This is a genomic window from Phocaeicola barnesiae DSM 18169 = JCM 13652 (genome assembly GCF_000374585.1).
In the GTDB taxonomy this organism is placed as follows: domain Bacteria; phylum Bacteroidota; class Bacteroidia; order Bacteroidales; family Bacteroidaceae; genus Phocaeicola; species Phocaeicola barnesiae.
This window is the reverse complement of sequence record NZ_KB894645.1, coordinates 115,344-230,686: the sequence shown is the minus strand read 5'-3', so window position 1 is coordinate 230,686 and position 115,343 is coordinate 115,344. Positions and strand designations below refer to the sequence as shown.

The window sequence follows — 115,343 nt, the reverse complement described above, 5'->3', positions numbered from 1 at the left end:
TATTCACGGATAAAATAATTGATGATGCGTTGTTGGAATTCCTCCCGTACGTCGTATACAAGGTGACGGATACCTAGCCGGTCGCACAACTCCCGTGCATCGTCCAGGTATTCGGTATTCCCGTCTTTTTCATAGAAACGGAAGGTAATACCGGTTACCCGGTATCCTGCATCCTGCAGCAACAGGGCTGCCACCGAACTGTCTGTTCCTCCGCTCATACCGAGCAAAACACTTTTAGGAGATTCCATGGTCAATTCATCTTGTTTTTAGGACACTTCATTTATAAGCATAAAAAAAGGAGTACCGCTGTACTCCAACCTTTGTTAACCTTAAATCTAATACTATGAAAAACACAATGCAAAGGTACGGAATACCTGGATATATGCAAGTAATGGAGCTTAAAAATCATGTTTAATAACATGTTTTAAGGAATCCTTATTTAGTTTCTAGGTTTGTTAAGAATTAGAGGTGGAAGATATTTTCTGCTTGAGAGGTTGAAGAATAAAGTTGTGAAAAATATCGGAACCGACAAATAGTACTTTACTTATGGATATAAAAAAAGGAGTACCGCTGTACTCCAACCTTTGTTAACCTTAAAATCTAATACTATGAAAAACACGATGCAAAGATACGGAATCCTGTAAAACGAGCAAATAATCCAATTATATTCTTATGTTTCATAACATAGTTTAAGGGTTGCTTGTAACCGTGAAAGTTTTATTAACTGATTCCATTTTTTTTCTTGCTTGGAGATGGTTTTCTGTAATAAAAATGTAATTTTATGATAACCTCGGGGGTAGCCTTGCGTATTGGATATGAAAATGTGTTCCCGCTTCTTCAGGTAGAAAAAGGAAAACTGAAGCGTGATTTTTGTATAAGAAATCACGCTTTTCTGTATATAATTTATAAATTTGCACATTTAACAATGGAATCATTATGGAGAATAGACTAATCATTTACAATACACTGACCCGTACCAAGGAAGCTTTCGTTCCTTTGCATGCCCCGCATGTAGGCATGTATGTATGTGGTCCTACCGTGTACGGTGACGCCCACTTGGGGCACGCCCGTCCTGCCATCACGTTCGATATCCTGTTCCGCTACCTGACTCACCTGGGATACAAGGTGCGCTATGTACGGAACATTACCGATGTAGGTCATTTGGAGCATGATGCCGATGACGGTGAAGACAAGATTGCCAAGAAGGCTCGTCTGGAGCAATTGGAACCGATGGAAGTGGTACAATATTACTTGAATCGTTATCACAAGGCAATGGAAGCGCTGAACGTTTTACCACCCAGCATTGAACCGCACGCTTCCGGACACATTATCGAGCAGATTCAGCTGGTGGAGGAAATTCTGAAGAACGGTTATGCCTACGAGAGTCAGGGTTCCGTTTATTTCGATGTAGCCAAATATAACAAAGACCATCACTACGGAAAACTTTCCGGACGTAACCTGGACGATGTCATCAATACTACCCGTGAACTGGACGGACAGCAGGAAAAGCATAATCCGGCCGATTTCGCTTTGTGGAAATGTGCCCAGCCGGAACACATCATGCGCTGGCCTTCGCCGTGGAGCAACGGTTTTCCGGGTTGGCACTGTGAGTGTACCGCTATGGGACGCAAGTATCTGGGCGAGAACTTCGATATTCACGGTGGAGGTATGGACCTGATTTTCCCGCACCACGAATGTGAAATTGCACAGAGTGTCGCTTCACAGGGACATGACATGGTACGCTACTGGATGCACAACAACATGATTACCATCAACGGACAGAAGATGGGTAAGTCACTGGGTAATTTCATTACCTTGGATGAGTTCTTTACCGGTTCGAACAAGCTGCTGACTCAGGCTTATTCGCCGATGACTATCCGTTTCTTTATCCTGCAGGCACATTATCGCAGTACGGTGGACTTCAGTAACGAAGCGCTACAGGCTGCCGAAAAGGGACTGGAACGTCTGTTGGAAGGTGTGAAGAACCTGGAACGCATTACACCGGCGAAGACGACTTCGGGTATCGAACCGGCCGGACTGCGTGAAAAATGTTACGAAGCCATGAACGATGACCTGAATACGCCGATTGTCATCTCTCATCTGTTTGATGCGACCCGTATGATCAATACGGTCATTGACAAGAAGGCAAGTATCAGTGAGGCCGACCTGGAAGAGCTGAAGCAGGTATTCCATCTCTTCGTATTCGATATTCTGGGTCTGAAAGCAGAGGCTGAGAACAATGCTGCCCGTGAAGAAGCATACGGCAAGGTAGTGGACATGCTGTTGGAACAGCGTATGCAGGCCAAGGCCAACAAGGACTGGGCGACCAGCGACAAGATACGCGATAACCTGGCTGCCTTGGGCTTTGAAGTGAAAGATACCAAAGACGGATTCACTTGGAAATTGAACAAGTAATCTGACAATATAGATAAAAACGACAGGAGGCTGTTACTCTTTCAGGGTAGACAGCCTCCTGTCGTTTTCAGGTGATGTACGTTGTGAATGGTTGTTTTCCGGTTACTGGTGTTGAGATTTTGACGGACCGAACCATTTGTCGATGATGAGGGCCAGGGCTCCATCGCCGGTCACATTGCACGCCGTGCCGAAGCTGTCCATGGCGATGTACAAAGCAATCATCAAGGCCTGTGCGTTTTCGTCAAATCCCAACATGGACGACAGGATACCGAGAGAAGCCATGATGGCTCCACCCGGAACTCCCGGAGCGGCTACCATGGTTACTCCCAGCATGAAGATGAATCCCGAAAACATCTGGAAGTCGTATGGAATGTCCTGCATCATCATCAGTGCCAGTGCGCAGGCTACAATCTTCATGGTACTTCCGGACAGGTGGATGGTGGCACACAGTGGAATTACAAATCCGGCAATTCCTTCGTGTACTCCGTTCCGGATGGTCTGTTTCAAGGTAACGGGAATGGTGGCGGCCGAAGACTGTGTACCTAGAGCGGTGAAATAGGCCGGCATCATCTTTCCCAGCAGACGGAACGGGTTCTTGCGTACCAACAGTCCGGCGATACAGTACTGGAATATCAGCAGGAAAATATGCAGGAGGAAAATGATTCCGATAATCTTGACGAAAACGGCCAACACGTGGAACACTTGTCCGGAATGCGTCATATTGAAAAAGATACCGAAGATGTATATCGGAAGCAGGGGAAGGATGACGGCCTGGATGGTCTTGACGATGATTTCCTTGAAATCATTGCAGGCATTTTTCAGATAACCGGTATCCAGGTGTGCCAGTCCGAGTCCGACAGTAAAGGCCATGACAAGGGCTGTCATTACATTGAGTGGTTCCGGTATGGATATGGTGAAGAAGGGAGTGGTGCCTTTTGCCTCACTGATTTCCTCCAACGGAATGTTCCGTGTGATGAGGCTGGGGAAAAATGTTTCACCTACGCCGAACGAAAGAAATCCGGAGAACAGGGTAGCGCCGTAAGCCAGAAGAACGGTGGCTACCAACATCTTTCCGGCCCCTTTCCCGATATCGGCGATGGCCGGAGTGACCAGTCCTACAATAATCAGTGGAATGATGAAGTTCAGGAACTGGCTGAAAAGGGCGTTGAATGTCACGAAAATGCGTACAGGAAGTGCCGGTGAGACGGTGCCGGCAGCAATGCCCAGTCCGATGGCAATCAGAATTTGTGGCAGAAGTCCTAGTTTGATTTTTTTCATATCAGGGGTGCTTGAATTTGCGGTAAAGATAATAAAATTCTTCAGCACAAAAATTTCCCCTGAAGAAAACCGTCGTAGTTCTCTTCAGGGGAACAAAAGGATATGAAATACGTCTATCTCCGAAAGGAGGAGGTCATTTCTTACTGATGATGGAAGTCAGCGGATATTTGTTGCCTTTGATGTTGGTCAGGAAGGCTTTGGCTGAACCGAAGTTCAAATACATATCCAGGCGTACCGGAAGGTGGTTACGGTCGTCGGTTACATAGAAAGTGATGACTTCCTTTTCTTCGTTGTCTTTGTATTCTACCAGTGAGAAGACCAGGCAGCGGTAGGTAACATCGTTTTCTGCCTTGTAGTTCTCTTTTCCCCGGTAGATAAGGGTCTGTTTCTCGATTTCCCTGCCGGTAGCCATTGAGAAGAGGATTTTCTGCCCCGGTTTATATTGGGAGGCATCGTATGAGCGTGCCTGCAGAAGGATACTCAGCATATCGTATACGCAGACACCCATTTCGTCATGGCGCTTGTTCGTTTCGCCCCGTAAGGTACGCTGTTGGTCGACAATACATTTCCCGTTCCGGTAGCTGAAGTTCACTTCATCGATGGAGTATCTTTTCCCTTCTTCAGCGGCTTTCCGGAAAAAAAGCGGAATCAGGTCGTTTGTGGTGATACATGTCAAGGTATCTCTCATCTTGAACCAACGGTCAGCCCGTTTGTTGGTGAATGTAAGCAGGTCGGTCTGCAGACATTCCTTACCTTTGTATTCTGTCTGATGGACATTCATCTGCGCCCATCCTACATTGAACCAGATGAATTTCCAGTTGAACTTCAGTTCGTATGAAAGTGTTTCACCGGGTTTGATGGCATCATTGAAGGCGCCACATTGTGCTTTTGCTGTCAGCCCTCCGATGAGAAGGCATAGACAAATCATCCATTTCTTCATCATGTTGTTCTTCCTAATTTACGGGCCCGTTCTTTATTCAGGTCCTTGACTTTTTTGGCTTCATCGGGTTTCTGTTTCTTTATTTCATCCAGCTTCTGTTTGTCGGGCGGGGTACTCTTCAGGTCCCATGTCTCTTCAAAATCGAAGTTGGCTTTCATTTCCCATACTTTGGGGAAGTAGTAGACTTCCTCCGGCTGGATTTTGTTTTTGTAGTCGCCGGTATCCCACTTCCCGTTGTTATTCGTGTCGTTAAACAAGCGGATGTAGTATTTTGTACTCGGTTGCAGGAAGTAGAAATCGCACGTATGCTTGTCGCTGACCGGCTGCTGGCGAATGACTGCGTCATTGGAGTTCAGGAGTTGTACGATGGCGTGTGGTCCTTCTCCCCGAATGTTCAGGTACAGTGTACCGTATTCGGACAATGCCTTGATTTTTATCTTATTTTCTACTTTATCGGTATGCAGACCGTATAATCCTTGGATGGCCATGGAGTCTATCTTGAGCTGGTATTCCTGCTCTGGTTGCCAGTCGGCCAGTATCTGATACTGTCGGGGAAGCACTGTGTCTGCCTGAAACAGGAAAGGAATGTCTTGCCAGACAGAATCTACCATGACGGCCAGGTGGAAGGCACTGGTGTCAATCCGTTCTACAGGTTCCTCGAATTTCAGTACGACATTCCGGTTGATATCCATTGAAGACGGGGCGTCTACCGTCATCTGAAGGAATTCGGTCTTGGCCACTTCGAGGGTATCTCCTTGCTTGGCTTTCTTTTTCTGTTCTTTTTCTGCTTTTTTCCGTTCTTCTTCAGCCAGCGCCATCCGACGTTTCTTATCGATTTTGTTGGTCATACGGAGTGTATCGGTCTTCGGGACCAATTGGCCGAGGGTATCTGTCGCCAGATAGGTCAGTTGCAGTGTCAGTGTATCGCGTTCGCACAGAGTCGTATCCCTCAACCAGTATCGGATGGTATCGTTACCGGCTGTCTTTTCGATGACAAAAGCATCCTTGTCGTCGAAGTCCAGGCCTTTGATGGTAGGAAGGGTATCGGCTTTAGCGCTGAAGTACAGCGAGAAGCGGTTCAGCTGTTCACGCTCGCTCTTGGCCAGGTACTGAAGGGTATTCTCTTCCTTGAAAGCGCGCAGGATGATATTATCCGGAAGGAACCGGGTATATTTCACTTCCCGTATGGTATCGAAGTGCAGGGAGTCGTTTTCGTGCCAGATAGTGTCCTGGCGGACGGCTCCTTCCATGCTGGGGATGATGAGTGAATCCAGATACGCTATCGCTTCGGTCTTTGAATCGAACAGGTAATTCTGGTTCCCGTCCATCAGTGCATAGATACGGTATTTGCCCGGAGCAACACCTTTGATGGTGAAATGTCCGCGGCTGTCTGTACGTGAAATACGGTCGAAAGGCAGTGTTGTGAAAGCCGAATCGTTCAGGTTGCGGTGAAGGCCGACCTGAATTCCTTTGATGGGCTCCAGGTCTTGCGCGTTCAGTACGGTACCGGATACTTCCATGGTATCGATGGTAGAACCGGTAGAGAATGCATAGGCAAAGTTCCCCATCGGATTTCCTTCGTTATTATCTACGATGGCATCGCCAAAATCGATGGTATAAGTTGTATTGGCTTTCAGTGTATCAAAGAATTCTACAACCACGTTGCGTCCGCTTGTTTTTACTTCCGGACTCTCATTCTGAGGAGGCGAGATGATAACCTTCTCCGAAGCGTTCTCCAGTTTGATGTATTCATCGAATTCGATGGAGATTTTCTTACGGGTGTTGTTGGTCGCATTCGGCTCAGGGGTAGCTCGCACGAACTTCGGAGGAGTCTCGTCATACGGCCCACCGTCGGGAGTCCCTTGGCTGGCGCATGCATAAAACCCAATCAGTACAAGTAGGATGGCAATATATTTCGGAATCGGTTTCATGTATAATCAGGTGGTTTTATCAATAGCTAGTAGAAACAGGGATTCACAAAGAAGGGAAATTTTTGTGAATCCCCGTAGTTTTTTAATTTAATTTCAACATTTCTTCGATATACTCACGATTGTTGCTCAGACGGGGTACTTTATGCTGGCCTCCCAGTTTTCCTTTCTGTTTCAGCCAGTCGTGGAAAAGTCCCGGACGGGCTACGATGATTTCCAGCTCCTGGAGGGTGATGTCCTTGTGCCGTTTGGCTTCGTAATCGGAATTGATTTCCTGTAAGGCTGTATCCAGTATGTGACGGAATCTTTCGATGGAATCCGGCATCACACTGAACTCGATGAGCCATTGGTGACGGCATTTGGCATTTGCGTCCATGAATACCGGAGCGGCCGAATATTCCAGCACTTGCGCTCCTGTTTCCTGGCAGGCACGTGCCAGCCCTTTTTCGGCATTGTCGACCATCAGCTCTTCACCGAAGGCGTTGATGAAATGTTTGGTACGGCCGGAGATGATGAACTTGTACGGGTCTTTCTGGGTGAACCGTACGGTATCTCCCAACATGTATCGCCAGAGGCCGCAGGAAGTACTGATGAGCATGGCATAGTTCTTTCCCACCTCTATGCCCCAAAGCGGGACAACATTCGGCTTCGGGCTGTCCAGTTCATCCATGGGGATGAATTCGTAGAATACATCGTAATCTATCATCAGTGTCATGGCGGGGTCATGCAGGTCGCTTTGCAGGCCGAAGAAACCTTCGCTGGCATTGTAGGTTTCCATGTAGTGCATCTTGTCACTCGGAATCAGTTGCTTGTACTGTTCACGGTAAGGAGTGAAGCAGACGCCTCCATGGAAGAATACTTCCAGGTTCGGCCATACCTCATTCAAATGTTTGGCACCGGTCTTTTCCAAAATACGCTTGATGACAGCCAGCATCCACGAAGGGACTCCTGACAGGTTGGTTACATTCTTGTGGATGGTGGTTTCGGCAATGCGTTCCACCTTTTCCTCGAATTCGCTTAGCAATGCGATTTCCTTGCTCGGTACGCGGATGAGATTGACCAACGGGTTGATATTCTGTATCAGAATGGCCGAAAGGTCACCCACCAGACTATCCTTTACATTGTAGTTCGGGCTGTGACTTCCGCCTAGAATCAATCCTTTTCCGGAAAAGAACCGGCTTTCCGGATTTTCCCGTAAATACAAGGCTACCGCGTCTATACCTCCACGATAGTGGATATTTTTCAGTCCTTCCGGACTGACCGGAATGAATTTGCTCTTGTCATTGGTTGTTCCGGATGACTTGGCATACCAGATGACTTTACCCGGACACAAAACATCTTTCTCTCCATGACGCATACGGTCGATATAGCCTTTGGCATCTTCATAGGTCTGGATGGGTACATGCTGGAAATCAGCATACTTTTTGATTTGTGTATAGGTATATTTACGCCCCCATTCGGTTGCGCTGGAATGCTCTATCAGTTTATGGAATATGCTGTTCTGAATCGCTTCTGCCTGAGTGGCATACAAATCGATCTCTTTTTGTCTGGAACAGAATAAGTTCCTTATTAATTTCGTTGAATTCATCGGTTGTAACGTTTCAATCCTTATCCGTGCAAAGGTAGGGTATTTCTATTTAAATTAGAGGTATGCCTTATTATTTTTTTCGTAATATAGGTATTTCAGCACATTTTTGTATACCTTTACGTTACAATCTCAATAGGGAAGAAATATGAAGATAGGAATTTTAACTTCTGGTGGTGACTGTCCGGGTATCAACGCCACAATCCGTGGGGTTTGTAAGACAGCTATCAATCATTATGGAATAGAAGTATACGGTATCCATAACGGATTCCGGGGTTTGTTGGACGACGATATCACGCCGTTGACTGAAAACTCATTGACCGGTCTGTTGAATATGGGAGGAACCATTTTAGGAACCTCGCGTGAGAAACCGTTCAAGCGTCGGATGAGTCCGGCCTCGGAGGATAAGCCTGCCATGATGTTGAATACTATCCGCAACCGTGAACTGGACTGTATTGTGTGTATCGGTGGAAACGGAACACAGAAGACTGCAGCAAAGCTGATGGAATCGGGGGTGAATGTGGTTTCAATTCCTAAAACCATCGACAATGATGTATGGGGTACTGATATTTCGTTCGGTTTCGATTCGGCTGTTTCCATTGCAACAGAGGCTATCGACCGCTTGCACTCTACAGCGAGCTCGCATCAGCGGGTGATGGTGATTGAGGTGATGGGTCACAAGGCCGGTTGGATTGCTTTGCATTCCGGTATGGCCGGTGGAGGAGACATTATTCTGCTTCCGGAGATTCCGTACGATATTCATCGGATAGGTGATACCATCATCAACCGTCTGAAGAAAGGGAAACCTTACTCCATCGTAGTAGTGGCCGAAGGTATCCAGACGATGGAAGGGAAAAAAGCAGCCCAGTATATAGCCGAAGAGATAGCTTATGAGACAGGTTTCGAAACGCGTGAAACGGTATTGGGGTATATCCAGCGGGGAGGAAGCCCTACTGCTTTCGACCGTAATCTGGCTACCCGCATGGGAGGCCATGCAACGGAACTGATAGCACAAGGCCTGTTCGGACGGATGATTGCATTGAAAGGCGACCGTATCGATTCGGTTCCTTTGGGTGAAGTGGCTGGTAAACTGAAGTTGGTGACACCAGACCATGACCTGATTCTGCAAGGCAGGCGGATGGGAGTCTGCTTCGGTTAAGTCAAAATTAGTGTTTGCATGTTACAGCGTATGGAGAAATCTGATTGATTCCATACGCTGTAATTTTTTGTGCCTGTCCATTTAAAAAACTGATGATAAATTATCTACGTAAGCAAAATGTATCTTACTTTTGTATACACATGAAAAACATAAATCCGTATGATGAACAAGAAGATTTTTTCTATTTTTTGTTTGGGAGTAATGGGTATACTGCCTTGTGTAGCACAACAAGCGCTTTGGGGAGGATCTGATATCGTATCGCCGGAGTTACAGGAAGATGGACGCGTTACTTTCAGAATCTATGCTCCAGAGGCCCGGACAGTTGAGGTGCAGGGTGATTTTTTGGCGACACAGTTGTATGAAACTCCTTTTGGAAAAACGGCGGGGCCGGGCAGGGCTGCCTTGCACAAGGATGAGAATGGCCTTTGGACTTATACTACTGATTCGTTGGCTTCGGAATTGTATTGTTATACGTTCCGTGTGGATGGTTTGCAGGTAGCGGATCCAAACAATGTATTCCAGCTTAGGGATGTCGCGACTATCTCCAATTATTTTATTATAGGTAACGGTTGTGGAGACATTTACAAGGTACAGAATGTCCCACACGGAACACTGATCAAGGAATGGTATGATAGTCCAACCCTCGGTGGTGAACAGCGCCGGATGACTATTTATTTACCTGCCGGTTACAATAAAAATCAGGATACATATCCGGTACTTTATCTGTTACACGGTTCCGGTGGGGATGAAAATGCCTGGAGTGAATTGGGAAGGTTGACTCAGATTCTGGATAATCTGATAGCACAAGGGAAAGCCCGACCGATGTTGGTTGTAATGCCCAATGGAAATGTTTCTCAATCGGCGGCTCCAGGAGAGGCTTCCGGACCAATGGTCAAGCCTTCACTGACTGAGTCCCGCAGAAAGAATGGGGAATTTGAACGTTCCTTCCCAGACATTGTCAATTATGTAGAACAGCATTATAGGGTCATAAAAGAAAAACATGGTCGTGCCTTGGCCGGACTTTCTATGGGTGGCTTCCATACGTTGTATATTTCTGCCAATTATCCGGATATGTTCGATTACATAGGTTTGTTTTCTGCGGCGAATACCGTAGAAAAAGAAAGTGAAATGTATCAGGACCTGGAGGGCAAGTTGCAGACATTGTTCGCCGGTCATCCGAAATTGTATTGGATAGGTATCGGGAAAGAAGATTTCTTGTATGAAAAGAATAAAGCATTGCGCGCTATGCTGGATGCCAACCAATATCCTTATACGTATTATGAAAGTGAAGGTGGACATATCTGGAAGAATTGGCGCATCTATCTGAGCCGTTTCCTGACCGAATTGTTTGTTAAATGATAAGCTATGAAACCGAAGAATCACAGTATTGCTATATGGGCCATAGGATTGGCTATGACCTATAGTGCCTGCACGACACCGCAGAAATGGAGTGAAGAGTCGAAAGAAGGGTATGTAAGAGTTACGCAGAAAGGGGGAGCAACATTGGGATATGCTCCTTCTTCGGGAGTGAAACTGATTGAAGACGACGGGTATGTCTTTAAAGACTTGAACCGGAACGGAAAACTGGACAAGTATGAGGACTGGCGTTTGGGGTTTGAAGAGAGGGCTATCGATCTGGCTTCCCAACTTTCAGAGGAAGAGATTGCCGGCCTGATGTTGTATAGTGCTCATCAACAGATACCTGCTCAATCAAGTGGATATGGAGCTTCTACCTACAACGGGAAAACGTTGGAGGAAAGCGGAGCGAAGCCTTCCGACCTGAGTGATGAGCAGAAAGCTTTTCTGAAGGATGATAATCTGCGTGCTGTGCTGATTACTAAGGTGCAGAGCCCGGAGGTTGCTGCACAGTGGAACAACAATGTGCAGGCTTACGTGGAAGGTATGGGGCATGGTATTCCTGCTAATAACAGTTCTGACCCGCGGCATGAAACTACAGCCAATGCGGAATATAATTACGGGGCAGGAGGAGAGATTTCCCAATGGCCTACTTCGTTGGGACTGGCTGCTACTTTCAGCCCGGAACTGGTGAAACGCTTCGGACAGATTGCTTCCAAAGAATATCGTGCCTTAGGTATTACTACGGCTCTTTCTCCACAGGTAGATCTGGCGTCTGAGCCCCGTTGGACGCGTTTTACCGGTACATTTGGTGGAGATCCTGATTTGACGACTGATTTGGGAAGAGCTTATATCGATGGCTTCCAGACTTCAGACGGGGAAGCAGAGATAGCAGATGGATGGGGGTATGAGAGTGTCGTAGCAATGACCAAGCATTGGCCGAGTGGAGGACCGGAAGAAGGAGGAAGAGATGCGCATTATAACTATGGAAAGTATGCTGTTTATCCAGGAAATAATTTGGCAGATCATCTGCAACCTTTTGTAGAGGGAGCCTTCAAACTGGATGGGCCGACAAAGACGACAGGAGCTATCATGCCTTATTATACAATTTCTTATGGAATTGATCCTTCCGGGAAAAATGTCGGAAATAATTTCAGCAAGTATATATTGACAGATTTATTGCGTGAAAAGTATCATTTCGACGGCATTGTCTGTACGGACTGGATGGTAACAGCAGATAATAAGGCTATTGATTCTTTCGATGGAAAATGCTGGGGAGTAGAGGAGTTGTCGGTGGTACAACGTCATTATGAGGCTTTGAAAGCCGGTGTAGACCAGTTCGGTGGGAATAATGATATGAAACTTGTATTGGCAGCGTTTGCTTTGGGAGTCAAGGAGTTCGGCCAGCAGGCATGGGACAAGCGAATCAGAGCGTCTGCACGCAGGTTACTGCTTCCGATGTTCCGTACCGGATTGTTCGAAAATCCGTATCTGGATCCGGCCGAAACAAAGAAACTGGTAGGTAACCAGGATTTCATGAAGGAAGGGTATGATGCACAAGTCAAATCATTGGTTATGCTGAAGAATAAGCATCATGTACTTCCATTGAAAAATCAGCAATTGAAGGTATATGTGCCGAAACGTTACTTTCCGCCTGTGGCAGATTTCTTTGGAAATAAGACAAAGGATTATTGGGACTATCCGGTCAGCCTGGAGTTGGTAAGTCATTATTATCAGGTGGTAGATAGTCCGTCGGAGGCTGATTTTGCGCTAGTCTTTATACAGGGACCGATGAGTGGCACAGGATACGATGCTGCAGATGTGAAGAAGGGTGGAAACGGCTATGTTCCTATCAGCTTACAGTATAATGATTATGTAGCATCTGCTGCCCGTGCTGAGAGTGTAGCCGGAGGAGACGCGAAAGAGGATTTTACGAACCGCAGTTATCGAGGTAAGTCTGTCAAGACTGCCAATAAGAGTGATTTACTGTTGGTAGAGGCTACAAAGCAGAAAATGGGAGCCAAGCCTGTTATCGTCGTGTTGGCGGCGACACGTCCGGTTATTGTGGAATTTGAAAAGTCGACCGATGCTATCCTGGTAAGTTTCGGAACCAGCAATCAGCCTGTGCTGGATATTGTCAGCGGTAAAGCTGAACCTTCGGGATTGCTTCCGTGTCAATTCCCGAAAGATATGAAGACGGTAGAGGAACAAAAGGAAGATGTACCCCGAGATATGATTCCTTATGTTGATAGTGAAGGTCATACGTATGATTTTGCTTACGGCATGAACTGGAAAGGTGTCATTCAGGATGAACGGGTACAGAAGTACAAGTAAGAATCTGTTAGGATTCAAATAGAGCAGAAAGGGTGTATAAGTCCACGCACTTATACACCCTTTGTATTAGGATAAATTATTGTCGTTATTTCAGTGTAAAGTTTACAGGTTTTACATCGTGGCTGTTCGGACCAATCATTACCTGGAATTCTCCCGGTTCATATACATATTCCAGATTGGAATTGTAGAATTTCAATTGTTCCGGAGTGATTTCGAATGAAACGGTCTGACTTTCTCCCTGCTTCAGATGGATACGTTGGAAGCCTTTCAGTTCCTTTACCGGACGTACAATACTTCCTACCAGGTCGCGGATATAAAGCTGAACGATTTCATCGGCATCATACTTTCCGGTATTTTTTACAGTGACAGAAGCCGTGATACTGCCTTGCTTGTCCAGTGTCGTAGAACTTAATGTAACGGGACTGTAACTGAAGCTGGTATATGACAGGCCGTAACCGAATGGATACAAGGGCTCATTCGGACAGTCGATGTAGCTGGTCTTGAATTTACTGAACCAGCTTCCTTCTGCCAATGGGCGTCCGGTATTGAATGAGTTGTAATGGATAGGAACCTGTCCTACTGTACGTGGAAAGCTGGTCGTCAGTTTTCCGCTTGGGGAATAATCACCGAAAATAACATCAGCAATGGCATCGGCTGTTTCGCTGCCGCCGAACCATACATTCAGAATGGCCGGAATGTGTTCCTGTTCCCATGTCAATACAGTCGGTCTGCCTGCAAAATTCAACAGGACAATGGGTTTATTGGTTTTCAGCAAGGCTTTGAGCAAATCTCTTTGGGCATCGGGCATCTCCAATTGGGTACGGCTGCTGCATTCGCCGCTCATCTCGGAGGATTCTCCCAAAGCAGCTACGATGATATCTGCCTGGTTGGCTACTTCCAGTGCTTCCTTCAGCATTTCTTCGTCACTCCGGCTGTCTCTGGTTTCATCGGCAAAAGAACAGGCGTTTTTCTGGAGTTGCGCGTCATACATCAGGTTACTTCCTTTCGCATAGAGAATTTGTGCTTTGCCGGCTACCGCTTTCTGCAAGCCTTCCAGCAGTGTGGAGTATTTACTGGTTACTGCTGCAACGCTCCATGTACCCGGCATATTGGCTCTTGTATTGACCAGCGGGCCAATCAGGGCTATCTTACCGCTCTTTTTCAGAGGCAATGTCTGTTTCTCGTTTTTCAGCAGGACAAATGATTCACGGGCGAGTTTCCGTGCCGCTTCTCTGTGTGCAGCCGTAAAGATATCGGTGGCTCTCCGTTTGGAATCACAATATTTGTAGGGGTTTTCGAAGAGTCCGGCTTTGTATTTGGCTTCCAGTATACGTCTGCAGGCCTGGTCGATATCAGCTTCCGTAACCTTCCCCTCTTTCACTGATTGAGCTAATGTGACTAAGAATCCATCGGATACCATATCCATGTCAATTCCAGCTTTCAAGGCCAGAGCTGATACCTGCTGGAGGTCTCCCATGCCGTGGGCAATCATTTCGGCCATTCCTGTATAATCGGTTACTACGAAACCTTTGAAGTTCCACTGGTTGCGTAACACTTCTGTCATCAGCCATCGGTTACCGGTAGCCGGTATACCATCTACCGTATTGAAGGAAGCCATTACGCTGGCAGCACCGGCTTCTACAGCGGCTTTGTAAGGAGCGAAGTATTCGTTATACATGCGCAGACGGCTCATGTCTACGGTATTGTAATCGCGGCCCGCATCAGGCGCACCATAAAGTGCAAAGTGCTTTACACAGGCCAGAATCTGGTCGTTGCCTTTCATATCACCTTGGTATCCTCTGACCATGGCTTCGGCAATGCGGGACCCTAGATACGGATCTTCTCCGCTACCTTCGGCAATTCTTCCCCATCGTGCATCCCGGCAAATGTCTACCATCGGACTGAAAGTCCAGCAGATTCCATCGGCGCTTGCTTCTGTGGCGGCAATGTGTGCCGACTGCTCGATACCTTTCAGATCCCATGAACAGGACATGGCCAATGGAATCGGGAAAACCGTTTCATACCCATGTATGACATCCATACCGAATAAAAGAGGGATTCCCAATCTGCTCTTTTCCACAGCCAGTTTCTGTAATTCTTTGATACGGTCTACTCCTTTCAGGTTGAGGAGTCCGCCTACTTTTCCGGTTTGGATGGAGGCGGCAATGTTACTGCTTTGGGCTTCTCCGGTGATAATTTCTCCGGTTGCAGGTAGGTTCAACTGGCCGATTTTCTCTTCCAGGGTCATCTTGTCCATAAGACCTTGGATGAACTGATCCATTGTCTGTTGTTCTTGTTGAGAGGATTGGGCTCTCGTCGAAATGCTCATGGAAACTGCCATGAGCGTTAAAACTGAAAATTTAGAGAATCTCATAGTAGTTGTTATTTTAGATTGTAGACTTCTATAAAATGACATAAGGTTGTATCAGAATGGATGTCGTTACGTTCTGATACAACCTTATGTTAAACCTTTGTGGTTTCTTCGGATATTTTATCCGTCTGTTCGGTTGTCATAAAGGCAGCCTCTTCGGCTTCGTTGATGATTCGTTCTATATCATCGTATTTTTCTGTAGGTATTTCTTCTTCTACAGCTACAGCCGTAAGGGTGACCCCTTGAGGCTCTACAGGTTGAATTGCATCGGACGTTCCGGTTGCGGCTGGGTTTTCGGCCTGTTCACGGCTTGCCTTCGCTGCAAAGATAGCGTCGATGAATTTAGGATCATTCTTAATCATGCCCATTGTCTGATGGGCAGCTTCTTGTTGGGACTCCTTCTTCGAGTAACCTTTCCCTCGTCCTCCGGCAACATTTTCTACCATGACGACAGTCTCAAAAATCGGATTCTGGCTCTCATCGACAGTTTGTCCGGCTATCTGGAATTCCACTTCAAATTTGTTCTTCTGGCTCCATTCGATCAGTTTCGACTTGAAGTTGACTTCTTTGCGTGAAATCTTTTCCAGGTTCAGGTATTTCCCGATAATCCGCTCTTCCATGAATTTCTTGCATGCCCGATAGCCGCGGTCCAGATAAATGGCACCGATAAGTGCTTCGAACGCATTTCCACACATGTAACTGTTGTGTGAAGACTGGCGGGTGGTGTATTTTATCAGTTTATCAAGTCCGATTTCTACAGCCACGCGGTTCAGTGTTTCACGCTGTACAATCTTAGAGCGGGTATTGGTGAGGAAGCCTTCGCGTTTTCCTTCGAATTTCTTGTAGACAATGTCGGCTACAATGGCATCCAGAATGGCATCGCCCAGAAATTCCAGCCGTTCATTGTTCAGCAGATGTCCTTTTTCCTTGACAGAAGATGATTTATGCAGCAAGGCTTGTTGGTAGATGTCAATGTTTCGTGGATAAAATCCCAACATCCTATAAAAACAAAGATAAGGCTCCTTATCCTTCCGGAAGAGAAGTCTTATCTTATCTGTAATATTGTCAAACACAGTTTATTCGGTGTATTTTTTAACGATTACACATGCATTGTGACCACCAAAACCAAATGTATTGCTCAATGCTGCACGAACCGTACGGTGCTGTGCTTTATTGAATGTGAAGTTCAGGTTATAATCAATGTTTTCATCATTGTCGCCTTCTTCATGATTGATGGTAGGAGGTACAACGTCGTTCTTTACAGACAATACGCTGGCAATAGCTTCTACTGCTCCTGCTGCTCCCAGCAAGTGACCAGTCATAGACTTGGTAGAGCTGATGTTCAGTTTATAGGCGTGTTCTCCGAAAAGAGCCTGAATAGCTTTTACTTCTGAGATATCACCTACAGGAGTAGAAGTTCCATGTACGTTGATGTAGTCAATATCTTCTGGTTTCAGGCCAGCATCTTCCAGTGCACTTGACATCACCAGTTTCGCACCCAGACCTTCCGGATGAGAGGCTGTGATATGATAAGCATCGGCAGATGCACCGGTTCCAGCCAATTCAGCGTAAATTTTAGCACCGCGTGCTTTAGCGTGTTCCAGTTCTTCCAGAATCAGACAGCCAGCACCTTCACCCATTACAAAACCGTCACGGCTTGCGCTGAACGGACGTGAAGCATGTGTCGGGTCGTCATTCCGTGTAGACAAGGCGTTCATGGCGTTGAAACCACCTACCCCTGCAGGGAAGATAGCAGCTTCTGCACCACCGGTAACAATCATGTTGGCTTTTCCCAAACGGATGTAATTAAATGCATCGGCAATGGCGTTTGAAGAGGAGGCACATGCTGAAGTGGTAGTGAAGTTAGGACCATGGAATCCGTAAATCATGGAAATCTGTCCGGATGCGATATCTGCAATCATCTTCGGGATGAAGAACGGATTGAAACGAGGACCGATGGTGTCTTTGGTCTGTGCATAGTTTATCACTTCTTCTTCGAAGGTATGGATGCCACCGATACCCACTCCGAAAATGACACCGATTCTGTTTAAGTCTTCTTTTTCTACATCAATTCCAGCATCGGTTACGGCTTCTTTCGCTGCGGTGATGGCATATTGTGTATAGAGGTCCATCTTGCGTGCTTCTTTGCGGTCGATGAAATCGGTTGCATTGAAGTTCTTTACTTCGCAGGCGAACTGAGTCTTGAACTTGGATGCGTCAAAATGAGTAATAGGTCCTGCTCCGCTTACTCCATTCACGAGGTTTTCCCAAAATTCAGGAACTGTATTACCTACCGGAGTGAGCGCACCAAGACCTGTTACTACTACTCTTTTTAATTCCATAAAGAATTAATTATTTTGCGTTAGCTTCGATGTAAGAGATAGCGTCGCCTACAGTCTGGATCTTTTCTGCCTGATCATCAGGAATAGAGATACCGAATTCTTTTTCGAATTCCATGATCAATTCTACAGTATCCAATGAGTCTGCACCCAGATCGTTTGTGAAGCTAGCAGTAGCAACAACTTCTGATTCTTCTACACCCAGTTTATCAACGATAATCTTCTGTACTTTTGATGCGATTTCAGACATAATTTTCAATTTTTAAGTTTATAAATAGAATATTTTGTTTTATTTTTCGGTGCAAAGGAATAAATATTTCTTGTTCTAAGCAAATATTCAGGCAAATAAATGCGGTTTTTTGCACAATTTTATAGGTTATGTGCACGCGAAAGTCTTGAAAACAGGCAAATCCGAGCCTCTTCGGCGTATGGATTGATTAAGGGTTGACTTTCTGCATTGTATGAATATGCACTTGGAGATATAGCTTGCTCTATCTTTTTTATTATTTCCTTCTCAGTGGATAATCTCCCCGTAGCTGTTCGAAGCGTTCCGGATGAGCACGCAGGGCCTCGTAGTCCCGGTGGGGATTGTATTGCTGCAAGATGCGGATTTCTTTGTTGATTTTTTGAGTGAAGAGGGCCCTAAGGGTAAAATGATTGGTTCCTTTTTTTGTTCTGAAACTTAAATTCAATATTTTTTTATTCCTAATAATCTTTGTTTTTATTCATATAGTCTTTCTTTTGTATGTAATAGTAACAGATGTATATTTCTCTGCTTTGAGAAATTTGATGATTTCTTTAAATTTGTATAAAAACATAAATAAACTTTGAATTATGGTGTACAAGAGATTATTATTTGTTTTGCTCTCCATTTTGTGTTTACAATCGTTTGCACAGATGACGTCTGATCACATTTATATAGGCGTTAAAGGAGGGATGGGAATGTCATGGGCCAGTTATTCTGAATTGGAGAACCGTAGTCCGAAGATGAACTCTGGTTTTGTAGGAGGTGTTTTTGCTGAATTTGAATTTGGTGATAGTCGCCTGTTTTCTATTCGTCCGGAGGTAGATTGGTTGGTTAGGGGTACTAAAATAAATGACAGTGATTTAGATTATCACTTAAAAGCCAAATATGTAGATATTCGTCTTCCATTCATTTTTAATTTTGGAGATTATGAAGGCATACGTCCGTATGTGTATGCTGCACCGATTGTAGGGTTTGTACGTGGCGGTGACATCACCTTGAGTGATGCTACAGGAGATTATAAGATAGATGTATCTAAAGCTAATATGGCAGATACTTATGTAGCGGGAGCTATCGGAGCGGGTGTGAAGTTCCCTATTGCATTGAACCAAGATAAACGGTTATTGTTAGCATTAGAGGCTAACTATCAGTATGGTTTTACTGATACGTATAGTAGTATGGAAAAGGATGGTCAGTCTATCGCTTTGAATCGTCCGGTCTATGATATTCAAGGTAATCGTAAATTGCATGGCTTTGAAATAACAGCCTCCGTTTCAGTTCCGTTAAGTATTTTCAAGAGAGCCCCAAAGAAGAAAGTAGAGCCGGTATATATTCCAGAACCTGTGGTTGTTAAGGAAGAGCCTGTGGTAGAAGAAAAACCTTGTTATACATTGGAAGAAATTATGGAATTGCTGGGTAAAGGGCAGTCAATTTCAGGAAAAACAATTTGTGCTATCGATGTCATTAACTTTGAATTTGATAAGAGTACCATCAAAAAAGAATCATATCCTTATCTGGATAAGATAGCACGTCTGATGAAAAATACTCCGATTCACATCATTGTAAAAGGTCATACAGACAATGTGGGTAATGCCGATTATAACATGAAACTTTCGAAAGCACGTGCAGAGGCTGTTTACAATTATTTATTGGAAGCAGGAGTTGATAAAAGTCATCTGACTTATGAGTATTATGGTATGACCAGACCTATTGCTACAAACGATACCCCGGAAGGACAATTGATGAATCGTCGTGTAGAATTTGAAATCACCGAATAATGTGGAGGATTGGATTATGAAGAATGTATATACAAGCATTAGATATTTTATGGTTTTCTTACTTGTTGCATGTATATCATCATGTAACAAGGATGGGTTGACAACTCTTGTTATTGAAGACGGACAGCCCAGTGTCGCACAGATGATCATCGGTCAGTGGACTCCGGATCATGTGGAATGGGCCGATGAAGATGGAAATGTATTGGAGCGCCCTGAGATGCCTGATATTCCTGATTTGAATTTTGATGAAGGAGGAACCGGTACATTCGGTGGAAACGGGTCTGGTAGTTTTGATTGGACTGTCGATGAAGGTCTTAATGACGGTATGGGCAGTGGCTATCATGGAGAAGGACCATCCATTACGTTTGGTGGTGAAAGATGGTATATTTTCCAGCTGACCAAAACTATACTCATCATCTATCGGATAACAGACCGGTACGTTATTATTTACTATTATTACCGTGTAGGAGAGTATGAGGGGGCGGAACCAACTCCGGAACCAAGTAGTGCATTGATTTCTGAAATCCGTGCAACTACTACTTATGAATCGGGAAGTAAAAGTAGTACAACCACATATCGATTCTCTTACGATGACCAAGACCGTATACAGAATTATAGTATTGATAACGGGAACTATACCTATGAGTGGGCCTATCGTTATAATGGGTCGGAAGAAGTATATGTAACTGGTAGTGAGTCATACAAAGCTTATATTAGCAAATTTGGAATTCAATCATTATATAGTTTATCTTCTGCAGCGTCCAAGGAAGTCCTGGTTGCAACCTCTGTATATGATGAGAATGGTTATTTGCAGACGCTAAACAATAATGTCTTTGGTTATGAACATAATAATCTGGTAGAATTAAATTGTCGTGGTTCAATCTATAATTATGAATATTCAGATGAGAAGAATGATGCAAATCTTGATTTGAATTGTATAATTTCCAATTGTAGTGAGTATGAGTATGATTATAGCCATTTCTCTTTATTTGCGCCCTTTGGATTCTATGGAGAACGTTCGGCAAACATGATATCAAGAATGGATTTTGGACAATATGCTGATGGATATTATGTGTATTCTTATGAAAGAGATTTACAAGGTCGTATTGACACTATCACTTGTTATTGTATGGATAAGTGGAATGAAGGTAATGTATTCAATTCTACGGTTTATGAGATTTTTTATGAATAAAATAGTTTTCTGTTGATTGAGTATTAACCCTATAAATTTATGTATTATGAAGAAGTTTAAGTTTTTTGTGTTGTTGGCTTTTATGGGTTTGGCAACCACAGCTTTTGCAGAATCTGCTGATTCTGAATCATCCAGTTGTACTATATCAACCAGCAGTTCGTTTGATGCTACTTCAGTAACAACTGATGGTTGGAGTCGTATCTATGTATCGTATACTCCTTCAAAAATGAAGTTTGATGACAGTGATGACGATATTAAGTTTAAGGGATTTACTGTTGGTTGGTTGAGAGGGTTTGGACTTACACAGAGTTTACCTTTGTATATGGAGGCTGGTGCAGGTATCCAATATCGGAGTTATAAAGATGAAGATTCAGAATCTTATGGCGGTTATGAGTATAGTTATTCCGAGAAACTCACTATGCTATCATTGAACATTCCTTTAAATCTATTGTATCGGTTTAATGTTACGGATGATTTTTCCATCAGCCCATATTTCGGATTGGATTTTCGCATTAATCTTTTAGGAAAGAATAAATACGAAGAAACAGGTTATGGCGAAACAGATTCTGAAGATTGGAACTTGTTTGATGATGATGATATGAATGGCGAACCTTGGAAACGTTTTCAGGCAGGCTGGCATATTGGTGTAGGTCTGGATTATCGTGCTATTCATTTGGGAGTTGAATATGGAACCGACTTCAACGAAATTGTTGATGAAACGAAATTTGCGACAACATCAGTTACTTTAGGTTTTAATTTCTAAACTTGTGAATGATGAAAACTCTTAGATTATTTGGATTGTTCTGTCTGTTTGCTGTTATGATATTGGGAACAGCAGGTTGTTCGGATGACGATGAGGAACTGGGTAGTTCGATTGTAGGAGCTTGGCAGTCGGAAATACATACCTATCGTATATGGGTCTTTATGAGTAACGGGGAAGTCGTATCTGAAGACGAATATGGTACTTATCATTTAAACGGGAACCGTTTATATATTACGTGGACAGATGGATATGGTGATTATGAGGAGGCTTTCCTCATCGTTGAGCTGACATCTGACACTATGGTACTTGACGAATTGGATGATGATGGGATTGCTCATGATGATCCGGAAACATATCGGAGGATAGACATGGAAAATGACTGATTCAGTCTTATTCTATAAAAAAGTCTGTGGATAAATCTGATGATTGATCCGCAGACTTTTTTTTATTATTCCCTTCTCAGTGGATAATCTCCCCGTAGCTGTTCGAAGCGTTCCGGATGAGCACGCAGGGCCTCGCAGTCCCGGTGGGGATTGTATTGCTGCAGGATGCGGATTTCTTCGTTGGGGTCGTAGGCATCGTGAGGAGTTTCAGTAGGCGCGATCTTGAAATTCATTTCTTTCCCGAAGAAGCGGCAATAAGCTTCCAGTACCATGCGGGTAGCATTGGCCTTGCCGTCTGCCGAATAACCGGCAATGTGCGGGGTGCCGATGAAAACCTTGTCCAGCAGTTCCCGGTTGATGTCCGGTTCGTTCTCCCATACATCGATGACTGCTCCGGAAATCGTTCTTTCGTTCAGGGCTGTCAGGATAGCTTGAGTGTCAATGACCTCACCCCGTGAGGTATTGATGATGTAAGGCCTTTTCTTCAACTGACGGAAGAAGTCATTGTCTGCCAGATGAAAAGTTTTATAGATACCCTCCTTTATAAGTGGCGTATGGAAGCTAATGATGTCACATTCTTCTGCTATCTGCTGCAGGCTGCAAAAGTCTTCTTCTCCCTGGTCGGCTCGGGGAGGGTCATTATGGAGGACACGCATGTTCAGATGCTTGGCCAGCCGGTCGATGCGGCTTCCTACATGGCCTACTCCTACGATACCCAGGCATGAATGCTGTAAATCGATTCCTTTTTCGCGTTGGAGTAATTGTAGAACGGCGTGAATGTATTGTTCCACAGCTCCGGCATTGCACCCCGGGCAATTGCTCCAGGTGATACCTGCCTCTTTACAATACTCTGTATCGATATGATCGAACCCGATGGTAGCGGTACCGATGAATTTGACACGGCTTCCTTCCAGCAGTTGGCGGTTGCACTGTGTACGGGTACGGGTGAGCAAGGCATCCGCATCTTTGACGATTTCGGGAGTGAAGGCTTTTCCCGGAAGGTATATCACTTCATCGGCCAGTTGCTCGATGATTCCCTGGATGTAAGGGATTTTGTTGTCTACGATTACTTTCATGTTGCCCTTTATGGAATTGGAATGGCAAAGGTAAAAAAAAACAGTGTCCGGTAGGTCCGTTCAGGCGCTTTTTTGGCGTTTATTTTGCCGTGATACTTTCTTTCGGACTTCATGGAACATGATAAATCCTATTTTATTCCTATCTTTGTCCCATAAACATGATTGCTGATGAAACAATATGACTATCTGATTGTTGGAGCCGGTCTGTTCGGCGCAGTCTTTGCTCATGAAGCAACGAAGCTCGGGAAACGCTGTCTGGTAATCGATAAGCGGGAGCATCGTGGAGGGAACGTATATTGTGAGGATGTGGCAGGTATCCATGTACATAAGTATGGAGCGCACATCTTTCACACAGACAACAAGGAAATTTGGGAATATGTCAACCGGCTTGTAGAATTCAACCGGTTTACAAATGCTCCTTTGGCTTGTTTCGGAGGTAAACTTTATAACCTTCCGTTCAATATGAATACCTTTTATCAGTTGTGGGGAGTAAAGACACCGGCAGAGGCCAAGGCAAAGATAGAAGAGCAGCGTAGTCGTTATCAGGACATCGTAGAACCGGCTAACCTAGAGGAACAGGCGCTGAAATTGTGTGGCGAGGATATCTACAATTGCCTGATTAAAGGATATACGGAGAAACAGTGGGGCCGTTCGGCTACAGAACTTCCTCCTTTCATTATCAAACGGATTCCTTTCCGGTTTGTATTCGATAACAATTATTTCAATGATGCTTACCAAGGCATTCCCAAAGGTGGCTATAATGTTTTGATAGATAAATTGTTGGAAGATTCGGATGTACAGCTCGGTACCAATTATTTCGAAAACCGTGCCCATTGGGAGGATATGGCCGAGAAGACTTTGTTTACCGGATGTATCGATGAATTCTATAACTACTGTTGCGGGGCATTGGAATACCGGAGTCTGCGATTCGAACAGCAACTGTTGGATATGGAAGATTTCCAGGGAAATGCTGTAGTCAATTATACGGAGCGGGAGATTCCTTATACCCGAATCATTGAACATAAACATTTTGAGTTCGGTAATCAGCCGGTAACCGTCGTTACGTATGAGTATCCGGACAGTTTCGGTCCCGGGAAAGAACCTTATTATCCGGTAAATGATGCCCGTAACTCAGAAATATTCAGCAACTATCAGGAGTTGGCCCGGAAGGAGGAAAAGATTCTGTTCGGAGGACGTCTCGCCCAATATACGTATGCCGATATGGATGATACGATAGAGGCTGCCTTAAAACTGTGCAAAGAAGAACTACAAACTATATGAGCATGAAAAGTCTGCATATTATCACACCAGTTAAAGATTCTATCGAGTTTACTTTGGAAACGGTAAAAGCGATTCTGGAATCGGAACTGACTGTTCCTTATACATATACGGTATATAATGATTTCAGTACCGAAGAAAATACACGGATTCTGGAAGAGCAGTCGAAAAAGATGGGTTTCCGTTTGGTCAATTTGTCCGATTTGACTGACCATCCCTCACCGAATTATTTGTTGGTTCTTCAGAAGACCCAGCAGGAGGCCATCGAGGCAGATGCGGGGTTGTTGATTGTGGAATCGGATGTGGTAGTCAAGAAGGATACCCTGCAGGGCTTGTTCGATGGCGCATCGGCCCGTCCGGATTGTGCGATTGCCGCTGCGGTTACAGTCGATGAGGCTGGAATCATCAATTATCCGTACCTGCATGCCAAAGGGAATGAAGGAAAGGTTTATCCGGAGAAGAAACATTGCAGTTTCTGTTGTTCCCTGTTGACACCTGCATTTCTGAAGGCTTTCGATTTCCATGAGTTGGATGCGACTAAAAACTGGTATGATGTAACGATTTCTCACGAAGCGCTGAAAAAAGGTTTTCAGAATTACCTGTTTACAGTGTTGCCTGTCTGGCATCGTCCGCATGGAAGCCGGCCATGGAAGCAGTTGAAGTATAAGAACCCGTTGAAATATTATTGGTTGAAATATACAAAGGGTCTGGATAAAATTTAAGCTGTAACGTATGAGTATTATAAATCATCAGACGCTGGTTCTGAGTCCGGACTGCGAACCGTTACGTGATTTTATGCTTTCTGTGCCGGAGCGTTTTGCCAAAGGCGAAGGTATTGTCATCCACAAAGGACGGAATGAGTTGAGGAAGATAACCTATCAGGGGAATACCTTTGTCATCAAGGCTTTTCATACCCCGAATATCATCAACCGTTGGGTATATGGTGTTTTCCGCCCATCGAAAGCCAAGCGTTCGTTTGTGCATGCCCAGATGTTTCTGAATATCGGAGTAGGAACTCCCCGTCCGGTAGGATACCTGAATATCCGTAAGGGACTGATGTTCGACCGGAGTTATTATGTGACGTATGAATCGCCTTGTCCATATACATACGAAGCCCTTTTCAAACAGAAATTTGATTATGAAGACGAGGTACTTCGGGCTGTCGGTGCTACGACAGCCTTGCTTCATGAACATGGCTATGCCCACAAGGATTACGGACGCGGTAACATTCTGTTCGGAAAGACGGAGCATGGAATAACCATCGAGATTGTGGATTTGAATCGGTTGGCTATCGGGCCATTGGATATGAAGGCTGGGTGCAAGAACCTGGAACGTCTGCCGGCTACTCCTCACATGCACCGGATACTGGCCGACGAGTACGCAAAGCGTCGCGGATTTGATGCCGAGGAGTGTTATAGACTGATGGTAGCGTACCGGAGTACACAACCGGGAAAGATTGACGGACTTTATTAAGATGCCTATGAATGTTGTTGCTGTAGTGGTTACCTATAACCGGAGGGAATTATTGAAGCGTAATTTGTCGTGCCTGAGAGCCAATCGGCCGGTTCAATCAATTGTGGTCGTTAATAATGGAAGTACAGACGGTACAACCGAATGGCTGAAAGAGCAGAAAGACCTGATTGTTATCCATCAGGAAAATGTCGGTGGGTCTGGCGGGTTTTATCGGGGCATTCAGCATGCTTTCCAGTTGGGAGCCGACTGGATATGGTGTATGGATGATGACGTTTTTCCGCGGGCTGACTGTATGGAACATCTGCTACAGCATGCTGACGATCCCTCTGTAGGTATTCTGGCTCCACGCCGGTTAATGGAAGGAAACATTTTCACCAATGATTTCCAGCAGGTAAATCTGACCAATCCTTTTGCCTCCATGTATCAGAAGAAACTGAAAAAGCAGCAGGTGGATGCGCCGGTTGAAATCTGTGGAACGGCATTCGAGGGGCTCTGCATCCGTCGGGAAGCGGTGGAGGCTATCGGACTTCCGAACAAGGATTTATTCATTTTCTGTGACGATACGGATTATTGCCTGCGTGCAGTCTTGGCCGGATATAAGATTCTGTATATTCCTTCGGCTTTGATGGACAAAGAGAAATTCTTCTCCAGCGATAACTGGGAACAACGCGGTAAGAAAAAGAAGTGGAAACGCTTCTATCAGATCAGAAACGCTGCTTATCTGAATCATCGGTATGGTAAAAACTGGGCCGTACGTTACCTGCGCAGTTTCCATGCAGTATTGGGATACATGGCGATAGCACTGGTGACAGCTCCTTTTAAGGATGTGTACACTTTGCGTGATGTAGCAAAATTCTGGAAAGCCTATCGGGATGGTGTCCGTGAGAAGTTAGGGAAATATTGATTGAATCTATCAGTGGAAAAAGTATCGGGCCGATATATCTGAGGAAGATATACCGGCCCGATGCGTATAATGTCTGTCAGGTTTTACAGAGCCTGCATGTCGTTCAGTCGTTTGTAATAACCGTTTTTGGCCAGCAGTTCTTCGTGCTTGCCGTTTTCTACGATTTGTCCTTCATACAGAACGTAAATCTGGTCGGCATTCTTGATGGTAGAAAGACGGTGGGCAATGGCAATGGTAGTACGTGTCTTCATCAACCGTTCCAAAGCTTCCTGTACCAGCCGTTCGCTTTCCGTATCAAGGGCGGAGGTAGCTTCGTCCAGGATGAGGATAGCCGGATTCTTCAGAATAGCCCGTGCGATGGAGATACGCTGGCGTTGGCCTCCGGAAAGCCGGCAGCCACGGTCTCCGATGTTCGTGTCATAACCTTGTTCGGATTCCATGATGAAATCGTGGGCATTGGCTATTTTGGCGGCTTCTATCACTTGTTCCTTGGTTGCATTTTCTACGCCGAAAGTGATATTGTTATAGAAGCTGTCGTTAAACAGGATGGCTTCCTGATTCACATAGCCTATCAATGAGCGGAGGTCGCTGATGGATACATCCTTGATATTGGTGCCGTCTATCAGGATTTCTCCTCCCTGTACGTCGTGGAATCTGGGCAACAGGTCGACAAGTGTTGATTTTCCGGAGCCACTCTGTCCTACCAGGGCAATGGTTTCTCCTTTCTTTATCCGCAGGTTAATATCTTTCAGCACCTGGTGTTGTCCGTTATAGCTGAAGGTGATATGATTGAATTGGATATCCTGGTCGAGAGCCGGCAGATGTTGAGGATGCTGCTTCTCTACAATCGGATTGTCGGCCTTTAAAATCTTGTCAACACGTTCCATGGAAGCCAATCCACGCGGTATCATGTAGCTGGCTTTCGAGAAGTCCTTCAACGGATTGATAATGCTGTAGAGAATAACCATGTAATAAATGAAGGTAGAGGCATCGATGGAGGAATTGTTTCCGAGAATCAGAGAACCTCCGAACCAAAGTACGATGACAATCAAGATGGTTCCCAGGAATTCGCTCATGGGGTGTGCCAATGCCTGGCGGATGGATACGCGGCTGGTAGCGTCACGATACTCGTTGCTGCATTTGTTGAACCGGTCAATCATTTTCTTTTCTGCCGTGAAGGCTTTGATGACACGCAGGCCGCCCAGTGTCTCTTCCAGTTGTGCCATGGTTTCTCCCCATTTCCCTTGAGCTTCGAGAGACTGTCTTTTCAGTTTACGGCCTATTTTTCCCATAATCCATCCCATGGTAGGCAGTACCAGCAGTGTGAACACTGTCAGCTGCCAGCTGATAATCATCAAGGTCGTAAAATAAGAAATAATCAGAATCGGGTTCTTCAGTAACATGTCCAGAGAACTGGTGATGGAGTTCTCTATTTCCGCTACGTCTCCACTCATACGGGCAATGATGTCTCCCTTCTTCTCTTCCGAAAAGAATCCTAACGGTAAGTAGGTTACCTTGGAATAGACCATGGTACGGATGTCGCGTACGATACCGGTGCGTAAAGGAACCATGACTGCTGTAGAGCCGAAATAACAGGCGGTTTTCAGAAAAGTCATTCCGGCCAGAAACAGACCGAGAAACAACAGGGTAGTAGTAGGTCCGTAGGTATCAATCAGCAGGTTGACGTAGTAATAGAAGTTGTTGATGGCTGTTTCTTTCAATGAATCGACAGACCATTCCCAGTCCATGTATTGATATACTTTCTCTTGTGCTCCGGTCTTGAACAGGATGTTCAGAATCGGAATCAATAGGGAAAAAGAGAACACATTGAAGATGGCCGAAAGTATGTTTAGAATGATAGCCCAGCTGACGTATTTCTTGTAAGGCGACACAAAGCGTCGCATGAGTTGGAGGAATTCTTTCATAATAGGGAATGTAACTGCTTGTATTCTGCAAAGATAGTGCAAAAAACTTTAGCTGCGACATCCTTTCTGTAAAAATTGAAGTTTACGTATCGGGAGGATTGTATATTTTTTGTAGCTTTGTCCTGAATTATAATCCGGTGTCCTGATGAAGTTTGTATATCACATATTATTCTTCCTGTTATATCTGTTGTCCTTGCTTCCGATGAGGCTTCTTTATCTGCTTTCGGACGGACTGTTCTTTCCTTTGTTTCATATCGTGAAATATCGTCGGAAAGTGGTCGAGAAACAGTTGGATGAGTGTTTCCCGGAAAAAAGTATGCAGGAAAGACGGGCTATAGAACGTCAGTTCTATCATTTCTTCTGCGATTATCTGGTAGAAGTCATCAAATTGTTCTCTATCTCGAAGAAGGAGATGATGCGCCGTATGAAGTTTGTCGGTATCGAGCAAGTGCGGGAAGAGTTGAAAGACAAGAAGTTCTGTTTTCTGTATTTGGGACATTACTGTAACTGGGAGTACATTGCTTCTTTATCTTATTGGTTGCCGGAGATTCACTGCGGACAGATTTATCACCGTATCTATAACCAGGCCTTTGATGAACTGTTTCTGAAACTGCGTGGACAGTTTGGAGGTGAGTCTATTTTGATGAAAGATACTCTCCGGAGAATTCTGACTTTACGTAACCAGGAGAAGAAGGTAATGATTGGATTCATTGCTGATCAGCTTCCCAAATGGGAGAACATGCATCATTGGACTACTTTCCTGAATCATGATACTTCTTTCTTTATAGGAGCCGAACGAATCGCCAAACAGGTGGATGCAGCGCTCTATTATGTAGACGTGGAACGTGTGAAACGTGGATATTATCAGGTCCGGTTCCGGCTGATGACATTGCATCCGAAAGAGTTCCCGGATTACGAATTGACAGACCAATATGCCCGTTTGCTGGAAGAGAGTATCTGCCGGCAGCCCGCGTATTGGCTTTGGACGCATAAGCGTTGGAAGCGGACAAAAGAGGAATGGTTGAAATGGCAACAGGAAAATTCCCGATGATGTAATGATTAAATGTAGTCGATGATGAAGAATTTTTTACCTCTTATTTCTGTTATTGTCCCTGTATATAATGCACAGGATTATGTAGAACGATGTGTTCGTTCTTTGATGAAACAGACTTATCAGAATCTGGAAATCATCCTGATAGATGATGGTTCTACAGATGATTCATTGGATATATGTGGAAAACTGAAGATGGAAGATGGCCGCATCAGGGTGTTCTCTCAACCGAACCGAGGTGTCGGAGCTGTCCGTAATTTAGGTTTGTCTTTGGCTCAAGGAGCTTATCTGGCTTTTGTAGACAGTGACGACTGGATAGATTCGGATATGTATGAATCTTTATGGAAACTGATGGCGGAACGTCAAGCGGATATTGTGTGTTGTGCCCATTGTCGGGAAGAGGAAAAACGGACAGTCGTAGTAGGTGGAGGTGCGGATATTCTGGAATTTTCACGCAAAGATGCCTTCGAGGCTTTGAGACAGGAACAGTTCATATTGAATTTCTTATGGGATAAACTTTTCAGGCGGGAACTTTTTGATGGCATAACTTTTCCTGAGAAGAGGAAATTCGAGGATTTGATTGTTTCTCCCCAATGGTTGTCTAAAGCTGATAAAGTAGTTTATTTGTCACAACCTAAATATCACTATTCAGTCCGTTCGGGTAGTTTGACTAACGGAATCAAATCGACAGATATGGATTGGCGTTATGAGATGGTGAAAGCTTTAGCGGAACAAAACCGTTTCTGTAAAGAACATCATTTGTGGGAGAAAGCTTCAGGAAAACTATTCCGTACTTGTGTCCATTTGTTGAACAGGTTATTGCTTTTACCGGTTACTCCAGCATACCAACAGATGCAGGCCTACTGTTTGTCAGTCATTCAGGAGAAGGATTCTGTGAAAGGTTTAGGAATAAGTTATCGGTTCAAGCAATGGTTGTTGGCTGATTGCTGGGTTATTTATACACATTTGTATCGTTGGGGTAAGAAATTCACTTGTCGTAATGTTGGATAGATGTATATGCTTTTATTGAATATTTCTATTCTGTTTTAGGTTTCCCTTATGCAGAACTTATATCCTCCAGTGCTGAACTGTATGTTCTAAGCATGGAAAAACATAGGGTTCAGCATCGGAGAACATAGAACATTGACGGGAATGTTACAGATACTTCGCCTGCATATCCCTTTATAAACTCTATATGGTTATCATGTCCCGTTTTGCGTTGGATTATGAAACGGTTTGTGAAAGATTTGGCTTATTAGAGCTTATCAGATTTTTATTCTTTGTCAAAAAACTCCTCCATAATGTGTCCATAGAACGTTTTCTTTCCTTCCGGAGTTTTTCTCTGCAGGGGAATCTTGTAGGTCAGTTTATGGAAATCGTAATCCGTACAGAACTTCTGCCATGCTTCTTCGGTGTATTCATCGTTCAGGCATTTTCCAAGTGGTCCCATGACGGTTATAGGAATCTGTTCAATCATGTGCCTGATGGCCGGTACGTGTGCACGGGCGATGGCAAAAGTGTAATCCAACAGCAGGTAGTCGATAAGTTTATTATGCTTTCTCCAGTAACTTAAATGTAAGTCCGCAATAATGGATGGAAGCAGGTTACCTTTTCCGCAGGCCACGAAAAAGCTGACCCATCCTCCACGTGATACGTTGTGATAGATAGGTTTATGATGGCAACTCCAGAATATATCTTCCGGGTGGATAAAGTCATCCAGTTTTTTGGATGGGATTAACAACGTACTGTCCATCCATATTCCTCCGTGTTTCCGGAGAAGCATCATACGGAGTATGTCCGAAAAATGTGTGATATCAATGATTCCGGATTTTTGTTTGTTGAGAATTTCTTCAGGAATATCTACATACTTCTGATAGTTTTCTGAAGTAATCAAAATGACGGGGTGAGTGCATGCGTGCTTTTGGATGGAATGATAGCAGGCTTTTACTATATCGGGCATCTGTTCTTCACCTTGCCACCAGCATACCCATATGGGCGAAGTAGCGCCGATATTTTCATTCGGGTCACAGGTTCTGTCTTTGTAACTTGAAACGATTTCTTGTCCTCCGCTTCGGGTCATGAGATAATGGAGTATGTACCGTTGCTTGAAAGAAGAGAAGAAACCTTCTATGCGTTTAAAGAAACGTTTGGTCTTTGATACTTGATAGCTCATACAAGAAAGGTGTTAGGGTGATTGACAGTTTAACTGGTAACTTATATGTTCTCCAGCTTGATATATTTAGGTTTTCTTAATTTTACATAGAACGGCAACAGCCGGAAAAAACGTTTTATCCGGCTGAAAGGATTGTTCAATACACGTTCTCCTTTCCACGGAGTCATATCCAGGTAAGTGAAATAAGCCTGGCGTAACGGATGCTGGCTGTCGTACTCCCATGGCTTACGGTTGGTGTAATGCAGGATGACCGGATTCTTCAGTACTTCGGTAAACCTGTTCTTCCAGTTTTCGTCCATTACTTTCGGGCGGCGGTAGAAGGCATCCTGTACGTTCCATTTCAAATCTACCAGCAATTTATCTTTGTGTAAAACACTGTTTAGCAAATCCTGGTCGTTGAAGAGAATCCGTTCCGGGTACTTGTGGAAGTAGTCTATGCAGGCATGAGCGATATCGTGCTGGCGCCAATAAGCCAGATTTATCAGCAGGACACCGGCGTTGAAGTAAGAGTCTTCCATGGGGTACTTCAGGATTTCATAGCGTTCCGGTTCGCGGCAGCCCATATCTTCTACGGCGGCTACTCCCACATGGTCTATCGGAGTGTTCCAATAGGGACGTAAATCTCCCAACACCACGATGTCGCAATCCAGATAAAGCAGGCGGTCGATGTCTGCCGGAATCAGTTCCGAAAGGATACAGCGGTAATAGGTAGCCATAGAGATGCGTTTGCTGAACTTGCGGATGGTGAACCCTTCCAGCAACTTGATGTCCGGTTCATAGAAACAGACCTGATTATTGTACCGTGCGGCCAATCGGGTTAGGATTTCGCGTTCGGTTTCAGAAAGGTCGCGGGCGATGATATGGGCAGTGAAGGATTCTTCCTTGTTGTTCTCGAACACAGAGACAAGGGTCACGGCACAATGGCGCACGTAATTGCTGTCGATGTTACAGGCGATGTGTATCATGCTTGGATGGGAGTTTTGATATTCATTTCTGCAAAGATAGAAGATATTCATATAAAAGCGTTATCTTTGTCAAGAAACATTTTATTCACCGGTAACCGTTCATCTAGATTTATGGCAGACAATATCCTTTATAAATTACGGAGTGGAAAACCCATCAAATGCCTTGACTTCCTGAAAAATTTCTCCGGCCTGCTGATACCTGACAGCTGGTATCGGGTACGTTTAAAACGGAAGCTGGAGGCTGCCCGGCAGCGTCCTGATTATGCATATATGAAACAGCGTGTGGACTATTATATCCGTATTCATGAACCGTGGAAAATATCAGATGAAGACAAACTGGTGCGTGACCGGAGCTGGATTCATTATACCGGGGCTATCGGTGATTATCGCCGGAAAATGTTCCATACCGCTTATTATTTTGACCAGCATGATGTAACCCGTTGGTTTCCGCCGCGGTTGCGTTGGAATTTCTGTCCCGGTGACGTTTATTTTACGCCCGAGGTTCCTACTGTCGTAAAGAGCCGGCTGTTGGCTTCGGACAATCAGAATTCAGTGGTACTGAAACTGGATAAGTTGCGTCATTTTATGTTCGTTTATGATACGAAGCCGTTCCGTGAGAAAAAGGATTGTGCCATTTTCCGGGGAAAAATCCGTCAGAGCCGTCTGCGTACAGGATTCCTGGAGAAATTTTTCGGACATCCGTTGTGCGACTGTGGGGTAGTGGGACGGAATGAAGGTTGTCCGGAAGAATGGATGACCGCCAAGAAGACCATCCGCGAGCATTTGGACTATAAGTTCATCATCGCACTGGAAGGAAACGATGTGGCTTCGAACTTGAAATGGGTGATGTCCTCCAATTCACTGGCTGTCATGACACGGCCTACGTGCGAGACCTGGTTCATGGAAGGTACCTTGAAACCGGATTATCATTATGTGGAAGTGAAGGAAGATTTCTCGGATTTCGAAGAGAAACTCCGTTACTACATGGCACATCCGGAAAAGGCCGAAGAAATTATCCGTCATGCGCACGAGTATGTACAGCAGTTCCGTAACAAGGAACGTGAAGAATTGCTGCAACTCATGGTGATGCAGCGCTATTTTGAAACAAGCGGACAACTGTAATCAATAATAGAACAGGGAAAGCGAGGAATCAAATTCCCCGCTTTTCTTTATAGGCTTTTATCTGTTCCAGATACTCCCTGTCTTTCCGGTTGTTCAGATCGGGAACGAAATTCAAGTTTTCCGGTATGTCCTGTCCTTTATCCATCACTTGTGTCTTCCCGTTTTTCTTTATCAGGTCTACGGCATCGTACAGCTTTCCGCTGGTCGCATCGTAGGTACTCATGGACAACGTGTCGCCATGTACCAGCAACTGCTGGTAGTATTTCCCGTCGATACCGAATTTGTCGAACCGCTCACTGAAGCAGATGCGGTACAGTTTCGGTGAACAATGGCTGACTGTATATAAAGGCGTAGTACGGTTCCCTTGCTCATCGGTCAATGTCATGCGGCCGTAGGAATGCTCGTGGCCTTGCAGGACGACATCTACCTGGTTTTCCTGAATCAGCGAATTGAACATGCTGCGCTGAATCAGGTTGTTGTATTTCCCTTTGATGGAATAGAGCGGATGATGGAGAATGACGATTTTCCAGCGTGCCGTACTTTTCTCCAACTGTTCTTTCAGCCATTTCCGTTGTGTCCATAGGTAGAAGAACTCACGGTTGCTGTCCAGACAGAACAGTTGCATGTCGTTGTATTTCAGGGTATAGACCTGGTTCTCTCCAACCATGGAGTCCAGAAAATAAGAGAAAATGAGTGAAAAGCGGCGTTCCAGTTTGCGGATAGGGTATTTCAGATAATCATGGTTACCGGTTACATTCAGTACAGGAATACATTGTCCGATGGAGTCCAGACCCCGGAAAGTCTCTTCCCAATAGGCATCGATGGGGCGTTCGGTCAAATCTCCTCCACATACCAGAAATTCTGTTTCCGGATGCTGTTGCAGGGCTTTCTTCAGGTAGGTGTTGGTCTTCCCGTTGATGGTATCCTGTACATCGCCTATGTATAGGAAACTATAGTTCTGCTGATTAGGCTGGTTATGTGTCTGGAAATGCTTCCAGGCTGAATAGTTACCGTTACTGCATACCCGATAACTATAACAGCGCGAAGGCTTCAGTGAACGGAGCCGGGCTACATAATAGGCTGCTTTACCGCTGCGTGAGCTGAAGGTTTCTCCTTGAGCCTTTATGACAGTCGTGTCCTTCGACAAGGTATCTGCCAGTTCTACGAAGGAAGGATGTACTATGGAATCGTATTGCCAACTGATGTTACGCGACAATCCGTCTTCATCGCCGAATGTCAATAGGATTCGTCCCGGTTCGGACAGAGGTGCATAAGGAGCCTCAGGTGGATTGCCGAACCAAGCATTCCAGCGTGAGTGGACCCAACAAGCCAGGGCTATAACGACCAGGGCAGTAACACTTAGTTTGATGACGTTTTTTTTCCGCATGTTTCTAAAGAATTATGTAGTTAGGTTGCAAAGATATAAATAAACCGGTATTTCTCGAGGTTTGTAAAAATATAACTAACTTTGCGTCTTCACTAAGGAGAAAGTTATTATGATGGTAAAACGAACATTGTTTTCGAATGTAGGTTCGTTGGCGTGGAACCTGCTGCTTGTGTATGTGTGCTATTTCATTTGTCGATTAACCTTCCTGTTGACTAACTGGGCTATATTCGGTGACCAGTTCGAGTGGGGATATATGTTCCGTCTGTTTGCGGCAGGTACTATTTTCGATACGACTGCCATTCTGTACAGTAATGCGTTGTTTATCGTGTTGTTCCTGTTTCCTTTTCACTGGAAAGAGCGTAGTGCCTTTTATCGGGTAGTCCGTTGGGTATTTGTTGCAGTCAATACGTTCTTCTTGATTTCCAATTTAGTGGATTGTGTTTATTTCCGTTTCTCCGGGCGGCGTACAACGATGTCTGTTTTTCAGGAGTTCAGTCATGAAGCCGGTGGAAACATGACTTCCATTTTCCTGAAGGAGTTTGCCGTGAACTGGTATCTTGTGGTTCTGGCGGTAGCTTTGGGTATCCTGCTCTATAAACTGTTCCGTTCTCCTCGTCCGCTTCCTTTACACGGACCGAAATGGAGCTATTATGTTGTCCAGACGGTATCTCTGTTGGTGGTGGCTCCGTTTGTCGTATTCGGGATGCGGGGTGGAATGACAGCCGCTACCCGTCCGATTACCATCAGCAATGCCAATCAGTATGCCGACCGGCCGGTGGATGCCTGCCTGGTACTGAATACACCTTTCTCTTTGTTCCGTACGTTGGGTAAGAAGGCTTTTATTGTACCTCAATACCTATCCGAGGAAGAAGCTGTAAGGGTTTATTCTCCGTTGCACACGCCTGCCGATTCTATCCAGTTCCGCCCGATGAATGTCGTGGTGTTGATTGTAGAAAGTTTCAGTAAGGAGTTTGTAGGTAGTTTCAATACCCATCTGGACAATGGGACTTACAAAGGATATACTCCTTTTCTCGATTCGCTGTTGACCAAAGGTCTTACTTTCCAATATTCATATAGTAACGGGCGTAAGAGTATCGATGGGATGCCTTCTGTCTTGTCGTCTATTCCCAGTTTTGTGGAACCGTTTTTCCTGACTCCGGCTTCGTTGAACAATGTATCGAGTCTGGCACGGGAGTTGAAGCATAAAGGGTATTATTCAGCCTTTTTCCATGGAGCGATGAACGGCTCGATGGGTTTCCAGGCTTTCGCCAATTCTGTTGGGTTTGACAGTTATTGGGGACGTACGGAATACAATGAAGACCCCAAATATCACGGAGATGACGATTTTGACGGGACATGGGCCATCTGGGATGAAGAATTTCTGCAATTCTTCTGTGACCGTATGACTGAATTCAAACAGCCTTTTGTGACTTCTGTCTTTACAGCGACTTCACACAATCCGTATGCTCTGCCCGAACGCTATAAGAATGTATTTCCTAAGGGAACGCATCCGATACACGAATGTATCGGTTATACGGATAACGCTCTCCACCATTTCTTTGCAACAGCCTCCAAGCAGCCTTGGTACAACAATACGCTGTTTGTAATTACTGCCGACCATGCCAGTATGAACGAGCATCCGGAATATGTCACTGATTTAGGAGCCTTTACTGTACCGATTCTATTTTACGCTCCCGGTATGCCTGAATTGCAGGGCAAAGATACGGAAACGGTGGTCGAGCAGATAGACATCATGCCTACTGTATTGGGGATACTTGGATATGACCGCCCTTATATCGGTTTCGGACAGGATATTCTACACACGCCGAAAGAAGATAAGTTTGCCGTCAACTATATCAGTGGTAGCGGTATCTATCAACTGGTAAAAGGCGATTACCTTATCCAGTTCGATGGCGAGCAGGTGATTCATGCCTATCGTTTCCGTACCGATGTGTTGATGAAGGACGATGTGAAAGACAGCATGCCGCAGGAAGTGCGGAAAGAGATGGAAATCCAACTGAAATCAATCATCCAGCAATACATGCAGCGGATGAACAACAATGAGCTGGTTTATAGGGAATGATTCAAACTGATATATAAAAAAAGAACCGGACTTTCACGAGGCGAGAACCTCTGAAAGTCCGGTTTTCTTTTGTATAAAGAATGAATTAGTTCTTGTTGGCACGTTTACGCTCGGTCTCATCCAGAATGACTTTACGCATACGCATGCTCTTCGGAGTCACTTCTACGTATTCGTCTTCCTTGATGTATTCCAAAGCTTCTTCCAGTGAGAAGATAACCGGTGGAATGATACGGGCCTTTTCGTCCGAACCGGAAGCACGCATGTTGGTCAGTTTCTTAGACTTGGTGACATTGATGACCAGGTCGTTTTCATGAACGTGTTCACCTACCACCTGTCCGGCATAGACTTCGTCCTGCGGATAGATGAAGAATTTTCCACGGTCCTGCAACTTGTCGATGGCGTATGCAAAAGCTGTTCCGCTTTCCATGGCAATCATGGAGCCGTTGGTACGACGGGGGATATCTCCTTTGTAAGGCTGGTATTCCTTGAAACGGTGAGCCATGATGGCTTCTCCCTGTGAGGCTGTCAGTACATTGGTACGCAGACCGATGATACCGCGTGACGGCATATCGAATTCGATGTTTACACGGTCACCTTGTGTTTCCATCGAAACCATTTCACCTTTACGGCGGGTTACCATATCAATCATCTTGCTGGCAAATTCTTCGGGTACGCTGATGGTCAGTTCCTCAATCGGTTCACATTTCACACCGTCGATTTCCTTGAAGATAACCTGCGGCTGGCCTACCTGAAGTTCGTAGCCTTCGCGACGCATGGTTTCAATCAGGACAGACAGGTGCAATACACCACGACCGGATACAATCCATTTTCCATCTTCGTTTTCGGTCTTGCGGACACGCAGTGCCAGGTTCTTGTCCAACTCTTTCATCAGACGGTCCTGAATGTGACGTGAAGTAACGTATTTACCTTCCTTACCGAAGAATGGAGAATCGTTGATGGTGAACAGCATGCTCATGGTCGGTTCGTCGATAGCGATAGGTGGCAGTGGTTCCGGATTTTCGAAATCACAGATAGTATCACCGATTTCGAAACCTTCTATACCGATGATGGCGCAGATATCACCCGATGAAACCGATTCTACTTTCTTACGGCCCAATCCTTCGAACGTATGTACTTCCTTGATTTTAGATTTCACCATGGTTCCGTCACGCTTGGCCAGCGTGATGTTCATACCTTCGGTAAGTGTACCGCGATGTACACGTCCTACGGCGATACGGCCGGTATAGGATGAGTAGTCCAGTGAGGTAATCAGCATCTGCGGTGTTCCTTCCAGCTGTTTCGGTGCAGGGATGTATTTTACGATGGCATCCAGCAGCGGAGTGATGGTTCCGGTAGGTGTCTTCCAGTCTTCACCCATCCAGTTGTTCTTGGCAGAACCGTACAATACCGGGAAATCCAGCTGGTCTTCGGTAGCGTTCAGGCTGAACATCAGGTCGAATACCATTTCGTATACTTCTTCCGGACGGCAGTTCGGCTTGTCTACCTTGTTCACTACGACAATGGGTTTCAATCCAATCTGAAGTGCTTTCTGCAGTACGAAGCGTGTCTGTGGCATCGGGCCTTCGAAGGCGTCTACCAACAGGATACAGCCGTCGGCCATGTTCAACACACGTTCCACTTCACCACCGAAATCGGCGTGTCCCGGAGTATCGATAATATTGATTTTTGTACCGTTGTAATTGATGGAAACGTTTTTCGAAAGGATAGTTATACCTCTTTCACGTTCCAGGTCATTGTTATCCAATACCAGTTCACCGTTAGTCTGGTCATTACGGAACAGGTGTCCCGCCAGCATCATCTTGTCCACGAGGGTGGTTTTACCGTGGTCTACGTGGGCAATAATGGCAATGTTTCTAATATCTTGCATACTATACCTATAATTTGTGTGCAAAGGTACGATTTTTCTTGCGATTATTCATGACGAATAAAGGTTTTTTCAGTGTTATTATGTTGTGTACCATCGGTTGTTTAGGTGGAAATTTTCTTCGGAAGATGCTCACAACATTTTTGGATGCTTGCATGTTTTTGTTGGCCTTCCGATTATTTCTTATAAAGCAGTCGTGCTACGAATCCGATGTGGTGACTGATGGTTGTGAGATATCCGTAATGTTTACACATGATGCGGAAGCGTTCTTTCAACGAAGCCTTATGATTGCGTGTGGTCATGCCTTCGTTCAAGTAGTCTATCAGAGTCAGATGTGTATTGTGTAAAACTTTACTTTTTTTCATGATGCGGATGCACCAGTCGAAATCGGCCGAAAAACGGTAACGGAGGTCATAAGGTTCTACCCGGTCCCGGCGGGCGAAGAAAGCCTGATGGCAGACCAGCATCCCGTGCTGGAAACTTTTCCAGGTCAGGTGTTCCGGTGCTGAAAGCCGACGCATACGCAGAAAATGCCCTTCTTCGTCTACAATGGCTGTCTCACCATACAATACATCCGGTAATGCATTCTCCGTCAACGAGTGTACCATCTGTTGCAAGGTATCATCTTCGTGAAATGCGTCTCCGGCATTCAGAAAGCAGATATAGTCTCCTGTAGCCATCTTGATACCCTTGTTCATGGCATCATACAAGCCTCGGTCCGGTTCACTGATTACCTGCTGAATCATACTCCGGTACTGGTTGATGATACTGAGGGTATTGTCAGTCGAACCTCCGTCTACCAGAATGTACTCCATGTTTTTATAGGTCTGTGTAATGACACTCTGGATTGTATCTTCCAATACTTTACCGGCATTGTACGTAACGGTAATGATGGAGAATTTGGGGTGCAAGTGATGTAAGTTATGCATTTTTTCCGGTTATCTGGTTATAGATTTGGATGTATTTCATGGCAACAATCTGTTCGGAATAGGTACTTTCAGCCTTTCGTCGTGCCTGTTCGCACAGACTTCCGTAATTGTTTTCATTCAGCGACCAGTAGATGCCGTTGGCCAGGTCTTCTGCCGACTTATATTGGGCTACATAGCCGTTGTGCAGGTGATCAATCATCTGTGGTATTCCTCCGATATTGAAGCCGACACAGGGAATGCCACATGACATGGCTTCCATGATGGTATTAGGCAGGTTCTCCATCAGTGACGGAGTAACAAACAGGTCGGTAGCATTATAGATTTCTGCCAATTCCTTTTCTTGTTTCACATAATCCAGACAATATACCGGGAACGGGAAAAGTGATTCGTTCTGTTGGGAAGACTTTCCTACCACTACGACTCCCAGTTGGCCGACAAAATCCGGATGATGTTTCTGAAGTAACCGGCATGCCTCAACCAGGTAGCTGATTCCCTTCCGTTTATCGGTGGTCTTCATGGAACTGAACAGTAACAGCTTCTTGTCAGTCGGCAAGGAGAGTTTCTGTCGTGCCTGTATCTTATTCAATGGCCGGAACAGATTTGTGTTGAGAGGGTTGGGTATGTTTGTTACCGGATGTCCTTGCGTCAGTACGCTTTGTTGTGCCAATCCTTCCAGCCAACGGCTACAGGCGATAAATGTCAGGTTAGCATCTCGGTAGATGTCTTTTTTCTTGTTGAATACCCGGTAGGAAAGGTCATTCTTATGACCTTTGTGGAGCAACGGACAGGTATGGCACTGTTCGGTATATCGGGTACAGGATTCAGCATGATGACAGATACCGGTAATGGGCCACATGTCGTGCATGGTCCAGACGATGGGTTTGCCTGACTCTACGATTTTCCGGATATCCTTCAGAGAAAGCATGCCTTGGTTAATCCAGTGCAGGTGGATGACATCTGCCTGACGGAATTCCGGCAGAGAAGTTACATCGGTACCGGTATTGGCGATGTCTACGGCAAAGAGGTTTTCTCTTTTGAACTGATTGGTTTTCCAGATAATCAGCCGTTCCCAGACAAACTGCCAGATTTTTCGCCATGATTTCTTCAGTGCCACTACCCCCACATGATCCGTCTGTTTGTCGCGCACTAGCATCTTGACTTTGATGCCACTGTTCTTCAGCGCTTCTGCCAGACGGCTGGCAGCGATGGCGGCCCCTCCAATCCGTTCGGATGTATTGATGATAACTACTCTCATGCTTTCTAAATTTTTGCAAAGGTAGATTTTTTTCTTGAACGCAGGACAGCGAATTCTTTGAGATTTGTACGTTTCCTGTGAAAAAGTATCTGTTTAAGCTCCAAAATCACCTCGTAATGTACGTTTGATGCGTCGGATAGCTTTTGCCCAGAAACAGTTGGTCCGGTGATAGTAGCGGGCAAAAGCCTCTCGGGCTTCTTTGTTTTCAGTAACGGGATGGATGGGAACTACCGGAAGCGGTTGGCTCCATAGGGTAGAACCGTACAGGTTACCTCCTCCGCAGTTGGTTCCGCTACCGTCGAATCCGGTATTCTGTACCAATGATTTTCCGACATTCAGCGAGAGGATATCGGCCAGGAAAAGGCTGGCGTTCCAGCGGATAGCCCATGAATTGTTGAGACCGGCTATCTGTCGGCGGAGCATCCGGGTGAACGGATAGTTTCCGTCAAAATCGAAGGTGCGGGTCAGTTTCCTACGTTCCAGTTCTTCCAACAGTTCCTGTCCGTTCGGGTTGAAATGTTTCCAGGCATGTTCCCAGGTGGCCCATCCCCAGCTACCGGTCCATTTGATGAGGAATGTATCGGGTAGTGAAGGGTCTTGTGTGAAATCGCAGGCCTGGATATGTCCCACTCGTTCCTCGTCTTTGTAGGTTTCGAGGGCTTCATTCATGAATTGCAGGAAATAGGGAGAAACTACCAGGTCGTCTTCCAGGACGATAACCCGTCCGTATCGGGCCAGTTGGGTGGTTACTCCGTCAATGATGTTCCGTGCTAATCCCCAATTCTCGGTGCGTTCTACTAGGGTAATGTTCCCGAATCCTTTCAAGGAGCGGAGGTATGTTCTCACTTCCTCCACATGGAGACGGTCTGTTTCATTTCGTGCCTGGTCAGCATAAATAATCAACGGGCTTTCGGCTGCTTCGCGGTTGGCTAGCAGTGAGGTAATCAACCGGTGGGTATGTTCCGGTCGGTTGTAGACAAACAGGAGGATAGGGGCGTAAGTCATGACATCAGAAAATTAGGATAAGACTGCTTGGTTTGTTTACGGATACGGCAGATAGCAGGAGTCTGGCAGAGTAATCCGGACACAATACCTGCATATCCTTTGGCGTGTGTCCAGTTCCCTTTCAGCAAGGCTATTACCAACTTCTTTATTCCTGCCAGTACACCGTAGGCGAATGCCTGTATGAAGCCATAATTAATATTGGCATATTCCGAGAGCAGGTATACACGTTCGGCCCGTAAGAATCCTTCCAGCGATACTTTCCGGAATTCACGGTCGTGACACCCGAAGACAGTAGGCAGATAACCTATCCGGTAGCCATGGAAATGTATGCGATTGGCATAGTCTTTGTCTTCGCCATAATGATAGAACAAGGAGGAAAAGCCTCCTGTCTTCTTCAGAATTCCGGTAGGGATAAACCAGAAGGCTGCATTGATGAAAGGACATTCCGTGAGTCTGTTTTCTGCAGGCAGGTTGTTCCGGCTGCTTACCTGTACATACGAGGCGAACCCTTTTTCCAGTTCTGTTCCGTTACCGTTCAGATGGACAGGAGAAAGGATGGCGTAATCCGGATGTCTGAGGGATTCTTGGGCCAGGCTGCCTAAGGTCTTAGGGTCTATCCACGCATCCTGGTTGAGTAGGAATACGGCATCGTAATCCTCTTTCAAGGCTATCTGCATGCCAATGTTGTTTGCTTTACCGAACCCCAGATTGGCATGGTTTGCTATCAGCCGTATTTCGGGATAGTTTTTCCGGAGGATTTCCACGGTCCGGTCACTCGAACCGTTGTCGATGACAAGCGTATCTGTTGGCTGTAAGGATGCTTTCAAACTTCCTAGACACCGGTCTATCCAAGGTTCAAAGTTATAGGAGACAATAATAGTCAGTATTTTCATCATGATGGTTGTATGTACGGTAGCATTTATTTAAGTTTCATCCACAGGGTAGTCAGTCTGTCTCTGATTCGTTTCTTCAGGTTGATGCAGGGAATGCCGGTGTAGCTGCCTGCTTTCTGCCAGAATACGTTTTCGTTCGTTATGTCGCTGTCTTTTCCTATCAACTTATAGAGTTGATAAAGTCCCCGTTTCTTTTCATAGGGTAAGTGCCATACGGGAAAATTTTCGTCATTCGGTTGTACATTATTGAAATGTGGGGTGGTCCACATACGTTTTACGTATCGGTTGGCGATTGCATTCCGGATGTTCAGGTGTTCGGCCAGCAGACTCAGCAGATGGGCTTCTTCGTTCAGCTTGAACGGATGTTGTTGACCATACTTGAGGTTGAAAGCCCATAATTCTGGAAAGGCCGTATTAAGCCGGTCGATTATGTCTTTCCGGAAGGCTACGAACTCTCCCCCGTAATAGGTTATCGGGCTTGTTTCTGTCTTGCCGTAGCAGTTTCGGTATAGTTCTTCCATTTGAGGTAAGGTGATACCGTTGATGATGTGTTTCCTGTCGGTTATGAATTCATATAGGGCACTTCCGTTTTTCCGGACCTCCTCGAAGAGTGGAGTCAGGGAAGTATGGCACAGGCAGTCGGCATCGCTTACCAACAAGGTATCTTCTTCTCCCATCCGGTTCCCCATGTATTTCAGGATATCATACAGGTAAAACTGGTTCTGCCAAGCCGTATACCAGCCCTTGGGTGGTTTGCAACTGTAAGGAAGAGTCACCGTCTCGACGTTCAATTTCCGGAATAACCGGATAAGATAATCGGGTAAATCTTCTAGGGTCAGGTTTGTAAAGAAGATACATCGGGCATCCGGATTGTAATGCTTGAAGGTCACAAAGAAAGGAACCTGTATCTGCATATAGATGGAGTGTACAAGTGAGGAACTTCCTTTTTGTCCCAGCTGAGGGTAGAAGCTGGCTTCATCCTTTGATTCCTTGTAGAACCAGGTGGTGATATAGTCGACCGGTTGTTTCATGTCATTCTATGGTTTAATCCGTTTCTTTGCTGCCCGGTTGTTTCAGGCGTTTATTGATTTCGTACAGGCTCATTCCTGTCATGCTGGCAAACAGGGTTACCAGCAGCGAGGTATATAGTTTCTTTTGGAAGGGCAAGATACAAAAAGCTTTCCAGAATTCCCGCATTCCCAATCCATATTTGTGGGCCAGGATGGCTCCCGACATGCGGCGTTTGTGCCAGGAGGACAAAAACAGCCGGATTCCCGGTTTCTGGCTTGCTTTCCGGTAGATCTCATTAAACATGTTGTCCAGTGGATCGTCCTTCAGAATGGGACGGTGGCTTTTGTTGCTACCGGTTGTCAGATAATAAATGGAGGTAGGTTTCCGGCAATAAGCAAATTCACATACGGCTTGTAGGCGGGCCAGTGTCAGAATATCTTCACCAGACGGAATACCTACCGGAAAGCCCCCGATGGATTGGATGATTTCTTTTCTGACGGCATACGCACTGGTCTGCATCGGAAAATCTGTTCCCGATGCCAGTTCGTAATAGTTGTCGAGTATACCATCTTCTCCCGTGAAGTGGAACTTTTCGGGTATGATGGGAAGCCGTGGTTTTTCACCCTTTCGTAGAAAATAATAGGAGGTTCCGAATACACCACACCGAGGAAAAGTATGATACAGCCGGATGATAGTGTCCAGATGGTCGGGCATCCATTCGTCATCAGCATCCAGAAAGGCAATCAGTCCGTATCGGGCTTCTCGGATACCGGTATTTCGTGCCGCTGACACTCCACCGTTTGCTTGTCGGATGAGGCGGATGTGCGGAAGGTGGAACGCTGTTACCCGTTGAGGCCCGTCGTCTGTTGACCCATCGTCTACTACTACTATTTCGAACTCCTGGAAAGTCTGGTTCAGTACGGAGTGTATACTTCGTTCGATGTAGGCTGCACCGTTATATAGAGGGATGATGACACTGACCATAGGCATAGTTTATTTTTTCTTAAACAGATATTGTAGCATTTCCTGTTGAATTCGGGAACGGGAAACCCATAGAATGGCAAGGTAAACCGAGGCGGCTATCAAGATTTTGCCTATCATCAGGAGCCATTCCGATGTGATGTAGCGTGTTACCATAAAGCTGACTCCCATAGCAATGAGGGAAGTTCCAGCAAACGGTGCGATGTCTTTTATTGCATCCAGAAAGCGGAGTCCTATTTCCCGATGTACAAAGTAGTACCAAATAAACAGCCAGCCTATATTGATACAGGTATACATCAGAATCATGTAATAGATACCTAAGCGGTGGATGAGGAGTACAGCCAATACTTGCAGGACTCCGATGGCGATGGTATTCCACATGTAGATGTTCGATTTTCCCTGACTGATGACCAGGTTGGAACAAAGAGTGGTGATAGGCAGGAAAGCCCCCCAGATGCAGAGAGTCTGTAGAATAGGTACACAAGGCATCCATTTGTCTTTGATAGCCAGATGAATGAATTCTGGGGCAATGAGGGCCAGTCCGAACATGGCTGGGAAAGCCAGGTAAGAAGTGAAGCGTAGCATTTTGCGGAAAACCGCCTGTTGCCGGTTGGCGTTATCTGTAATCTGTGCCAGAACAGGCTGTGCTACACTGTTGATGGTACCGCTTATCAAGGAAGCGCCCATCGTGTTCCACTTGTTGGCTTGGGTGTAGAACCCTACATCCTTAGGCAGGAAGAGTCGTCCGATGATAGCAGAAAAGATATTGTTGTTGGTCTGTATGAAGATATTGGTCAACAGGACTTTGCTACTGAATCCGAACATCTCTTTCAACGGGCGGAAATCCAGGTGGAAAGTAGGCCGCCACGGTGAGAAATACCAGAAGCAGAGATTGATGATTGCTATGTATACCAGACTTTGGGTAGCGATACCCCAGTAAGACATGCCGTTGTATGCCATAAGGATACCTGTTGTTCCCGATATGACCAGTGCCGGAATCTGAGCGATGGCCTTTTGTTTTACCATCAGATTGCGGAACAGATAAGCACTGTGGGCTGTTGCGCTGCTGGAAATGACAAATCCTAGAAATGTGAACCGTGCCAGTGGTACCAGGTCTGGTTGCCGGTAGTAGGCAGCAATGAGTGGGGCACTGAAAAACAGGATAATGTAAAGGGTGATTCCGGTCAGGAAACTGAACCAGAAGACCGCGTTGTAGTCGCGATGAGTAACTTCTTTCTTATTGGCCAGGGCGCTGGTAAAGCCACTGTCCTGGAGTGTCCCGGCAATGGCGGTGAAGATGGCCAGCATGCCCACCATACCGTAATCGGCCGGTGTCAGGATGCGGGCCAGGAAAATGCCGAATGCCAGATTCAGCAGTTGCTGTACTCCGTTGCTGATTCCGCCCCATAAGAGTCCTTTTGCGGTCTTGTCTTTCAATGATTGCTCTGCCATAGAATCGGGAATAAAACACAGAGACACAGAGGCCGGCATCCGGACGGACCGGAGTTGTCTGTGCCTTTGCGTCTCTGTGGATGAATGTATGTCTGTATAGAGAATTACTTCACTTCGCTACCTGGTTTGACTTCACGCAGCAGGGAAGTAACAGCCAATGAACCGTCGAAGTTCTCGGCACTCAGAATCATTCCTTCGCTTACCAGACCGTTCTTGAACTGACGCGGTGCCAGGTTGGCGATGAACAGTACCTGTTTGCCTACCAGTTCTTCCGGTTTGTAGTGCTGGGCAATACCGCTCACGATGGTGCGGTTCTCCAGCCCGTCGGCAATCTTGAACTTCAGCAGTTTCTTCATCTTCGGAACATTTTCACATTCCAATACGGTTCCTACACGGATATCCAGCTTTTCGAAGTCCTCGAACGAGATGACCGGTTTGATAGGGTTGGCCTTGTAATTGGCCGCTTCGTTGGCTTTCTTGGTATCCAGCAGTTTCTGTACCTGAGCTTCGATGACGCTGTCTTCTATCTTTTCGAACAGCAGTTCGGCCTTGTTCAACGGATGTCCGGCTTCCAGCAGGTCTGTACGTCCCAGCTGTTCCCATTCGAAAGATTCCATGTTCAGCATGTGGCGCAATTTGTCTGAACTGAACGGCAGGAACGGTTCGAAGGCGATGGCCAGGTTGGCTACCAGTTGCAGGGCAATATTCAGGATAGTGGCTACGCGGTCCATGTCGGTCTTTGCCAGTTTCCATGGTTCGGTGTCGGCCAGGTATTTGTTTCCGATACGTGCCAGGTTCATGGCTTCCTTCTGGGCGTCACGGAATTTGAATACATCCAGCAATTTTTCCACTTCGGCCTTGACATCGGCAAATTCCTTCAGAGTCTCCTCGTCATAATCAGTCAGTTCGCCGCAGGCAGGAACCTTTCCGTCGAAATATTTGTGGGTCAGTACCAGGGCACGGTTCACGAAGTTACCGTAAACGGCTACCAGTTCGTTGTTGTTGCGTGCCTGGAAGTCTTTCCAGGTGAAATCGTTGTCTTTGGTTTCCGGGGCATTGGCGGTCAGTACGTAACGAAGTACATCCTGTTTGCCCGGGAAATCCTGCAGGTATTCGTGCAACCATACGGCCCAGTTGCGTGAAGTGGAAATCTTGTCGCCTTCCAGGTTCAGGAATTCGTTGCTCGGTACATTGTCCGGCAGGATATAGCTTCCTTCCGCTTTCAGCATAGCCGGGAATACGATGCAATGGAATACGATGTTGTCTTTTCCGATGAAGTGTACCAGACGGGTTTCAGGGTCTTTCCACCATTTTTCCCAAGAATCCGGCAACAGTTCCTTGGTGTTTGAGATATATCCGATAGGAGCGTCGAACCATACATACAGTACTTTGCCGTCGGCTCCTTCTACTGGTACGGGGATACCCCAGTCCAGGTCACGGCTTACGGCGCGTGGCTGCAGACCCATATCCAACCAGCTCTTGCACTGCCCATATACGTTCGGGCGCCATTCCTTGTGGTCTTCCAGAATCCATTTACGCAACCAACCTTCATGCTTGTCGAGAGGCAGGTACCAGTGCTTGGTTTCTTTCATGACCGGTTTGCTTCCGCTGATGGCACTCTTCGGATTAATCAGTTCGGTTGGTGAGAGTGTGCTTCCACATTTCTCGCACTGGTCTCCGTAGGCGCCTTCGGCATGGCAGCGTGGGCATTCACCGGTGATGTAGCGGTCGGCCAGGAATGTGTGTGCTTCTTCATCGTAATACTGCATGGAAGTCTTTTCGATGAATTCGCCTTTGTCGTACAACTTGCGGAAGAAGTCGGAAGCTGTCTTGTGATGTACTTCCGAGGTAGTACGTCCGTAAACGTCGAAAGAGATACCGAATTCCTTGAATGAGTCTTTAATCAGGGTGTGGTAACGGTCTACTACATCCTGAGGAGTAATGCCTTCTTTCTTGGCACGGATGGTGATAGGTACACCGTGTTCGTCGGAACCTCCGATGAACAGGACTTCTTCTTTCTTCAGACGCAGGTAACGCACATAAATGTCAGCCGGGACATACACGCCTGCCAGGTGACCGATGTGGACGGGGCCGTTGGCGTATGGCAGCGCTGAAGTGACGGTTGTTCGCTTAAATTTCTTGTCCATATTGATTATTCTTTACATGTCTGATAAATAATGTGGCAAAGATAAGGCTTTTCCGGAATTTTTCCCAATTCTTTTCAGATTTGCCTTTTATCTTTACCTCGAACTTAGGAGATGTGCCGGTTGGAGTGTTCTGGAAAGGTACTTTCCGTGAGGGGAATTTAACAAATAAAAAATAAGGACTATGAAACTGAAGGTTTTTTTAGCGATGTTGGTGATGGGAGTGTCCGCGTGGACGCTGCAGAGTTGTGATAACGATGACGACGACGATTGGGTGACTGTTCCGGCTGAACTGACCCGTTCGCTGGCCGATAAGCATCCGCAGGCTACGCGGGTAGAATGGGAGGCTGAAGGCGGTTATTATGTAGCCGATTTTTATGAAGACGGCTGGGAGAAGTCTGCCTGGTTTACTCCCGATGGAACCTGGCAGCTTACTGAGACCGAACTCCGATTCATGGATTTGCCGGATGCGGTGCAGACAGCTTTCAGAAACGGTGGATATGCTACCTGGGAAATTGAAGACGTAGATAGGGTGGAACGTCCGGATAGGGAAGTGGTGTATGTCATCGAGGTGGAACAGTTTGATCAGGAAGTGGATTTATTCTATACTGCTGATGGTATCTTGGTGAAGGATGAAACCGGTACAGGTGGAGGTAACCAGGGTGGTTCCGACTATCTGCCGTCAGTTACCGTAGATGATTTCCAGGCGTTTCTGGATGAGCGTTATCCGGGTGCCCGTATCATTGAATTAGACCGTGAAATGAACGGTTATGAAGTGGATATCGTACACGAAGGCCGTGGTAAGGAAGTGATATTCGACCTGGACGGAAACTGGGTGATGACTTCCTGGGACATCCGTTTGGTTGAGGTTCCTGAGGTAGTGAAGAATGCAGCGTTGGCACAATATCCGGATTACCGCTTGGATGACGCCGATTTTGTGGAGACTCCTTCAGCGTCTTATTACCTGATAGAATTGGAACGGGGCGAACGCGAAGTCAAGGTCAAGGTGGCTGCCGACGGAACGGTGCTATGATGCAGATTTACGTATAAGTTCCAGAAAATAGGGTACTTCCGAAGGTTGTGACAGACAAAAACAATCCAGCCCGTACAGACAGTTTATGTACTGTTTGTACGGGCTGTAATGATTTGACGGTTTCTTTTACTTGTCAATGTTTTTGGTAATGCTAAGGGCTATTTTAGATGAGCTCTTTTTGCTGGCTTTCATTAGTTTGTCGGCTTTTTCCAGATTCATGCAAGTAAAGTAGCTGTTTCCTTTGGTAATTTCCTGCTGGCTTTTGTCAAATAACGAGTAGCTTACGAAGTGGAATAATGTACGCAAAGGCTTTTCTTGCCATTTCAGGTAATGCTGGTTAAGTATCAACAGGTAATCGGCATGCGCATTGTCCAGCAGGTTATGATAATCCTTGCTTTCAATATGGCTTAGGTCGGCATACTGTTCTTCGTTGTTTCCGGTCAGTGTGATGTCGTTGATCATGTTTCCGATACCGTCCAGTCCTTTGGAATCAATAAAGACGATGTGTTTATCTTTATTGGTTTCGATGATGTTTTTGGTGATGATCTGGTTGTAGGTACTGTCTATACTTTCTTCCGGTATGCCGGTTTCTTCCGTAATCATGCTCTCCGGGAAATAATTGGAACTTACGTTGTCATGCAGACCTATTACCAACACTTTTACAGTAGAATGTTCATTCTCTGTCGTTTCGTTGCTACTTACGTTTTCTGCGTGGATAGATGTGCAGATGGACAATGCTGTTAGAAATCCTAAAAAAATCTTCTTCATAGTGTTCTCCTTACCTTTAATTGTTCATTGCAAAAGTATCCGTCCTGTATTACGCTGTTGTTTCTATCCGATGAAAAAGATGTGAATCCCTCAATCGGCTTATTTACTGGCTAGTTCCTTGGCTTCTACCGGGTGGTCGGTGGTAATGAAGTCCACTTTCAAATCGAGCATTTTCTGTAGGTCCGGCGTTTCATTTACTGTCCAGACATTGACTTTCAGACCCACTTTGTGAGCTTCCTCTACCCATTCCGGATGTTTGTCGAAAACTTTGTAGTAATAGTCGATTCCTGTCAGTCCTTTTTCCCGGATAACGGATGGGGCAATGTCACTCTTTAAATAGGCTATTTCTGATGTCGGAGACAGTTTGACCAGTTGTTCACAGATATTCATACTGAATGAAATGTATTCTACCTGTTTTTCCAGTCCCATTTCATTTACCATCTTTACAATGGCTGCTACAGCACGGTCCTCCAGTTCCTTGGTCAGATGAGGCTTGATTTCGAGGATTAACTGTGTTTCTGGAAGTTGCTTTCCGGCTTGCAGGTAATCCGAAAGGAGAGGGAGTGTCTCGCCATTGTTCAATTTCGTTTCTTTGATGCGGGCATAAGGTGTAAGATTGATGGTGTCCGAGCCGATGACGTCATCATGATTGACTACCAATGTACCGTCGGAAGTCATCAGAACATCGAATTCAGATCCGTATACAGGTATCTGGCTGGCTTTCTTCAAGGCTGTAATGGAGTTCTGTGCAGACCCGTCGCAGTTCCAGAAGCCGCGGTGGGCAATGATACGGGTTTGTGAATAACTGGATAAAACGTGGAAGGCCATCAGGCAAATAAATAATATCTTTTTCATAAGTTACATGATTTTGAAAATTCAACTCAATGTTTTTTTGAAGGTAATGAATAAATCCTGTTCATCCAAGTAATTTCGGATGAACAGGGAGATTTTGTCAGAATGCGTATCTTAATCCGATTTGTACCTGATACGGAGTGCCGTTCAGATTAGAAACACCGGTGTTTGCATTGACGTTGTAGACGTATTCTTTCTTGTCCTGATTGAAACCTTTGATGGTGTAGATTTTCTGGGTACCCAGGTTATGTCCGGCTCCCCAGTCCTTGTTCAGCATGTTCAGTACGTTGAATATATCGACAGACAGTTCCAGGTTATGTTTCTTGTAAAGTTTGAATTTCTTGGCCAGGCGTAAGTCGAGTGTACCGTAGAATCCGTTGACACCTCCGTTGCGTTCGGCTACCTTGCCGAAACTTTTCCGGATATAATCTTTGGTGCTTTCTTCTACATCCGGATTGCTCAGGATATTGTTGATACCGTCTTTCAGGTATTGTGGTGTATTAGGATCATTCGGGTCATAGATGAAGGCCAGGTCGTTTGAGTCAACAACAAAATCGCCGTTCACGTTTCCGCCTACTATCATGGAGTAGCGTGTACCTCCGATGCCGGAGAAGCGGGCACCTACGCTGATTCCCCAGAATGTGGGAGCAGTACCGTAAATCACTACTTTATGGCGGAACTGGTTGTTGGAATAAGTCATCCGGCTCAAGTCGCGCGGGTCATCGATTACCATTTGTGAAAGTGTGGCAGAATTGGCTACGTTTCCGTTGTAGGAAGTATTGTCTTTCGTATCGTTCCAGGTGTAGCTGAAAGAGATTTCGCCATCCTTGAAGTATCTCCAGGTTCCGTCGATGACGAAGGCGAACTGGTTGACTTTACCATCGCTGACCATTTCGAGTACACGTCCTATCTGGTCCGTCTTTCTGCCTTCTTTCCAGTCTGCTACACCTTTCTCATTGATGGTGTTGGCCGGGACATACACTCCTCGGTTTCCTTCTGCTTCGATGCGGAAATAAGGGTCATCTACCATATTGCGGTCTACATACATGTAGTTGTTGCGTCCCAGGGTCATGTATCCGGCTACACTCATTTTCAGACGGTCGCTGAAGAAGTGGGTATATGACAGGTTGGCTTTGTAGATGACCGGAACTTTGCAATCGGCTCCGTTCATGTTGATGGTGGAAAGTTTTTCTACATTCGGATTGTTGAAAAGTTCGGCTCCTGGTGCGGTAGAAGGATCCTTACGGTAAGAAGGGAAATCCGGTCTGATGAGGTTCAGCATTTCTGCATAGTTGGCAGCTTTCTGGTCCAGCGTGATATCCAGAGAAGCGGTACGGGTACCGTCGAATACCATGTTATTGATCATGGCGTAGTTGTTGATATCGGAAGCGAAGATACCGGCACCTGCACGGATAATGTCTTTATGTTTATCGTTTATGTCCCAGGTAAACTGCAGACGGGGTTGAATCTGGAACGTGGAGAGTCCGTTGTCGGTTCTCAATCCCAGTTCATCGTATACGGTCTGGTTGAAGGTCCCTTTATTGAAGTAAGTGGCGTTGTCAAGACGTAATCCGGCTATCATTTCGAATCCGGAGAACAATTTTGTCTGCATCTGTGCATAGACTCCCGCATTCAGAATGTTCTGCTTTACACGGTCGTCCTCGGTCAAGTACAGTTCCCGGACGTAGCGGTACGGCTCCAGGTTTTCGAAAGCGTCCATTCCGTTGAAGTAGAAGCGTCCGTTTGTCTCGCTACCGTAACGGGAGTTCATGTGTGTATACATGAAGTCTGCTCCGAACGTATAATTGATTTTGTTTGTGTTATAGTAGAAGTTATCGACTACCTGAAGGACATGGTTGTAGAAATTTTCCGGGCAGTAGCGTTGACCTCCCAATTGGATGCTGGTGGTAGCTGTCTTGCCGTCAATCTGTGATTCCACATTGCTTACAATTGCACGTGGAATGTTGGATGATGGAAGTTCCTTACCCGGCATTGACTCTTCCAGGGTATAAAGATGTTGTAATTTCAGTTCATTGGTACCTTTAGGACCGACTACCGAACGGAGAGTAGCCATGGCACTGTTGTTCAGTGAGTGTACATCGCCGTAGGTTTCATATAAATTGATGGCTGTATTGTCTCCTAATCCCATGTTGTTCATATCATTCACGAAGTTGTCGGTGAATGTAAGCAGATTGGTTGCATTGATTTGCCAGTCGAGGCGTGCGAATACGGCGTCAGTACTCTGCGTCTTGTCGAAAGCTCCGAACTGGGGATTGGAAGATACTCCATATTTGTCGCGTGCAATCTGCAGGAAGCGGTCGCGTACATCACTGGTCAGGCTGTATCGTTTCTCGTCGGCGGCACTCTGGATATCGGCGATGTATAACGGACGTGAATCAGCCTGATGGTCCCAAGCGATGAAGAAATGTGCACGGTCCTTAATCAAGGCTCCTCCCAGCGAAGCGCCGAACTGGTAAGTCGAGAAGTCATTGTTGCGTTTGTTTCCACGGATATCGTATGGGCTGGAAAGCCAGTTGGCCCGTGCAAATGTAAATGCACTACCGGTCAAGGTATTTGTACCCGATTTGGTAACCGTACTGACTGTTCCACCGCCGGCGCGTCCGTTGGTTACATCGTATTGGTTGGTGACTACCTTAAATTCCCGGATGGCTTCCATCGAAATGGCGTAAGGCACTCCGTTACGGCTGGTAGTACTTCCTCCGGAAGTTGGGTTCTTTGCCGTCATACCGTCTATGGTATAGTTGGTAGAAGAGGCAAGCTGTCCCGACAGGCTGGAGCCGGTACTTAATGGAGATAGGTCTACCAGAGAGGTGAAGTTTCGTCCGTTGACAGGAAGTTTCTCCAGGTCTCTTTCTGTTACGGAAGTGGCTGCTCCTGTTGTTGCGATACTGTTTTTAAGAGAGTTGGCAACTACTTCGACGGCTTCCATCACTACGCTCTCTTCTTTCAATTGAAAGTCGACACGGAGCAGGTCGCCTTGGTTGAGGGTATAACCGGTTTTCTTCTGGTCGCCATAACCTACATACGAGATACTGACCGTATAGGGAGAGCCCAAAGGGAGCTGCTTGATGGTATATTCACCTTTTTCATTGGTGATAGATCCGGTCTGGAAACCGGTTGATTCGTTCTTTACCTGGATGGCGGCACCGATAACCTCCATTCCCGTTTCATCTGTTACAATTCCTGATATTACGGCTCTGTTATCTTGTGCGGATAGTTGGATAGAACAAAATAATGCGCAGAGTAGTAATAAAATCTGTTTACCTTTTGTTGTCATGCTAATTATAGATTGATTATGAATTTTTCACAAAAGTAGATCGGCTGCATTACGGGGAGATAACTGCGGGGTAAAGAAACGATGTGAATTCTGTTAATAAAATATTACAGAACCGGGTTGCATCGAATGGCTGTTTGTATTTCTGTGAATAAACTCCTTATTCAGTATATGGATTCATCCATTAAACGCGTTTATTCTCAGCGGGTTGTTTTCCTGCTGACGAAGTGGCTATAGGGGGGAGCGGATTGCTTTACAAAAATGTTTGGAAATAAAACTGAACATTTCTTTTTAAGATTGAAGAGGAAGATATATCTTAAAAAAAATGAATACAATATGAGACGGGTATTTGTTTCGGATATGCTTATGTTTTTAATTTATAGCTGTTTAGCCAGGAATTTAATGTAGTTGTGCGGAAAATTGAACCTGCCAAAAGTTGTAAAACTGGTTGTTGTGCGAATAATTAATTTATAAATTTGTGACACAGTTCAATGAGATGTATAACCCTATAAACGATTGTAAATAACCGCATGAGATACGTTATCGCTACTTTGCTCTTCTGTTTGGCCGGTATTTTTAGCTTACCGCTCTCTGCTCAGACTTCCACTTCTGCAGATTCCACTTCAGTGACCGGACATGATATTGTAAAGGTAGCGATGAAATACATCGGTGTTCCCTATCGTAGCGGACGTATGAATCCGAAAGTCGGTTTCGACTGTTCCGGTTTTACTACTTACGTGTTTAAGAAAGAAAACATCCAGTTGACCCGTTCTTCCCGTTCCCAGTTTACAGAGGGAGTAGAGGTGAGCAGTTGTACCGATTTGCAGAAAGGCGATCTGGTCTTTTTCGGAGGCTCACGTTCTTCATCCACTTCAATCGGGCATGTTGGGATTGTAACCGATGTGAATCCGTCTACCGGTACTTTCTCTTTCATCCATGCCAGCCGCACAGGCATCCGCATCTCTTCTTCGGACGAACCTTATTATGCCAAACGTTACGTAGGTGCCCGCCGGATATTGCTTTCTTAACCGGCGCTTTCATTCTGTCATTTTGCTCATTCGGATAGGTTGAGAATCGTGTAGTTCGTGCTTCTTCCGGACTTTGCCGTGAAAATGTGTTTCTTACAGATCCTATAGCTGGCTGAATGTTATCAGTTCCGTCGTTTACAAGCGTTCTGTATCGTTCTCTGGATGATTTGTTGTCTTGATGATTCCAATAAGACGTAGATGCTTTCTTTGGGAACATTCAGGAATATCGTCCGATTCGTATCAGTTAGCGTTCTATACCCTTCCTTTTGATGCTTTTTTCAGCATAAACGTTCATTCTCATTCATCTTCCTAGGCGTTTTCTGCTTTTTGACTAGACAAAATTATTTTTTCCCTGCATGTTTTTGGTTTTTTTATTCGTCCGGGAGGTGGATAAAAAACTATAAATCGGTGTTATTCCTGTATAAATATGTATAAAATATAGGTAAATCCGTTCTGGATGCGAGGTTATTAAAAAAATGTATGTTCGTATTCTCATGAAATTTAATTTAAAAAGATAATGAAATCTCTATTTCTGTATCAGATTGATAATACAAAAGGGGTGATAGGATTTAATAATGTAATGGGGCTGAATGATAAATAAAGAATATGTTAGTTCTGCTTCACATATTTTTGAGGATATTGATATGCCGGTTAGAGGTTATTAGTTTGCTGGATTATCCGCTTTCTGTTGAGAATCTGTTTTTTATAGAATTCAATCATACTTTTTTAACTTCGACAGCTCAAGGTCAAAAATAACTTTGATGATTGATTCTTAATTAAGTTGTAACAACTTTTTCCTTATTTTTCTCTAATTTTGCACACGGATCTCAAATCTTTATAATTTTAATACAAAAATTATGGCAAAACAAATGCGATTATTTTTTGCTGCGTTGATGTCTTTAACGGCGGCAGCAATGAACGCTCAGGTTACCACTTCAGCAATGTCTGGACATGTTTCTGATGAATTGGGCGAAGATGTCATCAGTGCCCTGATTCGGGTCGTTCACCAACCTTCGGGTACAACTTATAGTGCGATTACCAACACCGATGGACGTTGGGCTATCTAGGGTATGCGTGTAGGTGGGCCGTATGAAGTGGAAATCACCTATATCGGATATGCCGACCGGACCATCGAGGATATCACACTTCAACTGGGTGAGACTTATAATATCAATGTGAGTCTTTCTGAAGATGTAACCGAACTGGGCGAGGTAGTGGTGACGGGTACCCGCTCCAAGTTTGCCGCCGAGAAGACCGGTGCTACAACCAATATCTCGAATGCGCAGATGATGTCCTTGCCTACAGTAAGCCGTAGCATTTCGGATATTGCACGTGTCTCTCCTTATGCCAATGGTATGGGTTTTGCTGGAGGTGACGGACGTTCTACCAATTTTACGCTTGACGGAGCTAATCTGAACAACAACTTTGGATTGTCGTCTACCCTGCCTGGTGGTGGTATGCCTATCTCTATGGACGCTCTTGATGAGGTACAGGTAGTGGTGACTCCTTTTGATGTTCGCCAGACCAACTTCATCGGAGGTGGTATCAACGCAGTAACCAAGTCGGGTACCAATACTTTCAAGGGTACAGCTTATATTTATCACAATAATGAGAATATGCACGGTAACCGCATCGATGATACGGATTTGGGTGAACGTGGCATCAACCGCAATACTACTTATGGTTTTACGTTCGGCGGACCGATTGTGAAGAACAAGCTTTTCTTTTTTGCGAATGCCGAATATGCTAAGGTGCCGTCGGTCATCAACCGCTGGCGTGCTTCGGAAGACGGTGTAGCCGATCCTGACAACTACATTTCACGTACTACGGTGGCCGATCTGCAGAAAGTGCGCGACTTCATGATGCAGCGCTATGGCTACGACACAGGCTCATTCACCGATTTCCCGGCAGATGAGAGTAACCTGAAGCTGTTGGGACGTATTGACTGGAACATTACGGACAACCATCACCTGGCCGTTCGTTATAACTATACCAAGAATACCGCCTGGAATCCTGTGAACGGAAACTCCGGCGACACCGGCTATCGTCTCCGTAACATGGACCGTCTGTCACAATACTCCATGTCTTTTGCCAACTCCATGTATTCTATGGATAACAAAGTGAGCACTGTTTCGGCTGACTTTAACAGCCGCTTCGGCAACAACATCTCCAACCAGCTGTTGTTCACTTATACGAATATTGATGACGTACGTGGTTCTAACTCATCACCTTTCCCTTTCATCGACATCATGGGAGGCTATGAAACCGCAGCAGACGGCACGGTTACACAGAGCCTTACTCCTTATATGAGTCTGGGTTATGAACTATTCTCTTATAATAACCGTGTACAGAACAAGATTACGACCATAACCGATAACTTTACTTATTATGCAGGTGCGCATAAGATTACGGCAGGTTTCAGTTTTGAACACCAATTGGCCAATAACTCTTACATGCGTGGAGGAACAGGTTATTACCGTTATCGTTCGTTGGATGATTTCTTGAATGGCGCTGCTCCTGAAACGGTAGGTTTAGCTTATGGTTATAACGGTGAGGCTAATCCTAATGCTGAGGTCGTATTCAATCAGTACGGCCTGTATGCACAGGATGAGTGGAATATTTCAGAGAATCTGAAACTGACAGGTGGTATTCGTTTCGATATGATCTCGTTTAATAGCGATGACCTGATGCGTAACAACGCCATCTATGACCTGGACTTCGGTGGTCGCCATATCGACACCGGTGCATGGCCTGACGGAAACGTGCAGATTTCTCCGCGTATCGGTTTCACCTGGGACGTGTTCGGTGACAAGAGCCTGAAGGTGCGTGGCGGTACGGGACTCTTTGCCGGACGTCTACCGCTGGTATTCTTCACCAACATGCCGACCAATTCGGGTATGGTGCAGAATCTGGTACATGCCGATACCCGATATGAAGGAGCTACCGGTGTGGTGAAATCGTCCGACCCGCGTCTGCAGAACTTTGTTGGTGGTCTGGTGACGGATGTCAATAAAATCCGTGAATTGCTTGGAGCGCCTGAGTCTATCAGCCCTGACGAAGGTACGGTACCTAGCGAGATTGCTGGTGTGGACAAGAACTTCAAGATGCCTCAGGTATGGAAGTCTTCATTGGCTGTCGACTATCAGTTTCCTGTTGTCTTCCCGATGACACTGACCGGTGAGTTTACTTACACCAAGAATATCAATGCTGTGATGTTGGATAACTACAATGTGAAGCCTATTGATTCCAGCTGGGAACGCTTGCAGGGTGCCGACAACCGTTATCTCTATCCGAGCGACTATCGTTATTACAATGATTTCAGCAACGCCTGTGTGCTGACCAATACTCATAAGGGTTACGGCTGGACCATGAACCTGACAGCAACCGCTGAACCGGTGAAGGACCTTCACCTGATGGCTGCCTATACGCATACGGTCATGAAGGAAATGTCGGGTATGCCGGGTAGTAATGCTTCTTCAGCCTGGTCGGGTCTGTATACAGTGAACGGTCCTAACAATGTAGAACTGCATAACTCTCAATATGTGATTCCTGACCGTGTGATTGCTTCCGTAAGCTACACTTATCATAAAGACCACTTCAGCTTATTCTATACCGGTTATAGAGGTGCAGGTTATAGCTTTGTTTATTCAAATGATATCAATGGTGATGGAAACAATACAGATTTGATGTACATCCCTAAGGATGACAGTGAAATACATTTCACTAATGAAAGCGACAGACAACTTTTCTGGGATTTTGTAAATCAAGACAGTTATTTGAAAAATCATAAGGGTGAATATGCCGAAGCGTACAGTGCCTATGCTCCATGGGTAAATCGTTTCGATTTCCGTTGGGCTCATGATTTTGATGTGAAATTGGGTAAAACGACTAATAAGTTGCAATTGAGTGTAGATATCATGAACGTAGGTAATCTCTTCAATTCCAAGTGGGGTGTAGAGAAGAACATGAGCAATTGTAATAATGGTGCTATCTTGAAAGTAGATAAGATAGAGAATGGAACTCCTTATTTCTCTATGTTCAAGAACAGTGATGGAACACCGCTTACCAGTTGGACTTTCAACCGCAATTATGACCAGTGCTGGCGTATGCAGATCGGTGTAAAATATTACTTTAACTGATTCGGATAGCGTATATTAAATTTCAACCCGAGAGAGCGGGAATGCCGATAAGACCATTGCTTTTCTGTGAAGCTGGTTCTAAATCTGTGGCATACCCGCTCTTTCTTTTATGATAATTTGAATGGTATGAGAAAGATTTTAATGTTATTGTTCCTTTTTGTTTCTGTCTGTTCGTTTGCGAAACAGCATGTTACAGTTATTGTGTCTCTTGACGGTTGCCGATGGGATTATCCGCTCATGTATGATACTCCATTCCTGGATTCATTGGGTAATCGGGGGGTTAGTGCGGTAATGCGTCCCTCATTCCCTTCGAAAACATTTCCCAACCATTATACTTTGGCTACAGGGCTTGTACCCGATCATCATGGGATTATAGCCAACCGTTTTTACGATGTTTCTTCGGGGCGGACGTACAGTATCAGCGATAAAGATACTGGTAAGGACGGATCGTTTTATGGAGGTGAACCTATTTGGTTGACGGCCCATCGTCAGGGAGTTAAAGTAGGAGTCGTTTATTGGCCCGGGTCCGATGTGGCAATCCAGGGACAGTATCCCGACTACTATAAGGATTATGCACAAAAGCCTTTATTGACTTATCCGCAACGTTTGAATGAGGTTGAGCGGTTGTTGACTCTCCCTGATAGCTTGCGCCCACAGCTTGTCATGGTTTATTTTGATGAGCCTGATTATAGCGGACATCTTTATGGACCGGCTTCGAAATCTACCCGCCGTGCTGTGGAGGAACTGGATTCGCTACTGAACGATTTGTATATCCGATTACGTGCTCTGCCAGAAGGCGAGGACATTAACTTTATCGTAACTTCAGATCATGGTATGGCTTCTACTTCACCTGAACGGATTATCCGTCTTTCGGATTACCTGAAGCCTGACTGGTGCGAGCGGATACTGGTTGATCTGCCTACACTGATTTTCCCCCGGGAAGGTTATGAGGATGATATCCTAAAGGCTTTGAAACAGGTCCCTCATTTGCGTGCGTGGCGTCGGGAGGAAGTACCTGCGTATTTGCACTATGGTTCCAATCCTAATGTGGCGCCTATCGTGGCTTTGCCAGACAATGGTTGGCTGGTGACTGAAAGTACAGATGTGAACTTGGGAAATCATGGCTTCGATCCGACAAACTCTGATCTTTATGTGCCTTTCCGTGCCGAAGGTCCTGACTTCAAACACGGGTATGTGCGTCAGACATTTTTCGACAATACCTGTATTTACCCGCTTCTGGCTTATTTACTGGGTATTGAACCTGCGCCCTGTGACGGAGATATCAGCCAGATTTTCGATTTGTTGGAGCGTTGAATATTTCTTATATTGGAAGGCTTCCTTAGCGGATGGTTATTGAGTTGTTGTTTTATAATCAACAGATCAGTATCTATTTCCCAAGGCTAGAAAAAACTATTCTGATGTAAAAGCCGTATCATACCCCATGGCGCATGAGGCATGATACGGCTCTTCGTTTATAGAAATAATCGGTTCTTATTCTCCGCGGGCGAAGTCTGTCGGATAAGTGACAAGGTTGATTACCTTGCCTCCTTTCAGACGTATCCAGGTCTTGAAGCTTCTTTCTCCTTCTTGGAGCTCGATGACACGTGCGCCGTTGCCTCCCGGAATGTCGTGGTAGACGGTTTTGCCTCCTGTAAAGCGTCCGTAGCCTAGCAGAATATTGTTCCAGTCGACCACATAATCGTTCACATGGTCATGACCGACGAAGGTGGCCATGACATCACCGGCATTCAGCATGGCGGCATACAGACCGGTATTGATGGCCGGTGCACAGGCTTTTTCCTTGCGGGTTCCTATCAGCAAGGCATTTTCGTTCTGGGCAGCCTGGTTGTATTCCGGGAACGGGATATGGAAGAAAGCCATGGCCGGTAGGGGTTTTCCACCGTTACGGGCAGTGAATGCGGCGCTTTCCTTGCGGTACCATTCTACCTGGTCTGCCTTTATCCAGTCGTATCCTTTAATCTGTTTCAGCGATGAATAGGTGTTACTGTCGAAGATATAAAGTACGGCTGCTTCGGTATTTCCAGTGGAAGCTTGAACAGGCAGGACGAAATTGCTGACTCCGGAAATGCCTTCGGTCCGGGTGTTCAGGCATCCGTCTTTCTTTTCTACATATTCCGATAACTCCGTACGGGTCATATCCTGTTCGTCATCGTGGTTTCCCCAGGTGACGGCAAACGGAATGTGGCGGGAGATGGTAGGTTCCAGTGCTTTGTCCAACCCTTCGGCCGCAGGTTTGGCGAAAATCAGGTCGCCGGTATAAATGACTAGATCAGGCTTTTCTGTATCCAGTATTTCGTTCATACGTTCGGCAGCTTCTTCCGAGGCCGGATTTCCGGGTACCCAATGTACATCGGTAAACTGGACAATCTTGAATTTCTTGTTGGAATTGAATTGTAAGGTCTGTGCCTGCATGCCAAGCATTCCCATGCAGAGAGTAAAAATACTGATGATAAGTTTCTTCATAAGTTACGCTTTTTAATCTTATAAAAGTATCGGTTTTATGTTTCGTAAATGTAACAAAAAGATGAAACATACCCTTCTGATTTCCATTTTACTTGTGTTTCCTGATGGTGTTTTTGTTGAGGTTTATCCCGCCCAGTTCTCCCGGTCCAGGTTGCGGTAGCTGATGGCTTCTGCCAGATGGCCGGTTTGTATCTGGGGGCTTCCATCCAGATCGGCAATGGTTCGGGCTACTTTCAAGATGCGGTCGTATGCGCGGGCAGACAAGTTGAGGCGTGTCATGGCGTTCCGTAACAGTTCAAGCCCATGTGTATCGGGTTGGGCATATTGTTGTAACAGTTTAGGAGTCATTTGTGCATTGCAATGCACGTCTGGTATGTGAGCAAATCGTTCGATCTGTATCTGACGGGCATGGATGACCCGTTCACGGATGGAGGCACTGGATTCTCCCCGTTCCTGTCCGGACATTTTTTCGAAAGTAACCGGTACGATTTCAATCTGGATGTCTATTCTATCCAATAACGGACCGGAAATCTTGTTGAGATAGCGTTGTACTTGTCCGGTGTTACAGACGCAAGGGCGTGTCGGATGATTGTAGTAACCGCAAGGGCAGGGATTCATGGAAGCTATCAGCATAAAGCTTGCCGGATATTCCAACGTATATCGGGCTCTGGAGATGGTGATGTGCCGGTCTTCCAGAGGTTGGCGCAGGACTTCCAGTACGCTTCGATTAAATTCCGGAAGTTCGTCGAGGAACAGGACTCCGTTGTGAGCCAGACTGATTTCACCAGGTTGGGGAGTCGCTCCTCCGCCTACCATTGCTACTTGAGAGATGGTGTGGTGTGGGCTTCGGAACGGTCGGGTAGCGATGAGCGAGCTACCTTTGGTCAGTTTCCCGGCTACCGAATGAATTTTGGTTGTTTCCAGGCTTTCTCCCAAGGATAGGGGAGGTAGAATGCCGGGGAGGCGTTTGGCCATCATGGATTTTCCGCTGCCCGGAGGTCCGACCATAATCAGGTTATGTCCGCCTGCCGCCGCTACTTCCAGTGCCCGTTTGACACTTTCCTGTCCCTTTACATCGGCAAAATCGAACAGAACTTCTTCCTGATGGGAAAAGAATTCTTCACGGGTATTCACAACAGTTGGTGTTAAAGTCGTTTCGCCGTTGAAGAAACCGATGACTTCGGTGATGTTTTGGGCTCCATATACATCGAGGTTATTGACAACGGCTGCTTCACGGGCATTCTGCTGAGGGAGGATGAGGCCCTTGAATCCTTGTGCACGGGCGGTGATTGCAATGGGAAGAGCGCCACGGATGGGTTGCAGACTGCCGTCCAGACTCAGTTCTCCAATGATCAGGTACTGGTCCAGCAAATCGGCTTTTACGGTTTCAGTGAGGGCCAGAATACCGATGGCCAGGGGAAGATCGTAGGAGGCTCCTTCTTTGCGGATATCTGCAGGGGCCATATTGACGATAATCTGGCAGGAAGGAAAGCGGTAACCGTTTACGCGGAGGGCAGAGATGATGCGTTCGTGACTTTCTTTGACGGCTGAATCCGGGAGGCCCACCAGAAAAAATTTGATTCCGCGTGAACTGTTCACTTCAATGGTGATGAGTGTAGCGTCGATACCTTGTACCGCCGCTGTATAAAGTTTTACTAACATGTCGTTTATACATTTTACTATAAAGGTATAAACGACAATAGGGAGAAGTTTTTCTCCCTATTGAATCGTCATTTTATGCTTTCTTTTCTTTTTTCTTCTTTTTTTCGTCCTGTTTCTCTTTGATCTTTTGCTTGATCATTTCGCCGGTTAAATCGGTTCCGATGATTTTCCGGTTTTTGTCAACCAAGATGTTGGCGGGAAGCCGGTCTATATGGTGTTGCTTGACCAGTTGGTTTTCCCATCCTTTGAAATCGCAGGTTTCTATCCAGGAGGTCGTGTCTGGTTTGCAGGCATTGAGCCATTGTTCTTTCTGGAGGTCCAGTGATATATTCAAGACTTTTAAGGTATTCTTGGGCAAGGAATCAACCAGTATTTCCAGTTCTTTGCGTTTTGTCAGGCTGTTCGGACTCCAGCTGGCCCAGAAATTGACCAAGGTATAGTCATGCTTGTCATTGCTGTTCCAGGAAATGTATTTCCCTTTCCGGTCCTTGCAAGAGTAGTAGCTCAGGTGGGTAATCGTTGACAAGTCCTTTGCGGGAAGTGACTTCATGGCGACACTGAGTATGCGGCTGTCTTTTACGTTTCCGCTCAGCGGTTTGATAAGTTTCGTGGTGTGTTCGATATCAGGATGTGCCTGCTGGATGAAATAGCGGTCTAGCAGGTAGGCGGATACAACCGATTGCGGGTGGCTCTGGATAAATTTCTCAGCCTCCTTGGCCTCTGCCTTCTCATTGCCTTGGAGAGCCGCGGTGGATTTTAAGAATTCCTGAAATTCCTGATTGGCGCCATCACCCTTCAAATCGGGCTTCTCGAATGTTCCTTTGAATTGCACTTCCCATCCTTTGTTCGCAAAGATGGGAATGGCTTGTCCTTCCTTATTGACCAGACGGATGAGTGTCAGTGTATCTGGGGACAATTGATAGGTGAATTTGCCCTTTTCCGGGAATATGGTATCAAGTTTGGCTTCCGGATCATCGTATATCACCAGAATCGGTTCATGGAACGAAACGGAATCGGTCAATTCTCCTTTCAGCAAGAAACGGTCCTTTTCTGAACATGCAGGCAACAGGTTCAGCAGGATGACGGTAAATAGGAACAAGTAGATGATTTTGCGCATAATATGAATATTGATGTTGCGAAAATACATAAATAAATCCGATTGACATCGGTTTTATCGGATATTTATAAATAAGCGAGGTTGGTTAAGGCATAAAAAAAGCCGGGATGAAAATCATCCCGGCTCTTTTGTAGTATGAGAAAATCAGTATTATTTGATTTCGTTTGCGTATTTAGCAAATTCGCGGTCGTCCTGTGCTTTAGCAGCCAAAGAAGCATCTTTCTGAGCAACTTTAGCCATGCTTGACTTAACCAAGTCTGCATTGTTTGTTCTAGCACCTACGATAGCCATCAGGTAATCTGTGTAAGCGTCCGGATTCTTCACTGCGTTCAGTGTATTCTTAGCTTTGTTGTAGTCCTTAGCCAAGATCTGAGCCAAAGCAGCAGAGTTAGTCTTAGTATCACCGAATGCGTTTACAGCACGGTCGTACTGACCTTGTTTGATGTACAGGTTACCCAGAGCTTCGTTAGCTGTGTTGGCACCTGTAGATTTGCTCAAGTAAGTTTCAGCGTTAGCTACGTTACCTTTAACCAGTTCGCAAAGACCCATGTTAGTGTTAGCTTCAGCTGAGCTTGCGTTCTTGCTCAAAGCCTGTTTGAAGTAGTTTTCAGCAGCAGCCTTGTCACCAGCAGCGTATGCCATCATACCCAAGTTGTTGTATGCACGGCAGTCGCTCGGATACAATTCTACAGTCTTCTTATAGATAGCTTCTTTACGAGCGTTGTCGTTAGTCAGTGTAGCAGCGTACAGCAATTCTTCTACGCTCAATACCTTAGCGTCAGTATCGAATGCTTCGTTGATTTCTTCATCGCTACGACCGATGATGTCATAGTTGGCAGTCAAGCGAGCACGACGCAACTGAGGCAGGATTTCGTCAGCCAAAGTCTTGTAAACTGAAGAGATGTTCTTGATTTCAGTTTCACGCTGTTCCGGATCCTGATACATAGAAAGAACACGCAGAATCAGGTCTTTATCCTGGATGTTTGATTTAGAAACCAATTCCTGGAAACCTTCCCAGTCCTGAGCAGTGTACTTAGTGTCAACCTGAGTTTCGATCTTACCTTTCTTCAATTCTTTGTTCAGGTAAGTTTCAGTGTTGTCCTGACGTTTTTCAGCCAGACCAGTGTTCAATTCAACACCACCATCCGGTGAAGCGTATGCAGAGATTTCGATGTTGTTCAGTTTGTAGTTCTTAGTGTCACCTGCAACTTCAACAACTTTCTTGTTGAATGCTTTCAAGCTGTCAGACTTCAATTCGCTGGCACGCAAGTTAGCCTGCTGGATCAAGAACATGATGTTAGCCTGCTGAGCCTGTTTGATGATACGTTGGAATGCGTCTGCAGCATAAGCAGCGTTGGCAGAACCTACAGTCGGCAGTTCAGAAGTAGCGATTACACCATCAGCGATCTTTACAGAAGGAATAGTGTATTCTTTTTTGCCTCTCTTGATTTTGAAATCCAGATACAGTTCAGATTTAGCCATTTCCGGAACATAGTCGAAAGAAGCTTTCATTGTATAAGTACCACCAGCCTTGTATGAGATAGTCTGGTCGTTACCTTCTACTTTTTCACCCTGGAATGTAGCAGACTGGCCTTTTGCTTCGCCACCATTCCATCTCAGAACCGGAGTAACTTCAACAATTGCATTTTTCTTGAAGTACTTTTCAGGGAACTTACCTGTAATGGTTACAGGAACTTTACCTCCTACTGCTTCCAGAACCTCAGGGTTCGTTGTGAAGTAGTCGGCAGACAATTCGCCCATCTTACCGCAAGAAGAAAGAGCGAGAACCAACAATGCCACTAAAGGCAAATACAACTTTTTAATCATGATGTTTTAAATATTAAAAATTGTTTTATAAAAAATTTTCCGCATTTAGGTTAAGCCTAATTTTTGGGGGCAAAGATAAGAAAAAGTCTGATTTTGTTAATCTTTACTTCTGCTTTTTTTTGATGATAACTTAATTTTTTCTTATTTTACGGCTCCAATACCCCTTTTTATTCAATTTTTCATGTTCCGGGGGTGATGTTCGATGATTTCTTGACGCAAACGGTTGCGGTCGATGTGTGTGTAAATTTCGGTAGTTCCTATACTTTCGTGCCCCAGCATACACTGGATTGCACGCAGGTTGGCACCGCCTTCCAGCAGGTGGGTGGCAAAGGAATGGCGGAATGTATGGGGGCTGATCTGTTTCTTGAGTCCAATCAGGTCGGCCAGTTCCTTGATGATATGGAAAACCATGATGCGGGAGATGTTTTTCCCGAAACGGCTGATGAATACAAAGTCTTCATATCCGGGTTTGACCAGACCTTCTCCACGGACTGGGAAATAATTTTCCAGTTCTTTGATGGCCCGTGGAGAAATCGGGACCAGCCGTTGCTTGTTCCCCTTTCCTTCTACTTTGATGAACCCCTCCTTCAGGTAGAGGTCTGAGAACTTCAGGTTGCACAATTCCGAAACTCGTAGGCCGCAGCTGTACAGTGTTTCCAGGATTGCGCAATTGCGTTGGCCTTCGCGTGTACTTCGGTCAATACTCCCTATCAGGGCGTCAATTTCTTCTACGGTCAGCACATCCGGCAGGTGTTTCCCTATTTGTGGGGACTCCAGCAGTTCGGTAGGGTCTTGCTGGATATAATCCTCCAGCAGCAGGAAATGATAGAATGACCGGATACCCGAGAGGATGCGTGCCTGTGACCTTGGGTGGATACCTATGTCACGAAGGCCGGCTGAGAAATGTTCCAAAGTCTCCAGAGTCACTTCTGTAAAGTCCAATCCTTCCAGAGTCAGGTAAGCCTGAAGCTTGTCCAGGTCTGTCAGATAGGCCTGTACGGTATTCTCTGAAAGTGATTTTTCAAGTTTTAAGTATTGCTTATACTTTATTATTATCTTTCCGTTTTTATTGTCGGGGTATTTCATTTCTTTTTCGTATCTTTGTCCCAAATTCTTTGAACAAAGATATTAAAGTTCAGGTTTTATACAAAATGAGAATACAAATTATAAACGGTCCCAATATCAACTTATTGGGAAAGCGGGAGCCTTCCATTTATGGAGCCACTTCGTTTGAAGATTATCTGGAGACGCTGAAATCGGCTTATCCGGATATCGAGTTCGCTTATTATCAATCGAATGTGGAGGGAGAAATGATTAATAAAATCCACGAGGTCGGATTCTCTTACGATGGAATCATTTTGAATGCCGGTGCTTATACGCATACTTCAATCGCTTTGCAGGATGCGATTCGTGCCGTTACTACGCCGGTAATCGAAGTACATATCTCCAATGTACACAAGCGGGAGGAGTTCCGCCACAAATCCATGATCTCATGTGCCTGTCTTGGAGTCATCTGTGGTTTCGGTCTTGACTCATACCGGCTGGGCGTGGAGGCTCTTATACATGTTGACAATAATTAGTTTTAGATTAGAACCATATGATGCTCAAACAAACAAAAATCGTTGCGTCCATTTCGGACTTGCGTTGTGAAGTAGATTTTATTAGAGACCTGTTTCAGGCTGGTATGAATGTTGTCCGTATGAATACGGCGCATGCCAACCGTGAAGGGTTCGAGAAACTGATTGCGAATGTCCGTGAGGTATCCAATCGCATCGCTATCCTGATGGACACAAAAGGTCCTGAAGTACGTACTACAGCAAGTGCGGAAGGTCCCATTGATTTTAAGACTGGTGAGAAGGTAAAGATTGTTGGTAATCCGGATCAGGAGACAACCCGTGAATGTATCGCGGTGACATATCCGAACTTCGTACATGATTTGAATATCGGAGTATCCGTGTTGATTGATGACGGCGAGTTGGCTTTGAAGGTCGTTGATAAGGATGAAAATACATTGTTCTGCGAAGTGACCAACGATGCTACTTTGGGAAGCCGTAAAAGTGTAAATGTACCGGGTGTACGTATCAATCTGCCGTCATTGACAGAGAAAGACCGTAATAACATCCTGTATGCCATTGAAAAAGACATCGATTTCATTGCGCATTCTTTCGTACGCAACAAACAGGATGTACTTGATATCCGTGAAATCCTGAATGCACATAACAGCGGCATCAAGATTATCGCCAAGATTGAGAACCAGGAAGGTGTAGACAATATCGACGAGATTCTGGAAGTGGCAGACGGTGTGATGGTTGCCCGTGGTGACCTGGGTATCGAAGTTCCGCAGGAACGTATTCCGGGTATCCAGCGTAAACTGATCAAGAAGTGTATTCTGGCCAGAAAACCGGTTATCGTTGCAACTCAGATGCTGCATACCATGATCAACAATCCGCGTCCTACCCGTGCCGAAGTAACCGACATTGCAAACGCCATCTATTACCGTACCGATGCCTTGATGCTGAGCGGTGAAACAGCTTACGGTAAATATCCGGTAGAGGCTGTCAGAACAATGGCCAAGATCGCAGCTCAGGCTGAAAAGGACAAGATGGAAGAAAACGATATTCCTATTCCATTGACTCCGGAAAATACCGATGTAACCAGCTTCCTGGCTAAGCAGGCTGTCCGTGCTACTACTTTGATGCCTATCCGTGCCATCATTACAGACAGTTTCAGCGGTCTGACTGCACGTAACCTGGCAGCTTTCCGTGGTAAATACCCGGTATTGGCTGTTTGTTACAATGAAAAGACGATGCGTCACCTGGCTTTGTCATACGGTGTAGAGGCTATCTACATGCCGGAGAAGGCCAACGGTCAGGAATATTATTTCACAGCCTTGCGTAAGCTGTTGGACGACGGTGTATTGTCACATAATGATATGGTGGCTTATCTGAGTGGTGGAAAGATGGGAACCCGTACCTCATTCCTTGAAATCAACCAGGTGGATGACGTCTTGAAGAATGCCGATGATTACGTATTGCCTAACCGTAACCGTTATCTCTAATAAATAAGGTATGAAAGAGACGGACGCTCTGGACGAGTATATATTACAGCATATAGACGAAGAAGGAGATTACCTGAAAGCTTTGTATCGGGCGACGCACGTCAAACTGTTGCGTCCCCGTATGGCTTCGGGGCATCTGCAAGGACGTATGCTGAAAATGTTTGTGCGGATGATACGTCCGAAACAGGTGCTTGAAATCGGTACCTACAGTGGGTATTCGGCGCTTTGTCTGGCCGAAGGGCTGGAAGAAGGAGCGATGCTCCATACCTTCGAAATCAATGATGAACAGGAGGACTTTACCCGTCCTTGGCTGGAGAATTCTCCTTATGCCGATAAAATCCGATTCTACATCGGCGATGTAATGGAAATGGTGCCACCGATGGACTTACAGTTCGATCTGGTATTCATGGACGGAAACAAACGGTTCTATGTAGATTATTACGAGATGGTACTGAAGAAGATGCCTTCGGGTGGATATATCCTGGCAGACAATACCCTATGGGATGGTCATGTATTGGAGGAACCCCATCATACAGACCAGCAGACCATCGGAATCAAGAAGTTCAATGATTTGGTAGCGGCCGATGAGCGGGTGGAAAAAGTGATACTTCCCCTGCGTGACGGACTGACTATCATCCGAAAAAAATAATGATTATATGGAAACAACCAGACAGAATAAGATTGCTCGTCTGATTCAGAAGGAACTGAGTGAGATTTTCCTGTTGCAGACCAAGGCGATGCCGGGTGTACTGGTATCAGTCAGTACCGTACGCATCAGTCCGGATATGAGTTATGCGCGGGCGTATCTCAGCGTGTTCCCCTCAGAGCGGAGCGAAGAGATTGTCAAGAACATCAATGGAAACATGAAGGCTATCCGTTTTGAATTGGGAAACCGTGTACGCCATCAGTTGCGCATCATTCCGGAACTGAAGTTCTTTGTAGATGATTCGCTGGATTATGTAGAGAAGATAGATGAGTTGTTGAAGAAATAATATGGAAGGAGAACACAGGCTATGTGTCCCTGTTCCTGTCGGAATGGGATGATAGAGCCTGTGTTTTTCTTTTGCTGTCGATAAAAATAAATCTCCGTGAATTTTCCTTTTTATATTGCCCGCAGGTATTTGTTTTCGAAGAAGTCACACAATGCCATCAATGTGATTTCGGCTATTTCGGTGTGTGGTGTCGCTTTGGCTACGCTGGCTTTGGTCTGCACCCTTTCGGTCTTCAATGGATTTCAGGACCTGGTGGCTACGTTCTTTACGGCATTCGATCCGCAATTGAAGGTGACGGCTTCGGCCGGGAAGGTCTTCGACGGTCAGGATGAGCGGATTCTCCAGGTTTGTCGGATGCCGGAAGTGGAGGTGGCTATGGAATCACTGGAAGACTATGCGATGGTGCAATATAACGGACATCAGGCGATGGCTGTCATCCGGGGCGTAGAGGATTCGTTTGACAAGCTGACTCCCATAGACAGCATTCTTTACGGCCGCGGAGAACTGCTGCTGCATGACGAGGTGGCTCATTATGCGATACCGGGTATCCAGTTGGCCTCTACTTTAGGTACGGGTGTCCGTTTCCTGGACCCGTTAGAGATTTATGCTCCCAAACGGGGAGCTAAGGTAAATATGGCCAATCCGGCGGCAAGCTTTACAGAAGGAGACTTGTTCTCCTCCGGTCTGTTGTTTGCGGTGAACCAGGAGAAATATGACGGTAGCTATATCTTGACTTCTCTGGACTTTGCCCGGGAGTTGTTTCAGTATACCACAGAAATCAGCGCCTTGAATCTGAAACTGAAACCTACGGTGGACGAGGATGATTTCAAGGAGAAGCTGAGGGAATATCTGGGGCCGGATTTCCAGGTACTCGACCGTTATGAACAGCAAGCCGATACGTTCCGTATCATGAAGGTAGAAAAGCTCATTTCTTACCTGTTCCTGACATTTATCCTGATGATTGCCTGTTTCAATGTCATCGGTTCCCTGTCGATGCTGATTATTGACAAGCGGGATGATGTGGTGACTTTACGTAATCTGGGAGCCAGTGACCGGCAGATTGTCCGTATCTTCCTCTTTGAGGGACGTATGATTTCCTTTTTCGGGGCTGTTGCCGGTATAGTGCTGGGGTTGTTGCTTTGTTTTCTGCAGCAGGAATACGGATTGATTTCACTGGGAGATTCCGGAAGCTTTGTGGTAGATGCCTATCCGGTCAGCGTTCATGGAAGCGATGTCGTTCTCGTGTTCGTTACTGTACTGCTGATTGGTTTTCTTTCCGTCTGGTATCCTGTGCGGTATCTCAGTAAGCGTCTGTTGAAAAAATAACCGGCATGCACCTTATTCCAAGGTGATGCTGGTCACTTGTACCTGTTCATGCAGGAACACGGAAGCCGATTCCTGGAATTTTTCCACCGATTCCGTGGTCAGAAACTCGCAGCGGTGGTTCTTGGTACACCGTTCGTCCATATCCGGATGCCGTTTCAGATAGTCTTTCAAACTGTTGCTGACATATTCTCCTTGTGCTACCAGGCGGATGTGTGCGGGTGTGTATTGCCTGATTTTCTTGTAGAGCAAGGGGTAGTGTGTACATCCCAGTACGATGGTATCTATTTCCGGGTCTTTTTCCAGCAGGTTATTCACGTATTTCTGGACGAAATAGTCGGCTCCCGGCGAATCGAATTCATTGTTTTCCACCAGGGGTACCCAAAGCGGGCAGGCCATACCGGTAACCTGAATATCCGGATAGAGCTTACGGATTTCCAGCGGATACGATTCGGATTTGATGGTACCTGCTGTTGCCAGAATGCCTACATGACGTGTTTTCGTCAGTTCTCCGAGGGATTCGGCTGTCGGCCGGATAACTCCCAGTACACGGCGTTCAGGCGCCAGGTGCGGCAAATCGTTCTGCTGGATGCTGCGGAGCGCTTTGGCCGAAGCCGTATTGCAGGCTAGTATGACCAGCGGACAACCCAGGTCGAAGAGCCTTCGCACGGCCTGTAGGGTGAATTCGTAGACGACTTCGAATGAACGGGTGCCGTATGGGGTACGGGCGTTATCTCCCAGATAGATATAGTCGTATTTCGGAAGAAGCTCGCGGAACTTACTCAGGATGGTAAGGCCTCCGTAGCCGGAATCGAAGACTCCGATAGGGCCGGAAAGAGCAGAGAATGGTGACATATCAATTTCTTTAGCGTTCGGTTCAAAAAGAAAAAGCGAAGCATAATGTGTTCCTTCCGGATTCTTTTGCTTCGCTTTTATGGGGATTGAGTCCGGAATCCGGACTTTCAGTTTCTTACTGAGCTGGGGTTGCTGCCGGAGCTGCCGGAGTAGCCGGAACAGCTGTCAGGCTGATACCTAATTTGGTCTTGATATCGTTGGTAATGTCTTTAGAAGCTGTTTCATCGATGTAAGGGATGTCAGTTCTGTTCAGGTCGAATACGTATGTGTAAGCGCCTGCTTTTCCTACAGCTTTTACAGCGTCTTCCATTTTCTGATAAATCGGTTCCATCATGTCAGCGTAAGCTTTCTGCAACTGCTGCTGTGCGTCCTGCTGGAACTGCATTCCTTTTTCAGACAATTCCTGCAATTCTTTCTGACGACGTTCCTGAATGTTCTGAGGAAGGCTTTTCTGTTCCTGCTGGTATTCAGCGAATTTCTTGTTGAACTCGTCTGAAGCACGTTTGATTTCGTCTTCGTATTGTTTCTGCATAGCCTGGATATCGGTCTGAGCCTTTGCGTATTCCGGCATAACCGGGATGATGTCCATAGACTTGAAGTGTGCGAACTTCTGAGCGAATACACTCATCGGAGCGATGAGTAAAAGTAATAATGCAATTTTTTTCAACATAATCTTATTCCTTGTTTTATTTGATTTTACTGATAAGGTTTCTTTCGGTTGCAAATGTATAAAATTAATTTGAATATCCTAATTTAGAAAGGATTTCATTGCTGATATCGATGCGCGGGGAGGCAAATATCATGCTTTGGTCCGAGGCGCGGTCGAATACCACATCGTAACCTTGCTGGGTAGCTACGGTCTTTACGGCATTGTAGATGGCATCCTGGATGGGAGTAATCAGTTCCTTCTGCTTCTTGGCCATTTCGCCTTCCGGACCGAAATATCTGGCACGCAGGTCGGCTGCTTCCTTTTCTTTGGCTACGATAGCGTTTTCCTTTTCGGTCCGTTGGCTGTCCGATAAGGTACTGGCCGATTGCTGGTAGGCTTCGTACAGCGATTTGGCTTCCTGTCCTTTGGCTTCTATTTCTTTCTGGTACTGCTGCGACAGACTTTCCATTTGCCGGTTAGCCTGTTCGTATGCCGGAATATGCTTCAGGATATATTCCATATCAATCAGTGCAAAGCGCTGGGCTTGCGCTGTAATCATGCCTGTGAGGGCGATGATGATTGTCAGGATAACTTTCTTCATAATGTTGGCTTTTAAATCGTTAAAGTTGGTTCATTAGAATTCTTGTCCGATGATGAAGTGGAACTGGCTGCCGCTATACTGCATAGACCCGTTGATCTTGTCGAAGCCGTATGCCCAGTCAATACCCATCATACCGATCATCGGCAGGAAGATACGTACACCCACACCGGCCGAACGTTTCAGCTTGAACGGGTTGAAATCGGAAACGTCGTTCCAGGCGTTACCGGCTTCGACGAATCCCAGTGCGTAGATACTGGTAGAGTTCTCCAGCATCAGCGGATAGCGGAGTTCTGCGCCCAGACGGATGTATGCATAACCTTCGCTTCCGTACGGTGTCAACGAACCGTTTTCATAACCGCGGAGGGCGATGGTTTCCGAAGCGTAGTTATAGCTGTAGCCGGTCATACCGTCACCACCTACGTAGAAGGTCTCGAACGGAGAACGTTTGTATTTGTTGAAGTGTCCCAACAGACCAAATTCCGTACGGGTCATGATAACCGGACATTTCTGGATATCCATCAGCGCGGTATAGGTCTTTGCTTTGAATTTCCACTTGTGGTATTCAATCCAGCGGTACATGCTGGCAGCTTCGTCGTAATTGTCTTTTCCGTAAGTAGAGTAATCCTTCTTGCTGAAGAGTGAATACGGCGGTGTAATCTGCAAAGAAGCCGTGAATTCAGAACCGTAACGCGGGAAAATCGGGTTATCGGTAGAGTTACGTGACAGAGTCAGGTTCAGGCTCAGGTTATTACAGTTACCGGTGTTCATGTATTGTCCGTTGTTCAGCTTGATGTACAGGTAACTCCAGTCTTTCAGGATGAACCGTTGGTATGACAGTTCTGCCATCAGCGTAAAGTAGTCATCCGGCCATCTCAGACGCTTACCCCAACCCAGAGATACACCGAACATCTTGATGGACTTGTCTGGGTCGTAATATGATTCGTAATTGTTGTAATAGTTTCCGTAGTAGTTACCGTAGCCACTGTACAGATAATTGTAATAGTTGTTCATGTAAGCAGAGTTATAATACTGGCTGCTTACGTCAGTCTGTACAGAATAGAAGGCCGATACGGAAAGTGAATTCGGACGTTTGCCGCCGAACCACGGGTCCAGGAAGGAGATACTGTATGACTGATAATAGCTACCGTTGGTCTGTCCGCTGATGGTCAGTGTCTGTCCGTCACCTTGTGGCAGGAATCCGCGGAAGTTGTCGTTCTTGCGGAACAGGTTGGCAAACGAGAAGTTGGTGAACTTCAGACTCAGCTTACCGATGATACCTGTCTGTCCCCAACCGGCAGAGAATTCTACCTGGTCGTTGGCTTTGGATTCCAGGTTCCAGTTGATGTCTACCGTACCGTCCTGTACGTTAGGCTGTACTTGTGGATCTATGTTTTCTGGGTTGAAGTGTCCCATCTGGGCAATTTCACGGTAAGAACGTTCCAGCGCGTCTTTACTGAACAGGTCGCCCGGACGTGTACGAAGTTCACGGCGGACTACGTTTTCATACAGACGGTCGTTACCGTTGATACGCACACGGCTGATGGTAGCCTGAGGACCTTCGGTAATACGCATTTCCAGGTCGATGGAATCGCCGTCGATGTTGACTTCTACCGGGTCGAGGTGGTAGAATACATATCCACGGTTATAGTAGTTGTTACCGATTGCGTCTTCATCGTTCGAGATACGGTCGTTCAACAGCTTCTGGTTGTATACATCTCCTTTCTTCATGCGGAGCTGTTCGTTCAGCAAGTCAGAAGGATATACGGTATTTCCCACCCATGTGATGTCACGCACGTAGTATTTGTTTCCTTCATATATCTTCATGTATACATCGACTGTCCTGTCATCGTATGTCGATACGCTGTCTGTAACAATCTGAGCGTCACGGTAACCCAGTTCGTTGTATTTGTCGATAATCTTCTGCTTGTCGTCTTCGTAATTCTGCTGGATAAACTTCTTGGTACGGAACAGGTTAATCAGCTTACCTTTTTCGTTGGTCTTTTTCATGACGCGTTTCAGCTTCTTGTCTGTCAGTACCGTGTTGCCGTCAATGGTAATTTGGTGTACTTTGACTTTTTCCTTCTTGTCGATGAACACATCCACATAGACCTGTTCCTTATTGGCCGGGTCTTCACGTTCTACGATATTGACTTCCGTGTTTTTGAAACCTTTGTCGCTGAAATGCTTCTTGATGACAATCTTGGCACGGTCAATCAGGTTCGGAGTAATCTGGCTACCTTTTACCAGTCCCAGTTTTGCTTGCAGATCCTCTCTTTCACTCTTCTTTACACCATGGTATACGATGTCTGTGATACGTGGGCGCTGTGACAATGAAATCTTCAGATAGATTTTATTGCCCACAATCTTTTCGGCTGTTATCTGTACGGATGAAAACAATCCGTGTCTCCAATACCGTTTCACGGCCGATGTGATGTCATCGCCCGGCACAGTAATGGTTTGTCCGACAGCCAGACCGGATATCCCGATCAATACATAGTCCTCGTAATTCTTTACACCTTCCACCTGGATGTCGGCTATCTCGTATTGTTTGGGAGTGCCGTTATAGAGGATGGTCGGTTTGTAAATCGTATCATTCACTTCCTGTGCGAATACTTCGGCAGGAAGGCAGAATGAGCAAGCAAGCGTAAACAAGCTAATTGGAAAAAGGTATCGCATGTTTCTGGGTTATATTTGTTCACTGGTTTTGCCAAATCGGCGTTCTCGTTGTTGATAGTCATAAACTGCTTTATACAGTTCTTCTGCACCGAAGTCGGGCCAGAAAGTATCGCAGAAGTAAAGTTCTGAATAAGCACATTGCCAAAGCAGATAATTACTTAGCCGTATTTCTCCTCCGGTACGGATCAGCAGGTCCGGGTCGGGCATATAGGATGTAGCCAGATGGCTGTCGATGGTTTTGTCATCGATGGCGTTCGGATCCAGCTTGTGGGCCATGACTTCCTGTGCTATCTGCTTCACCGCTTCGGTCAGTTCCCATTTGGATGAATAGCTCAGTGCCAGTGTCAGGCACATCCCTGTATTGTTAGAGGTACGCTCAATACACTGTTCCAGTCTTTCCAATACATTGGATGGAAGTTTGGCGGTATCGCCGATAATCCGGAAACTGATGTTGTTTTTCATGAATGTCTCCTCTTCGATGGAGTCCATGAGCAGACTCATCAAGGCCGCTACTTCATCGACGGGGCGGTTCCAGTTTTCGGTAGAGAAGGTGTAAAGAGTCAGAAACTTTACGCCTAACCGTGCCGAGGCTTCGGCGATGGTATGTACAGTCTCCGCACCAGCCTGATGTCCGAAAGAGCGGATCTGTCCCCGTTGTTTGGCCCAGCGTCCGTTGCCGTCCATAATGATGGCAATGTGTGACGGAATCCGTTTTTTATCCAGCTGTTCTAGATATTGCATAGTCTTTACTCTCTTTTAAAAGATTACCATTTTGATGCGAATCCCAGGCGGTTGATACGGCCGCGGCAGATGGATCCGTCTTCCCAGATTATCCAGATGAAGTTGTCCTGGTCTACTGCGCAAGAGTAGGTCCCTTCTCCTTCTGTATAATACTGTGCGAAAGGTTTCAGGTTCGGGTTGCTATCAGATACCTTTTTGGGGAAGATGATATTCCTTGTTTCTTTTCTCCATGAAAGTCCGTTGTCGATGGAACAGTACAAAGCTTCGAACGGCTTGATGGTGCCATTGGCATTGCCTCCACCGAATGCATAGAGCTTCTTGTCGTAATAAATCATGGAGATGTTCTTCAGATTCGGACAAACGACCGGAGTGTTCGGTGTATAGATGTTCCATGTATTCTCGATAGAAAGCCGGTTGGCTACTATGGCTGTCGTATCGGCTTCTGCTGTCCCGTTGTTGTGGCTGAGTGCTACCACCCGTTTGATACTTGTGTTGTACTCAACCGGGAATGCCGTTGCAGAAATGCGGTTTCCTGCCAAAGGCTTCAATGTCTCGGCTTCGGTGTCTGTTGTCCATTGATAGGTGTCGGACAGATAACCGCTTTGCTGCTGGTCATTGAAGGCATAAAGTACATCTCCGCCTACAATCAGTTGGCTGATTGCCGCATCTGTAGTGACCGGAGTACAGTTGTTTGTAGACGGGTCAATGCGGTAGAGCTGTTTGCCGGCTACAAAGTAGACAGCTCCCTGCCAGCTTGTAGCTGAATAGCTGTCAATTCCGGAAACTTCAACCGGAAGGGTCTGCCAGGCACTTGAACTTCCATTGCTTACAGAAGACCACTGGATGACGGTTTCTCCGGCTGTGTTCTGACCGAATACATAGATATGATTGGCGGCATAGACTGCTTTCTGACGTTGTAGTTTTATGCCCTGGTCAAACTTGTTGGTTACGAAATTCCATTGCAAAGAATCTGGAACCTGCTTGTGAACATTCACTTTTACCTGGTATGATTTACCTACTACGCCGCTGTAAGCCAATACCTTGAAGATAACAGGTCTGGTAAAGTCAATAGAGTCCGTGTTGGTCCACAAGGTGTCTTTTACATTCGAACCGTCCGGTTTCTCGTAATAGATATAATAAGTGTCGGCTGTAATGTTTGTCAGAACTTTCGTAACATCCGTACCCACCGGTAAAGAGTCTTTATTCTCGATGGTCCGGTTCAGCTGGTCGATGGTAAAAGGATATTTGCTGCAGTCGATGGTATCCGTAAAGATACTATCACTGCCATCTTTGGCGATTCCTGTCTTCTCGATGTGCAATATTCCTATAGAAAAGCCTGTAATACTGGTGTTTGAACTGTATGTAATTTCCTCAACGTCGTCATTGAGACATGAAGTCAACATCCATACGGTACTGCATAAACCAACGATCAGTGGCAAAAACTTTATTTTCATTTGTAAATGAGTTCTTTTGTTACAAGTTGCAAAAGTAGAAAGTTTTTTGTCGAATCTCCACTTTTATACCAAGTTTTATATAAAATTATGGATAAACGCCCCTTTTTTGTCCACCAAATCACGCATTTTATGTTTTGTCGGGGAGGAAATGATGCGTGTATCCGTATTAATTCTTTATTCTCTGTACCCGGAACGTATATTCCCCGCATGCAGCATATACATCCTGCATGCGGGAAATGTATGTTTTCCCATTGGAGTCCGAATATCGGAGGGGTTTGTCTGAATGAATGGAACATCATCTGTAATAATGACTCACACAGATACTGTCCCGCAGCTCATAGTCGCAGGGGTAACCCTTCTTTACTGCCGGAGCGGCGACTCCTTGCCGGAGAATCTGGGCGGAATGCTCGATGAAGATATCGTCCCAGAGTTCTTCGTCCAGGAAGGACTGGAGCAGACAGCTTCCTCCTTCGACCAGCAAAGTCTGTATTTTCCGCTCTATCAGCTCGTTCATGATCTGTGGAAGGATATCTTGTGAGAAATCCAGTTGCACATAAGTCAGGTTGGGCTCCGAAGCGGCTTCCCGGGCGGTAAATACGACGGTAGGTACACTTCTGTCGAACAATTTCAAACCGGCAGGCAGAGACAAGTCTTTGTCGATGACCAGCCGTAACGGATTCTTTCCGTACCAGTTCCGTACGGTCAGTGACGGATTGTCCAGCAGAGCGGTCCGTCTGCCCACCAGAATGGCCTGGTGCTCGGCACGCTGCTTGTGTACGTACATGGAGGTGATAGGGGTGGAAAGCACTACCGGCTGACCGGAAGTACGTTCCACATCGATAAAGCCGTCGGCCGATTGGGCCCATTTCAAGGTGATGTACGGCCGTTTGCTGATGTTCTGGGTGACAAACCGTTTAATCAGCGCCTTGCATTCTTCCTCCAGTACGCCTACTTTGACGTCAACGCCTGCTTCTTTCAGTTTCCGGATGCCCCGGCCGGCTACCAGCGGGAAAGGGTCCGTACATCCTACCACTACCCGGGGGATTCCTTTCCGGATAATCAGGTCGGCACAGGGAGGAGTCTTCCCGTAATGGGAGCAGGGCTCCAGGCTTACATAGATGGTCGAGTCCTTCAGCAGGCTTTCATCCTTTACCGAGCGGATGGCATTCACTTCGGCATGTCCTTCGCCGCAACGGGCGTGATAACCTTCGCCGATGATGCGTCCCTGGTATACGATGACTGCACCGACCATGGGATTGGGAGCGGCGTTGCAGAGGCCGTTGCGTGCCAACTGGATGCAGCGGCGGATATATTTCTCATCTGTTGTCATATCTTGATGGTTTTTTCGTACTTTTGCGTAATTATGCATCCTATATATGATTATATCAAACAGGCCTTGGCGGGGTATTATCCCGCCGGTGAGGCTGCTGCATTAGGCAAATGGATTCTGACCGATTGTTTCCATCTGTCTGCTGTCGATTTGTATGCAGGCAAAGATACGAATTTTTCCATAGATAGCCGGACGAGGCTGGAGGATATTCTGTCGCGGCTGAAACGCTATGAGCCTCTTCAATATATAATAGGAGAGGCTTCTTTCTGTGGCTTGTCGTTGAAGGTGACTCCGGCAGTGCTGATACCGCGTCCTGAAACGGAGGAACTGATAGACTGGATTGTAGCCGATTACCGGGGGGTAGCCGGAAAGACGGTACTCGATGTAGGTACGGGGAGTGGCTGTATTCCTATTGCCTTGGCCCGCAGGCTGGAAAATCCCCGTGTGTTTTCCTGGGATGTTTCTGAAGCAGCCCTGCAGGTGGCGGCAGAGAATGTGGTCCGCAACGGTGTGGAAGTAACTTTGCAGCAGGTGGATGTGCTTCAGGCAGATTGCCCGGCATTTCCGGTGGATATTCTGGTCAGTAACCCTCCTTACATCGCCGAAAAGGAAAGAAGTTCCATGGAACGGAATGTGTTGGACTGGGAGCCGGGGCTGGCCTTGTTCGTCCCCGATGATGACCCGCTGGTGTTTTACCGGCGGATTGCGGAAATCGGCTGGCAGCGGCTGGTTCCTTCCGGTACCCTTTATTATGAAATCAATCAGGCTTATGGAGGCGAAACGGTAGCGTTGCTGCGTTCTATAGGATATGTAGATGTAGAACTCCGGAAGGACCTGTCGGGGAATGACCGGATGATAAAAGCTGTACGACCATGAATGAGGATTCGATAAAGAAATGGATAAACAAGGCGGAAGTCTATTGTTCGGCAGCCGAACGATGCCCGTCGGAAGTAATGGAGAAATTGCGCAGATGGGGGGCGGACGAGGAGCAGATACCCGCGATTATCGCTCACCTGGAGAAGGAACGCTACCTGGATGCGGTCCGGTTCTGCCGCTTCTTTGTGAGGGATAAGTACCGGTTCAACCAGTGGGGCCGGATGAAGATTGTCCAGGCGCTTCGGATGAAGCAGTTGGATGCTGCTCAGATTCAGGAGGGGCTGGAAGAAATCGATGAAGGGGAATATCTTCGGATGCTGGACCGCCTGCTGAAGCAGAAGGCCCGTAGCGTCAAGGCTGCTTCCGGATATGAGCGGAATGCCAAACTGATACGTTTCGCTGCCGGGCGCGGATTTACCATGGATGAAATCATGAAGGTCGTGAAACAGGTGGATGCCGATGAGCCTGTGGAAGGATTTTAAGGACTTCTTTTTCCCGCGTACCTGCATGGGATGTGGAAAGAAACTGTTGGTCCATGAATCAGTCGTTTGTCTGTCCTGTTTGTCCGGCCTGCCTTTTACGGGGTTGGGAAACACGCCCGGCAACGGTATGGAACGTCAGTTCTGGGGGCGGTTCCCGATTGAGCGCGCTTCGTCGCTCTTCTATTATGCCAAAGGGGGAGAAGTGGCTTCCATGCTGCATGGCATGAAATATTACGGCAGGCGGAAAGTATGCCGGCAGATGGGGAACTGGCTGGCGGCAGAATTGTCGGCAACCGGTTTCTTCGATGGTATCGACTGTTTGATTCCGGTCCCTCTGCATCCTTGCCGGTTGCGTCAGCGGGGGTATAACCAAAGCGGACTGTTGGCGGAGGGTATCTCGGAGCAGACGGGCATCCCGCTCTGTACGGATGCTCTGGTCCGTACCCACAACAACCGGACCCAGACCCATAAGTCGGGCTATGAACGCTGGCAGAACACCGACGGACTTTTTGCCGCTACCGTACAGGCTGCTTCGCTGGCAGACAGGCATATCCTGCTGGTGGACGATGTGCTTACCACGGGGGCTACGCTGACTGCCTGTGCCGATGCCTTGTCTTCCATACCCGGTATACGTATCAGTGTCGTTACATTGGCGTGGGCCAAATGATACATTCTGGCGAGTTTTTTAAAAAATAATACACGTAAATTTTCTAATCTTGATGTATTTCCATAATTTTGCAAAAACGTTTATCAGATATTAGTTAAGTTATGAAAGCTTTGGAAAGATTATTTGCAGAAAAATTGCTGAAAGTGAAAGCTGTTAAGATTCAACCGGCTAACCCGTTTACATGGGCTTCAGGTTGGAAATCGCCGATTTATTGCGATAACCGCAAGACACTGTCTTATCCAGCACTCCGCAATTTCGTGAAGTTGGAAATCTGTCGTACTATCCTTGAGAGGTTCAGCGATGCCGATGCTGTTGCAGGTGTTGCTACAGGAGCTATCGCTCAAGGTGCTCTGGTGGCCGAAGAACTGAATCTGCCGTTCGTATATGTCCGCTCAAGTCCGAAGGACCACGGATTGGAAAATCTGATTGAAGGTGAACTTCGTCCGGGAATGAAGGTTGTCGTAGTAGAAGACCTTATTTCTACCGGTGGCAGTAGCTTGAAGGCTGTTGAGGCTATCCGTCGCGACGGTTGTGAAGTTATCGGTATGGTTGCTTCTTTCACATACGGTTTCGATGTTTCTGTAGAAGCCTTCAAGAGCGCAAAGGTAGAACTGGTGACACTGACCAACTACAATGCCGTTCTGGAAACTGCCTTGAAGACAGACTATATCAAGGAAGAAGATATTCCGGTGCTGCAGGCTTGGAGACAAGACCCGGCTCACTGGACAGGGAAATGATAATTTTTTGAATCTATAATTAGCCGGACACGGATCGCACAGATTCACGGTTTCTTTCGGGAGACGTGGCTCGGTGTAGTCCGTGTCTATTTTTTATTTTGTTATGGCAGTACAGTTTGAAAGCAGTGTGAAGCAGGTTCCATACAGTCAGGAACGTGTCTATCATAAATTGTCCGATTTGAATAATCTGGCATCTGTCCGTGAACGTCTGGAACAGTTCAAGGATAAGTTCGAAGGGAAGTTGGAGGACATGACCTTCGACCAGGATTCATTGACCATCAAGGTTCAGGGTATCAGCCTGACTTTGCGTATCATCGAACGGGAAGAACCGAAGTGTATCAAGTTTGAAGGCGACAAGTCGCCGGTTCCCATGAATCTGTGGATTCAGATTCTTCCGGTGGGCGAAGAGCAGGCGAAGATGCGGGTGACCATCCGTGCCGAAGTGAACATGTTCATGAAGGCAATGGTTTCCAAACCGCTGCAGGAAGGAGTAGAGAAACTGGCCGATATGCTGGCCATGATACCATATTAATTTAAACAGTAAGAAAATGGCTCAGAAACTTTGGGAGAAGAATGTCCAGGTGAACGAGGAAATCGACCGTTTCACGGTGGGACGTGACCGCGAGATGGACTTGTATCTGGCAAAACACGATGTGCTGGGTTCCATGGCACATATTACCATGCTGGAAAGTATCGGCCTGTTGACCGCCGACGAACTGAAAATCCTGCTGGAGGAACTGAAACAAATCTATGCGTCGGCCGAGGCCGGTACGTTTGTCATCGAGGACGGTATCGAGGATGTACACTCGCAGGTGGAACTGATGTTGACCCGTAAACTGGGCGATGTCGGCAAGAAAATTCATAGCGGCCGTTCGCGTAACGACCAGGTACTGGTCGATTTGAAGCTGTTTACCCGTACGCAGCTGCAGGAAGTGGCCGAGGCGGTGACCGATCTGTTCCATATCCTGATAGCACAGAGCAACCGGTATAAGGATGTGCTGATGCCGGGATATACCCATCTGCAGATTGCCATGCCTTCGTCCTTTGGCCTGTGGTTCGGCGCATATGCCGAGAGTCTGGTGGACGATATGATGTTCCTGCAGGCGGCTTATAAGATGTGCAACCGCAATCCGTTGGGCTCGGCTGCCGGTTATGGCTCTTCGTTCCCGTTGAACCGAGAAATGACCACCCGCCTGTTGGGCTTCGACTCCATGAACTACAACGTGGTATATGCTCAGATGGGACGTGGTAAGATGGAGCGTAACGTGGCTTTTGCGCTGGCTTCCATCGCGGGAACTTTGTCGAAGATGGCTTTCGATGCCTGTATGTTCAGTTGTCAGAACTTCGGTTTCGTGAAGCTTCCGGACGAATGTACTACCGGTTCCAGCATCATGCCGCATAAGAAGAATCCGGACGTGTTCGAGCTGACTCGTGCCAAATGCAACAAGATTCAGGCGCTTCCTCAGCAGATTATGATGATTATGAACAACCTGCCGAGCGGTTATTTCCGCGACTTGCAGATTATCAAAGAAGTGTTCCTGCCGGCCTTCGACGAGTTGAAGGACTGTCTGAAGATGGCCTCGTACATCATGAACAAAATCAAGATTAACGAACATATCCTGGACGATGACAGGTATCTGTATATGTTCAGTGTGGAAGAAGTGAACCGTCTGGCTTCGGAAGGTATGCCTTTCCGCGATGCCTATAAAAAGGTTGGTCTGGACATCGAAGCCGGTAATTTCACTCACAACAAGGAAGTTCATCATACCCACGAGGGTAGTATCGGTAACTTGTGTAACGACCGCATCGAAGCGCTGATGCAGGAGGTGGTTTCCGGTTTCCACTTCGATAAGGTGGAAGCTGCAGAACGCGCACTCTTGGGACGCTGACGTTAATTTTTGGAAAGAAAACGGGTGAAATGTTTGGAAGCTATGCTAAAACTCCCTACATTTGCACCCGTAAACGCGGAAATAGCTCAGTTGGTAGAGCATAACCTTGCCAAGGTTAGGGTCGCGAGTTCGAGTCTCGTTTTCCGCTCTTCTTTGAAAGGCTGCTCGAATGGTGGAATCGGTAGACACGAGGGACTTAAAATCCCTTGGCCAGTAATGGCTGTGCGGGTTCAAGTCCCGCTTCGAGTACGATAGTAGATATATAACTCCTTGTAGGTTAAATACTTACAAGGAGTTTTTTTATTGTTTTCGTAAATATAAGTATAGGCAAAGTCGTTTAATGGATTAACCATTTGAAAAGTTAGTGTCGGTTTGTACTTCTGATTGTCGGGTGGAGGTTGATATAGGAAGAAACATTCCGGTTGACTTGTTTATATATGTGTCGGCGGTAGAGTATTGGTCAGCGGTTCTGCCTTGATTCTTTTTATCAGAACTCCTTGATATTTCGGACTTAATTTCATCCATCCTTATGGAAATTTCAACGCTTTGTCTTATATTTGCAGATAAATATAAAAATTATTAATCATTAAATCTTCATTTACTTATGTTTAAAAATCATCCAAAAGGTTTGCTGGCTGCAGCAATATCTAACATGGGCGAACGTTTTGGCTATTACATCATGAATGCCGTGCTGGTACTGTTCCTCTGCTCCAAATTCGGTCTGAGCGATGAAACCAGCTCCATTATCTATTCGGTATTTTATTGCGGTATCTATGTATTGAGCCTGGTTGGGGGTATCATCGCCGACAAAACACAAAACTATAAGGCTACTATCATGTCCGGACTGATAGTGATGTCTTTGGGATACGTTATCCTTTCTGTTCCGGTATTGTCGACAGAATCCAACATCGGTTGGCTGCTTCCGTTGACATGTCTTGCCTTGTTCCTGATTGCTTTCGGTAACGGTCTGTTCAAAGGTAATCTGCAGGCGATTGTCGGTCAGATGTACGACAATTTCGAGAAAGAAGCCGCAGAAAAGGGCCCTGAAGCTTTGAAGATTGCCAGAAGCCGTCGTGACTCCGGTTTCCAGATATTTTATGTATTCATCAATGTCGGTGGTCTGATTGCGCCGTTCATCGCTCCGTTGCTGCGGGAATGGTGGCTGAAGGTTCATAACCTGGCTTATAATGCTGACCTTCCGGCGCTGTGCCATCAGTATCTTCAGGAAGGTGCGGGTATGGCTGCCGACAGCTTCAACAACATGTCTGAACTGGTCATCAAGGTAGGTGGTACGATGTCGGCCGATATGGCTCCGTTCTGTACACAGTATCTGGATGTATTCAATACAGGTATCCACTATTCTTTCATCGCTTCTGTACTGGCGATGTTGATTTCGTTGTTTATCTTCATCATCAACCGTAATATTTTCCCTACTCCGGGTAAGAAGACTGCAAAAGAAGTAGTCGATTATACGCCGGAAGAAAAAGCTGCGATGGCTAAGGAAATCAAGCAGCGTATGTATGCTTTGTTTGCAGTGTTGGCAATCGTTATCTTCTTCTGGTTCTCGTTCCATCAGAACGGTCAGTCACTTTCGTTGTTCGCCCGTGACTTTGTGGTAACAGAAAGTATCGCTCCTGAAATCTGGCAGGCTGTCAATCCGTTCTTTGTAATTGTACTGACTCCGATAATCATGTGGTTCTTCGGACTGTTTACCCGTCGTGGCAAGGAGATCTCTACGCCTAGAAAGATTGCTATCGGTATGGCTGTTGCCGGTCTGGCTTACCTGTTCCTGACCATCTATTCTGTAGTTATGGATTATCCTTCGGGTACAGAGTTCAAGGCAATGGCCGACTCTGCCAAGGCTGGTATGAAAGCCGGTCCGTGGGTATTGATTGTAGTTTATTTCTTCCTGACCGTTGCCGAACTGTTCATTTCTCCGTTGGGCCTTTCATTCGTTTCGAAGGTGGCTCCCAAGAACGTACAGGGTTTGTGCCAGGGCTTGTGGCTGGGGGCTACTGCCGTAGGTAACATTTTCTTGTGGGTAGGTCCGTTGATGTATAACAAGCTTCCTATCTGGGAATGTTGGACAGTATTCTTTGTCGTATGTCTTATCTCGATGGGAGTCATGCTGGGCATGGTGAAATGGTTGGAACGTGTCGTTAACTGCTAAGTAGCAGTTCTCACATGGAATAATAATGTATAAAAGCTGTCTGATTAGCAATCGGACAGCTTTTTTTTATCCATTCGCTATGGATATCTTCTAAAAAGAAAAGAGGCAGCAAACCATTTCGGTTCCTGCCTCTTTGCATATCATTTAAAAATTATTTACTTAATCAAGCTTGACGAGCAAGCAGTTTCTGGAGTTTGCTGTTCAATGCCTGACACATAGCACCGTTGCCCATTGCCTGATAGCGTTTGATACGGTACTGCAACATCACGATTTCATTTACATTCTCTTTCATACTCATTTGCTTTTGTGCTTTCCGCGTTTCGGAAAGCAAGTTTTACATCTATATTCTTATATCTGTATTATTAACACTGCAAAGATACGAATTGTTTACGAAAAATATGTTCTAAAACATGAAAAATAGCCTTTTATCCGTTTTTTTAACACGAATATATTCTATTTTGCTATTCTGACATTACAAAATTATGACAAGTCGTGGATGGAAAAGGTCAACAAAGCGGTGTGATGGCCGCTGTCTGTGAGGAACAGCCGGGCATTTCCTGAACTGTGGCTTTTACGGGAACTTTCTTTCCTTGATGAGGGATAGGATGGCGTTATCCGGTGGGTGGAAAATCATCCGGAAGAATTGGATATGTATGGCGATAGAGGGAAAGTTTCGGGCAAGATTGCCTCCATGGAAAGTTGAAAAAAATTGAAAATCCGGCCTCATGCAAAAGTGAAGGCCTGTTGGCACGTGTGTAGTTAAGGTTTGCCGACAGGCCTTCGTTTCTGTTATTTCTCGGGCTGGTTGGATTTGCGGTCGAAGAATGGGTTCTTGGAAGAGGCGCTTACCGGTATGGCATAGACGCTTCTGCACCCTTCCAGGTAATTCAGGCGTTGGGCTGCCAGTCCGGCGGAGAACATGACGCGGGTATCTACCCGCATGTCGGCGGCTGTGGCGCACGCCGAACCGATAGCGATGCCTACATCGACCGAATTGATGGCACAGGGAACACCTTCAGGTCTGCCTGCACAGGTAGGGAATCCGCAATGGCCGCAGTTCAGCCCTTGTGCATGTTCGTGGGTACCGATGATGACTACACATTCGGCCTGTAGAATATTGTTTGCATCCCGCAGGAAGAATTTCATACCGGTTTCTTCGGCTATCTGCACCATTGTTTTCGAGAGTTGCTGCAGTTCGTCGCCCGTAACCAAGGCTACTTCGATAATGTCTACTCCTTTGCCTTTCGGGGCAGTACGTGCCGCGGTCATCATTTGTCTGGCTATATTGATAACGTGTTCATGGCGGCTGTCTCGTTCATTTTCTATCATGCTGTGATGTTGTTAGGTGAATTAAAATCGGGTGATTCATGAAATCATTTGCCGGTTAAACAAAAATAGTGAATTCAAATGAGACGGGAAAGTGTTTTTTCGCTGATTGGGCCGAATGTTTCTTTTTACTGGCCGTTTTCCGAAGAAGCCAATGCGTCCAGCATTGCAGAAAAAGTCAGAAGCGAAGCATTCCAGTTGATTGCGATTTCGTTGGTCGTATAAGACAGTTCCTGGTCCAGGTAGGCTTCGTCGGGTGCACAGGTGAAAGCCGGAAGTCCCATCTGTGGTTGTGGATTGGGGCCTCCCACCAGAAAACCGGGAATAGGCTCATTGATTCCGTCGGAAACCGACAGTCGGTGATGTGGGTGTTTCGGACTCTTGAAACCGATTCCTGTCACGTAACAGTAACCCGTAGCATTCCGACCTAGCAGGTAGTCCATGTTCCGGTAAGCATTGTTCAGGTAGGTTTCTTTTTTGCTCAGCAGATAAGCATGAATCAAAGAAATGCCTTGGCTGGCACATTGGTCGGAGAGGGAGCCCCAGAAGAAATCTTGGGTATGGTGACCATAAGGTGCATGGAAGGGAGTAACGTCCGCTCCTTGGATGAGGGAATCTGCCAGATGAATCAGACTCTGTTTCAGTCCGGGTAAGAATTTCTGTCCGGCTTCCTGCTTTTGGGCAGATGCCTGCATCCAGGAAAATACTCCAAGCGCAGATAGATTTCCCCAGACGGGCAGCGTATATTGATGCGGGGCATATTTGGCTGCATCCTGTAGGTACATCGATTTTCCGGTACTCAGATATAGTTCGGTGGCAGCCCAGAAAAACTCATTCTGAGCATTCCGGTCTCCGTATTCGCCGGTCGAGATGGCCGGTTGGAACTGGCTGTTCAGCCGTCGTTGGTCATAATAGCTTTCCGGATGTTCTGCTGCCCAAGCGTAAGCTTTTTCCGCTGCCTGAATGGCTTTTTCGCTGAAACCTTTGAAATGACTGTCGTAAGGAGTGAACAGTCGGGAGGCCTGTGCCATGACAGCTGCAAAGTCGAGAGTGGCTGTGACTGATTTCTGGACAACATAGCGTGGCTGTTTACAGTCTTCCGGACGGATGAATCCTTCGAAAGAGGGAGTTGTCAGTTTATGGTATACACCACCGTCTGCCGGATCTTGCATGCTGAGCATCCAGACCAGGTTGTAATAGGTTTCGTCCAATAAATCGGGAATGCCGTTTCCGCTTTCAGGAATGTTGGTCTCCAGCTTCGTAAAGTATTCAGGGAATGCTTGATAGGCAGAAAGCATCAGTCCGATGGTAAAGGCGGAATTGACAATGTATTTGTTATAGTCGCCGGCATCATACCATCCTTTGGGAGAGGATATAACGGTGCCTGCAGGACGTTCGGAAGAGGCAGCACTGGCATGGATGATGACCTGGGTGTCCGGATGTCCGGCAGGTCTGGTCCATTTCCCGGCATAGGTTTCTTCTATAGGCAGGCTGCAGCGCTGATAATAGAAGGCTTTCAGGGCTGCCCGGCTGAGTGGAAGCAATGCTTGATTGCTGATGCTGAACGGAACGGTATATTTCCCGTCGATAGTAAGCTGGTAGTTTCCGGGGACTTTCAACGGACTGAAATCGAGGATGGTACGTACCTTGTCCGACCATTCGGAAGATGCTGAGTACAAAGGCTTTCCGGAAAATACGGTTTGTCCGGTGGAGGTATTGGTGACTGTAAATGTTTTTATGTCTCTACAGTCTGTCACTGCTATCTTTTCCTGGTGCGGGTAATATCCCAGTTGATTGACGCGGATGGTATCATTGGCGGCCGTGGCAGCAAGGGGAACTGCCAACAAGAATAGTCCGGCCCATTGTTTGAAGAATGTAGAAGATTTTGGTCTCATATATTTATATTTAAGTGATAACTAATCGGTCCGTATGGAATGGAAGGCGATGATACACTTCCTTTCGTGTCAGTAAATGTACAGATTCTGGATGGTTTTAAGGGGTATGATTTGTTTTTAAGTTGTTCAGAATATGTATTTATGTGTTCCCGAAACCGGATGTTACTGTATTTTACATCGAATTTCATACCTTTGCAGCGCCCAATCGGGTATGGTCGGCTGAGTTATGCAAGGACCGATATTGTAATGAAAACAAGATAAGTGCTATGAATCGTCTGAAAGGTTTCTTTTATGGAATCATCACGTCCGTTACGTTCGGCTTGATTCCGTTGTTTACCCTGCCGCTGATGCAGCAGGGGATGAAGTTTGACTCTATTCTGTTCTATCGGTTTGTGTTGGCTACCGTTGCATTGGGAATCATGATGGTGGTCAAGAAAGAGTCATTCCGGGTGTCGTGGAAGGATGTTCCTCTGTTTATTCTGCTGGCTTTCTTTTATACGGCTTCTGCCATGTTCCTGTTTTGGGGGTATGATTTCATGGGAGCCGGAGTTGCTACTACCATTCATTTTACTTATCCGGTTTTTGTCACGCTGCTGATGTTGGCCTTGTTCCGGGAAAAGGCTTCTTGGGTGACCTGGTTGGCTATTGCATTGGCTGTCTGCGGAGTAAGCCGATTGTCGATGGAAGGATCTGACTTGACACTGGATGTATTGGGAGTCGGTATTGTACTATTGTCGGCCATTGGATATGCCAGTTACATTGTGGTGGTGAACAAGTCTCGTCTGAAAGGGATGGACAGTCGTAAGCTGGCTTTCTATGTATTTATCTTCACCACGTTGATGTTTGGCGGTAAACTATGGATAGGAGGAGGTTTGCAACCCGTTCCTGATACTTGGGCGTGGGGAAACCTCATATTGCTGGCTGTATTGCCTACTGTCATTTCGAACATTACTCTGTTGTTGGCTGTACGGCATATCGGAGGCACATTGACTTCCATTCTGGGGGCTATGGAACCGGTAACGGCCGTATGTATCGGTGCCTTTGTGTTCGGCGAACGGTTTACCGCTCAGGAAGGAGTAGGTATTGTATTGATTCTGATTGCTGTTTCCATGATTATTCTGACAGGAACTATCCGGCGCACGCTGTCGTCGTTTGTACGTAAGATTCGTCCGCGTCATGCGTAGAAACTACATTCTTTTTTATAGCTTTGTAACCGAATCAGCATAATTGTTTCTATGGAACAGCGTATCAGAACTGTCGTGATAGGAGCCGGATACCGGGGTAAGTATCTGCTCCGGTTGTTACAGGCCATTCCTGTATATGAAATTCTGGCTGTGGCAGATCCTGAACCGGCCGCACCGGAGGAATTGCCGTGTCCGTTGTACGCACAGGGCGCTTCTGACTATCGGCGGATGATTGATGAATGCCGGCCGGAACTGGTCTTTATTGCTTCACCGTGGCGTTTTCATGTGGAGCAGGGACTGTATGCGTTGCGGCAGGGGTGTCACATTGCGTTGGAGATCCGTGGTGGTTTGGTTCAAGATGAATATTGTCCGTTGCTGGAAGAATCCCGGAAACGTAATTTGTCTGTTTATCCGTTGGAGAATACGCTTTTCTTGCGTGAGAACATGGCAATGGTCCGCCTGGTCCGTGCCGGTGTGTTGGGGGAGCTGGTTGCCATGCGTGGCGGTTACAGGCACGATTTGCGCGATATGCTGGTAGATGCTTCGGGAGGTATCGGTAATCCTGCCAAGCCGGAAGGCATCTGGCGTAGTCGGTTCTATCTGACAGAAAATGCTGACTTATATCCTACGCATGGGCTGGCACCGCTTTGTCTGGCAGCCGGTATTCCGCGAACAGACCCGGTAGTTGAACTGACTGCTTTTGCGTCACGGGCCTGTGGACTGAATGCCTTTGTCCGGCAACGGGGAGGAGAAGGAACATACGATGTGACTATGGGGGATATTGTTATTACTCAGATGAAAACCCGGAAAGGAATTCTGATAACCTTGACTCATGATACGACATTGCCTCGTCCGCGAAGTCTGGATTTCGAACTTCAAGGAACCAAGGGAATCTGGCAGGGAGAACATCGGCGTATTTACATCGAAGGGCATTCTCCGTATGAGCAATGGGAAGATGATGAAATTTATATATCCGAATATGAGGATCCCTGTTGGAAGCGCTGGGGCGAAGAGGCGTTGCGTTGGGATGCCCATCACCAAGGCATGGATTACGTCATGCTCCAGCGGGTGGCGCTCGACCGTTCGGGAGGGGAGGCGTATCCGGTAGGATTGGAGGATTTGATGCTATGGACTTCCATCACTCTATATTCCAAGCAGTCTATTGCGGAAAAGCGTACCTTGTTATTGACTGCTCTGGAAAATCTATAAGAGTTTCCGGCTCTTCCACCAATAGATCAGAAAACGGATTCCTGTACCCATCAGGGCAAGGGAAAGTCCGGTGTAAAAAACCGCGATGAAGGATTCCGGCAGAAGCTGGAACCGGCGTGCAGATACTCCAAAGGTTATCATGAATGCCATGATAATCCATCCTTTGGTGTCAAAAAAGGCAAACGGACAGTTCTTGTCCTCTTTTTGAGAAATCCGGCCGGTATGTTTCCGGTAGAGTCTGTGAAAGATGAATCCGAAAAACAAAAGAAAGATGAGGCTGGCCTCGCAGACCTTGAACAACCAATAGGCTTTATAATTTACCCAGCAGGTAATCCCGATACGTAAGATGTTCGCTCCGGCAATCAGCCATACGATTCCGGCGGTAATCAATAATGTTTTTCTGGAAACTCCGTATTTCATAGGCGGTGGACGAAGAAGTATTTGGGTATTATCTTCCTTATAAAGGAACAGATACAAAAAAAGTTCGTTTTCCAACGAACTTTCCTGCTCTTCAGGTTGGACTTGAACCAACGACCCTCTGATTAACAGTCAGATGCTCTAACCGACTGAGCTACTGAAGAAGGTTTTTTTTCAATTGCGATGCAAAGGTAGTAGGATATTTTGAAATATGCAATATCTTTGCAAAAAAAATGTGATAGAATGGATAAAATAATTGGAATGGGCAATGCATTGACGGATATTTTGGCCCTGATGGATGATGATGTGCTATTGGATGAACTGGAATTCCCGAAGGGAAGCATGCAGTTGATAGATGATGAAAAGCTGGAAACTGTCCGTGAGAGATTTGCTTTGATGCAGAAGCACCGTTCAGCTGGAGGTTCGGCGGCCAATACAGCTTGTGCGTTGGCTAACCTTGGTGGAGAGGTGGGATATTTAGGGAAAATCGGGAAGGATGAAACCGGTATTTTTTATCAGCAGGCATTACAGAAGAACGGAGTAGACACGCATCTGCTGACTTCTGATTTACCGTCCGGTTTTTCTTCAATTCTGATTTCTCCCGATGGCGAGAGAACTTTTGCTACATACCTGGGAGCATCCGGAACCTTGAAATCGACAGACTTGAGCCGGGAGCATTTCAAAGGATATACGTATTTGTATATAGAGGGTTATTTGTTGCAGGACCATGAACTGGTGATACGAGCTATGCAGTTGGCCAAGGAAATGGGGTTACAGATTTGTCTGGATATGGCCAGCTACAATATCGTAGAAGCAGAACGCGATTTCTTTGACCTGTTAATAACCCGTTACGTGGATATCGTTTTTGCTAACGAAAGCGAAGCTTTTGCCTATACCGGAAAGGAAACACATGAGGCTTTGGATGAGATAGCTTCGAAATGCAGCATTGCGGTAGTTAAAACCGGTAAGAAAGGGTCGCTTATAAAGAAAGGTACTGAACGCATTCAGGTAGAACCGTTGGCAGTCAAGAAAGTAGTAGATACAACTGGTGCTGGCGACTATTATGCTGCCGGATTCATGTATGGACTGATGTGCGGCTATTCATTGGAAAAATGTGCTCAAATCAGTTCAATTTTGGCCGGTCATGTCATTCAGGTGGTTGGAACAACACTTTCTCCTCAAAGGTGGGACGAAATTAAGTTAAATATTGACGCAATTCTGCATGCATAACCGGAATAATATGTTTCTTTGTAACTTCATAATATAAAAGGAAACAGAAAGACGAGAACGTATATGAATGTAAAGAAATCATTGGTGGGGACATTCGTCCTGTTGATGGGGCTGGGATTGTCCGGTTTCACGGACGATGACCGTAATTTCCAGATATCCAAGAACCTGGATTTATTAAATTCTATTTTCAAGGAATTGGATATGTTTTATGTAGATTCCCTCGATGTAGAAAAGGTGATTCAGTCGAGTGTAGACGGTATGCTGTCGTCTACCGATCCGTATACGGAGTATTACCCGGAGGAGGAAGAAAGCACTCTGAAGGAAATGACGACGGGTAAATATGGAGGTATCGGTGCGGCTATCCGTTATTACGAGGCAAAGGACCGTGTAGCCATTATTGAACCGACTGAAGGGATGCCGGCAGCCGAAGCCGGTGTAAAGGCCGGCGACATCATTCTGTCTGTAGGAGGGAAGGAGATGGTACGCGGTGATATGAAACCTCAGGATTTTTCTTCGAAAGTAAGTGAAGCCTTGCGTGGGGAACCGGGAACTTCGTTTGTGTTGAAGGTACTCCGTCCGCTGAAGAATGACAGTACGGTTATGGAGTTTAAGGTGACCCGTAAGAGCATCCGTACGAATCCGATTCCTTATTTCGGTATGGTACGTGACAGTATCGGTTATCTTACATTGACCGGTTTTACGGAGAATTGTGCCAAAGATTTCAAGAAAGCGCTTATCAGCCTGAAACAGCAGGGGGCTAAATCGCTGATTGTGGATTTACGGGATAACGGAGGTGGTTCGTTGACCGAAGCCATTGATATCGTAAACTATTTTGTTCCGAAGAATCAGGAGATTCTGGTAACCAAAGGTAAATTGAAACAAGCCCAAAACTCCTATAAGACACAGAACGAACCGTTGGACGAACGGATTCCGTTGGTCGTACTGGTAAACGGCTCTTCGGCCTCGGCTTCAGAGATTGTCAGCGGTTCCTTGCAGGACTTGGACAGGGCAGTCATCATCGGTTCGCGCACCTTCGGAAAAGGGTTGGTACAGACCATCCGTCCGTTGCCTTATAACGCGACGTTGAAAGTCACCACTTCGAAGTATTACATTCCGAGTGGTCGTTGTATCCAGGCCATCGATTATGCCAAGAAGAATGCCGACGGTTCAGTGGCCCGTATCCCAGACAGCCTGACGACTGTTTTCCATACGGCAGCAGGGCGTGAGGTACGTGATGGTGGAGGAATCCGTCCGGACATTGAAGTGAAAGGAGACAAGATTCCGAATATCGTCTTCTACCTGATGAACGATGACTTGATTTTCGATTATGCTACACAGTACTGTCTGGAGCACCCTACATTGTCCTCTATTGAAGAATTGAAGATTACGGACGCCGATTACGAAGCTTTCAAGAAGCTGGTGAAATCGCGGAATTTCACATACGACCGTCAGAGTGAGAAGATGCTGAAGACTCTGAAAGAAATTGCCGAATTCGAAGGTTATATGGAGGGAGCGTCCGAAGAGTTCAAGGCTCTGGAAAAGAAGTTGAGTCATAACCTGGATAGGGATTTGGATTATTTTTCCAAGCAGATTAAATCGTATCTGGCAGAAGAAATCGCAACCCGTTATTTCTATCAGCGGGGTAGAGCGATGGAACGGTTGAAAGAGGATGAAGATTTGGAGAAGGCTATCGAAATCCTGAAGGATTCGGTTCGTTACCATCAGATTCTTTCTGCTCCTGAGGCAAAGACTACCGATGAGGTAGCCGCCGCAGCAGTTTCGTCGGAAACGAAGCGTTGAGAGATACATACAATAAAAAATAAATAAAGGAGGCCCTTAGGGTCTCCTTTATTTGTCGGATGGTGTAGTATTATACTTCTTGTTCGTGATAATCACCGTTGGCTTTAATCAGCTCAATCAGTTTTTCTACAGCCTGTTCTTCCGGGATGTTTTTTTCGATGCATTCCTTTTTCTTGTACAGGCTGATTTTACTTCGACCGGCGCCTACGTAACCGTAGTCAGCATCAGCCATTTCGCCGGGACCATTCACGATACATCCCATGATACCGATTTTCAGTCCTTTCAGGTGAGCAGTCGCAGCTTTGATGCGGGCGATGGTAGATTCCAGGTTGTACAGTGTACGTCCACAGCCCGGACAGGAGATGTATTCGGTCTTCGAGGTACGGATACGTCCGGCCTGCAGGATACCGAATGCTGTTTCGTCAACTTTCTGTTCGGGAATGGCATTACCGTGGTTGAACAAGAGGATACCGTCGCAGAAACCGTCGAAAATCAGGGCTCCCATGTCGGCAGCCGATTTAATCTGAAGGTCCTCAGCTTGTTTTTCCTGATAGAACTGGAAAAATACAAGCGGATTCCGGAGACCTTGTGTCATCAGCTGATGGGCGATACCTCTGAACTCACCCAGACGGTTCGGGTGATTGCTTTGAGCAATGAGCACCACTTCCGGATGCAGTTTCAGGCAGGCCTGTGCTTCCTCGTTCAGACCCATGTAAGTCATGAACAGGAATTTCATCGGAGCGGAACAAAGGTGTAGTTCCATCATCTGCTGGAAGTTGAATGCCGGGTAAGTTCCCGGAGTACCGTCCCAACAGTTGGCGTCGAGGATGTAGCCGATATCTTCCCGTCGGTTTTCCGGAAGTTTCTGTCCACAGTAGATGTAATCGGGCTTGAACTGTTCGCTGACTTCCAGGTTACCGTCCAGACGGGCTGAGATAACTACCGGCAGGTTATCGCCTCCGATATTGCCGACTGCCTGTGTCACACGGCGGGATGGGTTGGTATAGTTGAATTCCGGCGCTTCAGCTCCGGGAATATACGGATGGTTTTCCCGCTGGACAATATAGTCCACAAGTTTGCGGGCAACCGGGATTTCTGCTTCAGGAGCTTCGCTCAAGGAAACCCGGATGGTATCACCCAATCCATCGGCCAATAACGCTCCGATACCTAAGGCCGACTTGATACGTCCGTCTTCGCCATCGCCGGCTTCTGTTACGCCCAGGTGCAGAGGGAAGCTCATGCCTTCCTTATCCATCTGTTCTACCAGCAGGCGAACACTCTTAACCATGACTACCGTATTGGAAGCTTTGATGGAGATGACTACGTTCCGGAAGTTCTCGGCCACACAGATGCGCAGGAATTCCATGCAGGATTCCACGATGCCTTCCGGAGTATCGCCGTAACGTGACATGATGCGGTCGGACAAGGAACCGTGGTTTACACCGATGCGGATAGCGGTATGATTCTCCTTACAGATATTCAGGAACGGAATGAAACGTTTCCGAATCTTTTCAATTTCCTGCGCATACTCTTCGTCCGTGTATTCCAGTTTCTTGAACGTACGGGCGGCATCGACATAATTCCCCGGATTGATACGGACCTTCTCGGCATACAAGGCGGCTACATCGGCTACGTTCGGGTTGAAGTGTACATCGGCTACCAATGGAGTCTGATATCCTTGTGACCGCAGTCCGATGTTGATGTTCTTCAGATTTTCGGCTTCGCGTACCCCTTGGGTCGTAAGCCGTACGTATTCTCCTCCGGCATCAATAATACGTTTGGCCTGTTCGATGCAGGCTTCGGTGTCCATGGTCACCGTGTTGGTCATACTTTGAATCCGGATAGGATAAGCGCCACCCATAGGAGTGGCGCCTACAAATACCTCATTCGCCTGACGGCGGGAATAATTGAAGTAATCCATTAATTTGTCTTATAAGCGAATTTGACTTCTTTCAGTTCTTCGTTTGCTTTCACAATCTTGTTTTTCAGACTTTCTTTGTAGTCAGCGAATTTCTGTGCCAAGGCTGTGTCTGACAATGCCAACATCTGTACAGCCAGGATGGCGGCATTCATGGCACCGTTGATGGCTACGGTAGCTACCGGAATACCGGGAGGCATCTGGATGATGGAATACAGAGCGTCTACGCCATCCAAGACCGAGCCTTTCACCGGAACGCCAATGACCGGCAATGTGGTATTGGCTGCAATCACTCCCGGAAGAGCAGCGGCCATACCGGCTGCCGCAATGATGACCTTGATTCCACGTCCGGCAGCTTCTTTGGCGAATTTTTCCACTTCGGCAGGAGTACGGTGAGCCGAAAGTGCATTCATTTCGAACGGAACCTGCATTTCGTCGAGCAGTTTGGCTGCCTTCTCCATCACTGGAAGGTCGGAAGTACTGCCCATAATGATACTTACAACTGGTTTCATGTATTTTGTCTTTTTTAGTAATTGGTCTTTATTCGTTGATGGTCTGTCTGTAGGCGTCGGCATCCATCAGCTCGTCCATTTCGGCGGTATCTGTCGGTTTGATACGGATAATCCAACCTTTGCCGTACGGGTCCTGGTTTACCAGTTCCGGATGTTCTTCCAGTTCCGGATTGACTTCCAGTATTTCGCCACCGATGGGGAGGAACAAATCAGAAACTGTTTTTACCACTTCGATAGAACCGAATGTCTCGCCTTTTTCAAGTGTCTCTCCTTCAGTAGGGACATCTACGAAAACGATGTCGCCCAGCTGTTCCTGTGCATAATCGGTAATACCTACAAAAGCTTCTTCACCTTCCAGCCGAATCCATTCGTGTTCGCTGGTATACTTTACGTTAGTCGGGAAATTCATCATGTTTTTTATTTTTAAGGTTATCTTCTTCAAATAAACAAAATTCCGGTGACACCGCAAAATAAACCGACCAAAAAGCCGCCGAATACTTCATTCAGGGTGTGTTGCCGGACAATGATGCGGGCCGAGCCCAGGCATCCGGACAATAGGATGAAAAAGCAGAGCCACCACACAGGGTTGAACTGGAAAATGAAACTGTAGGACAGCAATCCTCCTACCATCAGGCCGCTACTGGCCATGTGGGTGCTGATTTTCCATTTCAGGTTGATGAATGTGCAGATGACCATACAGATGAGTACTGCCAGGATGATGCCTGCCAGGTAGCGGGGCATGTGGATACGGTACATGGTAATCAGACAGGCCATGTAGCTCAGAATGGTCAGTCCGTAAGGGATGAACCGTTTTTCACGTTCTCCCAGTTCACGGATTCCCCAGCCGTTGATTTTCTGGAACAGATAGATTCCCAGCATCGGCATCAGGATGGTGAAACAATATACCAGCGCCAATACCGTTACCTTATATCCCAGCGGCATGATGCGGAGGTAAGTGAAGAACATCAACAGAAAAAAAGCGACGAAAGGTACCATGAACGGTGTGAATATGGCCGATATGATTTGTGCTCCCAGATAGAGTGCATCTTTGGGAGTGTCTTCAAGGCTTTGTTTCCGTTCGTGGAAAGTCAGCTGGTCCGGAATGTTTGTATCTCCTGTCATATTATCTTCTTAACCGGGCTACCGGTATGTTGAGTTGTTGGCGGTATTTGGCTACGGTACGTCGGGCGATAGGATATCCTTTGGCCTTCAGTATGTCGGCCAGCTCATCGTCGGTGTACGGCTTTTCTTTGTCCTCCTTGTCGATGCATTCCTGTAGGATACGCTTGATTTCGCGGATGGACAATTCTTCACCGTTCTCGGTGGTATAACCGTCGCTGAAGAAGAACTTCAGTGAATAGATTCCGTAATTGGTCTGTACATACTTGCTGTTGCTCACACGCGAAACGGTAGAGATATCCAGTTTGGCCCGTTCGGCTACATCCTTCAGAATCATGGGGCGTAAGAGCGATTCATCGCCTTCCAGAAAGAAAGGACGTTGCAGGTCGATGATGGCCTGCATGGTGCTGAGCAAGGTTTGCTGCCGTTGCTTGACTGCGTTGATGAATCCTTGTGCCGCATCTACCTTTTGTTTCAGGAACATCAGGGCATCCTTCGATTCTTTGCTTTGGTTGGCTTTGTTGCGGGTATGCTCGTCCAGCAGTTCGGTAAATTCCCGGCTCAGTCGGAGTTCGGGGACATTCCGGTTGTTGAGGCTGAGCTGGATTGTCCCGTCGTCTTCCGTTTCTACCAGAAAATCGGGTGTGATATGCTGGAGATTCTTTCCGATGGCTTCTCCGAGCGAACTTCCGGGCCGCGGGTTCAGCTTGGTCAGTTCGGCAGCCGCTTCGTTATATTGCTGTTCGGTGATTCCCAGTTTCTGCAGAATTTTTTCCTTGTTCTTTTTCGTGAACTCGTCGCAGCATTTGCTGATGATGTCGTACTCGATTTGTTTGAGTGGGGAATCTTCTTTCCGTTGAATCTGCAGCAACAGGCATTCCTGCAGGCTACGGGCACCGATACCTGCAGGGTCGAAATCCTGGATGATGGACAATATGTGTTCCAGCTGCTCCTGGGTGGTATAGATTCCTTGATAGATGGCCAGTTCGTCGGCAATGGCATCGAGGCCTTTGCGGAGCAAACCGTCATCGTCCAATGAGCCTATCAGGTATTCTCCCAATTGTTTCTCTTCGGAGGTCAGTTCCTGCATGTCCAACTGTTCTTTCAAGGTTTCATAAAAGGACACATTGTCCGAAAACGGGATTTCTTCGGGTGTCTCTTCGCGTGAACGGTTGTTCTCCTGCAGCTTATAGTCCGGAATATCATCTTCTGTGAGGTAATCACCCAGGGAGAGTTCTTCGGCAGAGGTGGTATCCGGTTCTCCGTCTTCATTGGTATTATACGCTTCGGCATCTACGTCCGGTTCATCCGAAGGTTCTTTGCCTTCTTCCAGGGCGGGATTGTCCAGCAATTCCGCATGGATACGTTCTTCCAGTTCGATGGTAGGTAATTCCAACAGCTTGACTACCAGAATCTGTTGCGGTGACAGTGTCTGGACCTGTTGCTGGGCCTGAGTTTGTACCTGACGTGAGTTTTGTGCCATAAATGATAGGTATATCTATAAAATCAGTTGCAAAAATAGCTATTTTGTATATATCCTTTTGTTTTATCCGTTAAATTATTTCATTAATAGACGAAACTGCTTCCTCCTAAGAATTCACGTAACAAGGAAGTAGGAGGCAGTTCCTCGTCCTGTACCGGAACGAAATGAGACAGGAACCGGAGCAGCCGGTGGGCTTCCGAGTAGGCCGGGCTGTTGTTCGGTACTTTCCGTAATACGGGTTCTACATGGTCCTTCAGGACAGCCAGTTCGAAAATCAGAGCGGAGTTGAACATGGCATCGGCATATTCCTGATAAGGGAATATCCATTTTTCTTCTCCAGCCCGTACGCTGGGCCACCGGTTGATGGTCGCTTCGGCCGAATGGCTGCGGTATTTGTAGTCGCGGATGATGCGGCGGAGCAGACGGTTATCGGTAGTAGGTATGTAATTATGGTTGTCCAGCAGGATGGTTGTCAGGGCCGAAACATAAATCTTATATTTGTTGGCGGCAGGTATATTCGGTGTCAGTGCCGGATTCAGGGCATGTATACCTTCCAGTATCAGAATCATGTTGTCATCAATGCGTAGTTTCTTCCCACTGGGTTCCCGTTTCCCGATGTTGAAGTTGAAACGGGGGAGTTCCACTTCTTCTCCGGCCAGCAATGCTTTCAGTTGGGCTTCGAAGAACGGCAGGTCGAGGGCATAGAGCGATTCGAAGTCATGCTGTCCATTCTCGTCCAACGGGGTATCTTCGCGGTTGACGAAATAATCGTCCAGTGAGATGGGATAAGGACGGAGTCCGTTTGTCATGAGCTGGATACTCAACCGTTTGCTGAATGTCGTTTTCCCGGATGAAGACGGACCTGAAATTAAAACCAGCTTTACCCGTTGCCCGTTTTCATTGCGGTTGGTGATTTCATCGGCAATGCGGACAATCTTCTTTTCCTGCAGGGCTTCCGAAACATTGATGAGGTCGGTTGCCATACCTCGGTTACAGGCTTGGTTCAAATCTCCTACCGTGCTGATACCCAGAATTTCGTTCCAACGATGGTATTCCTGGAACACATCCAGCATCTTTTCCTGTTTGACGACCTCTTCCAGCTTGTCAGGATTCTTCCGGTTCGGGATGCGCAACAGAAGCCCGTCATAATATTTCACGATGTCGAACAGGCGGATGTATCCGGTACTGGGTACCAGACTGCCGTAATAGCTGTCGATGGTATCGCCCAACTGTTGGTAGCAGGAATACAGTTGCCCCGAGGTTTCCAGCAGCTTGACCTTGTCGTCCATTCCTCTTTCCTTGAACAGGCGGATAATCTCGTCGGTGTGTTTCTCGTGACGGATGAACGGCAGGTCGGCTTTGATGATTTCCTGCATCCGCTGTTTGATGCGGATGACATCGTCCAGCCCGATTGTCCGGTCAATGCAGAGTTTGCAGAAATACCCTTTCGATACCGGATGTTCCAGCAGGATATTTCCGTTCGGATAGAGTTCGGAAACGGCTTTGGTCAGGATGAAGCAGAGTGAGCGCACATACGTACGCATGCCCGAAGCGCTTGTGATGTCAAGGAATTCCACGTCCTTGTTGTAATAGACTTTAAAGTTCAAGTCCTCTACCTTGTTGTTTACTCGGGCGCTTACCGGCCCATACGGCATATTCAGGTCAAAACCCTGGTAAATTTCAAAAAGTGAAGTTCCTTCTTCAAATTCTTTTGATAAATTTTTATTTTTGCAATATATTTGTAGCATAAACGTAATAGTTATTACTGAAAGAATTATTTGGCAGTTAATTTACTGATTAAACAGTGAACTGCCTATTTCCAACCTAATTTATTGAAGATGGAGTATTCTTTTTATGATTTTTTAAAGCTGCTGGGTTCACTGGCGCTTTTCCTTTACGGTATGAAAATCATGAGTGAAGGATTGCAAAAGTTTGCAGGCGACAGGCTGCGTAGTATTCTAACCGCTATGACTACCAACCGAGTCACCGGAGTCCTTACCGGTATGCTGATTACTGCCTTGATTCAGTCTTCTTCGGCAACCACTGTCATGGTGGTCAGTTTCGTGAATGCCGGGTTGTTGGATTTGGCGCAGTCTATCGGAGTAATTATGGGAGCCAATATCGGTACCACCGTGACGGCCTGGATTATTTCTGCCCTCGGCTTTAAGGTGGATGTCTCTGCATTCTCTCTTCCGTTGCTCGCCATTGGAATCCCGTTGCTCTTTTCTGCCAAGAGTACTCGTAAGTCGGTCGGTGAATTCATCTTCGGTTTTGCTTTCCTGTTCATGGGGTTGAATCTGCTGAAAGTAAACGCTCCCGACCTGAGTGAAAATCCGGATATGCTGGCATTCGTACAGAATTATACGGATATGGGTTTTCTTTCAGTCTTGCTGTTTGTCTTGATCGGTACGGTGCTGACCATGATTGTACAGGCTTCGGCCGCTACGATGGCTATTACGTTGATTATGTGTGCCAATGGTTGGATTAGTTTTGAATTGGGCGCTGCATTGGTTCTGGGCGAGAATATCGGTACGACCATTACAGCCAATCTGGCGGCCCTCACTGCGAATACGCAGGCACGCCGGGCAGCGATGGCCCATTTGATGTTCAATGTATTCGGAGTTGTGTGGGTCTTGTTGCTGTTCAAGCCTTTCCTGGGTGTTGTAGATTGGATTATCTCAGACGTGATGCACGTCAGCGAAGCCGAAGGAGTTGCGGTTTCGTTCAAGCTGTCGGCTTTCCATACTTGCTTCAATGTATGCAATGTTCTGATTCTTATCTGGTTTGTCCATCTCATCGAAAAGACCGTATGCAAGATTATTCCGCAGAAGGAACAGGAGGAAGAATACCGGTTGCAGTTCATCAATGGAGGTCTGTTGTCTACAGCTGAACTTTCTATCCTGCAGGCCAGAAAGGAAATCAATCTTTTTGCCGAACGTATCCAGCGTATGTTCCGGATGGTAAGGGATTTGCTGCATACCGAGAATGAGAACGACTTCAACAAGCTGTTCAGCAGGATAGAGAAGTATGAAAATATCAGTGACAACATGGAGATAGAGATAGCCAATTACTTGAATAAGGTATCGGAAGGACGCCTGAGTTCTGAAAGTAAGCTGCAGATTCAGGAGATGCTTCGTGAAGTGACTGAGATAGAGAGTATCGGCGACAGCTGCTATAATCTGGCCCGTACCATCAACCACAAACGCTCGGGAGGTATCGACTTCACCGAAAACCAATATGAACATATCCATCAGATGTTCCGCCTGACAGACAATGCGCTGTCGCAGATGATTGAGCTGGTTGAGGATACACATCACCAGGTGGATATCAACAAGTCCTTCAACATTGAAACTGAAATCAACAATTACCGGAATCAGCTGAAGAACCAGAATATTGTCGATGTCAACAACAAGGCATACGATTATCAGATGGGTGTTCGTTACATGGACTTGATTGGAGAATGTGAGAAACTGGGTGACTATGTGGTGAATGTCGTAGAGGCCCATCGGGATGTGAAGAACAAGAAGGCTTCGTGATAAGCAACTTTTTTATCATTGATAATAAAAAGAAGAGAGGCTGCTCCAGGTTTGGGGCAGCCTCTTTCAGTTAATTATCAGAGATAAAAGTTGTATCCGGATTATTTCTTGTCAGCTTCTTTCTCGATGCTGAGAAGCTCTACTTCGAAAATCAGGGTAGAGAACGGTTTGATCTGACCGGCCTGTTTGCTTCCGTAAGCCAATTCTGCCGGAATGTACAGTTCCCATTTAGAACCTACAGGCATCATGGTCAAGGCTTCTGTCCAACCCGGGATAACCTGGTCTGCACGGAATGTTGTCGGTTCCTTGCGGTCGTAAGAGCTGTCAAACTGAGTTCCGTCAATCATAGTACCTTTGTAGTTTACCTTAACGCGAGATGTCTTGGTAGGGATTTCGCCGGTACCTTTTGTGATGACTTTGTACTGCAGACCGCTAGGAGTAGTCTGTACACCTTCCTTCGTCTTGTTGGCTTCCAGGAATGCTTTGTTTTCTTTGATATAGTCGGCATACTGTGCTTCGAGTGCTTTAGCCTGGATGGCTTCAGCTCTTTCGCGTACGTACATCTGGGCTGAATCAGCAGATACCATGCTCTTCTGGCTGACAGCAGAGATGAAACCTGCCAGGAAGTTTTCCTTGCTCAATGTCTGTGTAGAATCGCCTCTGAACAGCTGGTTGTTGATAGCTTCGAACATTTCGCCGCTGATCTGCTGTCCGATCTGCATGCCGGCCAGGTAAGCCTTCTGTTTGGCATCTACTTCTTTGGTACCCTGTTCGATACCGCGGATGAAGTCAGCCATGTAAGCTGTGTCTACACCCAGACGGCCTGTCGCATATTCTTTCAGACCCTGAGAGTTAGAAACGCCCATCATATAAGAAAGTGTATCCACTTCGTTTTTCATGTTGGCCTTCGGGCCCTGAGCTGTACATGATGCCATGCTTGCTGCTGCAGCAAGAGCCATCATCAATCCTGTACTCTTTTTCATTTGCTATGGTTTTATGTTAGATTATAATACTTCAATCAGTTCTACTTCGAAAATCAGTGTACTGTGAGGCGGAATCATTTCGCCGGCGCCCTGAGCTCCGTATGCCAGTTCTGAAGGAATGTAAAGTTTCCATTTGGCGCCTTCAGACATGAGCTGAAGTGCTTCCACCCATCCTTTGATAACCTGGTTGACACCGAATACGGCAGGCTCACCACGTTTGATGGAACTGTCGAACAAGGTTCCGTCTATCAGTGTACCCTCGTAGTGGCAACGTACGCGGTCTGTTGCTTTCGGCTTTTTGCCGTTACCTTCCTTGATGACTTCATACTGGAGGCCGCTCGGCAGTGTTACGATGTTCGGGTTCTTCTTGTTTTCTTCCAGGAAGTTCTTTCCCTTCTCTATGTTTTCAGCGTTCAGCTTTTCTTCCAGTTCGGTGAAATATTTGTTTACGATTTCACGGGCTTCCGTGTGGCTGATAGCTGTCTGGTTTCCGCTTAATACGTCTTTGATAGCTTGTGCAAAGTCGTCCACTTCGATGTTGCGAGCTCCCATGCTCAGCAGATTCTGGCCTATTCCCAGACCAATGGCGTAACTGAATTTGTCCATAAAAATTCTGTATTTAAGATAGATTGTTTAAATCGAGGGGCAAAGGTATCTTTTTTCTAGCAAAGAGCGGTGCTTTCACTGATAAAAATTCTTATTTTTGTGCAGATTAACTAATCAGGAGGAAGTGAAAATGAAGAATCTAGTTGTTCTGACAGGTGCCGGAATGAGTGCGGAGAGCGGAATCAGTACATTCCGTGACTCCGGTGGTCTGTGGGACCGTTATCCGGTAGAGCAGGTGGCTACCCCGGAAGGGTATGCCGCCAATCCGAAACTGGTGATTGATTTCTACAATGAACGGCGGAAACAGCTGTTGGAAGTGCAGCCGAACAGAGGCCATGAACTGTTGGCCGAACTGGAAAAGAATTTCAAGGTGACTGTCATTACACAGAATATAGATAATCTGCACGAACGGGCAGGAAGTACGCATGTTATCCACTTGCACGGTGAACTGACCAAGGTCACATCCAGCTGGCAGCCCAACAACCCGAAGTATATCCGTGAGCTGAAGCCGGAAGAGTTTGAGGTAAAGATAGGCGATAAGGCAGGCGACGGTTCTCAGTTGCGTCCGTTCATCGTCTGGTTCGGCGAAGCGGTCCCAATGATAGAGACTGCCATCGATTATGCCGAGCAGGCGGATATCTTTGTGATTATCGGCACTTCTCTGAATGTCTATCCGGCCGCAGGACTGTTGAACTATGTTCCCCGTAACGTTCCTGTGTACCTGATTGACCCGAAAGAAGTACCCCTTCCCTCCGGACGGAGTGTACATGTCATCCAGAAAGGAGCTTCCGAAGGTATGGCAGAATTGAAAAAAATGTTATTGGAATAAATGATCTGAACAAATTCTCTTTATATTTGTTCTTGTATTAGCAACTATTAATTACTAACTAAAGTAAAAAAGAGGTATGAAAAAGTACATTTGCACAGTTTGCGATTGGGTTTACGATCCGGAAGTAGGTGATCCTGAGGGTGGTATCGCTCCTGGAACTGCATTCGAAGACATTCCGGAAGATTGGGTTTGCCCGGTTTGTGGTGTAGGAAAAGAAGATTTCCAGCCGGTAGAAGACTGATAGCTTAGACTACTATCGGATTTCGTATAGAAGGCCATCGCGGAAATTCCGTGATGGCCTTTTTTACGTGCTGTTTATTCATCCTGTAATACAATGCCCATCTTTTTCATCAGGAAACAGGCGTTCATGTTTTGGGCGACTCCTTCGCGCAGACGGTAGGAGAAGGTCAGTTCGTTGTCAGTGATGTCGGCCTCAAAGCAGTAGTTGCGTATTTCGTCAGGGAATTGTTCGATGAGTTTTCCCAGCAGCAAATCATGGGTGGCAATGATACCGTTGGCCTTCAGTTGCATGAATTGCCGGATGAGGTCGAACGAGCCTTTCTGCTTGTCCATGGAGTTGGTACCTTTCAGAATCTCGTCCAGGATGATGAAAAGTTCTTTTCCTTCGTTCAGCAGGTCGATGATGTGTTTCAGCCGTTTCAGTTCGGCAAAGAAATAGGATTCGTTGTCAGAAAGTGAGTCGGAAGTACGCAGGCTGGTTATCAGTTGGCTGGGATAGAGGGTCAGTGAGTCGCAGCAGACCGGTGCGCCGATACAGGCCAGCAGGTAGTTTACGCCGATGGTACGCAGGTATGTACTTTTGCCTGCCATGTTGGCTCCTGTGATAATCAGAAAGAACGGGCGGGCCGGGATGTGTGCATCGTTCTTGACACATTGTGTCTCGGGCATCAGCGGATGTCCCATGCGCCGGGCTTCAAAGCAGAAAGGTGTACCGGTAATCCCGGGGTAGGTATACTTCGGATGATTGTAGGCGAAGGTTCCCAATGAACAGAGTGCGTCGTAAGTTCCGATGGCTTCCATCCATCCCATGATGTAGCTTCCGTACCGGTCTTTCCACCGTTCTATCCGGACAATCTCCTGCAGCTGGAAGAACAGGAGTCCTTCCAGAATGACGTACAGGAACTGGTTGTTCCGCAAATCCAGCCGGTCCAGTTCTTTCGACAGTTCCTCCAGGGCATCGGTCGGTGCTTTTCCGTTGATGTAGAGACTACGGGTCAGTGCATGTAGGTCGGGGGCTTCCCAAGCTTCGGCCTCAGCCTGTGCCAGCAGACGGGCATAACCTTTCAGGGTTTTCAGTTGATTGCCGTAAGTCTCCTGTATCTGGGTAGCCCGCTTAATGAATCCGAAGCTGATGATGACGCAAGCCATGAATGTCAGTCCGAACCATTGGAACGAGCAGAGCCCTGTCAGACCGCCCAGCAGCGTCAGCGCATTCAGCGAAGGTATTCCCCAAATGGCCATCTTCACCCATGTGCGGTGCAGGTAGCTGATGGGTGCGTCACACCATTGGCGGAGAATCTCATCATCCTTTTCATTTCCCTGGTATACCAGTCCGGTTGTCCGGAAACGTTCCCGGAACTCCGGCCGTTTACTGAGGTCGGTTACGCTCTGTTGACGGCTTTCAATGGCTTTTTTGTCTGTCAGGTGCTGTTGGAACCAGGTGGCCAGACGCTTTTTCCCGAAGCAGGTACAGGTGCGGTTCACGGCCTGGAACAGTGAGCGGTCGCCGAACAGGTCCAGGTCATACGAATATTCGTGTGAAGGTTCGATGTAGTTTTTCCCTCCGTCGAACGCGCTGTAATCTCCTTGCAGGGCTTTCAGCTCTTCCTGATAAATGCGTATTTCGGTTTCCGTCCATGTCTTTTCCTGGAACAACCGGTTATGCAGTTTGACTAGTGCGAAGAACGGGATGAAGGTACAGCAGAGGGATAGGGTCAGTACCCAGCCTGCCGCATGGAAAAAGTAAATGAGGGCGGTTATTCCTGCCATGAAAAGCAGGACGCGTAGCATGCTGACGCGCCAGATACGTTGTTTGATGTGTCTCAGTCGTTGTTCTGCCTCGGCAAGCAGCCGGGTGTAACGGTCGGATGGATTCATGGTCGTGTATTTTTGGAGGTTTGAAGCGCAAATATACGCAGAAAACCAGCATCATTGGCTGTTTGGAGTTCTTTTAGACAGGGACATAACTCTTTTTAGCATTCCTGGTTCTGAAAACGAACGGACGTTTTACATCGTTCGTGCGTTCGTTTGATGCAAAACGTGCGTTCGTTTTGGATGAAACGTGCGTTTGTTTTAAACGGGCTATATATACGGTTCGTCCAGCCATAATTTGAGAGCAGGGACTTTTTCGCGGCTTATTTGGATGACTCCATCATAAGATGGACGTACTTTGATGATGGCTTTTCCATTGAAATAAGGTTGGATGTCCAGAATGGAATCTACGGAAAGAATGAACTGACGGTTTACCCGATGGAATTGTTTGCCGTCCAATTGCTCTTCCAGTTTATTCAGCGGGAAATCTATGATGTGACTTTTCCCGTCTCGGGTTACGGCAAAAGTTACCTTATCTTCTGAATAGAAATAAGCGATCTCTGTTACCTGTATCGTGTAGAAATGTTTGGGAACGGATATGAGAAAACGAGTACGGAACTGTTTCTCTTTCTTCTCTGCAATGGTTCTCAGTAGTTGTTCCAAATCCAACAACTTGCTGAGGCTGTTTTCATGCAGAGACAGCAATCGTTCGCATTTCCGGATGGCATTGACCAGTCGGTCTTTGTGAATCGGTTTGAGCAGATAATCTACGCTGTTTACCGTAAAGGCTTGAACAGCATATTCATCGTAAGCAGTTGTAAAGACAATCATACTCTGTGGGTTAGCCTGTTCAATGAACAGGAAGGAGTTGCCGTCGTTCAGTTGTATATCCAGGAACAGAACATCCGGATGAGGGTTTTCTGCAAACCATTTTACCGAATCTTCAATAGTACCGGGAAGTACGGTCACTTCCCATTCTGGACGGAAATGTCTTCATGGGTTTAATCTTGAATTGTTATCGTATCATTCTCTGCCAATGCAGAAAGTCCAGTTACGGCTATCTTGTCATTAGGTGCAATCCCGGATAGAATTTCTATCTTATCGTTCTTTTGTACCTTGCCGATCTTGACAGGGACTTTATTTATGTGGTTCTGTCGGTTTATCCGCCAGACGAAAGTACCGGCTGTCTCATCGTGACAGATTGCTGATTGTGGAATAAGAAGACTTTGGGAGGAATGGATTGAAGTTTCTTGATAACTAAGTTCCAATGTACCAGACATTCCCCCGAATAAAGTATTGTCGTGATTGTCCAAAATGGCAGTGAAGAGATAGGATATGTTGTTGTCGGTTACACTTTGGGTGAGGTATGTATCTGTTGGATGATATTTTTGATTGGGTAGAGCGTTGAATGTAATCGTACAAGACGGTCCTTTACCAGTCCGATATTTTAGTGCTACTTCTTCCGGAATATATGCTTCTACCTTGATTCGGGACAAATCGATGAATCTTACAATCGGTGTGGTCGGTTGTATATCCTGATAGCGTTCAGTATATGTCTGTTGTACATACCCGTCAAAAGGAGCATACAGACGGGTATCGTTCAATTCATTAACGGCTGTTTCATAATCAGCCTTGGCTTTCTCATGGTCTGCTTTGGCTTTTTCATAATTCATGCCGGATATGTTATCTTCTTCATACAGATTGGCGATGCGTTGGAAATCAGCTTTTGCTTGTCGATAAATGGCTCCGGTCCGTTGTTCTTTTATCCGGAAGTCTCTGTCATCTAAGGCTGCAATCAATTCTCCTTTACGGAAGAACTGTCCGTTTTGAATACTGAAAGTACGTATGGGACCTCCTACCCGGAAAGACAGTTCAGTAACCCGAAAAGGATTTGATATGAACGTATAGTTTCTTCTGAAATCGTGTCCGGAAGTTTCAGGTGTGATAACTCTGATTTCTGGAACCTGTACATGGGACGGTGTAGTGGGAGTACATGCTGTTAATCCCAATATTCCGATACAACATAAAATCGAGTACTTCATATTCTGTTTTATTGATAGAATTTTGTTGAATAATGTACAAATGTAGTGTGTAAACAAGAAGCAGGAAGAATCCATTTACTCAAGTAACGGTTATATTTACTGACTTGTAGAAAAAAGGGGCTGGAATGAAATCTGCATTAAAGAAGGTATATTGGAAAATAAAAAAAGCTGTTCCACAATAGCGTGAAACAGCTTTTTTTATTGGTTGTTTGTACAGTTTCTTTTAGATTTGCTGCATAGCTTGGTCTAGGTCGGCAATGATATCGTTTACATTCTCGATACCTACAGACAGGCGAATCAAATCCGGGGCTACACCGGCTTCCAGCAGCTGTTCGTCCGTCAGCTGGCGGTGAGTATGGCTGGCCGGATGCAGGACACAAGTACGGGCATCGGCTACGTGGGTAACGATGCAGGCCAGTTTCAGGTGGTCCATAAACTTGATAGCTTCCTCACGTGTTCCGTTCAGGCCGAAGGCAATGACACCGCAGGAACCGTTCGGCATGTATTTCTGAGCCAGTTCGTAATATTTGCTGCTTTTCAGGCCGCAGTAATTTACCCATTTCACTTTTGGATTGGCTTCCAGCCATTCGGCTACTTTCTGGGCATTCTCGCAGTGGCGAGGCATACGTAGGTGAAGGGTTTCCAGACCCAGGTTCAACAGGAATGCATTCTCGGGCGACTGGATGGAACCCAAGTCACGCATCAGCTGAGCGGTTGCCTTCGTCATGTAAGCCATTTTACCGAACGCTTTCGTATAAGTCAGACCGTGGTATGATTCGTCCGGCTGGGTCAGGCCCGGGAACTTGTCGGCATGGGCATCCCAGTCAAAGTTTCCGCTGTCTACGATGGCACCTCCTACGCAAGTGGCGTGTCCGTCCATGTATTTGGTAGTAGAATGAGTAACGATATCAGCTCCCCATTCAAACGGGCGACAGTTAATCGGTGTAGCGAAGGTATTGTCTACAATCAAAGGTACACCGTGCTTGTGAGCGATGCGTGCGAACTTCTCGATATCCAGTACATTGATGCTTGGATTGGAGATTGTTTCACCGAACAGACACTTGGTATTCGGACGGAAGGCCTTTTCGATTTCTTCTTCCGGAGCATCGGCGTCGACGAAGGTACATTCGATACCCAGTTTCTTCATGGTTACGGCAAACAGGTTGAATGTTCCTCCGTAAATGGTGGATGAGCAGACGAAATGGTCACCGGCTTCGCAGATATTGAATACGGCGTAGAAGTTGGCAGCCTGGCCCGAAGAGGTCAGCATGGCACCTACACCACCTTCCAGTGCCGCGATTTTCGAAGCGACGGCATCGTTTGTAGGGTTTTGTAGACGGGTATAGAAGTAACCGCTGTCTTCCAGGTCGAACAGGCGGGCCATCTGTTCGCTGGTATCGTATTTGAAAGTGGTACTTTGATAGATGGGCAACACACGTGGTTCACCCTTTTTAGGAGTCCATCCTGCCTGGACGCAGAGTGTCTCTTTGCTGAATTTATTTTCCATTCTATCTGATTTTTTAGGGGTTTGTCATTTATCCGCGGCAAATGTAAGAAATATTCCACCATTTTTTTAGTTATTTTGTTCAAAAAGAATTATATTTGAGTTTTAACTAATGAGATAAGCTATGGCAGATGAATTAAAAACAAGACATGAGTTGCCCGTACAGATTCGCTTCAACGATGTTGATTTGTACGGTCACATGAACAACTCGTCATACTTTTCGTTGTATGACCTGGCTAAGACATCGTATATGCGCGATGTGTTTGGTAATGAGGAGTGGAACAAGATGGGCATTGTGATTGCGAATATCAATGCCGATTTTCTGGCTCCGGTATTCTTTTCGGATGAGTTGGTAATCAAGACGACAGTTACACATTTGGGCCATAAAAGTTTTACCTTGTTTCAGCAGGCGGTAAACAAAGCCAGTGGGGTGGTGAAGTGTCAGTGCCGTACCGTGATGGTGGGTTATGATATCATGACCAAAGAACCGGTAGACCTTCCAAAGGATTTCAAGGAAAGGATTTGTGACTATGAGGGAAAATCGTTGGAGGAATTGTCGAAGCCGCTTCCGTAAGGAACATGAATCAGAATAAGGAAAGCCCCTGCTGCAAGGTTCCGTCCATCGCAGCAGGGGCTTTCTTGTGTAAGAAGTATCTGTTATTTGAATGACTTCTGGTAGATTTCCAATACTTCGGCATCCGTGAGCGGACGTGGGTCGAGTGTAAAGAGCGCACCCATGGTTTCGCGTGCATTCTGTACCATCTGAGGCAGGTCTTTTTCTTTCACGCCGAACTGGCTGAGCTGGAGTCCGTATACGTCGCAGGCTTTCTGCATACGTACCAAGGCGTCGATGAAATCGCTCGGACGGTTACTCTTTTGTTGTGTCATGGCTTCGGCCATCTTCATGTAGCGTTTCATGCAGTCGTTCCGGAAGGTTTCGAAATAAACTTCGCTGATGGCTATCAGACCGGCTCCGTGCGGAAGTTCCGGATGGAAGGCGCTCATGGCATGCTCCATGGAGTGTTCGGAAGTACAGCTGGAAGTAGATTCTACCAGTCCGGCCAATGTGCTGGCCCACGCTACTTTGGCACGTGCTTTCAGGTTCTTGCCGTCTTTTACGGCTACCGGCAGGTATTTATAGAGCAGACGGATGGCTTCGAGTGCATATAAGTCACTGATAGGAGTGGCGCAGTTGGCAATGAAACCTTCGGCTGCATGGAAGAATGCGTCAAATCCTTGGTAGGCTGTCAAGTGAGGAGGAATGGAAACCATCAGTTCCGGGTCGATGATAGACAGGGTCGGGAAAGTATGCTGGTTGCCGAATCCGATTTTCTCGTGTACATCTTCGTTGGTGATGACCGTCCACGGGTCGGCTTCTGTACCGGTACCGGCGGTTGTCGGAATGGCAACAATCGGTAACGCTTTGGTTACGGCACGTCCTTTACCGCTACCGGCTGGGATATAATCCCAATAGTCGCCGGTGTTGCACGCCATCACGGCAATTGCTTTCGCAGAATCAATGCTGCTGCCTCCGCCTAATCCGATGATGAAATCGCAACCGCGTTCACGGCAGATAGCTGCAGCTTCCATCACATGGCGTTTGGTCGGGTTCGGAAGTATCTGGTCGTATACGATGGAATCTACATCATTTTCGGTCAACAGACTGGTCACTTTATCCAGGTATCCATATTTTCTCATGGAAGTTCCACTTGAGATAACAATCATAGCCTTTTTACCAGGTAGCTTTTCGGTCGCTAACTTTTTAATCTCACCACATCCGAACAGAATTCTTGTAGGGATGTGCAAACTGAAAACTGGATTTGCATTCATAATATCTCTTGTTTAAAAGTTATAGTATTCCAAAGATAGGGAATTAACGTAGATGAGGCTACATGGAAGTGTTAATTTTTATAAGAGATTTTATCTTTTTCAGAAA

Annotated in this window: 94 protein-coding genes, 3 tRNA genes and 1 pseudogene (1 of these 98 only partly in view); 42 read left to right on the top strand and 56 right to left on the bottom strand. The window is 46.3% G+C overall.

Annotated elements, in window-relative coordinates; translation table 11 throughout:
* A protein-coding gene (mnmA, locus tag C510_RS0104900; RefSeq protein WP_018710220.1) for a tRNA 2-thiouridine(34) synthase MnmA crosses the window boundary here: on the bottom strand, positions 1–248 show its 5' end (the start). It extends 811 nt beyond the left edge of the window; only the first 248 of its 1,059 coding nucleotides appear in the window; its start codon is at positions 246–248; its stop codon lies off the left edge, out of view.
* Between the two features lie 688 nt (positions 249–936).
* Here mnmA and cysS point away from each other — a divergent pair.
* Complete coding sequence (gene cysS / locus C510_RS0104895) at positions 937–2,415, top strand: cysteine--tRNA ligase (RefSeq protein WP_018710219.1); 1,479 nt, start codon at positions 937–939, stop codon at positions 2,413–2,415.
* 102 nt (positions 2,416–2,517) lie between these two features.
* On the opposite strand, the gene C510_RS0104890 is transcribed toward cysS, so the two are convergent.
* From C510_RS0104890 to C510_RS0104875, 4 genes are all read right to left on the bottom strand, one after another.
* Complete coding sequence (locus C510_RS0104890; RefSeq protein WP_025892214.1) at positions 2,518–3,693, bottom strand: dicarboxylate/amino acid:cation symporter; 1,176 nt, start codon at positions 3,691–3,693, stop codon at positions 2,518–2,520.
* Between the two features lie 133 nt (positions 3,694–3,826).
* Positions 3,827–4,636, bottom strand: coding sequence for a DUF3108 domain-containing protein (locus C510_RS0104885; protein WP_018710217.1), 810 nt, complete (start codon positions 4,634–4,636; stop codon positions 3,827–3,829).
* Positions 4,633–6,564: an Ig-like domain-containing protein gene (locus C510_RS0104880; RefSeq protein ID WP_018710216.1), complete on the bottom strand. Its 1,932-nt coding sequence runs from the start codon at positions 6,562–6,564 to the stop codon at positions 4,633–4,635. Before C510_RS0104880 ends, C510_RS0104885 begins: the two co-directional genes overlap by 4 nt.
* Before the next feature lie 82 nt (positions 6,565–6,646).
* A complete protein-coding gene (locus C510_RS0104875; RefSeq protein ID WP_026320107.1) occupies positions 6,647–8,149 on the bottom strand; it encodes a GH3 auxin-responsive promoter family protein in 1,503 nt (500 codons plus the stop codon).
* 145 nt (positions 8,150–8,294) lie between these two features.
* Here C510_RS0104875 and C510_RS0104870 point away from each other — a divergent pair, with 145 nt between their 5' ends.
* The 3 genes from C510_RS0104870 (at position 8,295) to C510_RS0104860 (ending at position 12,995) form a co-directional block, all read left to right on the top strand.
* Positions 8,295–9,305: an ATP-dependent 6-phosphofructokinase gene (locus tag C510_RS0104870; RefSeq protein ID WP_018710214.1), complete on the top strand. Its 1,011-nt coding sequence runs from the start codon at positions 8,295–8,297 to the stop codon at positions 9,303–9,305.
* Between the two features lie 162 nt (positions 9,306–9,467).
* Entirely contained in the window at positions 9,468–10,664 is a 1,197-nt protein-coding gene (locus tag C510_RS0104865) for an esterase (RefSeq protein ID WP_051086614.1), read from the top strand.
* A gap of 6 nt (positions 10,665–10,670) precedes the next feature.
* Positions 10,671–12,995 carry a glycoside hydrolase family 3 protein gene (locus tag C510_RS0104860; RefSeq protein WP_018710212.1) on the top strand — a complete coding sequence of 775 codons (2,325 nt, stop codon included), beginning with the start codon at positions 10,671–10,673 and terminating at the stop codon, positions 12,993–12,995.
* 85 nt (positions 12,996–13,080) lie between these two features.
* Here C510_RS0104860 and bglX read toward each other — a convergent pair whose 3' ends face one another.
* The 4 genes from bglX to C510_RS0104840 all read right to left on the bottom strand — a co-directional run bounded on the left by bglX (position 13,081) and on the right by C510_RS0104840 (position 17,955).
* A complete protein-coding gene (gene bglX, locus C510_RS0104855; RefSeq protein WP_026320105.1) occupies positions 13,081–15,369 on the bottom strand; it encodes a beta-glucosidase BglX in 2,289 nt (762 codons plus the stop codon).
* Between the two features lie 89 nt (positions 15,370–15,458).
* Positions 15,459–16,439: a ribonuclease III gene (gene rnc / locus C510_RS0104850; protein ID WP_025892215.1), complete on the bottom strand. Its 981-nt coding sequence runs from the start codon at positions 16,437–16,439 to the stop codon at positions 15,459–15,461.
* 3 nt (positions 16,440–16,442) lie between these two features.
* Positions 16,443–17,708: a beta-ketoacyl-ACP synthase II gene (gene fabF / locus C510_RS0104845; protein WP_018710209.1), complete on the bottom strand. Its 1,266-nt coding sequence runs from the start codon at positions 17,706–17,708 to the stop codon at positions 16,443–16,445.
* Between the two features lie 10 nt (positions 17,709–17,718).
* Positions 17,719–17,955 carry an acyl carrier protein gene (locus C510_RS0104840; RefSeq protein ID WP_007560723.1) on the bottom strand — a complete coding sequence of 79 codons (237 nt, stop codon included), beginning with the start codon at positions 17,953–17,955 and terminating at the stop codon, positions 17,719–17,721.
* Positions 17,956–18,539: 584 nt separating this feature from the next.
* Between C510_RS0104840 and C510_RS0104830 the strand changes: the two genes are divergently transcribed.
* Genes C510_RS0104830 through C510_RS0104815 form a run of 4 tightly spaced genes read left to right on the top strand, consistent with a single transcriptional unit; the run spans position 18,540 to position 22,065 of the window.
* Positions 18,540–19,727 carry an OmpA family protein gene (locus C510_RS0104830; protein ID WP_026320104.1) on the top strand — a complete coding sequence of 396 codons (1,188 nt, stop codon included), beginning with the start codon at positions 18,540–18,542 and terminating at the stop codon, positions 19,725–19,727.
* 16 nt (positions 19,728–19,743) lie between these two features.
* Positions 19,744–20,919, top strand: coding sequence for a hypothetical protein (locus C510_RS0104825; RefSeq protein ID WP_018710204.1), 1,176 nt, complete (start codon positions 19,744–19,746; stop codon positions 20,917–20,919).
* Positions 20,920–20,965: 46 nt separating this feature from the next.
* Positions 20,966–21,682: a porin family protein gene (locus tag C510_RS0104820; RefSeq protein WP_025892217.1), complete on the top strand. Its 717-nt coding sequence runs from the start codon at positions 20,966–20,968 to the stop codon at positions 21,680–21,682.
* Between the two features lie 11 nt (positions 21,683–21,693).
* Positions 21,694–22,065 (top strand): lipocalin-like domain-containing protein, encoded by a 372-nt coding sequence (locus C510_RS0104815; protein ID WP_162160979.1) that lies wholly within the window; start codon positions 21,694–21,696, stop codon positions 22,063–22,065.
* 65 nt (positions 22,066–22,130) lie between these two features.
* On the opposite strand, the gene pdxB is transcribed toward C510_RS0104815, so the two are convergent.
* On the bottom strand, positions 22,131–23,141 hold the full coding sequence (gene pdxB / locus C510_RS0104810) for a 4-phosphoerythronate dehydrogenase PdxB (RefSeq protein ID WP_018710201.1): 1,011 nt from the start codon (positions 23,139–23,141) through the stop codon (positions 22,131–22,133).
* A gap of 168 nt (positions 23,142–23,309) precedes the next feature.
* Between pdxB and glf the strand changes: the two genes are divergently transcribed.
* The 4 genes from glf to C510_RS0104790 are packed head-to-tail and all read left to right on the top strand — an operon-like array spanning position 23,310 to position 26,796.
* Positions 23,310–24,422 (top strand): UDP-galactopyranose mutase, encoded by a 1,113-nt coding sequence (gene glf, locus C510_RS0104805; protein WP_018710200.1) that lies wholly within the window; start codon positions 23,310–23,312, stop codon positions 24,420–24,422.
* Between the two features lie 2 nt (positions 24,423–24,424).
* Positions 24,425–25,141 carry a glycosyltransferase family protein gene (locus C510_RS0104800; protein ID WP_025892219.1) on the top strand — a complete coding sequence of 239 codons (717 nt, stop codon included), beginning with the start codon at positions 24,425–24,427 and terminating at the stop codon, positions 25,139–25,141.
* Between the two features lie 10 nt (positions 25,142–25,151).
* Positions 25,152–25,892 carry a lipopolysaccharide kinase InaA family protein gene (locus C510_RS0104795; protein ID WP_018710198.1) on the top strand — a complete coding sequence of 247 codons (741 nt, stop codon included), beginning with the start codon at positions 25,152–25,154 and terminating at the stop codon, positions 25,890–25,892.
* 7 nt (positions 25,893–25,899) lie between these two features.
* Positions 25,900–26,796 (top strand): glycosyltransferase family 2 protein, encoded by an 897-nt coding sequence (locus C510_RS0104790; protein ID WP_025892220.1) that lies wholly within the window; start codon positions 25,900–25,902, stop codon positions 26,794–26,796.
* Positions 26,797–26,879: 83 nt separating this feature from the next.
* Here C510_RS0104790 and C510_RS0104785 read toward each other — a convergent pair whose 3' ends face one another.
* On the bottom strand, positions 26,880–28,721 hold the full coding sequence (locus tag C510_RS0104785; protein ID WP_025892221.1) for an ABC transporter ATP-binding protein: 1,842 nt from the start codon (positions 28,719–28,721) through the stop codon (positions 26,880–26,882).
* Positions 28,722–28,866: 145 nt separating this feature from the next.
* On the opposite strand from C510_RS0104785, the gene C510_RS0104780 reads away from it, so the two are divergent.
* Both C510_RS0104780 and C510_RS0104775 read left to right on the top strand, forming a co-directional pair.
* Positions 28,867–29,772, top strand: coding sequence for a lysophospholipid acyltransferase family protein (locus C510_RS0104780; protein ID WP_018710195.1), 906 nt, complete (start codon positions 28,867–28,869; stop codon positions 29,770–29,772).
* Positions 29,773–29,793: 21 nt separating this feature from the next.
* Entirely contained in the window at positions 29,794–30,783 is a 990-nt protein-coding gene (locus C510_RS0104775; protein WP_018710194.1) for a glycosyltransferase family 2 protein, read from the top strand.
* 262 nt (positions 30,784–31,045) lie between these two features.
* Here the strand turns inward: C510_RS0104775 and C510_RS0104770 are convergent, their stop codons facing one another.
* Positions 31,046–31,945 carry a capsular polysaccharide synthesis protein gene (locus C510_RS0104770; RefSeq protein WP_018710193.1) on the bottom strand — a complete coding sequence of 300 codons (900 nt, stop codon included), beginning with the start codon at positions 31,943–31,945 and terminating at the stop codon, positions 31,046–31,048.
* Positions 31,946–31,986: 41 nt separating this feature from the next.
* Positions 31,987–32,910, bottom strand: coding sequence for a glycosyltransferase family 8 protein (locus C510_RS0104765; protein ID WP_018710192.1), 924 nt, complete (start codon positions 32,908–32,910; stop codon positions 31,987–31,989).
* A gap of 111 nt (positions 32,911–33,021) precedes the next feature.
* Here C510_RS0104765 and C510_RS0104760 point away from each other — a divergent pair, with 111 nt between their 5' ends.
* On the top strand, positions 33,022–34,032 hold the full coding sequence (locus C510_RS0104760; RefSeq protein WP_018710191.1) for a glycosyl transferase family 90: 1,011 nt from the start codon (positions 33,022–33,024) through the stop codon (positions 34,030–34,032).
* A gap of 28 nt (positions 34,033–34,060) precedes the next feature.
* On the opposite strand, the gene C510_RS0104755 is transcribed toward C510_RS0104760, so the two are convergent.
* A complete protein-coding gene (locus C510_RS0104755; RefSeq protein WP_018710190.1) occupies positions 34,061–35,419 on the bottom strand; it encodes a purple acid phosphatase family protein in 1,359 nt (452 codons plus the stop codon).
* A gap of 109 nt (positions 35,420–35,528) precedes the next feature.
* Here C510_RS0104755 and C510_RS0104750 point away from each other — a divergent pair, with 109 nt between their 5' ends.
* Positions 35,529–37,502: an LTA synthase family protein gene (locus tag C510_RS0104750; protein WP_018710189.1), complete on the top strand. Its 1,974-nt coding sequence runs from the start codon at positions 35,529–35,531 to the stop codon at positions 37,500–37,502.
* 85 nt (positions 37,503–37,587) lie between these two features.
* On the opposite strand, the gene typA is transcribed toward C510_RS0104750, so the two are convergent.
* The 9 genes from typA to metG all read right to left on the bottom strand — a co-directional run bounded on the left by typA (position 37,588) and on the right by metG (position 49,060).
* Positions 37,588–39,390: a translational GTPase TypA gene (gene typA / locus C510_RS0104745; RefSeq protein ID WP_018710188.1), complete on the bottom strand. Its 1,803-nt coding sequence runs from the start codon at positions 39,388–39,390 to the stop codon at positions 37,588–37,590.
* A 173-nt stretch (positions 39,391–39,563) separates the two neighbouring features.
* Positions 39,564–40,316, bottom strand: coding sequence for a glycosyltransferase family 2 protein (locus C510_RS0104740; protein ID WP_026320103.1), 753 nt, complete (start codon positions 40,314–40,316; stop codon positions 39,564–39,566).
* Positions 40,309–41,571, bottom strand: a complete 1,263-nt coding sequence (locus C510_RS0104735) for a glycosyltransferase family 4 protein (RefSeq protein WP_018710186.1) — start codon at positions 41,569–41,571, stop codon at positions 40,309–40,311. Before C510_RS0104735 ends, C510_RS0104740 begins: the two co-directional genes overlap by 8 nt.
* A gap of 93 nt (positions 41,572–41,664) precedes the next feature.
* Entirely contained in the window at positions 41,665–42,576 is a 912-nt protein-coding gene (locus C510_RS0104730) for a glycosyltransferase family 2 protein (RefSeq protein WP_018710185.1), read from the bottom strand.
* Positions 42,573–43,472: a glycosyltransferase family 2 protein gene (locus C510_RS0104725; RefSeq protein ID WP_018710184.1), complete on the bottom strand. Its 900-nt coding sequence runs from the start codon at positions 43,470–43,472 to the stop codon at positions 42,573–42,575. The genes C510_RS0104730 and C510_RS0104725 overlap by 4 nt, the downstream gene beginning before the upstream one ends.
* 23 nt (positions 43,473–43,495) lie before the next feature.
* Complete coding sequence (locus C510_RS0104720) at positions 43,496–44,500, bottom strand: hypothetical protein (RefSeq protein WP_018710183.1); 1,005 nt, start codon at positions 44,498–44,500, stop codon at positions 43,496–43,498.
* A 13-nt stretch (positions 44,501–44,513) separates the two neighbouring features.
* The gene (locus C510_RS0104715; protein ID WP_018710182.1) at positions 44,514–45,470 is read right to left on the bottom strand and encodes a glycosyltransferase family 2 protein; all 957 of its coding nucleotides are present in this window, start codon (positions 45,468–45,470) and stop codon (positions 44,514–44,516) included.
* Positions 45,471–45,473: 3 nt separating this feature from the next.
* The gene (locus tag C510_RS0104710; RefSeq protein WP_026320101.1) at positions 45,474–46,913 is read right to left on the bottom strand and encodes a lipopolysaccharide biosynthesis protein; all 1,440 of its coding nucleotides are present in this window, start codon (positions 46,911–46,913) and stop codon (positions 45,474–45,476) included.
* Between the two features lie 104 nt (positions 46,914–47,017).
* Complete coding sequence (metG, locus tag C510_RS0104705; protein WP_018710180.1) at positions 47,018–49,060, bottom strand: methionine--tRNA ligase; 2,043 nt, start codon at positions 49,058–49,060, stop codon at positions 47,018–47,020.
* 181 nt (positions 49,061–49,241) lie between these two features.
* Here metG and C510_RS0104700 point away from each other — a divergent pair, with 181 nt between their 5' ends.
* Positions 49,242–50,090, top strand: a complete 849-nt coding sequence (locus C510_RS0104700; RefSeq protein ID WP_018710179.1) for a PepSY-like domain-containing protein — start codon at positions 49,242–49,244, stop codon at positions 50,088–50,090.
* Positions 50,091–50,216: 126 nt separating this feature from the next.
* Here the strand turns inward: C510_RS0104700 and C510_RS0104695 are convergent, their stop codons facing one another.
* The 3 genes from C510_RS0104695 to C510_RS0104685 all read right to left on the bottom strand — a co-directional run bounded on the left by C510_RS0104695 (position 50,217) and on the right by C510_RS0104685 (position 55,008).
* Complete coding sequence (locus C510_RS0104695; RefSeq protein ID WP_025892224.1) at positions 50,217–50,858, bottom strand: hypothetical protein; 642 nt, start codon at positions 50,856–50,858, stop codon at positions 50,217–50,219.
* A gap of 99 nt (positions 50,859–50,957) precedes the next feature.
* On the bottom strand, positions 50,958–51,713 hold the full coding sequence (locus tag C510_RS0104690) for a glycerophosphodiester phosphodiesterase family protein (protein ID WP_022339200.1): 756 nt from the start codon (positions 51,711–51,713) through the stop codon (positions 50,958–50,960).
* 97 nt (positions 51,714–51,810) lie between these two features.
* Complete coding sequence (locus C510_RS0104685; protein ID WP_034775862.1) at positions 51,811–55,008, bottom strand: TonB-dependent receptor; 3,198 nt, start codon at positions 55,006–55,008, stop codon at positions 51,811–51,813.
* A gap of 527 nt (positions 55,009–55,535) precedes the next feature.
* On the opposite strand from C510_RS0104685, the gene C510_RS0104680 reads away from it, so the two are divergent.
* The 3 genes and pseudogenes from C510_RS0104680 (at position 55,536) to C510_RS0104670 (ending at position 61,486) form a co-directional block, all read left to right on the top strand.
* Positions 55,536–56,033 (top strand): C40 family peptidase, encoded by a 498-nt coding sequence (locus C510_RS0104680; protein WP_018710175.1) that lies wholly within the window; start codon positions 55,536–55,538, stop codon positions 56,031–56,033.
* An 857-nt stretch (positions 56,034–56,890) separates the two neighbouring features.
* A pseudogene (locus C510_RS16115) lies at positions 56,891–60,172 on the top strand (TonB-dependent receptor).
* 126 nt (positions 60,173–60,298) lie between these two features.
* On the top strand, positions 60,299–61,486 hold the full coding sequence (locus tag C510_RS0104670) for an alkaline phosphatase family protein (RefSeq protein WP_025892226.1): 1,188 nt from the start codon (positions 60,299–60,301) through the stop codon (positions 61,484–61,486).
* Between the two features lie 177 nt (positions 61,487–61,663).
* Here C510_RS0104670 and C510_RS0104665 read toward each other — a convergent pair whose 3' ends face one another.
* From C510_RS0104665 to xerD, 5 genes are all read right to left on the bottom strand, one after another.
* The gene (locus C510_RS0104665; RefSeq protein ID WP_018710171.1) at positions 61,664–62,656 is read right to left on the bottom strand and encodes a metallophosphoesterase family protein; all 993 of its coding nucleotides are present in this window, start codon (positions 62,654–62,656) and stop codon (positions 61,664–61,666) included.
* Between the two features lie 123 nt (positions 62,657–62,779).
* On the bottom strand, positions 62,780–64,318 hold the full coding sequence (locus tag C510_RS0104660) for a YifB family Mg chelatase-like AAA ATPase (protein ID WP_018710170.1): 1,539 nt from the start codon (positions 64,316–64,318) through the stop codon (positions 62,780–62,782).
* Positions 64,319–64,391: 73 nt separating this feature from the next.
* A complete protein-coding gene (locus C510_RS0104655; protein ID WP_018710169.1) occupies positions 64,392–65,435 on the bottom strand; it encodes a thioredoxin-like domain-containing protein in 1,044 nt (347 codons plus the stop codon).
* Between the two features lie 150 nt (positions 65,436–65,585).
* Positions 65,586–67,262: a tetratricopeptide repeat protein gene (locus C510_RS0104650; RefSeq protein ID WP_018710168.1), complete on the bottom strand. Its 1,677-nt coding sequence runs from the start codon at positions 67,260–67,262 to the stop codon at positions 65,586–65,588.
* 171 nt (positions 67,263–67,433) lie between these two features.
* Positions 67,434–68,348, bottom strand: a complete 915-nt coding sequence (gene xerD, locus C510_RS0104645; protein WP_018710167.1) for a site-specific tyrosine recombinase XerD — start codon at positions 68,346–68,348, stop codon at positions 67,434–67,436.
* Between the two features lie 65 nt (positions 68,349–68,413).
* Between xerD and aroQ the strand changes: the two genes are divergently transcribed.
* The 5 genes from aroQ (at position 68,414) to C510_RS0104620 (ending at position 72,638) form a co-directional block, all read left to right on the top strand.
* Positions 68,414–68,842, top strand: a complete 429-nt coding sequence (gene aroQ, locus C510_RS0104640; RefSeq protein ID WP_018710166.1) for a type II 3-dehydroquinate dehydratase — start codon at positions 68,414–68,416, stop codon at positions 68,840–68,842.
* A 17-nt stretch (positions 68,843–68,859) separates the two neighbouring features.
* Complete coding sequence (gene pyk, locus C510_RS0104635) at positions 68,860–70,320, top strand: pyruvate kinase (RefSeq protein ID WP_018710165.1); 1,461 nt, start codon at positions 68,860–68,862, stop codon at positions 70,318–70,320.
* Between the two features lie 10 nt (positions 70,321–70,330).
* Positions 70,331–70,969, top strand: coding sequence for an O-methyltransferase (locus C510_RS0104630; RefSeq protein WP_018710164.1), 639 nt, complete (start codon positions 70,331–70,333; stop codon positions 70,967–70,969).
* Between the two features lie 7 nt (positions 70,970–70,976).
* Positions 70,977–71,312 carry a 30S ribosome-binding factor RbfA gene (gene rbfA, locus C510_RS0104625; protein ID WP_018710163.1) on the top strand — a complete coding sequence of 112 codons (336 nt, stop codon included), beginning with the start codon at positions 70,977–70,979 and terminating at the stop codon, positions 71,310–71,312.
* A 96-nt stretch (positions 71,313–71,408) separates the two neighbouring features.
* Complete coding sequence (locus tag C510_RS0104620; protein WP_018710162.1) at positions 71,409–72,638, top strand: FtsX-like permease family protein; 1,230 nt, start codon at positions 71,409–71,411, stop codon at positions 72,636–72,638.
* A 12-nt stretch (positions 72,639–72,650) separates the two neighbouring features.
* Here the strand turns inward: C510_RS0104620 and murI are convergent, their stop codons facing one another.
* From murI to ribD, 7 genes are all read right to left on the bottom strand, one after another.
* Positions 72,651–73,490 (bottom strand): glutamate racemase, encoded by an 840-nt coding sequence (gene murI, locus C510_RS0104615; RefSeq protein ID WP_018710161.1) that lies wholly within the window; start codon positions 73,488–73,490, stop codon positions 72,651–72,653.
* A gap of 115 nt (positions 73,491–73,605) precedes the next feature.
* Entirely contained in the window at positions 73,606–74,160 is a 555-nt protein-coding gene (locus C510_RS0104610; RefSeq protein WP_025892227.1) for an OmpH/Skp family outer membrane protein, read from the bottom strand.
* 64 nt (positions 74,161–74,224) lie between these two features.
* Positions 74,225–74,740, bottom strand: coding sequence for an OmpH/Skp family outer membrane protein (locus C510_RS0104605; RefSeq protein ID WP_018710159.1), 516 nt, complete (start codon positions 74,738–74,740; stop codon positions 74,225–74,227).
* 33 nt (positions 74,741–74,773) lie between these two features.
* Positions 74,774–77,416 carry an outer membrane protein assembly factor BamA gene (bamA, locus tag C510_RS0104600; RefSeq protein WP_025892228.1) on the bottom strand — a complete coding sequence of 881 codons (2,643 nt, stop codon included), beginning with the start codon at positions 77,414–77,416 and terminating at the stop codon, positions 74,774–74,776.
* Positions 77,417–77,425: 9 nt separating this feature from the next.
* Positions 77,426–78,157: an isoprenyl transferase gene (locus C510_RS0104595; RefSeq protein WP_018710157.1), complete on the bottom strand. Its 732-nt coding sequence runs from the start codon at positions 78,155–78,157 to the stop codon at positions 77,426–77,428.
* 23 nt (positions 78,158–78,180) lie between these two features.
* Entirely contained in the window at positions 78,181–79,611 is a 1,431-nt protein-coding gene (gene bamI / locus C510_RS0104590) for a BamI family beta-barrel-assembly machinery protein (protein WP_018710156.1), read from the bottom strand.
* Between the two features lie 295 nt (positions 79,612–79,906).
* Positions 79,907–80,941, bottom strand: coding sequence for a bifunctional diaminohydroxyphosphoribosylaminopyrimidine deaminase/5-amino-6-(5-phosphoribosylamino)uracil reductase RibD (gene ribD / locus C510_RS0104580; protein ID WP_018710154.1), 1,035 nt, complete (start codon positions 80,939–80,941; stop codon positions 79,907–79,909).
* 33 nt (positions 80,942–80,974) lie between these two features.
* On the opposite strand from ribD, the gene prmC reads away from it, so the two are divergent.
* The 9 genes from prmC (at position 80,975) to C510_RS0104535 (ending at position 87,762) form a co-directional block, all read left to right on the top strand.
* Complete coding sequence (gene prmC / locus C510_RS0104575) at positions 80,975–81,817, top strand: peptide chain release factor N(5)-glutamine methyltransferase (RefSeq protein ID WP_022339219.1); 843 nt, start codon at positions 80,975–80,977, stop codon at positions 81,815–81,817.
* Positions 81,814–82,299 carry a regulatory protein RecX gene (locus tag C510_RS0104570; protein WP_018710152.1) on the top strand — a complete coding sequence of 162 codons (486 nt, stop codon included), beginning with the start codon at positions 81,814–81,816 and terminating at the stop codon, positions 82,297–82,299. Before prmC ends, C510_RS0104570 begins: the two co-directional genes overlap by 4 nt.
* Complete coding sequence (locus tag C510_RS0104565; RefSeq protein ID WP_018710151.1) at positions 82,277–82,966, top strand: ComF family protein; 690 nt, start codon at positions 82,277–82,279, stop codon at positions 82,964–82,966. The genes C510_RS0104570 and C510_RS0104565 overlap by 23 nt, the downstream gene beginning before the upstream one ends.
* 101 nt (positions 82,967–83,067) lie before the next feature.
* Positions 83,068–83,703 (top strand): orotate phosphoribosyltransferase, encoded by a 636-nt coding sequence (gene pyrE, locus C510_RS0104560; protein WP_018710150.1) that lies wholly within the window; start codon positions 83,068–83,070, stop codon positions 83,701–83,703.
* Positions 83,704–83,806: 103 nt separating this feature from the next.
* The gene (locus C510_RS0104555; RefSeq protein WP_022339221.1) at positions 83,807–84,235 is read left to right on the top strand and encodes an SRPBCC family protein; all 429 of its coding nucleotides are present in this window, start codon (positions 83,807–83,809) and stop codon (positions 84,233–84,235) included.
* Positions 84,236–84,251: 16 nt separating this feature from the next.
* Positions 84,252–85,592: an argininosuccinate lyase gene (gene argH, locus C510_RS0104550; RefSeq protein ID WP_018710148.1), complete on the top strand. Its 1,341-nt coding sequence runs from the start codon at positions 84,252–84,254 to the stop codon at positions 85,590–85,592.
* Positions 85,593–85,667: 75 nt separating this feature from the next.
* Positions 85,668–85,740 (top strand) — tRNA-Gly (locus C510_RS0104545).
* 15 nt (positions 85,741–85,755) lie between these two features.
* Positions 85,756–85,841: transfer RNA gene (locus C510_RS0104540), tRNA-Leu, on the top strand.
* A gap of 355 nt (positions 85,842–86,196) precedes the next feature.
* Positions 86,197–87,762, top strand: coding sequence for a peptide MFS transporter (locus tag C510_RS0104535; RefSeq protein ID WP_022339222.1), 1,566 nt, complete (start codon positions 86,197–86,199; stop codon positions 87,760–87,762).
* Positions 87,763–87,925: 163 nt separating this feature from the next.
* Here the strand turns inward: C510_RS0104535 and C510_RS17810 are convergent, their stop codons facing one another.
* The 3 genes from C510_RS17810 to C510_RS0104520 all read right to left on the bottom strand — a co-directional run bounded on the left by C510_RS17810 (position 87,926) and on the right by C510_RS0104520 (position 90,983).
* Positions 87,926–88,054 (bottom strand): hypothetical protein, encoded by a 129-nt coding sequence (locus C510_RS17810; RefSeq protein ID WP_022339224.1) that lies wholly within the window; start codon positions 88,052–88,054, stop codon positions 87,926–87,928.
* Positions 88,055–88,551: 497 nt separating this feature from the next.
* Complete coding sequence (locus C510_RS0104525) at positions 88,552–89,091, bottom strand: ferredoxin domain-containing protein (protein ID WP_018710145.1); 540 nt, start codon at positions 89,089–89,091, stop codon at positions 88,552–88,554.
* 125 nt (positions 89,092–89,216) lie between these two features.
* Positions 89,217–90,983, bottom strand: coding sequence for a glycoside hydrolase family 9 protein (locus C510_RS0104520; protein WP_081621814.1), 1,767 nt, complete (start codon positions 90,981–90,983; stop codon positions 89,217–89,219).
* A 266-nt stretch (positions 90,984–91,249) separates the two neighbouring features.
* Here C510_RS0104520 and C510_RS0104515 point away from each other — a divergent pair, with 266 nt between their 5' ends.
* Positions 91,250–92,167 (top strand): DMT family transporter, encoded by a 918-nt coding sequence (locus tag C510_RS0104515; protein WP_018710143.1) that lies wholly within the window; start codon positions 91,250–91,252, stop codon positions 92,165–92,167.
* 51 nt (positions 92,168–92,218) lie between these two features.
* A complete protein-coding gene (locus tag C510_RS0104510) occupies positions 92,219–93,376 on the top strand; it encodes a Gfo/Idh/MocA family protein (RefSeq protein WP_018710142.1) in 1,158 nt (385 codons plus the stop codon).
* On the opposite strand, the gene C510_RS0104505 is transcribed toward C510_RS0104510, so the two are convergent.
* Together C510_RS0104505 and C510_RS0104500 are read right to left on the bottom strand one after the other, a co-directional pair.
* Positions 93,371–93,796: a hypothetical protein gene (locus C510_RS0104505; RefSeq protein WP_022339229.1), complete on the bottom strand. Its 426-nt coding sequence runs from the start codon at positions 93,794–93,796 to the stop codon at positions 93,371–93,373. The genes C510_RS0104510 and C510_RS0104505 overlap by 6 nt on opposite strands.
* A gap of 87 nt (positions 93,797–93,883) precedes the next feature.
* Positions 93,884–93,957: transfer RNA gene (locus C510_RS0104500), tRNA-Asn, on the bottom strand.
* A 79-nt stretch (positions 93,958–94,036) separates the two neighbouring features.
* Here C510_RS0104500 and C510_RS0104495 point away from each other — a divergent pair.
* Together C510_RS0104495 and C510_RS0104490 are read left to right on the top strand one after the other, a co-directional pair.
* Positions 94,037–95,023 (top strand): adenosine kinase, encoded by a 987-nt coding sequence (locus tag C510_RS0104495; protein WP_025892230.1) that lies wholly within the window; start codon positions 94,037–94,039, stop codon positions 95,021–95,023.
* Between the two features lie 63 nt (positions 95,024–95,086).
* Positions 95,087–96,823, top strand: coding sequence for a S41 family peptidase (locus tag C510_RS0104490; protein WP_018710140.1), 1,737 nt, complete (start codon positions 95,087–95,089; stop codon positions 96,821–96,823).
* Between the two features lie 70 nt (positions 96,824–96,893).
* On the opposite strand, the gene C510_RS0104485 is transcribed toward C510_RS0104490, so the two are convergent.
* The 6 genes from C510_RS0104485 to C510_RS0104460 form a co-directional block, all read right to left on the bottom strand.
* Positions 96,894–98,744, bottom strand: a complete 1,851-nt coding sequence (locus C510_RS0104485) for a 4-hydroxy-3-methylbut-2-en-1-yl diphosphate synthase (protein ID WP_018710139.1) — start codon at positions 98,742–98,744, stop codon at positions 96,894–96,896.
* Positions 98,744–99,253 carry a 5-(carboxyamino)imidazole ribonucleotide mutase gene (gene purE / locus C510_RS0104480; RefSeq protein WP_022339243.1) on the bottom strand — a complete coding sequence of 170 codons (510 nt, stop codon included), beginning with the start codon at positions 99,251–99,253 and terminating at the stop codon, positions 98,744–98,746. The genes C510_RS0104485 and purE overlap by 1 nt, the downstream gene beginning before the upstream one ends.
* 28 nt (positions 99,254–99,281) lie before the next feature.
* Positions 99,282–99,662: a glycine cleavage system protein GcvH gene (gene gcvH / locus C510_RS0104475; RefSeq protein ID WP_025892231.1), complete on the bottom strand. Its 381-nt coding sequence runs from the start codon at positions 99,660–99,662 to the stop codon at positions 99,282–99,284.
* A gap of 29 nt (positions 99,663–99,691) precedes the next feature.
* On the bottom strand, positions 99,692–100,375 hold the full coding sequence (locus C510_RS0104470) for a membrane protein (protein WP_018710136.1): 684 nt from the start codon (positions 100,373–100,375) through the stop codon (positions 99,692–99,694).
* A gap of 1 nt (position 100,376) precedes the next feature.
* Positions 100,377–101,855, bottom strand: coding sequence for an RNA polymerase factor sigma-54 (rpoN, locus tag C510_RS0104465; protein WP_018710135.1), 1,479 nt, complete (start codon positions 101,853–101,855; stop codon positions 100,377–100,379).
* Between the two features lie 83 nt (positions 101,856–101,938).
* Positions 101,939–103,612 (bottom strand): nucleoside kinase, encoded by a 1,674-nt coding sequence (locus C510_RS0104460; RefSeq protein ID WP_185095062.1) that lies wholly within the window; start codon positions 103,610–103,612, stop codon positions 101,939–101,941.
* Positions 103,613–103,693: 81 nt separating this feature from the next.
* On the opposite strand from C510_RS0104460, the gene C510_RS0104455 reads away from it, so the two are divergent.
* Positions 103,694–105,391 carry a Na/Pi cotransporter family protein gene (locus tag C510_RS0104455; protein WP_018710133.1) on the top strand — a complete coding sequence of 566 codons (1,698 nt, stop codon included), beginning with the start codon at positions 103,694–103,696 and terminating at the stop codon, positions 105,389–105,391.
* Positions 105,392–105,492: 101 nt separating this feature from the next.
* Here C510_RS0104455 and bamJ (C510_RS0104450) read toward each other — a convergent pair whose 3' ends face one another.
* Both bamJ (C510_RS0104450) and bamJ (C510_RS0104445) read right to left on the bottom strand, forming a co-directional pair.
* On the bottom strand, positions 105,493–106,374 hold the full coding sequence (gene bamJ / locus C510_RS0104450; RefSeq protein ID WP_025892232.1) for a BamJ family beta-barrel-assembly machinery protein: 882 nt from the start codon (positions 106,372–106,374) through the stop codon (positions 105,493–105,495).
* Between the two features lie 21 nt (positions 106,375–106,395).
* Positions 106,396–106,980, bottom strand: a complete 585-nt coding sequence (bamJ, locus tag C510_RS0104445; protein ID WP_018710131.1) for a BamJ family beta-barrel-assembly machinery protein — start codon at positions 106,978–106,980, stop codon at positions 106,396–106,398.
* A gap of 130 nt (positions 106,981–107,110) precedes the next feature.
* On the opposite strand from bamJ (C510_RS0104445), the gene C510_RS0104440 reads away from it, so the two are divergent.
* Both C510_RS0104440 and rd read left to right on the top strand, forming a co-directional pair.
* A complete protein-coding gene (locus tag C510_RS0104440) occupies positions 107,111–107,809 on the top strand; it encodes an SIR2 family NAD-dependent protein deacylase (RefSeq protein WP_018710130.1) in 699 nt (232 codons plus the stop codon).
* 76 nt (positions 107,810–107,885) lie between these two features.
* Positions 107,886–108,050 carry a rubredoxin gene (gene rd / locus C510_RS0104435; RefSeq protein ID WP_008142835.1) on the top strand — a complete coding sequence of 55 codons (165 nt, stop codon included), beginning with the start codon at positions 107,886–107,888 and terminating at the stop codon, positions 108,048–108,050.
* Between the two features lie 74 nt (positions 108,051–108,124).
* Here the strand turns inward: rd and C510_RS0104430 are convergent, their stop codons facing one another.
* From C510_RS0104430 to C510_RS0104415, 4 genes are all read right to left on the bottom strand, one after another.
* The gene (locus tag C510_RS0104430; RefSeq protein WP_018710129.1) at positions 108,125–109,927 is read right to left on the bottom strand and encodes a MutS family DNA mismatch repair protein; all 1,803 of its coding nucleotides are present in this window, start codon (positions 109,925–109,927) and stop codon (positions 108,125–108,127) included.
* 204 nt (positions 109,928–110,131) lie between these two features.
* On the bottom strand, positions 110,132–110,830 hold the full coding sequence (locus C510_RS16110; RefSeq protein WP_018710128.1) for a LytR/AlgR family response regulator transcription factor: 699 nt from the start codon (positions 110,828–110,830) through the stop codon (positions 110,132–110,134).
* A 32-nt stretch (positions 110,831–110,862) separates the two neighbouring features.
* Positions 110,863–111,903: an efflux RND transporter periplasmic adaptor subunit gene (locus C510_RS0104420; RefSeq protein WP_018710127.1), complete on the bottom strand. Its 1,041-nt coding sequence runs from the start codon at positions 111,901–111,903 to the stop codon at positions 110,863–110,865.
* Positions 111,904–112,126: 223 nt separating this feature from the next.
* Positions 112,127–113,410, bottom strand: coding sequence for an O-acetylhomoserine aminocarboxypropyltransferase/cysteine synthase family protein (locus C510_RS0104415; RefSeq protein ID WP_018710126.1), 1,284 nt, complete (start codon positions 113,408–113,410; stop codon positions 112,127–112,129).
* A gap of 121 nt (positions 113,411–113,531) precedes the next feature.
* Between C510_RS0104415 and C510_RS0104410 the strand changes: the two genes are divergently transcribed.
* On the top strand, positions 113,532–113,981 hold the full coding sequence (locus tag C510_RS0104410) for an acyl-CoA thioesterase (protein ID WP_022339236.1): 450 nt from the start codon (positions 113,532–113,534) through the stop codon (positions 113,979–113,981).
* 83 nt (positions 113,982–114,064) lie between these two features.
* Here C510_RS0104410 and C510_RS0104405 read toward each other — a convergent pair whose 3' ends face one another.
* Entirely contained in the window at positions 114,065–115,237 is a 1,173-nt protein-coding gene (locus tag C510_RS0104405) for an iron-containing alcohol dehydrogenase (RefSeq protein WP_025892233.1), read from the bottom strand.
* Between the last annotated feature and the right edge of the window lie 106 nt (positions 115,238–115,343).

Coding starts and splice junctions, on each gene's coding strand:
- C510_RS0104785 (WP_025892221.1), bottom strand. CDS start 28,721: ATGAAAGAATTCCTCCAACTCATGCGACGCTTTGTGTCGCCTTACAAG.
- C510_RS0104650 (WP_018710168.1), bottom strand. CDS start 67,262: ATGATTAAAAAGTTGTATTTGCCTTTAGTGGCATTGTTGGTTCTCGCT.
- C510_RS0104885 (WP_018710217.1), bottom strand. CDS start 4,636: ATGATGAAGAAATGGATGATTTGTCTATGCCTTCTCATCGGAGGGCTG.
- argH (WP_018710148.1), top strand. CDS start 84,252: ATGGCTCAGAAACTTTGGGAGAAGAATGTCCAGGTGAACGAGGAAATC.
- C510_RS0104740 (WP_026320103.1), bottom strand. CDS start 40,316: ATGCATAACTTACATCACTTGCACCCCAAATTCTCCATCATTACCGTT.
- C510_RS0104825 (WP_018710204.1), top strand. CDS start 19,744: ATGAAGAATGTATATACAAGCATTAGATATTTTATGGTTTTCTTACTT.
- C510_RS0104430 (WP_018710129.1), bottom strand. CDS start 109,927: ATGAATCCATCCGACCGTTACACCCGGCTGCTTGCCGAGGCAGAACAA.
- C510_RS17810 (WP_022339224.1), bottom strand. CDS start 88,054: ATGAAAGAGAATGTAAATGAAATCGTGATGTTGCAGTACCGTATCAAA.
- C510_RS0104710 (WP_026320101.1), bottom strand. CDS start 46,913: ATGGCAGAGCAATCATTGAAAGACAAGACCGCAAAAGGACTCTTATGG.
- C510_RS0104700 (WP_018710179.1), top strand. CDS start 49,242: ATGAAACTGAAGGTTTTTTTAGCGATGTTGGTGATGGGAGTGTCCGCG.
- C510_RS0104880 (WP_018710216.1), bottom strand. CDS start 6,564: ATGAAACCGATTCCGAAATATATTGCCATCCTACTTGTACTGATTGGG.
- C510_RS0104630 (WP_018710164.1), top strand. CDS start 70,331: ATGAAAGAGACGGACGCTCTGGACGAGTATATATTACAGCATATAGAC.
- C510_RS0104505 (WP_022339229.1), bottom strand. CDS start 93,796: ATGAAATACGGAGTTTCCAGAAAAACATTATTGATTACCGCCGGAATC.
- bamJ (WP_018710131.1), bottom strand. CDS start 106,980: ATGGACAAATTCAGTTACGCCATTGGTCTGGGAATAGGCCAGAATCTG.
- metG (WP_018710180.1), bottom strand. CDS start 49,060: ATGGACAAGAAATTTAAGCGAACAACCGTCACTTCAGCGCTGCCATAC.
- C510_RS0104485 (WP_018710139.1), bottom strand. CDS start 98,744: ATGGATTACTTCAATTATTCCCGCCGTCAGGCGAATGAGGTATTTGTA.
- glf (WP_018710200.1), top strand. CDS start 23,310: ATGAAACAATATGACTATCTGATTGTTGGAGCCGGTCTGTTCGGCGCA.
- C510_RS0104415 (WP_018710126.1), bottom strand. CDS start 113,410: ATGGAAAATAAATTCAGCAAAGAGACACTCTGCGTCCAGGCAGGATGG.
- C510_RS0104690 (WP_022339200.1), bottom strand. CDS start 51,713: ATGAAAAAGATATTATTTATTTGCCTGATGGCCTTCCACGTTTTATCC.
- bglX (WP_026320105.1), bottom strand. CDS start 15,369: ATGAGATTCTCTAAATTTTCAGTTTTAACGCTCATGGCAGTTTCCATG.
- C510_RS0104790 (WP_025892220.1), top strand. CDS start 25,900: ATGAATGTTGTTGCTGTAGTGGTTACCTATAACCGGAGGGAATTATTG.
- murI (WP_018710161.1), bottom strand. CDS start 73,490: ATGTCACCATTCTCTGCTCTTTCCGGCCCTATCGGAGTCTTCGATTCC.
- C510_RS0104840 (WP_007560723.1), bottom strand. CDS start 17,955: ATGTCTGAAATCGCATCAAAAGTACAGAAGATTATCGTTGATAAACTG.
- C510_RS0104715 (WP_018710182.1), bottom strand. CDS start 45,470: ATGCCTATGGTCAGTGTCATCATCCCTCTATATAACGGTGCAGCCTAC.
- pyrE (WP_018710150.1), top strand. CDS start 83,068: ATGAAAGCTTTGGAAAGATTATTTGCAGAAAAATTGCTGAAAGTGAAA.
- C510_RS0104495 (WP_025892230.1), top strand. CDS start 94,037: ATGGATAAAATAATTGGAATGGGCAATGCATTGACGGATATTTTGGCC.
- C510_RS0104820 (WP_025892217.1), top strand. CDS start 20,966: ATGAAGAAGTTTAAGTTTTTTGTGTTGTTGGCTTTTATGGGTTTGGCA.
- C510_RS0104410 (WP_022339236.1), top strand. CDS start 113,532: ATGGCAGATGAATTAAAAACAAGACATGAGTTGCCCGTACAGATTCGC.
- C510_RS0104555 (WP_022339221.1), top strand. CDS start 83,807: ATGGCAGTACAGTTTGAAAGCAGTGTGAAGCAGGTTCCATACAGTCAG.
- bamI (WP_018710156.1), bottom strand. CDS start 79,611: ATGAAAATAAAGTTTTTGCCACTGATCGTTGGTTTATGCAGTACCGTA.
- C510_RS0104875 (WP_026320107.1), bottom strand. CDS start 8,149: ATGAATTCAACGAAATTAATAAGGAACTTATTCTGTTCCAGACAAAAA.
- C510_RS0104865 (WP_051086614.1), top strand. CDS start 9,468: ATGAACAAGAAGATTTTTTCTATTTTTTGTTTGGGAGTAATGGGTATA.
- C510_RS0104470 (WP_018710136.1), bottom strand. CDS start 100,375: ATGACAGGAGATACAAACATTCCGGACCAGCTGACTTTCCACGAACGG.
- C510_RS0104800 (WP_025892219.1), top strand. CDS start 24,425: ATGAAAAGTCTGCATATTATCACACCAGTTAAAGATTCTATCGAGTTT.
- purE (WP_022339243.1), bottom strand. CDS start 99,253: ATGAAACCAGTTGTAAGTATCATTATGGGCAGTACTTCCGACCTTCCA.
- cysS (WP_018710219.1), top strand. CDS start 937: ATGGAGAATAGACTAATCATTTACAATACACTGACCCGTACCAAGGAA.
- C510_RS0104660 (WP_018710170.1), bottom strand. CDS start 64,318: ATGTTAGTAAAACTTTATACAGCGGCGGTACAAGGTATCGACGCTACA.
- rd (WP_008142835.1), top strand. CDS start 107,886: ATGAAAAAGTACATTTGCACAGTTTGCGATTGGGTTTACGATCCGGAA.
- C510_RS0104775 (WP_018710194.1), top strand. CDS start 29,794: ATGATGAAGAATTTTTTACCTCTTATTTCTGTTATTGTCCCTGTATAT.
- C510_RS0104750 (WP_018710189.1), top strand. CDS start 35,529: ATGATGGTAAAACGAACATTGTTTTCGAATGTAGGTTCGTTGGCGTGG.
- C510_RS0104870 (WP_018710214.1), top strand. CDS start 8,295: ATGAAGATAGGAATTTTAACTTCTGGTGGTGACTGTCCGGGTATCAAC.
- C510_RS0104725 (WP_018710184.1), bottom strand. CDS start 43,472: ATGATGAAAATACTGACTATTATTGTCTCCTATAACTTTGAACCTTGG.
- bamA (WP_025892228.1), bottom strand. CDS start 77,416: ATGCGATACCTTTTTCCAATTAGCTTGTTTACGCTTGCTTGCTCATTC.
- C510_RS0104680 (WP_018710175.1), top strand. CDS start 55,536: ATGAGATACGTTATCGCTACTTTGCTCTTCTGTTTGGCCGGTATTTTT.
- C510_RS0104490 (WP_018710140.1), top strand. CDS start 95,087: ATGAATGTAAAGAAATCATTGGTGGGGACATTCGTCCTGTTGATGGGG.
- C510_RS0104525 (WP_018710145.1), bottom strand. CDS start 89,091: ATGATAGAAAATGAACGAGACAGCCGCCATGAACACGTTATCAATATA.
- rbfA (WP_018710163.1), top strand. CDS start 70,977: ATGGAAACAACCAGACAGAATAAGATTGCTCGTCTGATTCAGAAGGAA.
- C510_RS0104510 (WP_018710142.1), top strand. CDS start 92,219: ATGGAACAGCGTATCAGAACTGTCGTGATAGGAGCCGGATACCGGGGT.
- C510_RS0104685 (WP_034775862.1), bottom strand. CDS start 55,008: ATGACAACAAAAGGTAAACAGATTTTATTACTACTCTGCGCATTATTT.
- C510_RS0104735 (WP_018710186.1), bottom strand. CDS start 41,571: ATGAGAGTAGTTATCATCAATACATCCGAACGGATTGGAGGGGCCGCC.
- C510_RS0104520 (WP_081621814.1), bottom strand. CDS start 90,983: ATGAGACCAAAATCTTCTACATTCTTCAAACAATGGGCCGGACTATTC.
- C510_RS0104570 (WP_018710152.1), top strand. CDS start 81,814: ATGAATGAGGATTCGATAAAGAAATGGATAAACAAGGCGGAAGTCTAT.
- C510_RS0104535 (WP_022339222.1), top strand. CDS start 86,197: ATGTTTAAAAATCATCCAAAAGGTTTGCTGGCTGCAGCAATATCTAAC.
- C510_RS0104420 (WP_018710127.1), bottom strand. CDS start 111,903: ATGAAGTACTCGATTTTATGTTGTATCGGAATATTGGGATTAACAGCA.
- typA (WP_018710188.1), bottom strand. CDS start 39,390: ATGCAAGATATTAGAAACATTGCCATTATTGCCCACGTAGACCACGGT.
- bamJ (WP_025892232.1), bottom strand. CDS start 106,374: ATGAAAAAGAGTACAGGATTGATGATGGCTCTTGCTGCAGCAGCAAGC.
- xerD (WP_018710167.1), bottom strand. CDS start 68,348: ATGAAATACCCCGACAATAAAAACGGAAAGATAATAATAAAGTATAAG.
- C510_RS0104760 (WP_018710191.1), top strand. CDS start 33,022: ATGGCAGACAATATCCTTTATAAATTACGGAGTGGAAAACCCATCAAA.
- C510_RS0104860 (WP_018710212.1), top strand. CDS start 10,671: ATGAAACCGAAGAATCACAGTATTGCTATATGGGCCATAGGATTGGCT.
- rpoN (WP_018710135.1), bottom strand. CDS start 101,855: ATGGCACAAAACTCACGTCAGGTACAAACTCAGGCCCAGCAACAGGTC.
- ribD (WP_018710154.1), bottom strand. CDS start 80,941: ATGACAACAGATGAGAAATATATCCGCCGCTGCATCCAGTTGGCACGC.
- C510_RS0104515 (WP_018710143.1), top strand. CDS start 91,250: ATGAATCGTCTGAAAGGTTTCTTTTATGGAATCATCACGTCCGTTACG.
- C510_RS0104795 (WP_018710198.1), top strand. CDS start 25,152: ATGAGTATTATAAATCATCAGACGCTGGTTCTGAGTCCGGACTGCGAA.
- C510_RS0104730 (WP_018710185.1), bottom strand. CDS start 42,576: ATGACTTACGCCCCTATCCTCCTGTTTGTCTACAACCGACCGGAACAT.
- C510_RS0104595 (WP_018710157.1), bottom strand. CDS start 78,157: ATGCAATATCTAGAACAGCTGGATAAAAAACGGATTCCGTCACACATT.
- C510_RS0104405 (WP_025892233.1), bottom strand. CDS start 115,237: ATGAATGCAAATCCAGTTTTCAGTTTGCACATCCCTACAAGAATTCTG.
- C510_RS0104670 (WP_025892226.1), top strand. CDS start 60,299: ATGAGAAAGATTTTAATGTTATTGTTCCTTTTTGTTTCTGTCTGTTCG.
- C510_RS0104565 (WP_018710151.1), top strand. CDS start 82,277: ATGAGCCTGTGGAAGGATTTTAAGGACTTCTTTTTCCCGCGTACCTGC.
- C510_RS0104605 (WP_018710159.1), bottom strand. CDS start 74,740: ATGAAGAAAGTTATCCTGACAATCATCATCGCCCTCACAGGCATGATT.
- C510_RS0104765 (WP_018710192.1), bottom strand. CDS start 32,910: ATGATACACATCGCCTGTAACATCGACAGCAATTACGTGCGCCATTGT.
- fabF (WP_018710209.1), bottom strand. CDS start 17,708: ATGGAATTAAAAAGAGTAGTAGTAACAGGTCTTGGTGCGCTCACTCCG.
- C510_RS0104770 (WP_018710193.1), bottom strand. CDS start 31,945: ATGAGCTATCAAGTATCAAAGACCAAACGTTTCTTTAAACGCATAGAA.
- C510_RS0104780 (WP_018710195.1), top strand. CDS start 28,867: ATGAAGTTTGTATATCACATATTATTCTTCCTGTTATATCTGTTGTCC.
- C510_RS0104695 (WP_025892224.1), bottom strand. CDS start 50,858: ATGAAGAAGATTTTTTTAGGATTTCTAACAGCATTGTCCATCTGCACA.
- C510_RS0104830 (WP_026320104.1), top strand. CDS start 18,540: ATGGTGTACAAGAGATTATTATTTGTTTTGCTCTCCATTTTGTGTTTA.
- prmC (WP_022339219.1), top strand. CDS start 80,975: ATGCATCCTATATATGATTATATCAAACAGGCCTTGGCGGGGTATTAT.
- C510_RS0104665 (WP_018710171.1), bottom strand. CDS start 62,656: ATGAAGAAACTTATCATCAGTATTTTTACTCTCTGCATGGGAATGCTT.
- pdxB (WP_018710201.1), bottom strand. CDS start 23,141: ATGAAAGTAATCGTAGACAACAAAATCCCTTACATCCAGGGAATCATC.
- aroQ (WP_018710166.1), top strand. CDS start 68,414: ATGAGAATACAAATTATAAACGGTCCCAATATCAACTTATTGGGAAAG.
- gcvH (WP_025892231.1), bottom strand. CDS start 99,662: ATGAATTTCCCGACTAACGTAAAGTATACCAGCGAACACGAATGGATT.
- C510_RS0104610 (WP_025892227.1), bottom strand. CDS start 74,160: ATGTTGAAAAAAATTGCATTATTACTTTTACTCATCGCTCCGATGAGT.
- pyk (WP_018710165.1), top strand. CDS start 68,860: ATGATGCTCAAACAAACAAAAATCGTTGCGTCCATTTCGGACTTGCGT.
- C510_RS0104440 (WP_018710130.1), top strand. CDS start 107,111: ATGAAGAATCTAGTTGTTCTGACAGGTGCCGGAATGAGTGCGGAGAGC.
- C510_RS0104455 (WP_018710133.1), top strand. CDS start 103,694: ATGGAGTATTCTTTTTATGATTTTTTAAAGCTGCTGGGTTCACTGGCG.
- C510_RS0104755 (WP_018710190.1), bottom strand. CDS start 35,419: ATGCGGAAAAAAAACGTCATCAAACTAAGTGTTACTGCCCTGGTCGTT.
- C510_RS0104655 (WP_018710169.1), bottom strand. CDS start 65,435: ATGCGCAAAATCATCTACTTGTTCCTATTTACCGTCATCCTGCTGAAC.
- C510_RS0104890 (WP_025892214.1), bottom strand. CDS start 3,693: ATGAAAAAAATCAAACTAGGACTTCTGCCACAAATTCTGATTGCCATC.
- C510_RS0104815 (WP_162160979.1), top strand. CDS start 21,694: ATGAAAACTCTTAGATTATTTGGATTGTTCTGTCTGTTTGCTGTTATG.
- C510_RS0104720 (WP_018710183.1), bottom strand. CDS start 44,500: ATGAAACAACCGGTCGACTATATCACCACCTGGTTCTACAAGGAATCA.